Origin of the sequence: Rubellimicrobium arenae (assembly GCF_017916275.1) — a bacterium.
Lineage (GTDB): Bacteria > Pseudomonadota > Alphaproteobacteria > Rhodobacterales > Rhodobacteraceae > Rubellimicrobium > Rubellimicrobium arenae.
Map to the genome: position 1 here is coordinate 1 of NZ_JAFMST010000001.1, position 113670 is coordinate 113670.

The 113670-nt window shown below is 66.9% G+C and carries 101 protein-coding genes, 1 tRNA gene and 2 pseudogenes (1 of these 104 only partly in view); 43 read left to right on the forward strand and 61 right to left on the reverse strand.

Annotated features, from left to right (window positions below):
• The 6 genes from J3P31_RS00005 to J3P31_RS00030 form a co-directional block, all read left to right on the forward strand.
• Positions 1-315 (forward strand): SDR family NAD(P)-dependent oxidoreductase (locus J3P31_RS00005; RefSeq protein ID WP_210526141.1); only part of this gene is annotated, 315 nt, incomplete at its 5' end.
• Positions 316-1030: 715 nt separating this feature from the next.
• On the forward strand, positions 1031-2626 hold the full coding sequence (locus J3P31_RS00010; RefSeq protein ID WP_210526142.1) for an ABC transporter substrate-binding protein: 1596 nt from the start codon (positions 1031-1033) through the stop codon (positions 2624-2626).
• 60 nt (positions 2627-2686) lie between these two features.
• The gene (locus J3P31_RS00015) at positions 2687-3694 is read left to right on the forward strand and encodes an ABC transporter permease subunit (RefSeq protein ID WP_210526143.1); all 1008 of its coding nucleotides are present in this window, start codon (positions 2687-2689) and stop codon (positions 3692-3694) included.
• Between the two features lie 75 nt (positions 3695-3769).
• Positions 3770-4624, forward strand: coding sequence for an ABC transporter permease subunit (locus J3P31_RS00020; protein WP_438270258.1), 855 nt, complete (start codon positions 3770-3772; stop codon positions 4622-4624).
• 3 nt (positions 4625-4627) lie between these two features.
• Complete coding sequence (locus tag J3P31_RS00025; protein ID WP_210526145.1) at positions 4628-5476, forward strand: ABC transporter ATP-binding protein; 849 nt, start codon at positions 4628-4630, stop codon at positions 5474-5476.
• On the forward strand, positions 5473-6519 hold the full coding sequence (locus tag J3P31_RS00030) for a dipeptide ABC transporter ATP-binding protein (RefSeq protein WP_210526146.1): 1047 nt from the start codon (positions 5473-5475) through the stop codon (positions 6517-6519). Before J3P31_RS00025 ends, J3P31_RS00030 begins: the two co-directional genes overlap by 4 nt.
• Before the next feature lie 69 nt (positions 6520-6588).
• On the opposite strand, the gene J3P31_RS00035 is transcribed toward J3P31_RS00030, so the two are convergent.
• From J3P31_RS00035 to J3P31_RS00050, 4 genes are all read right to left on the reverse strand, one after another.
• The gene (locus J3P31_RS00035) at positions 6589-7176 is read right to left on the reverse strand and encodes a hypothetical protein (RefSeq protein WP_210526147.1); all 588 of its coding nucleotides are present in this window, start codon (positions 7174-7176) and stop codon (positions 6589-6591) included.
• A gap of 18 nt (positions 7177-7194) precedes the next feature.
• Positions 7195-8343 carry a zinc-dependent alcohol dehydrogenase gene (locus J3P31_RS00040; RefSeq protein WP_210526148.1) on the reverse strand — a complete coding sequence of 383 codons (1149 nt, stop codon included), beginning with the start codon at positions 8341-8343 and terminating at the stop codon, positions 7195-7197.
• Positions 8344-8587: 244 nt separating this feature from the next.
• Positions 8588-10711: a S9 family peptidase gene (locus tag J3P31_RS00045; RefSeq protein WP_210526149.1), complete on the reverse strand. Its 2124-nt coding sequence runs from the start codon at positions 10709-10711 to the stop codon at positions 8588-8590.
• 194 nt (positions 10712-10905) lie between these two features.
• Positions 10906-11904 carry a nitroreductase family protein gene (locus J3P31_RS00050; protein ID WP_210526150.1) on the reverse strand — a complete coding sequence of 333 codons (999 nt, stop codon included), beginning with the start codon at positions 11902-11904 and terminating at the stop codon, positions 10906-10908.
• 296 nt (positions 11905-12200) lie between these two features.
• Between J3P31_RS00050 and J3P31_RS00055 the strand changes: the two genes are divergently transcribed.
• The 8 genes from J3P31_RS00055 to J3P31_RS00090 all read left to right on the forward strand — a co-directional run bounded on the left by J3P31_RS00055 (position 12201) and on the right by J3P31_RS00090 (position 20723).
• Positions 12201-12965: an aspartate/glutamate racemase family protein gene (locus J3P31_RS00055; protein WP_210526151.1), complete on the forward strand. Its 765-nt coding sequence runs from the start codon at positions 12201-12203 to the stop codon at positions 12963-12965.
• 3 nt (positions 12966-12968) lie between these two features.
• Positions 12969-13874, forward strand: a complete 906-nt coding sequence (locus J3P31_RS00060) for an ABC transporter permease (RefSeq protein ID WP_210526152.1) — start codon at positions 12969-12971, stop codon at positions 13872-13874.
• A complete protein-coding gene (locus J3P31_RS00065) occupies positions 13874-14680 on the forward strand; it encodes an ABC transporter permease (RefSeq protein WP_210526153.1) in 807 nt (268 codons plus the stop codon). The genes J3P31_RS00060 and J3P31_RS00065 overlap by 1 nt, the downstream gene beginning before the upstream one ends.
• A gap of 29 nt (positions 14681-14709) precedes the next feature.
• Positions 14710-15807, forward strand: a complete 1098-nt coding sequence (locus J3P31_RS00070) for a type 2 periplasmic-binding domain-containing protein (protein ID WP_210526154.1) — start codon at positions 14710-14712, stop codon at positions 15805-15807.
• Between the two features lie 64 nt (positions 15808-15871).
• Positions 15872-16945: an ABC transporter ATP-binding protein gene (locus J3P31_RS00075; RefSeq protein ID WP_210526155.1), complete on the forward strand. Its 1074-nt coding sequence runs from the start codon at positions 15872-15874 to the stop codon at positions 16943-16945.
• Between the two features lie 42 nt (positions 16946-16987).
• Complete coding sequence (locus J3P31_RS00080) at positions 16988-18547, forward strand: hydantoinase/oxoprolinase N-terminal domain-containing protein (RefSeq protein WP_210526156.1); 1560 nt, start codon at positions 16988-16990, stop codon at positions 18545-18547.
• Positions 18544-19635, forward strand: coding sequence for an S-methyl thiohydantoin desulfurase family protein (locus tag J3P31_RS00085; protein WP_210526157.1), 1092 nt, complete (start codon positions 18544-18546; stop codon positions 19633-19635). The genes J3P31_RS00080 and J3P31_RS00085 overlap by 4 nt, the downstream gene beginning before the upstream one ends.
• Positions 19632-20723, forward strand: a complete 1092-nt coding sequence (locus tag J3P31_RS00090; RefSeq protein ID WP_210526158.1) for an S-methyl thiohydantoin desulfurase family protein — start codon at positions 19632-19634, stop codon at positions 20721-20723. The genes J3P31_RS00085 and J3P31_RS00090 overlap by 4 nt, the downstream gene beginning before the upstream one ends.
• On the opposite strand, the gene J3P31_RS21170 is transcribed toward J3P31_RS00090, so the two are convergent.
• Both J3P31_RS21170 and J3P31_RS00100 read right to left on the reverse strand, forming a co-directional pair.
• Positions 20720-23311 carry a LuxR C-terminal-related transcriptional regulator gene (locus J3P31_RS21170; RefSeq protein WP_210526159.1) on the reverse strand — a complete coding sequence of 864 codons (2592 nt, stop codon included), beginning with the start codon at positions 23309-23311 and terminating at the stop codon, positions 20720-20722. The two genes, J3P31_RS00090 and J3P31_RS21170, sit on opposite strands and share 4 nt — an antisense overlap.
• Before the next feature lie 207 nt (positions 23312-23518).
• The gene (locus J3P31_RS00100) at positions 23519-24649 is read right to left on the reverse strand and encodes a dipeptidase (protein WP_210526160.1); all 1131 of its coding nucleotides are present in this window, start codon (positions 24647-24649) and stop codon (positions 23519-23521) included.
• Positions 24650-25221: 572 nt separating this feature from the next.
• Between J3P31_RS00100 and choX the strand changes: the two genes are divergently transcribed.
• On the forward strand, positions 25222-26163 hold the full coding sequence (gene choX / locus J3P31_RS00105) for a choline ABC transporter substrate-binding protein (RefSeq protein WP_210526161.1): 942 nt from the start codon (positions 25222-25224) through the stop codon (positions 26161-26163).
• A 94-nt stretch (positions 26164-26257) separates the two neighbouring features.
• On the opposite strand, the gene J3P31_RS00110 is transcribed toward choX, so the two are convergent.
• From J3P31_RS00110 to J3P31_RS00130, 5 genes are read right to left on the reverse strand one after another with little or no spacing between them, the layout of a single operon-like run.
• Entirely contained in the window at positions 26258-27373 is a 1116-nt protein-coding gene (locus J3P31_RS00110) for a glycerol dehydrogenase (RefSeq protein ID WP_210526162.1), read from the reverse strand.
• A gap of 11 nt (positions 27374-27384) precedes the next feature.
• Complete coding sequence (locus tag J3P31_RS00115; RefSeq protein WP_246849211.1) at positions 27385-28191, reverse strand: SDR family NAD(P)-dependent oxidoreductase; 807 nt, start codon at positions 28189-28191, stop codon at positions 27385-27387.
• 7 nt (positions 28192-28198) lie between these two features.
• A complete protein-coding gene (locus J3P31_RS00120; protein WP_246849210.1) occupies positions 28199-29740 on the reverse strand; it encodes a GMC oxidoreductase in 1542 nt (513 codons plus the stop codon).
• A 45-nt stretch (positions 29741-29785) separates the two neighbouring features.
• Positions 29786-31336, reverse strand: a complete 1551-nt coding sequence (locus J3P31_RS00125) for a UxaA family hydrolase (protein ID WP_210526163.1) — start codon at positions 31334-31336, stop codon at positions 29786-29788.
• A gap of 1 nt (position 31337) precedes the next feature.
• Entirely contained in the window at positions 31338-32015 is a 678-nt protein-coding gene (locus tag J3P31_RS00130; RefSeq protein WP_210526164.1) for a GntR family transcriptional regulator, read from the reverse strand.
• Between the two features lie 245 nt (positions 32016-32260).
• On the opposite strand from J3P31_RS00130, the gene gbd reads away from it, so the two are divergent.
• The 8 genes from gbd (at position 32261) to J3P31_RS00170 (ending at position 40336) form a co-directional block, all read left to right on the forward strand.
• Complete coding sequence (gbd, locus tag J3P31_RS00135) at positions 32261-33370, forward strand: 4-hydroxybutyrate dehydrogenase (protein WP_210526165.1); 1110 nt, start codon at positions 32261-32263, stop codon at positions 33368-33370.
• Positions 33371-33429: 59 nt separating this feature from the next.
• On the forward strand, positions 33430-34488 hold the full coding sequence (locus J3P31_RS00140) for a sugar ABC transporter substrate-binding protein (RefSeq protein ID WP_210526166.1): 1059 nt from the start codon (positions 33430-33432) through the stop codon (positions 34486-34488).
• Positions 34489-34553: 65 nt separating this feature from the next.
• On the forward strand, positions 34554-36065 hold the full coding sequence (locus tag J3P31_RS00145; RefSeq protein WP_368372990.1) for a sugar ABC transporter ATP-binding protein: 1512 nt from the start codon (positions 34554-34556) through the stop codon (positions 36063-36065).
• Positions 36062-37036, forward strand: coding sequence for an ABC transporter permease (locus tag J3P31_RS00150; RefSeq protein ID WP_210526167.1), 975 nt, complete (start codon positions 36062-36064; stop codon positions 37034-37036). Before J3P31_RS00145 ends, J3P31_RS00150 begins: the two co-directional genes overlap by 4 nt.
• A complete protein-coding gene (locus J3P31_RS00155) occupies positions 37033-38022 on the forward strand; it encodes an ABC transporter permease (protein WP_210526168.1) in 990 nt (329 codons plus the stop codon). The genes J3P31_RS00150 and J3P31_RS00155 overlap by 4 nt, the downstream gene beginning before the upstream one ends.
• Before the next feature lie 12 nt (positions 38023-38034).
• Positions 38035-39066 (forward strand): aldo/keto reductase, encoded by a 1032-nt coding sequence (locus tag J3P31_RS00160; RefSeq protein WP_210526169.1) that lies wholly within the window; start codon positions 38035-38037, stop codon positions 39064-39066.
• A 15-nt stretch (positions 39067-39081) separates the two neighbouring features.
• Positions 39082-39504, forward strand: coding sequence for an RbsD/FucU family protein (locus J3P31_RS00165; protein ID WP_210526170.1), 423 nt, complete (start codon positions 39082-39084; stop codon positions 39502-39504).
• 10 nt (positions 39505-39514) lie between these two features.
• The gene (locus tag J3P31_RS00170) at positions 39515-40336 is read left to right on the forward strand and encodes an amidohydrolase family protein (RefSeq protein WP_210526171.1); all 822 of its coding nucleotides are present in this window, start codon (positions 39515-39517) and stop codon (positions 40334-40336) included.
• Between the two features lie 71 nt (positions 40337-40407).
• On the opposite strand, the gene J3P31_RS00175 is transcribed toward J3P31_RS00170, so the two are convergent.
• Positions 40408-40647: a DUF2934 domain-containing protein gene (locus J3P31_RS00175; protein ID WP_210526172.1), complete on the reverse strand. Its 240-nt coding sequence runs from the start codon at positions 40645-40647 to the stop codon at positions 40408-40410.
• Positions 40648-40807: 160 nt separating this feature from the next.
• On the reverse strand, positions 40808-42775 hold the full coding sequence (locus J3P31_RS00180) for a right-handed parallel beta-helix repeat-containing protein (RefSeq protein WP_210526173.1): 1968 nt from the start codon (positions 42773-42775) through the stop codon (positions 40808-40810).
• A 175-nt stretch (positions 42776-42950) separates the two neighbouring features.
• On the opposite strand from J3P31_RS00180, the gene J3P31_RS00185 reads away from it, so the two are divergent.
• A complete protein-coding gene (locus tag J3P31_RS00185) occupies positions 42951-43850 on the forward strand; it encodes a DUF72 domain-containing protein (RefSeq protein WP_246849209.1) in 900 nt (299 codons plus the stop codon).
• A gap of 146 nt (positions 43851-43996) precedes the next feature.
• On the opposite strand, the gene J3P31_RS00190 is transcribed toward J3P31_RS00185, so the two are convergent.
• The 6 genes from J3P31_RS00190 to J3P31_RS00215 form a co-directional block, all read right to left on the reverse strand.
• Entirely contained in the window at positions 43997-45001 is a 1005-nt protein-coding gene (locus J3P31_RS00190) for a Fe(3+) ABC transporter substrate-binding protein (protein ID WP_210526174.1), read from the reverse strand.
• Between the two features lie 430 nt (positions 45002-45431).
• Positions 45432-46547 (reverse strand): glycoside hydrolase family 172 protein, encoded by a 1116-nt coding sequence (locus tag J3P31_RS00195; RefSeq protein ID WP_368372991.1) that lies wholly within the window; start codon positions 46545-46547, stop codon positions 45432-45434.
• 25 nt (positions 46548-46572) lie between these two features.
• A complete protein-coding gene (locus J3P31_RS00200) occupies positions 46573-47625 on the reverse strand; it encodes an ABC transporter ATP-binding protein (RefSeq protein WP_210526175.1) in 1053 nt (350 codons plus the stop codon).
• A 32-nt stretch (positions 47626-47657) separates the two neighbouring features.
• The gene (locus J3P31_RS00205; RefSeq protein ID WP_210526176.1) at positions 47658-48506 is read right to left on the reverse strand and encodes a carbohydrate ABC transporter permease; all 849 of its coding nucleotides are present in this window, start codon (positions 48504-48506) and stop codon (positions 47658-47660) included.
• Positions 48499-49443, reverse strand: a complete 945-nt coding sequence (locus tag J3P31_RS00210) for a carbohydrate ABC transporter permease (protein WP_210526177.1) — start codon at positions 49441-49443, stop codon at positions 48499-48501. The genes J3P31_RS00205 and J3P31_RS00210 overlap by 8 nt, the downstream gene beginning before the upstream one ends.
• Positions 49444-49447: 4 nt before the next feature.
• On the reverse strand, positions 49448-50827 hold the full coding sequence (locus J3P31_RS00215; protein ID WP_210526178.1) for an ABC transporter substrate-binding protein: 1380 nt from the start codon (positions 50825-50827) through the stop codon (positions 49448-49450).
• A gap of 425 nt (positions 50828-51252) precedes the next feature.
• Here J3P31_RS00215 and J3P31_RS00220 point away from each other — a divergent pair, with 425 nt between their 5' ends.
• A complete protein-coding gene (locus J3P31_RS00220; protein WP_210526179.1) occupies positions 51253-53358 on the forward strand; it encodes an ADP-ribosylglycohydrolase family protein in 2106 nt (701 codons plus the stop codon).
• A 161-nt stretch (positions 53359-53519) separates the two neighbouring features.
• On the opposite strand, the gene J3P31_RS00225 is transcribed toward J3P31_RS00220, so the two are convergent.
• From J3P31_RS00225 to J3P31_RS00240, 4 genes and pseudogenes are all read right to left on the reverse strand, one after another.
• Positions 53520-54464, reverse strand: coding sequence for an MBL fold metallo-hydrolase (locus tag J3P31_RS00225; RefSeq protein WP_210526180.1), 945 nt, complete (start codon positions 54462-54464; stop codon positions 53520-53522).
• A gap of 766 nt (positions 54465-55230) precedes the next feature.
• Positions 55231-56169, reverse strand: a pseudogene (gene ppk2 / locus J3P31_RS00230) (polyphosphate kinase 2); the annotation flags it as partial.
• Between the two features lie 60 nt (positions 56170-56229).
• On the reverse strand, positions 56230-56778 hold the full coding sequence (locus tag J3P31_RS00235) for a GNAT family N-acetyltransferase (RefSeq protein WP_210526842.1): 549 nt from the start codon (positions 56776-56778) through the stop codon (positions 56230-56232).
• A gap of 283 nt (positions 56779-57061) precedes the next feature.
• Positions 57062-57409: a hypothetical protein gene (locus J3P31_RS00240; RefSeq protein WP_210526181.1), complete on the reverse strand. Its 348-nt coding sequence runs from the start codon at positions 57407-57409 to the stop codon at positions 57062-57064.
• A 432-nt stretch (positions 57410-57841) separates the two neighbouring features.
• Here J3P31_RS00240 and J3P31_RS00245 point away from each other — a divergent pair, with 432 nt between their 5' ends.
• Both J3P31_RS00245 and J3P31_RS00250 read left to right on the forward strand, forming a co-directional pair.
• Complete coding sequence (locus tag J3P31_RS00245; protein ID WP_210526182.1) at positions 57842-58657, forward strand: sugar phosphate isomerase/epimerase family protein; 816 nt, start codon at positions 57842-57844, stop codon at positions 58655-58657.
• A gap of 69 nt (positions 58658-58726) precedes the next feature.
• A complete protein-coding gene (locus J3P31_RS00250; protein ID WP_210526183.1) occupies positions 58727-59887 on the forward strand; it encodes a Gfo/Idh/MocA family protein in 1161 nt (386 codons plus the stop codon).
• A 31-nt stretch (positions 59888-59918) separates the two neighbouring features.
• Here the strand turns inward: J3P31_RS00250 and J3P31_RS00255 are convergent, their stop codons facing one another.
• Positions 59919-60551, reverse strand: coding sequence for an NUDIX domain-containing protein (locus J3P31_RS00255; RefSeq protein WP_210526184.1), 633 nt, complete (start codon positions 60549-60551; stop codon positions 59919-59921).
• A 461-nt stretch (positions 60552-61012) separates the two neighbouring features.
• On the opposite strand from J3P31_RS00255, the gene J3P31_RS00260 reads away from it, so the two are divergent.
• From J3P31_RS00260 to J3P31_RS00275, 4 genes are all read left to right on the forward strand, one after another.
• The gene (locus tag J3P31_RS00260) at positions 61013-62122 is read left to right on the forward strand and encodes a phytanoyl-CoA dioxygenase family protein (RefSeq protein ID WP_210526185.1); all 1110 of its coding nucleotides are present in this window, start codon (positions 61013-61015) and stop codon (positions 62120-62122) included.
• Positions 62123-62193: 71 nt separating this feature from the next.
• A complete protein-coding gene (locus tag J3P31_RS00265; RefSeq protein ID WP_210526186.1) occupies positions 62194-63138 on the forward strand; it encodes a sugar ABC transporter substrate-binding protein in 945 nt (314 codons plus the stop codon).
• A 61-nt stretch (positions 63139-63199) separates the two neighbouring features.
• Positions 63200-64318: an ABC transporter permease gene (locus J3P31_RS00270; RefSeq protein ID WP_210526187.1), complete on the forward strand. Its 1119-nt coding sequence runs from the start codon at positions 63200-63202 to the stop codon at positions 64316-64318.
• Positions 64318-65097 carry an ATP-binding cassette domain-containing protein gene (locus J3P31_RS00275; RefSeq protein WP_210526188.1) on the forward strand — a complete coding sequence of 260 codons (780 nt, stop codon included), beginning with the start codon at positions 64318-64320 and terminating at the stop codon, positions 65095-65097. Before J3P31_RS00270 ends, J3P31_RS00275 begins: the two co-directional genes overlap by 1 nt.
• A gap of 60 nt (positions 65098-65157) precedes the next feature.
• Here the strand turns inward: J3P31_RS00275 and J3P31_RS00280 are convergent, their stop codons facing one another.
• The 7 genes from J3P31_RS00280 to J3P31_RS00310 are packed head-to-tail and all read right to left on the reverse strand — an operon-like array spanning position 65158 to position 71288.
• Positions 65158-66324: a hypothetical protein gene (locus J3P31_RS00280; protein ID WP_210526189.1), complete on the reverse strand. Its 1167-nt coding sequence runs from the start codon at positions 66322-66324 to the stop codon at positions 65158-65160.
• The gene (locus tag J3P31_RS00285; protein ID WP_210526190.1) at positions 66324-67229 is read right to left on the reverse strand and encodes a type VI immunity family protein; all 906 of its coding nucleotides are present in this window, start codon (positions 67227-67229) and stop codon (positions 66324-66326) included. Before J3P31_RS00285 ends, J3P31_RS00280 begins: the two co-directional genes overlap by 1 nt.
• Before the next feature lie 12 nt (positions 67230-67241).
• On the reverse strand, positions 67242-67760 hold the full coding sequence (locus J3P31_RS00290) for a hypothetical protein (protein WP_210526191.1): 519 nt from the start codon (positions 67758-67760) through the stop codon (positions 67242-67244).
• Complete coding sequence (locus J3P31_RS00295) at positions 67751-68767, reverse strand: PAAR-like domain-containing protein (protein ID WP_210526192.1); 1017 nt, start codon at positions 68765-68767, stop codon at positions 67751-67753. The genes J3P31_RS00290 and J3P31_RS00295 overlap by 10 nt, the downstream gene beginning before the upstream one ends.
• Positions 68767-69819 carry a hypothetical protein gene (locus tag J3P31_RS00300; protein WP_210526193.1) on the reverse strand — a complete coding sequence of 351 codons (1053 nt, stop codon included), beginning with the start codon at positions 69817-69819 and terminating at the stop codon, positions 68767-68769. Before J3P31_RS00300 ends, J3P31_RS00295 begins: the two co-directional genes overlap by 1 nt.
• Entirely contained in the window at positions 69816-70829 is a 1014-nt protein-coding gene (locus J3P31_RS00305) for a DUF2169 family type VI secretion system accessory protein (protein ID WP_210526194.1), read from the reverse strand. Before J3P31_RS00305 ends, J3P31_RS00300 begins: the two co-directional genes overlap by 4 nt.
• A 27-nt stretch (positions 70830-70856) precedes the next feature.
• Positions 70857-71288, reverse strand: a complete 432-nt coding sequence (locus J3P31_RS00310; protein WP_210526195.1) for a DUF6484 domain-containing protein — start codon at positions 71286-71288, stop codon at positions 70857-70859.
• 561 nt (positions 71289-71849) lie between these two features.
• On the opposite strand from J3P31_RS00310, the gene J3P31_RS00315 reads away from it, so the two are divergent.
• Entirely contained in the window at positions 71850-72668 is an 819-nt protein-coding gene (locus tag J3P31_RS00315) for a cation diffusion facilitator family transporter (protein WP_210526196.1), read from the forward strand.
• Between the two features lie 922 nt (positions 72669-73590).
• On the opposite strand, the gene J3P31_RS00320 is transcribed toward J3P31_RS00315, so the two are convergent.
• From J3P31_RS00320 to J3P31_RS00380, 13 genes and pseudogenes are all read right to left on the reverse strand, one after another.
• Positions 73591-73866, reverse strand: a complete 276-nt coding sequence (locus tag J3P31_RS00320) for a cold-shock protein (protein ID WP_210526843.1) — start codon at positions 73864-73866, stop codon at positions 73591-73593.
• Positions 73867-73890: 24 nt separating this feature from the next.
• Positions 73891-74094, reverse strand: a pseudogene (locus J3P31_RS00325) (cold-shock protein); the annotation flags it as partial.
• 621 nt (positions 74095-74715) lie between these two features.
• The gene (aptA, locus tag J3P31_RS00330; RefSeq protein WP_210526197.1) at positions 74716-76041 is read right to left on the reverse strand and encodes an omega-aminotransferase AptA; all 1326 of its coding nucleotides are present in this window, start codon (positions 76039-76041) and stop codon (positions 74716-74718) included.
• 33 nt (positions 76042-76074) lie between these two features.
• The gene (locus J3P31_RS00335; RefSeq protein ID WP_210526198.1) at positions 76075-76827 is read right to left on the reverse strand and encodes an SDR family NAD(P)-dependent oxidoreductase; all 753 of its coding nucleotides are present in this window, start codon (positions 76825-76827) and stop codon (positions 76075-76077) included.
• An 11-nt stretch (positions 76828-76838) separates the two neighbouring features.
• Entirely contained in the window at positions 76839-77597 is a 759-nt protein-coding gene (locus tag J3P31_RS00340; protein WP_210526199.1) for an SDR family NAD(P)-dependent oxidoreductase, read from the reverse strand.
• Positions 77594-78619 carry a proline racemase family protein gene (locus J3P31_RS00345; protein ID WP_210526200.1) on the reverse strand — a complete coding sequence of 342 codons (1026 nt, stop codon included), beginning with the start codon at positions 78617-78619 and terminating at the stop codon, positions 77594-77596. Before J3P31_RS00345 ends, J3P31_RS00340 begins: the two co-directional genes overlap by 4 nt.
• Positions 78616-80085 (reverse strand): aldehyde dehydrogenase family protein, encoded by a 1470-nt coding sequence (locus J3P31_RS00350; RefSeq protein ID WP_246849208.1) that lies wholly within the window; start codon positions 80083-80085, stop codon positions 78616-78618. The genes J3P31_RS00345 and J3P31_RS00350 overlap by 4 nt, the downstream gene beginning before the upstream one ends.
• A gap of 14 nt (positions 80086-80099) precedes the next feature.
• Complete coding sequence (locus tag J3P31_RS00355; protein WP_210526202.1) at positions 80100-81332, reverse strand: NAD(P)/FAD-dependent oxidoreductase; 1233 nt, start codon at positions 81330-81332, stop codon at positions 80100-80102.
• A 1-nt stretch (position 81333) separates the two neighbouring features.
• Positions 81334-82239 carry a dihydrodipicolinate synthase family protein gene (locus tag J3P31_RS00360; protein ID WP_210526203.1) on the reverse strand — a complete coding sequence of 302 codons (906 nt, stop codon included), beginning with the start codon at positions 82237-82239 and terminating at the stop codon, positions 81334-81336.
• A gap of 28 nt (positions 82240-82267) precedes the next feature.
• Entirely contained in the window at positions 82268-82933 is a 666-nt protein-coding gene (locus J3P31_RS00365) for an amino acid ABC transporter permease (protein ID WP_210526204.1), read from the reverse strand.
• Positions 82934-82946: 13 nt separating this feature from the next.
• Positions 82947-83615, reverse strand: coding sequence for an amino acid ABC transporter permease (locus J3P31_RS00370; RefSeq protein ID WP_210526205.1), 669 nt, complete (start codon positions 83613-83615; stop codon positions 82947-82949).
• A gap of 11 nt (positions 83616-83626) precedes the next feature.
• Positions 83627-84403 (reverse strand): amino acid ABC transporter ATP-binding protein, encoded by a 777-nt coding sequence (locus J3P31_RS00375; RefSeq protein WP_303645116.1) that lies wholly within the window; start codon positions 84401-84403, stop codon positions 83627-83629.
• A gap of 56 nt (positions 84404-84459) precedes the next feature.
• Positions 84460-85278 (reverse strand): substrate-binding periplasmic protein, encoded by an 819-nt coding sequence (locus tag J3P31_RS00380; RefSeq protein WP_210526206.1) that lies wholly within the window; start codon positions 85276-85278, stop codon positions 84460-84462.
• A 186-nt stretch (positions 85279-85464) separates the two neighbouring features.
• On the opposite strand from J3P31_RS00380, the gene J3P31_RS00385 reads away from it, so the two are divergent.
• Both J3P31_RS00385 and J3P31_RS00390 read left to right on the forward strand, forming a co-directional pair.
• Entirely contained in the window at positions 85465-86193 is a 729-nt protein-coding gene (locus J3P31_RS00385; protein ID WP_210526207.1) for a GntR family transcriptional regulator, read from the forward strand.
• A 96-nt stretch (positions 86194-86289) separates the two neighbouring features.
• Entirely contained in the window at positions 86290-86994 is a 705-nt protein-coding gene (locus J3P31_RS00390) for an SDR family oxidoreductase (RefSeq protein ID WP_210526208.1), read from the forward strand.
• 72 nt (positions 86995-87066) lie between these two features.
• On the opposite strand, the gene lhpI is transcribed toward J3P31_RS00390, so the two are convergent.
• Positions 87067-88752 carry a cis-3-hydroxy-L-proline dehydratase gene (gene lhpI / locus J3P31_RS00395; protein WP_210526209.1) on the reverse strand — a complete coding sequence of 562 codons (1686 nt, stop codon included), beginning with the start codon at positions 88750-88752 and terminating at the stop codon, positions 87067-87069.
• 628 nt (positions 88753-89380) lie between these two features.
• On the opposite strand from lhpI, the gene J3P31_RS00400 reads away from it, so the two are divergent.
• Together J3P31_RS00400 and J3P31_RS00405 are read left to right on the forward strand one after the other, a co-directional pair.
• Positions 89381-90034 carry a helix-turn-helix domain-containing protein gene (locus J3P31_RS00400; protein ID WP_210526210.1) on the forward strand — a complete coding sequence of 218 codons (654 nt, stop codon included), beginning with the start codon at positions 89381-89383 and terminating at the stop codon, positions 90032-90034.
• Positions 90035-90071: 37 nt separating this feature from the next.
• Positions 90072-91109, forward strand: a complete 1038-nt coding sequence (locus tag J3P31_RS00405; RefSeq protein WP_210526211.1) for an Ldh family oxidoreductase — start codon at positions 90072-90074, stop codon at positions 91107-91109.
• A 336-nt stretch (positions 91110-91445) separates the two neighbouring features.
• Here J3P31_RS00405 and J3P31_RS00410 read toward each other — a convergent pair whose 3' ends face one another.
• From J3P31_RS00410 to J3P31_RS00430, 5 genes are all read right to left on the reverse strand, one after another.
• A complete protein-coding gene (locus J3P31_RS00410) occupies positions 91446-92474 on the reverse strand; it encodes a trans-3-hydroxy-L-proline dehydratase (protein WP_210526212.1) in 1029 nt (342 codons plus the stop codon).
• A 16-nt stretch (positions 92475-92490) separates the two neighbouring features.
• Positions 92491-93216 (reverse strand): amino acid ABC transporter ATP-binding protein, encoded by a 726-nt coding sequence (locus tag J3P31_RS00415; protein WP_210526213.1) that lies wholly within the window; start codon positions 93214-93216, stop codon positions 92491-92493.
• Complete coding sequence (locus J3P31_RS00420; RefSeq protein ID WP_210526214.1) at positions 93209-93862, reverse strand: amino acid ABC transporter permease; 654 nt, start codon at positions 93860-93862, stop codon at positions 93209-93211. Before J3P31_RS00420 ends, J3P31_RS00415 begins: the two co-directional genes overlap by 8 nt.
• 12 nt (positions 93863-93874) lie before the next feature.
• Positions 93875-94540, reverse strand: a complete 666-nt coding sequence (locus J3P31_RS00425) for an amino acid ABC transporter permease (protein WP_210526215.1) — start codon at positions 94538-94540, stop codon at positions 93875-93877.
• A gap of 66 nt (positions 94541-94606) precedes the next feature.
• Complete coding sequence (locus tag J3P31_RS00430) at positions 94607-95404, reverse strand: ABC transporter substrate-binding protein (RefSeq protein WP_210526216.1); 798 nt, start codon at positions 95402-95404, stop codon at positions 94607-94609.
• A gap of 216 nt (positions 95405-95620) precedes the next feature.
• On the opposite strand from J3P31_RS00430, the gene J3P31_RS00435 reads away from it, so the two are divergent.
• From J3P31_RS00435 to J3P31_RS00450, 4 genes are all read left to right on the forward strand, one after another.
• On the forward strand, positions 95621-96349 hold the full coding sequence (locus tag J3P31_RS00435) for a GntR family transcriptional regulator (protein ID WP_210526217.1): 729 nt from the start codon (positions 95621-95623) through the stop codon (positions 96347-96349).
• A gap of 92 nt (positions 96350-96441) precedes the next feature.
• Positions 96442-97401, forward strand: a complete 960-nt coding sequence (locus J3P31_RS00440) for a dihydrodipicolinate synthase family protein (RefSeq protein ID WP_210526218.1) — start codon at positions 96442-96444, stop codon at positions 97399-97401.
• A gap of 11 nt (positions 97402-97412) precedes the next feature.
• Positions 97413-98648, forward strand: a complete 1236-nt coding sequence (locus tag J3P31_RS00445) for an NAD(P)/FAD-dependent oxidoreductase (protein WP_210526845.1) — start codon at positions 97413-97415, stop codon at positions 98646-98648.
• A 1-nt stretch (position 98649) separates the two neighbouring features.
• Positions 98650-99651: a 4-hydroxyproline epimerase gene (locus J3P31_RS00450; protein WP_210526219.1), complete on the forward strand. Its 1002-nt coding sequence runs from the start codon at positions 98650-98652 to the stop codon at positions 99649-99651.
• 107 nt (positions 99652-99758) lie between these two features.
• Here J3P31_RS00450 and J3P31_RS21540 read toward each other — a convergent pair whose 3' ends face one another.
• The 4 genes from J3P31_RS21540 to J3P31_RS00465 form a co-directional block, all read right to left on the reverse strand.
• A complete protein-coding gene (locus J3P31_RS21540) occupies positions 99759-99893 on the reverse strand; it encodes a hypothetical protein (RefSeq protein ID WP_256439112.1) in 135 nt (44 codons plus the stop codon).
• 410 nt (positions 99894-100303) lie between these two features.
• Positions 100304-100378, reverse strand: a tRNA-Gln gene (locus tag J3P31_RS00455).
• A gap of 58 nt (positions 100379-100436) precedes the next feature.
• Positions 100437-101285 (reverse strand): 3-deoxy-8-phosphooctulonate synthase, encoded by an 849-nt coding sequence (gene kdsA / locus J3P31_RS00460; protein WP_210526220.1) that lies wholly within the window; start codon positions 101283-101285, stop codon positions 100437-100439.
• Between the two features lie 49 nt (positions 101286-101334).
• Complete coding sequence (locus J3P31_RS00465; RefSeq protein WP_210526221.1) at positions 101335-102615, reverse strand: Na+/H+ antiporter NhaA; 1281 nt, start codon at positions 102613-102615, stop codon at positions 101335-101337.
• 46 nt (positions 102616-102661) lie between these two features.
• Here J3P31_RS00465 and J3P31_RS00470 point away from each other — a divergent pair, with 46 nt between their 5' ends.
• Positions 102662-103312 (forward strand): uracil-DNA glycosylase family protein, encoded by a 651-nt coding sequence (locus tag J3P31_RS00470; protein WP_210526222.1) that lies wholly within the window; start codon positions 102662-102664, stop codon positions 103310-103312.
• On the forward strand, positions 103305-104054 hold the full coding sequence (locus tag J3P31_RS00475; protein ID WP_210526223.1) for an SseB family protein: 750 nt from the start codon (positions 103305-103307) through the stop codon (positions 104052-104054). Before J3P31_RS00470 ends, J3P31_RS00475 begins: the two co-directional genes overlap by 8 nt.
• A 58-nt stretch (positions 104055-104112) precedes the next feature.
• Here J3P31_RS00475 and J3P31_RS00480 read toward each other — a convergent pair whose 3' ends face one another.
• From J3P31_RS00480 to J3P31_RS00505, 6 genes are read right to left on the reverse strand one after another with little or no spacing between them, the layout of a single operon-like run.
• Entirely contained in the window at positions 104113-105042 is a 930-nt protein-coding gene (locus J3P31_RS00480; protein ID WP_210526224.1) for a 2-hydroxyacid dehydrogenase, read from the reverse strand.
• Positions 105043-105052: 10 nt separating this feature from the next.
• Positions 105053-106192 (reverse strand): rod shape-determining protein RodA, encoded by a 1140-nt coding sequence (gene rodA / locus J3P31_RS00485; protein WP_210526225.1) that lies wholly within the window; start codon positions 106190-106192, stop codon positions 105053-105055.
• Positions 106189-108147 (reverse strand): penicillin-binding protein 2, encoded by a 1959-nt coding sequence (mrdA, locus tag J3P31_RS00490; RefSeq protein ID WP_210526226.1) that lies wholly within the window; start codon positions 108145-108147, stop codon positions 106189-106191. Before mrdA ends, rodA begins: the two co-directional genes overlap by 4 nt.
• Complete coding sequence (locus J3P31_RS00495; protein WP_210526227.1) at positions 108144-108677, reverse strand: rod shape-determining protein MreD; 534 nt, start codon at positions 108675-108677, stop codon at positions 108144-108146. The genes mrdA and J3P31_RS00495 overlap by 4 nt, the downstream gene beginning before the upstream one ends.
• Complete coding sequence (gene mreC / locus J3P31_RS00500; RefSeq protein WP_210526228.1) at positions 108670-109647, reverse strand: rod shape-determining protein MreC; 978 nt, start codon at positions 109645-109647, stop codon at positions 108670-108672. Before mreC ends, J3P31_RS00495 begins: the two co-directional genes overlap by 8 nt.
• Positions 109648-109661: 14 nt before the next feature.
• Complete coding sequence (locus tag J3P31_RS00505) at positions 109662-110699, reverse strand: rod shape-determining protein (RefSeq protein WP_210526229.1); 1038 nt, start codon at positions 110697-110699, stop codon at positions 109662-109664.
• 243 nt (positions 110700-110942) lie between these two features.
• On the opposite strand from J3P31_RS00505, the gene J3P31_RS00510 reads away from it, so the two are divergent.
• On the forward strand, positions 110943-112211 hold the full coding sequence (locus J3P31_RS00510) for a SulP family inorganic anion transporter (protein WP_210526230.1): 1269 nt from the start codon (positions 110943-110945) through the stop codon (positions 112209-112211).
• Here the strand turns inward: J3P31_RS00510 and J3P31_RS00515 are convergent.
• On the reverse strand, positions 112193-113670 hold the 3' portion of the coding sequence (locus tag J3P31_RS00515; RefSeq protein WP_210526231.1) for a 2-isopropylmalate synthase. Its footprint extends 85 nt past the window's final position; the window shows 1478 of its 1563 coding nt (coding positions 86-1563); the start codon falls outside the window, past its right edge; it ends in the stop codon at positions 112193-112195. The genes J3P31_RS00510 and J3P31_RS00515 overlap by 19 nt on opposite strands.

The window sequence follows — 113670 nt, forward strand, 5'->3', positions numbered from 1 at the left end:
ACCAAGGCCGCGCTCCTGATGCTGTCGAAGACCATGTCGACGGAGTTCATCCCCCTCAACATCCGCGTCAACACCGTGAGCCCCGGCCTGATCCTCACCCCCGACTGGGTCAAGACCGCCCGGCAGCTGTCCGCCCCCACGGGCGGCGACTGGGAGGGCTACCTCCAGGGCGTGGCCGACGAGCACGCCCCCATCAAGCGCTTCGGCACCGTCGAGGAGCTCGCCGACTTCATGGTCTTCCTGTGCTCGCCCCGCGCCGCCTACGCCGTGGGCTCCACCTATCACTACGACGGCGGCATGCTCCGCACGATCTAGGATCGCTCAAGTTCGTGGCGAAGGAGTGGGGTTGGCGTTCCGGCTCCGGGGGCAAACCTCCGGCAGGGATCCACCGGTTGTGACCCGCCCGGCGATTGAAGAGGGCCTCCGATCCATCGAACTATCCCGAGTGCACGGTCCGGTTGCGGATGTCAGGGCGAACCGGTCGGAACGGCTCCGTAAGGTTGCGGAGACGCAGAGGCCCGAAGGGTCGAGGTACGATCCTCTTTCGGCTGTCCGGCAAGGATTTCGGCCACAGGCAGAGACCCAACGGCCTCTGCCTGCCATGCCTTTGCTCAGATTGCGGGTCGGCGGCGCGCCGCCGGAAGGAGCAGTCGTCTTGTGATGCCGTGGCGGCTTACCTGATGCGGGCCTGACGGCGGCGGTAGTGGTTGCTCACCTTCTTCACGACCCATCCTGCGACCAGGCCTTTGATGATACCCTTGATCATTGCGGATTCCTTTTTTGGATGTGGACTTGATGATATAACGCCGCACAGGCCGGCCTGGTTCTGAGATCCGGAAATGGCAACAGCGCCACCGCTGCTGCCCGGTCCAGTTTGCCTTGGCCAACGAAACGGGCCGGGCCACCTGCGCTGGACATTGCTGGTCTCAAGCCTTGTCTCAGCGGCAGCGTCTCCAAAGAGCGATTGCTATTGGCCAAAGCAGGGCCTTCTATGGCTGCAGTTCGTTATCCGGCTCAAAGGAAGTTCGACATGACAGGATATTCGAGGTTGCTGATGGCCGCTGCGGCGGCCTGCCTTGTGGGCGCCGGAGCGGAAGCCAAGACACTGGTCTACTGCTCGGAAGGGTCGCCCGAAGGGTTCGACCCCGCGCCCTATACGGCGGGCACCACGTTCGACGCGTCCTCCCGCCCCATCTACAACCGCCTCGTGGAGTTCGAAAAGGGCACCACGAACATCAACCCCGGCCTCGCCGAGAGCTGGGAGGTCAGCGAAGACGGCCTCCAGTACACGTTCCACCTCCGCCCCGGGGTGAAGTTCCACACGACGGAGTGGTTCACCCCGACCCGCGAACTGAACGCCGACGACGTGATCTTCTCGTTCGAGCGGCAGGGCGACACCTCGAGCCCCTGGAACCAGTACACCGCCGGGATCAGCTACGAGTACTTCAACTCGATGGACATGGGCTCGCTGATCCAGAGCATCGAGAAGGTCGATGACCTGACAGTCCGGTTCAATCTCACCCGGCCCGAGGCGCCGTTTCTGGCGAACCTGGCGATGGACTTCGCCTCGATCATGTCCAAGGAATACGCGGACAAGCTCGAGGCCGAAGGGCGGATGTCGGACCTCAACCAGCAGCCGGTCGGCACTGGTCCGTTCCAGTTGGTGGCCTACCAGCAGGATGCCGTCATCCGCTACCACTCCAACCCCGACTACTGGAACGGTCAGCAGCCGATCGACGACCTGGTCTTCGCCATCACGACCGACCCGGCAGTCCGGCTGCAGAAGCTCCAGGCCGGCGAATGCCATATCATGCCCTATCCTGCCCCGGCCGACATCGAGGCGATCCGTGGCGACGGCAACCTGACGCTCATGGAGCAGCCGGGCCTGAACGTCGCCTATCTGGCGTACAACACCCAGATGCCGCCGTTCGACAACCCGCAGGTGCGCCGCGCCCTGAATATGGCCATGAACAAGCAGGCGATCATCGACGCCGTGTTCCAGGGCACGGGCGAGGTGGCCAAGAACCCGATCCCGCCGACCATGTGGGGCTACAACGAGGAAATCCAGGACGACGCCTACGATCCCGAGGCAGCGCGCCAGATGCTGGAGGAGGCCGGCGTCTCCGGCCTTTCGATGAAGGTCTGGGCCATGCCGGTGCAGCGGCCCTACATGCCGAACGCCCGCCGCACGGCCGAGCTGATCCAGGAGGATTTCGCCAAGATCGGCGTCAACGTCGAGATCGTCTCCTACGAATGGGGCGAATATCTCGACCGCTCTTCCGCGACGGACCGGGACGGCGCGGTCATCCTGGGGTGGACCGGCGACAACGGCGATCCGGACAACTTCATGGGCGTCCTTCTGAGCTGTGCCGGCGTCGGCGAGGCCAACCGCGCGCAATGGTGCAACGAGGAGTTCTCGGACCTCATCAACCAGGCCAAGACCACGGCCGACCAGGAGCAGCGCGCCGAACTCTACCGGCAGGCCCAGGTCATCTTCAAGCAGGACGCGCCCTGGGCGACCATCGCCCACTCGACCGTCTTCATGCCGATGTCGAACAAGGTGCAGGGTTACATCATGAGCCCGCTCGGCACGCACCAATTCGACGGCGTGGACATTGCCGAATGAGCTAAGGCTCCTGTAGCTGGACGCGGCGGACCTTTGCCGCGTCCAATGAGTTTCGAACCCATGATCCGTTTCATCCTCGGCAAGCTGCTCTACCTCGTGCCGACCTTCATCGGCGTGACCATTGTCGCCTTCGGCTTCGTTCGCGTGCTGCCGGGCGATCCCGTCCTGCTGATGGCAGGGGAGCGGGGCATCTCTCCCGAACGGTATGAGCAGCTGCTGCAGCAGTTGGGCTACGACCAGCCGATCTGGAGGCAGTACCTGGATTTCCTGGGCCGGTTGCTCCAGGGCGACCTCGGGAACTCGCTGGTCACCAAGGCGCCGGTGCTGCACGAGTTCCTCACCCTCTTTCCCGCCACCGTGGAGCTTGCGATCTGCGCCATCGTGCTCGCCACGCTGCTGGGGATCCCGGCGGGGGTGCTGGCGGCTGTCAAGCGTGGGTCCTGGTTCGACCAGGTCAGCATGGGCACCGCGCTGGTTGGCTACTCCATGCCGATCTTCTGGTGGGGCCTGCTTCTCATCATCCTGTTCTCGGGAGTCCTGGGGTGGACGCCGGTCTCGGGCCGGATCTCGCTTCTCTACTTCTTCCCGGAAGTGACAGGTTTCATGCTGATCGACAGCCTTCTGTCGGGGCAGGATGGAGCCTTTGCCTCGGCGCTGGCGCACCTGATCCTGCCGACCATCGTGCTGGCCACGATCCCGTTGGCCGTGATCGCGCGTCAGACCCGGTCCGCCATGCTCGAGGTGCTGGGCGAAGATTATGTCCGCACCGCTCGCGCCAAGGGCCTGCCCTGGCGACGGGTCGTCGGGGTGCATGCGTTGAGGAACGCGATGATCCCGGTGATCACGACCATCGGCCTTCAGATCGGCGTGCTGATGGCAGGCGCAATCCTGACCGAGACGATCTTTTCCTGGCCGGGCATCGGGAAATGGATGGTCGACTCGATCTTTCGTCGCGATTACCCCGCCGTACAGGGCGGGCTGCTGATGATCGCGGCCATCGTCATGGCGGTAAACCTGATCGTCGACCTGCTGTATGGCCTGATCAACCCCCGCATCCGCCATGTCTGACCACCCGAAGGAGGAGCGGACATGACCGCCACCCCTGACCTCGAGTCGAAGCCGCCCGCCGGCACCCGTCGGCAGATGATGGCCGAGCTTTGGTTCTACTTCCGCCAGAACCGGGGAGCCGTCATCGGGCTCTGGGTCACGGTGGCCCTGGTGCTCATCGCCCTGGCGGCTCCGCTCCTGGCACCCTACAGCCCGTCGGCGCAGTTCCGCGACGCATTCCTGGCGCCGCCCGCGTGGCAGGACGGAGGCAGCTCGCGATTCCTCCTCGGCACCGACGCCATCGGTCGCGACATCCTTTCGCGCCTGATCTACGGCTCACGGTATTCCCTGTTTATCGGGGCGGTCGTAGTTTCCATCGCCCTGGTGGGAGGGATCGTGATCGGGCTGGTGGCGGGGTTCTTCGGGGGCTGGGTCGATGCCGTGATCATGCGGGTCATGGACGTGATCCTGGCCTTCCCCTCGCTTCTCCTCGCGCTGGTGCTGGTGGCGATCCTTGGACCTGGCCTTCTGAACGCGATGATCGCGATCGCCCTGGTCCTGCAGCCCCACTTCGCCCGGCTGACACGCGCCGCCGTGATGGCCGAGAAGAACCGCGAGTATGTCGTGGCGGCGCAGGTCGCCGGGGCAGGGCGGCTGCGCCTGATGTTCCGCACCATCCTCCCCAACTGCCTCGCGCCGCTGATCGTGCAGGGCACGCTCTCCTTCTCGAACGCCATCCTGGACGCGGCTGCCCTCGGATTCCTCGGGATGGGGGCGCAGCCCCCTACGCCCGAATGGGGCACGATGCTGGCCGAGGCGCGCGAGTTCATCCTGCGCGCCTGGTGGGTGGTGACCTTCCCGGGCCTCGCCATCCTCATCACGGTTCTGGCGATCAATCTCATGGGCGACGGCCTTCGCGACGCGCTCGACCCCAAGCTGAAGCGGAGCTGACGCATGGCGCCCATCCTTGAGATCCGGAACCTGTCCGTCAGCTTCGAGACGTCAACCGGGGCCTTCCATGCCGTCAAGGGCATCGACCTTTCGGTGGACCGGGGGGAGGTGCTGGCCATCGTCGGCGAGAGCGGGTCGGGCAAGTCGGTGGCCATGCTGGCCGTCATGGGGCTGTTGCCCGACACCGCCACCGTCACCGCCGACGTGATGAGCTTTGCCGGGCGTGACCTGAAGACCCTCAGCGATTCCGAGCGCCGCGCCATCATCGGCCGCGAGATCACAATGATCTTCCAGGAGCCGATGGCCAGCCTGAATCCCTGTTACACCGTCGGTTTCCAGATCGAGGAGGTGCTGCGGTTGCATCTCGGCATGACGGGCCGGTCAGCGAGGACGCGCGCCGTCGAACTCCTGACAGCCGTGGGGCTGCCCGAACCTGCGGACAAGCTCCGTAGCTATCCGCATCAGTTGTCCGGCGGGCAATGCCAGCGCGTGATGATCGCCATGGCGATCGCCTGCAACCCGACGCTCCTCATCGCCGACGAGCCGACGACGGCGCTCGATGTGACGATCCAGAAGCAGATCCTGGACCTTCTGCTTTCCCTGCAGGAGGAGCATGGGATGGCGCTCATCCTGATCACCCATGACATGGGCGTCGTGGCCGAGACCGCCGACCGCGTGGTGGTGCAATATCAGGGCCGCAAGATGGAGGAAGCTTCCGTGCTGAACCTGTTCGAGGCGCCGCAGAACCCGTATACGAGGGCGCTGCTGTCGGCCTTGCCTGAGAATGCCACGGGCCGCCGCCTGTCCACCGTGAGGGACTACATGGACCAGAGCGCGGGAGGTGCGTCATGAACGGGCGCGACGACGACACTCCGGGACAGCGCGCCACGACCGCCGCCGACGGCATCGGCCCTGGGGTCGAGTCGCAGCAGGGTGTCGAGCCCGCTCATGCGGAACCGTCCCAGGCCCGCCCCGATCAGGCCGGGCGTCGGCCGGTCGAGGGGGCACCGGTTCGAAATGGTCCCGGTCCCGGCGGAGACATCGTGCTCGAAGGACGGGGGATCACCCGAGACTACCACGTGAGCGGGGGCTTCTTCGGAGGCCGCAAGACGGTCCACGCCGTCCGCGGGGTTGATTTCTCGGTCGCGCGCGGCAAGACGCTGGCCATCGTCGGAGAGAGTGGCTGCGGCAAGTCCACGCTGGCGCGCATCATCACGCTGATCGATCCGCCGACCACCGGCACGCTCCTGATCGAGGGGCGTCCGGTGCAGATCTCGGGCGGGCGACCGCCGCGGGACTTGCGGTCCCGGGTGCAGATCGTGTTCCAGAACCCGCATGGCTCGTTGAACCCGCGCCAGAAGATCGGCAACGTGCTGATGGAACCACTGGAGCTCAATACCGACCTCCCCGCCGCCGAGCGTCGCGACCGCGCGCGCGGAATGCTCGAGAAGGTCGGCCTCCTTCCCGAACACTTCGACCGTTATCCCCACATGTTCTCGGGCGGGCAGCGGCAACGTATCGCAATCGCCCGTGCGCTGATGGTCAACCCGGCGATCCTCGTGCTTGATGAGCCGGTCTCGGCCCTGGACCTGTCGGTGCAGGCGCAGGTGCTCAATCTGCTGGCCGACCTGCAGAAGGAGTTCGGCCTGACCTACGTCTTCATCAGCCACGACCTTTCGGTGGTGCGCCACATCGCCGACGATGTGATGGTCATGCTGCGGGGCGAGGTGGTCGAACGCGGGTCGCGGGATGCGGTGTTCGCCGATCCCCAGCACGCCTACACACGCACGCTGTTTGCAGCGACCCCGGTGACCAATCTTGACGCCATCCGGGCCCGGGTGGAGCGGAAGGCGAGCCGCCGGCGTGCGATGCAGGAGCAGGTCGCCAGCCGGTGAGGAGGCCCCGTCAGCCCGGCTTTGCCGGGCCAGCCGGGCCCCTTGCGCGTCGGCTCTGCCCGAACCTGCTCAGGTGGTGGAGCCGGCGAGCGCCCTCCGCTCGCGACCGCCGCCGGCACGTCCGTGCACAGGCCGAACATCGTGCGGACGCTGACGGTGTTGCCGCTGCCGCAGCAGCGCGATGGCCAGAGCGGAGACCGCGACGGTCACGGCTGCCTTCGTGACAAGAGCCGTCCGGTCGTGCTTCCATGCCGCCCGAACGCCCATCTCGGCCGGAATGTTGGGAACCTTGCCTCGGGCAAGGTCCGTCACGATCCCCTCCACCATGTTCACCCGGTCGGCACCCAGCAGCATCAGCCAATGGGTCCAGTCGGACTCGCTGTAATGGAAGGCGGCCCGGCGCATCATGCCGCTAAGGCCACTGGGCGGCGTCGACGTGCCGACCACCGCGGGAAGACGGTTATGCTCGATGGAGCGGAGCACCTCGACCTGGGGGTGCTGCTGCGTCGGACGGTCCCACACCTTGCCCGGACCCGGATCGCCCGATCGCTCACGGATGGGATAGGTGGGATCGTTGCGGGGATCGGCGTCCACGCCCCAGCCGGTCACGGTGGCGGGATCGATGGCCTGTGGCCGCGTGAGATAGGTCGAGGTCATGGCTCTCCTCCTGGGATATCAGACGCCGTTGGGCAGCAGCACCGGCTTGATGCAGCCGTCGAGCTTGGACGAGAACATGTGGTAGGCGTCGGACACGTCCTCGAGCGGCACTCGGTGGGTGATGAGGGCCTTGGGATTGATGCGGCCCGCCTGGACATGTTCGATCAGGCGGGGCAGGAGCCGCTTGACCGAGGCTTGGTTGGCCCGGATCGTGATGCCCTTGTTCACGACGTTGCCGATGGGGATCATGTTGCCCGTCGGCCCGTAGACGCCGACCACCGACACGATGCCGCCCTTCTTGACCGAGTTGATCGCCCAATGGAGGGGCAGGGCGGACCCGGCCTCGATCGGGATCTTCTTCCCGAACAGCGTATGCAGGATGTTGCCGGACGCGTCCGCCCCGACCGCGTCGATGCAGACGTCAGCGCCAAGCGAGTCGGTCTGCTTCTTGATGAAGACCGCCATGTCGTCGATCTCGCGGAAGTCGTAGACCTCGGCCGGCGCATAGGCCCGCGCGAACTCGAGCCGGTAGTGCAGGTAGTCGATCACGATCACCCGGCCCGCTCCGAACAGCCACGCGCAGCGGGCGGCCATGATCCCGACCGGACCGGCTCCGAAGACCACGACCGTGTCGCCGCGCTGGATGCCGGCCATCTCGGCCGCCTGGTAGCCGGTGGGCACGACGTCCGTCAGCAGGACGGCATCCTCGATGTCCATGCCATCCGGAATGAGGGTGGGTCCGAAGTCGGCATAGGGGACCCGGACGTATTGCGCCTGCCCGCCGTCATAGCCGCCGGCGGTGTGCGAATAGCCGAAGATGCCACCGACCGCCGTCGCCTGCGCGTTGGATTCGTGGCAGTTGCCATAAAGGCCCTGCTTGCAGAAGTGACATTGCCCGCAGGCGATGTTGAAGGGCACGATGACGTGGTCGCCCGGATTCAGGTTGCCGACCTCGGCGCCGACCTCCTCCACGATCCCGGTGAACTCGTGGCCAAAGGTCATGCCCACGCGGGTATCGGGGACGAGACCGTTGTAGAGATGCAGGTCCGAGCCGCAGATGCAGGATCGTGTGACGCGCACGATGGCGTCCCGGGGGTGCTGGATCGTCGGCATGGGCTTGTGGTCGGCCCGGACACGGCGCGGCCCTCTGTAGTCGGCGGCTAGCATGATGGACTCCTCCGGCTTTGGCCGAACGGAACAATCGGGATCAGCGATGGTTCCAGCACGCTCCGGGGGCCAGGCAGGGCCAGCACGGCGGCATCCACCCCGCGCTTTTCCCCGGCCGATCGAACAGCCCTCCGCTGGTCGCCGTCGTCATGGGCCATGTATCCCCTCGGACAGGGCGCATGGCCGTAGCCGTCCTTGATGGCGACGGTGTCGTGGGTCCCGGACGCCGCGCCGGGCTCCGGCCTTAGGCCAGCCCTACCACCTTCAGCGCGAAGGCCTGCACGAGGGCCACTTCCTCCAGTCGGGAGAACCGCCCCGACGCGCCGCCATGGCCGGCCGCCATGTTGACCTTCAGAAGGATCGGCTCATCGCTGATGCTTCTTGCACGCAGGCGCTGCACCCATTTGGCCGGCTCCCAGTAGGTCACCCTCGGATCAGTGAGACCCGCCAGGGCCAGGATGGCGGGATAAGGCTTGGCGCCGACATTGTCGTAGGGCGAGTAGGCGGCGATGGTGCGGTAGTCCTTCTCCGACAGGATGGGATTGCCCCATTCCGGCCACTCGGGCGGCGTCAGCGGCAGGGTGTCGTCGAGCATCGTGGTCAGGACGTCGACGAAGGGCACCTGCGCCACGATCGCGGCAAAGTCCCCGGGAGCCATGTTGCCGACGGCGCCCATGAGCATCCCGCCTGCCGAGCCGCCTTGCGCGACGACCCGGTCATGGCGGGTATAGCCCTCCCTGACCAGATGTCGGCCGGCCGCGATGAAGTCATGGAATGTGTTCGGCTTGCGCTCGCGTTTGCCCGCCTCGTACCAGGCGTAGCCCTTCTCCTTGCCGCCGCGCACATGCGCGATGGCAAACACGAAGCCACGGTCCACCAGGCTCAGGATGTCCGTCCGGAATCCGGCCGGAACGGCATGGCCATAGGCGCCGTAACCATACAGAAGGCAGGGTGCGCTGCCGTCCAGCGGCGTATCCCGACGGTGAAGGAGCGAGACGGGCACGCTCTCGCCGTCGTGCGACGGAGCCATGAGGCGACGGGTCACATAATTGGCCGGATCGTGCCCCGAGGGCACCTCCTGCGTCTTGAGGAGCACTCTCTCCCGGGTCCGCATATTGTACTCGAACTCGCTCGAGGGCGTGGTCATCGAGGAGTAGGTGAACCGCATCAGGTCGGTGTCGTATTCGTAGGTGCCACCCAGCCCCAGGCTATAGGCCTCCTCATCGAAAGCGATCCCATGCTCCTGGCCCGTCGCGCGCTCGCGCACGACGAGGCGGGGCAGCCCGTTCTCCCGTTCGATGCGGACGAGGAAATCGCGGAACGACGTGATCCCCAGGATGAGGCGGCCAGGCACATGGGGGACAAGCTCGGTCCAGTGAGCCTTGCCGGGGTTCGAAGCCGGCGCCGTCATGACCTTGAAGTCCTCCGCGCCGTCGGCGTTCGTCAGGATGAAGATCTCCTCGCCGCCTTCCTCGATCTCATACTGCAACCTCGGGGTGCGGGGCTCGACCAACTGGGGTTCCGCATCGGGCCGATCGCTCGGGAGCAGGCGGATCTCGGTCGTCTCGTGGTCACCCATCTGCAGCACGATCCAGCGGTCGTCCCGGGTGGATCCAAGCGACAGGAAGAAACCCGAATCCTGCTCCTCATACACCAGGCGGTCCTGGGTCGTAGGCGTGCCGAGCCGGTGATACAGCACCTGATACGGGCGGTGGTTGTCGTCGAGGCGCGTGTAGAAGATGCCACGCTGCTCACGATCGAAGACGCCACCACCACCCGTGCTCTCGACGAGGTCGGGCAGGTCCTCGCCCGTGGCAGTGTCGCGCACGCGCAGCGTGTAGAACTCCGACCCCTTGTCGTCCGATCCCCACAGGAACCAGGCGTGATCGCGGGAATGAGCCACGCCGCCGATCTGGAAGTAGGCCTTGCCGGCGCCCTCGTGGTCACCGTCGAGAAGGATCTGTGGATCGCCCCCCGTCGAAGGCACCCGGATGTAGCGGGGATACTGCCCGCCCGTCACATAGGAGACGCCGTAAGCGAAGGGACCATCGCGGAGGGGCACGGAGGAGTCGTCCTCCTTGATCCGCCCTCGCATCTCGGCAACGAGCTTGGCCTGAAGCTCGACGGTGTCGGCCATCAAGGCATCCTGATAGGCATTCTCGGCGGCCAGGTGGGCACGGATGCTCGGGTCCAGGAGCGCGGGATCGCGGAAGACGTCCCGCCAGTTCTCGGCACGAAGCCATGCATACTCGTCGGTCCGGGTAATTCCGTGATGGGTGTCGGTCGTGGGTCGGACCTGGGCCACGGGCGGAGCGACCGACTCGCTTGAATGAAGGGCAACCTGGAGGAAGCGGCTGGCTCGGGTCATCGTCGGGTGCATCTCCTCGCAGGACCCACCCCGGTATTGCGACGGGTCACGTCCCAGCATCAAGGGATCGTGGCTCGGCCGCAAGCCGGAGGCGCAGCGCGATAATGGTGGCGGGGAGGTGGCCGCCGATCACCCCTCCCGCTGCCGTGTCCGGGTGGTCGAGCTGGCCCGCCGCCCGATCCGTCCTGAACGCTTCAGCCGGCGAGCGGCTGGTTCAAGGCAAGCGCATAGCCCAGCGGCTTCCTCTGCGACACCGGCACCCGGAGTTCGTCGGGCAGGCACCCGAACCCGATCATGGTGATGATGAGGGAACTGTCCCCGATCCCGGTCAGCCGTCGCAAGGCCCGATCCCGCGCCTGTGACACCGACCAGTTCAGCATGACCGCGCCCAGCCCTTCGGCGTGAAGGCCGTAGGCCAGACTCATCGCGAACATGCCGCCGTCGACCCATCCCTGATAGCGCTCTGCCGCGGTCTCCCAATGCGCGATGTCCGAGGTCACCACCGCGACCCCGCCGAGCTGGTCTCCGAAGCCGCGGTTTCCGTTCTGGAGGGCAAGGACCTTCTGCACGGCCTCGCGCTCGGTCCAGATCCAGGCGCGGCAGGTCTGGCGGTTGCAGGACGAAGGGGACTGCTGCGCCACGCGGACCGCGCGTTCGATGGCCTCGCGGGGCACCGGTTCGGGGGAGTACTGACGGATCGAGTGACGTGCTTCGGCAAAGGACAGGAAATCGATCCGGCCTTTCTCCCGGATCTCGGAGGCGGTGACCATCTCGACACCGCCGCGCAGGCCTTCGTCGGCCCCACCGACCAGGGCATCCACGCGTGCACGCAGCGCTGGCAGATCATGCCCGGACGCAGCGTTGAACCCGAGATAAGCCTCGAGCGCATCGAGCGCGATCTGCACGGTGGCGTCCGGACCAAAGCGACGCGTGTAGGTGTCGAGATCCGCCGCCAGGCGCATGGCGCGATCCAGCGCGTGGCCTGGCTGCGCATCCCGCAACGACATCCCGTATTCGAGGAAGTGAAGCCCGATGGCGATCCGGGCGCGGAGGTTTTCCTGCACGCGGGCTCCGGCCGTGAAGGAATGTCGCCAGTAGCGCAGGGCGTCATAGCTGGCATCGGCAAGCAGATGGGAGGCAAGGCGGAGCCGGCGGACGAGGCCGGGGCGCGGGTCAAGATCTGAGGAAGCCATGGGCAGCTCTGCATGTGGATTGGGCTCATGCTGCTGCGCCCCCGGTTGTCCCGCAAGACGGGCGCTGCAGCGCCGGTCCGGCTTACTCCCGCGCGGAGTGCAAGTGCAGCGAAAAATTAATTCCTCCGCATCAAGATCTTGCGGCCGTGGCCCTATCCATTCGGATGGGTTTCCCAGCCGAAGGCTGTCCAAAGCTCCTCCTTATCAGTGTTCCACCTATCCCCTGATCCGGGTTCTGCGAAGGGCGATGCAGTGACAGCCTCGGTGCAGGCAACGACATCCAAGGGAACCAGACCATGTCTCGTCCAGTCCATGTCCGTGTCATCTCCCCGATCACCACCAAGGGCTTCCGTACGGAGGCAGCGGTCAAGTCGCTCGAAACGCCTGGCGTCATCGTCTCTGCCAGCCAGATCGGCAAGGGGCCAGGATCGATCGAGAGTGAATACGAGGCAGCCATGTCGGTACCCGACACGGTCGCGAAGATCGTCGAAGCCGAGCGGCAGGGGATCGACGCGGTCGTCATCGACTGCATGGGCGATCCCGGCCTGCGGGCGGCGCGCGAGGCCGTGACGATCCCGGTGCTCGGGCCCTGCCAGACCGGAATGCACATCGCTGCCATGCTGGGCCACCGCTTCTCGATCGTGACGGTGATGCGTCGGCTTCGTCCCTCCTTCGAGAACCAGGCGGCCGTGGCCGGGTTGTCAGGCCGGATGGCCTCCTGCCGATCGGTCGACATCCCCGTTCTCGACCTGGAGGCCGATCTGGACGCCACCAAGCGCGCCCTTGTCGACGAGGCGGAGAAGGCCGTGGAACTCGACGGAGCCGAGGCGATCGTGTTCGGCTGCACCGGACTTATGGGCTGCGCCCAGTCGGTTCGCGAAGGGCTTCTGGCCCGGGGCATCGACATCCCCGTCATCGATCCCATCCCGACGGCGGTCAACATCGCGGCCGCGCTCGTTCGTTCGAACCTGTCCCATTCGGCGCTGACCTTCCCTCTGCCCCCGGTCAAGGCGATGCCCGGCTACGACATGCCCGATCTCCACGCCCAAGCGGCCGAGTGACGCATGGCCGAACTGGCTCTTTCCGAAGTGCATGGCCGGAGAACAGGGGGGCGGCGGCTCCGCCCCACGCTCTGGTGGCTGGTGACCCCGGCCATCCTGTTCTTCGTCCTGTTCTTCCTGATCCCCATCGCGTCGCTGTTCGCGATCAGCTTCGACAAGGGGGCCCAAGGGGTCATCACCTTCCAGGGCAATCTCACGCTCGACAACTTCGCCCGGATCTTCACGCGTTCGCTGTACTACGAAGCGGTCTGGCGGTCGGTCTGGCTTGGAGCGACCGTCTCGGTGCTTTGCCTCATCATCGGATACCCGCTGGCCTTCGTCATCGCCCGCACCCTCCGGCCCGGCGCCGCTCTCCTGCTGACCATCCTCGTGCTCGCCTCGATGCAGCTCGACATGGTGATCCGGCTTTACGGGATGATGGTGCTGATGGGCGACAACGGGCTGATCAACACGGCCCTGATGAAGGTGGGCCTCATCTCGGCGCCGTTGCCGTTGATGTACAACAGCTTCGGCGTGATCGTAGGCCTCGTGCAGGTGACGCTTCCGTTCATGATCCTGTCCCTCGTCGGGGCGATCAAGTCGATCAATCCATCGCTCGAGGAGGCGGCACGCTCGCTCGGGTCCACCCGCTGGCACGCGATGCGGACAGTGACCTGGCCGCTGTCGTTGCCCGGGGTATACGCCGGCACGCTCCTGGTCTTCGCGCTGGCGATCTCGTCCTATGTCGTGCCGGCGCTCATGGGCGGCTGGAAGGTCGTCACGCTGCCGATCCACATCTACCAGCAGATCGCCGAGGTCGGGCGCTGGCAGTTCGGCGCCGCGATCGGCGTGGTGCTCTTCGGCACGTCCCTGCTCGCGATGGCCGTGTACATCCTGGCGCTTCGGCGTCAGGCAGGAGGACGGATGTGATGGGCGACACCTCCCCGATCCCGCTGACGTTCCGGCTCGTCTCCGGAGTGGCCCTGGTCATCCTGCTGACCCCTGTGCTGATCGTCGTTCTGTCCGGCCTGAACTCCGGGGAATATCTCACATTCCCCCCGCAGGGCCTGTCCCTGAAATGGGTGGCCGGCTTCTTCACGTCCCCCATCTTCCTCCCCGCCTTCCTGTTCTCCTTCGGACTTGCGACGGTGACGACGATCATCTCCACGATCCTCGGCACCATGGCGGCGATCTTCCTCACCCGGTCCCGCAGCCGGGCGCGCGAAGTGCTTCGCGGGCTCTTCATCCTGCCCGTGGTGCTGCCGGGCGTGGTTCTGGGGCTCGCGCTATATGTCTTCTTCGCCTGGACCAAGCTCGGGCTCGCCGGGAGCTTTCCCGGCCTCCTGATCGGCCATGTGCTTGTCACCATGCCCTTCGTCATCGCAACCGTGACGGCGTCGCTGGTGGACTTCGACCTTTCGGTCGAGGATGCGGCCCGGAGCCTCGGCGCGACCCCCCTCCAGGCCTTCACCAAGGTCACGCTGCCGATCATCCAGCCCGGCATCTCGGCGGGGACCATCTTCGCCTTCATCGTGAGCTTCGGCCAGTTCGAGCTGACGCTGTTCCTGGCCACGCCCGACATGCAGCCGCTGCCGATCGCCATGTACACGTCGCTGCGCTACGCGTTCGAACCCACTGCGGCGGCGGCCGGGATCTTCGCCATCTGCCTCGTGACGATCTCGACGCTCGTCACCTCGCGACTCGTGAACCTCAAGAAACTGCTGCGCCGGCGCTAGACCGGACAGTTCCAACAAGGAGAGCTAGGATGATCGGATCGAAGGGCATCAGCCGCCGGGGTCTGCTGAAGACCGGGGCCGCCGCCGCAGGTGTCAGCCTGTTCAACATCAACCATGCCTGGTCGCAGGACGTTACCTACGATGGGGGCGTCTTCGACGCGGGCGGCGCCACGCTGAACGTCGCCGAATGGGGCGGCTACTGGCAGGAAACGCAGAACCGGCTCCTGCTCGACAAGTTCCAGAAGGACTTCAACTGCCGGATCCAGTACGACAGCACCTTCCCCTGGTTTCCGAAGTTCGTCGCCAACGGTCCCGAAGACCCGCCGATCGCGATCGCCAACTGGAACCTGCCCGAGATGTACAAGACAGCGGCGGCCGGAGACTATTTCGTCGACGTGGAGGAGATCAGGGCCAACGTGCCCAATGTCGCCAAGCTCTGGGACTTCGCATCTCTGGGCGGGACCGGCGTCACCTGGGCCTTCTCGCGCTACTGCTATGTCTACCGGACGGATGCCGGTCCCGCGCCCACCTCGTTCAAGGACTTCTGGAAGGAGGAATATGCAGGCCGCCGGGGCACCTACATCACCTCGAACACGCTCCAGATGGACTTCTTCCTGGGCTCCTGCGCGACCTTCGGCGAAAGCGAGACCGACTTCGACGCCGGCTACGAGGCGATGCGGGCGGCCATGCCCATGAAGATCTCGGACTTCACCGGCAACATGGCCACGCTGGTCGAACGCGGAGAGGTCGCCATCGCGGTTCAGTCCGACGCCGAGGCGCTTCTCCAGAAGGAAAAGGGCGTGCCGGTCGATCTTTACTACTGGGATGAATACAAGGGCATCCTGACCCAGACCAAGACCATCAGCAAATACGCCGACCCCATGTCGAAGAGGCTGGCCTTCGCGCTGCTGAACCGCACGCTGGAGGCCGAGTACCAGACGGCCTTCGCCAACGAGTTCTGGATGCGTCCGTCGAACCGAGACGCGGTCATTCCCGAGAAGATGGCCGCCCTGGGCGTGGTGAACTCGGCGGATGCGACGGACGGGCTGCACATCCCGGACTGGCAGGCCTACCTCGATGAGGAGATCGACATCGTCGAGACGGTGAACGAGATCTTCGCCTCCTGACGCCTACCGGCCGCGCGCCCGCGGGGCGGCGCGGCCCACCTCCCTCCAGAGAAGGATCGCCCCCATGTCGGACATCCGGCTCGATCAGCTGACCCACAGCTACGGCGAGACCCGTGCCGTCGATAACGTGTCGCTCTCCATCGCCGAGGGCGAGTTCTACTCCCTCTTGGGGCCGTCAGGCTGCGGCAAGTCGACGACGCTTCGGATGATCGCAGGCTTCGTCACGCCGACTTCGGGGCGCATCCTCATCGGCGGGGGCGACGTGACGCGGCTCCCGCCCGAGCGGCGCGACATCGGCATCGTCTTCCAGAACTACGCCATCTTCCCGCACATGAGCGTAGCCGAGAACATCGCCTTCGGCCTCAGGCTGCGGAAGGTGCCCAGGGCCGAGATCGACACCGCGGTCGAAGGCGCGCTCGCTCAGGTCGGTTTGTCGGGATTCGGCGACCGCTACCAGAGGAACCTCTCGGGCGGCCAGCAGCAGCGGGTGGCCCTGGCGCGGGTGCTGGTCACCAAGCCTCGCATCCTGCTCCTCGACGAGCCCTTGTCGGCCCTCGACAAGGCTCTGCGCGAGGAGATGAAGTTCTGGATCAAGGACCTCCAGCAAACCCTTGGGATCACGACGATCTACGTCACGCACGACCAGGACGAGGCGCTGACCATGTCCGACCGGATCGGCGTCATGCGGGCCGGTCGTATCGAGCAGAGCGGCACCCCCCGCGAGATCTACGAGGAGCCGGCCAGCCTCTTCGTGACGACCTTCATCGGCCAGTCCAACGTCCTGGATGCGACCTATGCCGGGGCCGAGGGGCCTCGCGCCGCAGCGATGGTCGAGGGGCGGGCGCTGTCCGCCGAGTTGAGCCATGCCCTGCCACGAGGATCCGCCGCCAAGCTGGTGATCCGGCCGGAGAACGTCCTGATGGGACCCGAAGCTGCGGACAGGAACCTGACCCAGTTGCCCGCCACGGTGATCGGCGAAAGCTACCAAGGCGCCATGGTCCGCTACCGGCTGAGGCTGGGCAGCCAGGAGCTTGTGGCCGAGCGGCAGAACCAGGCGCACCTTGCCCGCTGGCGGCCCGGCGAAACCGTCACCGTGGGCTGGGATCCCGGCCGCGCGCGACTGCTCCCGGCGGACTGACCCCCCTCCCACGATACGACTCATCATCGAAAGGACCTGCCAATGCGCATCGGCATTGACGTGGGCGGCACCAACACGGATGCCGTCATACTCGACGGCGACCAGGTGGTGGGTGGCTGCAAGTCGCCCACAACCGAGGATGTCTCCTCCGGCATCGCCTCGGCCCTGACCACCGTGATGGCCCAGACTGGCGTGCCGGCTTCGGCCATTCAGGCGGTCATGATCGGCACGACGCATTTCACGAACGCGGTCGTGGAGCGCCGGCGGCTGCTTCAGGTCGCCGCCATCCGGATCGGCCTGCCGGCGACCAAGGGCGTGCTCCCGATGACGGACTGGCCGTCGGACCTCGCCGATACGCTGGGACGGCACAGCTTCATGCTGCGCGGCGGCCACGAGTTCGATGGCCGCGAGATCGCCCCGCTCGACGAGAAGGGCTTGGTCGAGGTCGCCCGCGAGGTCAGGGCGCGGGGGCTCCGCAGCGCCTCGGTCACGTCGGTCTTCTCGCCCGTGACCGCCGTGATGGAGTTGCGCGCCGCCGAGATCCTCCGCAACGAGGTCCCCGGCATCTCCCTGTCGCTGAGCCACGAGATCGGCCGGGTGGGATTCCTGGAACGCGAGAACGCGGCGATCATGAACGCCTGTCTCGCGGACCTGTCGCGGAAGGTCGTGGACAGCTTCCGCAGCGCCCTTCGGCAGAAGGGGATTACCGCTCCCTTCTTCATCAGCCAGAATGACGGCACGCTGATGACGCCGGAGCATGTGGAGCGCTACCCGGTCCTGACCTTCGCCTCCGGGCCCACGAACTCGATGCGCGGGGCGGCGCGGCTTGCGGGCATCGGGGATGCCATGGTCGTCGACATCGGCGGCACGACCTCGGATGTGGGGATGCTGATGCAGGGTTTCCCGCGCGAGAGCGCCGTCGCGGTGGACATCGGTGGGGTCCGGACGAACTTCCGGATGCCCGACGTTCTGGCCATCGGCCTGGGCGGCGGCTCGATCGTGCGGGACGACGGCGCGCGGATCGGGCCGGACTCCGTGGGCTACGAGATCACGAGCAAGGCTCTCGTGTTCGGCGGGGATACCTTGACCACGACGGACATCGTCGTGGCTGCCGGGCTCGAGGACATCGGCGATCGTTCCCGCGTGGCGCAGGTTCCGGCCTCGACGATCGAGGCTGCCATCAAGGAGATGCACCGCAAGGTCGACGAGGCCGTGGACCGGATGAAGACCTCGGCGGACGCGTTGCCGGTGATCCTGGTCGGCGGCGGCTCGATCCTGATCTCGCGCGACCTGCCGTCCGCCTCCCGGGTCATCCGGCCCGAGAACGCCGGCGTGGCCAACGCCATCGGGGCCGCGATCGCGCAGGTCGGGGGCGAGGTGGACCGGATCTACGCGATGGAAGGCCGCTCGCGCGATCAGGTGCTGGGCGAGGCCAAGGCCGAGGCATCGGCCGCCGCCATCGCCGCCGGAGCGCATCCGGGCTCGGTCCAGATCATGGACATCGAGGAGGTCCCGCTTGCCTATCTTCCAGGGTCTGCCACCCGGATCCGGGTCAAGGCCGTGGGCGACCTCCGCATGATGCAGAAGGAGGCCGCGGAATGAAGCTCGACAGCCAGAACCTCGCCGATCTGGCCGTGGGCGCCGCCTTCCTGGGAACCGGAGGTGGGGGCGACCCCTACATCGGGCGGCAGATGGTGCAGCTTTGCCTGAACGAGGGGCTGACGGCCGAACTCGTCGATCCCGACGACCTGGCCGACGACGCCTTCGTCATCCCGACCGCGATGATGGGCGCGCCCACCGTGCTGGTCGAGAAGATCCCTTCGGGCGAGGAAGCGATCCTGTCGCTTCGGCGGCTCGAAAAGCGCTTCGGCCGGTCCGCCACCCACACCATGCCGATCGAGATCGGCGGCATCAACTCGACGATCCCGCTCCTTGTGGGGGCGCGTCTCGGGCTGCCCATCGTGGACGCGGACGGCATGGGCCGGGCCTTTCCGCAACTCGAGATGGAAACCTTTGGGGTGTACGGGATTTCCGGCTCGCCCATGGCGGTGTCCAATGAATGGGGCGACTGCGCGCTGATCGAGGCGCGGGACAACGGGACGATGGAATGGCTCTCGCGCGGGGTCGCGATCCGGATGGGCGGAGCGGCCTACATCGCCGAGTACGCGATGAGCGGCGCAGAGGTGAAGCGGACCGCCGTCCCCCGGACCCTGTCGCTGGCGATCCAGGTGGGGCGGGTGCTGCGGATGGCCAAGGCCGAACACCGAAACCCGTTCGACGCGCTCCTGGGGTTCCTGCCGGAGACGCTCTACAGCTATGGGCGGATCATCTACGCGGGCAAGGTGGCCGACATGCAGCGCGAGACGCGGAACGGCTTCTCCATGGGCCGCGCCCGGATCGACGGCTTCGCGCCCTGGACCGGCGCGATGGAGATCGAGATCCAGAACGAGAACCTGATCGCGCGCATCGACGGACGGGTTGCGGCCATCGTGCCGGACCTCATCTGCATCATGGACAGCGAAACGGCCGAGCCGATCACCACGGAGGGCCTGCGTTACGGCCAGCGGGTGACGGTGGTCGCGGTTTCCGTGCCGGCGCTGATGCGGACGCCCGAGGCCCTGGCAGTCTTCGGTCCATCCTGCTTCGGCCTGTCCGAACCCTACACCCGGATCGAGGAGCTTTCGACATGAGGACGATCACCGCTCCGGACCTCGAGGACATCGCCTTCGGGGCGGCCGTGCTCGGAACCGGTGGGGGAGGAGATCCCTACATCGGCAAGCTCCTGGCCCGCGGCGCCGTGGAGGCGCATGGGCCGGTGACCCTCCTGTCGCTCGAGGAACTGCCCGACGACGCCCATGTCATCACCTGCGGCGCGATGGGCGCGCCGACCATCGTGCTCGAGAAGGTGCCATCGGGCGAAGAGATGCTGATGGCGATGCGGCATTACGAAGCCATGACCGGAAAGACCGTGACGGCCATCATGCCCTTCGAGGCTGGCGGATTGAACTCCTGCCTGCCGATCGTGCTGGCCGCGCAGACGGGCCTGCCGCTCGTCGATGCGGACGGGATGGGCCGCGCCTTTCCCCAGCTGGAGATGGAAACCTTCAACGTCTACGGCGTGTCGGCTTCGCCCGTGGCCATGGCCGACGAGAAGGGCAACCTGGCCCTTGTGGAAACCGACAGCGCGGCCAAGGCCGAGTTCATGGCCCGCGGCATCTGCATCCGGATGGGAGGGCAGGCCAACCTCGTGAATTATCCGATGGACGGCCGAACGGCCAAGCGGGTCTCCGTGCCCGCCACCATGTCGCTGGCGCAGGACATCGGGCGCGTCGTGCGCGAGGCCCGGTCGGCCAAGCGGGAGCCGACCGAGGCTCTCATCGAGTTCCTCGGCACCACGCATTACGGCTTCGCCCGCCGGATCGGGTCGGGCAAGATCACCGACATCGCTCGCAAGGTCGAGAACGGCTGGTCGGTCGGCGTGGTGAGCATCGCGCCCTTCGAGGAAGGCCTGCCTTATGTCATCCGCATCCAGAACGAAAATCTGGTGGTGGAGCAGGGCGGCCATGTCCTCGCGGTGGTGCCGGACCTGATCTGCCTTCTCGATGTGGACACCGCCGAGCCCATCCCCACCGAACGCCTCCGCTACGGCCAGCGGGTGGACATCATCGGGATCCGGGTGCCGCCGATCATGCGCACCCCCGAAGCCCTGGCAGTGTTCGGACCCAAGGCCTTCGGCCTCATGGCGGCCTATCAGCCGCTCGGCATCACTGCGGCCTAGAGGAGCCCGCTGGCCTTCGCGACGCGGAGGGCCAGAGCGCGACGGCTCACGCCGAGCTTGGCGTAAAGGTTCTTCAGGTGGAACTTCACCGTCGGCTCGGAGATGCCGAGCCGACGCGCCATCCCCTTGTTCGTGAGCCCTTCGGCCAGAAGGGCCAGGATCTCCCGCTCGCGATGGCTGAGGATGCCGTCCTGCCGGTTGTTGCGCGTCGAGGGGCCGGCCGTGCGGGCCAGGTAGTCAGCTGCGGTGCGGCTCAGGCGGCTCAGCCCGGTGCGGCGCACCAGGGCACGTACGGCGTCGGCAAGCGGTGCCCCCTCGTCCTGAAACTGGCGGCTCTGTTGCCCAGGGATCGAGAGTTGCGCCGCCTCCTCGAGTGCCCCGAGCGCGGCGTCGACCTCGGCCCTCAGCCAGTGGACTTCGCAGCGGAGCAGATCGACGCGCAGGAGCAGACCCTCGCGCCGGGACGACCGGCACTCCTCAGCAAGGCTGTCGAGGATGTCTGCCGCCCGCGCGACGTCGCCGTTGCGCAGCAGGAGGCGGCCCAGGGCGAGCATCGCCTCCCGCTGTTCCCGGGGGGTGGGCCATGCGGTCCACTCCGCAGGGTCGGGGAGCTGGCGTGTGATCGTCTCCGCCGCCTCCAGCTGCCCGGTACGGGTCAGAAGCTCGACCCTCAGGATGCTGAGCGACAGGCGCAAGCGTGTCAGGCCCCGGCTGTCGGCCACGGCGAGCCCATCCTGAAGGACCTCCTGCGCCGGGCTCCACCCCGCGGTCGCCAGTCGGGCACGGGCCAGGGTGGCGTAACCCTGCACGAAGAAATCGACCCAGCCTTCGCCCCGTGCCATCGCCGGCATGGCGCGTTCGAGCATCTGCCCGGCCTGTGCCGTGTCGCCTTGCAGATAGCGGATTACCGCCAGAGGCACCTGGGCGATGGCCAGGAGGTTCGGATCGTTCCAATGGTGGCTGCGGATCATGCTTTCCGCCTGCCGGCAGTAGGTCAGCGCCGGATCGAGCCGGTTGGCCCGGAGGTTCACAAACCCCAGGTGGATCAGCATGAACACCTGCGGATACGAGGAGCGCTCCTCCTGGTAGCAGGCCAGCGCCTTCAGTGCCGCCACCTGCGCCGCCTCGAGGTCGCCGCGCCGCGTGTGGGCGATGGCCAGGTGGTTGAACAACCAGCCAAGCCGCCAGGTGTTCTCCTGCCTCTCCTGACCGGCGGCCTGTTCGAGCCGGGCAATCCCGGCGTCATCGAGCGCCCGGTCCTCATAGATGTCGTTCAGGCTGGAGATGTGTTCCAGCGCCGCGGCCCAGGATGCGCTGGAGGGGATCGCGCCGCTCTCGGTGTCCGAGATCAGAGTGTCGATCACGCTGCGCGCCTCGCGCACCTGACCGCTCTTGGCCAGCATCACGCCGCGACAAAGCCGAAGCGAGGGTGTCGCCAGCACGACATCATGCGGGACGGCCTTCACGATCCCCTGCAGCGTGGTGTAGCCCGCGCGCAGGAACAGGTTCACCCCGCCGGCCTGCTCGATGGTCCGAACCGCGAGGTCATAGTCGCCAGCAAGCGACGCATGGAGCACCGACTTCTCGAGCAGGCGTCGTTCCGCGAACAGCGCCGCGGCCCGGATATGCCGCGTCCGTCGTGCGGCGGCCGACTCGCTGCCGAGGAGGGGCAAGGCTTGGGCGATCACGGGGTGCAGCCGGAACCAGCCCGCATGCTGCCCTTCGGCGAGGATCAGGGGAGGCAGCGCCTCCATCTGCCGCAGGGTCCCATGTTCGTGGGGCAGCCCTGCAAGGTCCGCCGCGATGTCGAGCGTGAAGCTCTGGATGTCCTGGCATCCCTTCAGGACTGCCAGTTCCACCTGGTTCAGGGACGGTACGACCTCCTCCATCACGAACTCCCGCAGGACCGGATGGGTGCCATGGACGACCTCGGCGCGATCCGCCGGCGCGGCCCCACCCTCCAGCACCATGGCGCTGAGGCTGACCAGAACTGGCCAGCCGGCAAGGGTGTCCCCGATCTTCTCCAACTCGGCCGGGGCGAGCCGTTGCCCGAGCAGTTGCTGGACCTCGCCGCGCCCGAAGGCGAGATCGCGCAGGTTGAACTCGGTCACGAGCCCCCGGCTACGGAGCCGGGACAGCCGCATCTGCGGCAGGGACCGCCCGGCGATCGCCAGCCGGAGCAAGTCGGGAGGATCGTCCAAGAGCCAGCCCAGGACCTGCGGCTGCGACGACAGGTGCTCGGCCGAGTCCAGGAAAAGGTGCACGGGGCCGTCCTGCGCCGCTGCAATCGCTTCGATCACGACATCGGGGTCGGTCGTCTCGCCAAGGCCCAGGGAAAAGGCCAGGAAGCGCACCGTATCGGTTGTTGTCAGGCCAGGGGCGAGGCTGAGCCAGATGCAGCGCGCGCCACGCTCAAGCAGCACCCGGTAGGCCGCCGTCATGGTTTCGGTCTTGGCGTATCCGGCGGGCGCGCGGATCAGGACGAACTGCCGCTCAAGGCCCTGGATCAGCTGGGTCGTGAGGACAGGGCGTCCCACCTTCTGGAGCATGCTGCGCGGCGGCTTGGTCAAAGCGGCGGAAAGGCGCACTTGGTTCTGGTCTCCCGGCAGGGCCGGTGCCGATCGAACAACCATTGTCATGTCCATGCAAGGGAGCTCTGACCGGCCGGGGGCGCGCCGACTTGGAAGCGCGCCTTGGGACCCAACCGGGCAGGGCTTTGGACTTGCGCCGGGCGGTCCTGCGGAACCGGCCTGCAGGCCCTTTGGGACAGGTCTTGGGTCAGGACGCGCCGGTGTTCATGCGTGGGACAGGGCGCCTGCCGTCGCTGCGTGTCGGGTCCGCTGGTCGCGCGCAATCCTCACCTTGCCCGTTCCGGACCAGGTGCGGTCGAGCACATCGATCCAGTTTTCCTGGCAAAGCTTTCTCATGAGGGGCTCGTCGTAGCCGGCCGCGACCATGGCGGCCCGCATCTTCGTCAGGCCGGCCACGTCCTGGATCATCTGCGGAACCGTCGCCCCGTCGAAGTCGGAGCCGAACCCGACCCCATCTTCGCCCAGCCTTTCAAGGAGGTGGTCGAAATGGCGAATGACGACGTCGAGATCGCAGTCGGGCCTCATCTGGCCATCGGGGCGCAGGAACGCCGTGGCGAAGTTCACGCCGACCATGCCACCCGACGCCGCGATCATGTCGAGCTGGCGATCGGTCAGGTTGCGGGCATGCGGGCAGATGGCGTTCGCGTTGGAATGCGTGGCGATCAGCGGGGCATCCGTGAGGGCGGCAACGTCATCGAAGCCCTTCTCGTTGAGGTGCGACAGGTCCACGGCGATCTTCAGGCGGTTGCATTCCCGGATCAGCCGTTTTCCATCCTCCGTGAGGCCCGGCCCGGTGTCGCCGGTCGAGGGGAAGCGGAATGGCACCCCTTCGGCCCATCGGGTCCTTCGGCTCCAGACCGGCCCGAGGCTCCTGAGCCCGGCGGCGTGGAGCACATGAAGGGCATCGAGGTCGCCATCGATGCAGTCCGCCCCTTCCAGATGAAGGACCGCCGCCATCAGCGGCCCGTCGAGCGCGGATTCGATCTCGCCGGCGGTCCGGCAGATGACGACCGATCCGGTCCGTTCCAGCTGCAGGAGCAGCGCCGCCTGCGCCAGTGCCGCACGGAGGGCCTCGTCAGGGTCGATCGCATCGGGCAGGGGGAGATCGTATTGCGCGCCGCTCATGGCATTCAGATCGGGTTTGGCGGCTGGCGGATCGGGAGTGTAGATCGCGAACATCCCTCCTCCGAAGCCGCCCTGCCGCGCGCGGGGCAGATCGATATGCGTCGTGCCCCCGCCATCCCTGACCTGATCGACCGAGGCTTCGCCCAGATACAACTTCAGCAGCAGATCATTATGCCCGTCGAAGATGGCAGGGAGAGTCGCGGTATCCATTGCACGGTCCTTTGTGATGCGGGACCTGGCGCTGGGTACGCCTGATCGGTCACCTTCCGGAGTGGGCTGCGACGCCAGGCTGACGCGTCGTCCCCAAGGGGCCCCATACCATGGAACAGACGCCTTTCCTGGCAATGGATCAAGGCCAGCCACGGCCCAGAGGTTCTGCCCAAGCGGGCGAAGGCTCGATCAATGCGAGCCGCAAGGGGCTGCGAAGGCTGGATGATTTTGGCAGACCTGTCCGTTCGGATAGGGAGCCCGCCGCATTCCTCCGGGCCGGATCATGCGCAATTCCCGATAACCTGTCATCGCGGACCGGACGATGTTGCCGAAACCTCTGGCATTGGTCGCCGCTCGAATGACGCCCAGAGCCTTGGATTGGGGCGTCCCGAGGCTGTCACCAGACCAAAGCCTCCCGTCAGGGTCATGGTCGGAAGCCTGCGCTGCGCATCCTGTCAACCTGTCGCCGTCTTGGGTCAACTGCACCGAAGGAACTGCCCATAGGCTGACCGAAGCCGGCGCTGCGTAATCGGGTCGGCTTCGCTGAAACTCACTGGCTTCGGGAGATCCTCATGTCGCCTCGACTTTTGGGCGCGCTCAGCCTTTCAGCCTTGCTGGCCGGAACAGCGGCCCATGCTCAAGATCCGGAGGCGTGCCTGGCGCCAAGGCTCTCGGACGTGGGATGGACGGACATCACGGCCACCACGGCCATCGCGGATCGCATCCTGTCGGAGATCGGCTACGACCCTGACATCCTTGTCCTCTCGGTGCCCGTGACGTTCGACTCGCTGACCAGTGGCGACATCGACGTGTTCCTGGGCAACTGGATGCCTCTCCAGGACCCGATCCAGACTCCGCTCGTCGAGGCAGGCCGCATCGATGTCGTCCAGACCAACCTCGAGGGCGCGGTGATCGGCCTCGCGACGAACGCGTCCGGCGCGGAGCTGGGCATCCGAACCTATGCCGACATCGCCCGGTTCCAGGAGGATCTCGGGGGGCAAATCTACGGCATCGAGCCCGGGGCGAGCGCCAATGCGACGATCCTTCAGATGATCGATGACGACCGGTTCGGGCTTGGTAGCTTCGAGCTCGTTGAGTCGAGCGAGCAGGGCATGCTGGCCCAGGTCCAGCGTGCGGTGCAGTCCGGCGAGCCCATCGTCTTCTTCGGCTGGCGGCCCCATCCGATGAACGTCACGCTCGACATGACGTATCTCACCGGAAGCGAGGATGTGTTCGGGCCGAACGAAGGCGGTGCCGAGGTGCTCACCGTCACGCGGCCCGGACTTGCGGACGAGTGCCCCAACATGGGTCGCTTCCTGGGCAATCTCGTCTTCGACGTGGAGGCCGAGGATGTGATGATGAAGATGATCCTGGACGATGGCCTTTCGCCCGAGGAGACCGCCGAGACCTGGCTCAAGGAGAACCCGGAGGCCATCGACCGCTGGCTCGAGGGCGTGTCGACGACCGGCGGCGAGCCGGCTGCCCCGGTCGTGAAAGCCGCCCTCGGCCTCTGAGGGACCCGGGCGGCGATCGGAGTAACCGGATCGCCGCCCGACGGGGTTCAAGAAAGGGACGAATCAGGCGGTGCAGCCGCCAGCGCCGAACCCGCTAGGCCGCCTTCCGGTGGAGGAGGGCCTGCGCCATGGCATCCGCCGCCGAGATCGCATGCGCTATCTTCATGGCGGACAAGGGGCGCGGGACGGAGTGGATCACGCTTGTCGGAACCATGGCCGCGTTGCCGACGCTCAGGAGGTCGTCGTCGGAGATGTTCTCCAGTCCGAGGTCCGACAGCCGGACCGGAAGCCCGATGTCGGCGCAGAAGCGGATCGTGTCCTCGATCTCCTCGAGCGGACGGTTCTCGAGCACAAGCAGGCAGATGATGCCGAAGGCCACCTTCTCGCCGTGGAAGAACCCGTGGGTCGGTTCGAGGACCGTGAGCGCGTCATGGATGCCGTGGGCGCCGGACACCCCGCAGTTCTCGAACCCGAGGCCCGACAGCAGCGTATTGGCTTCGATGATGTTCTCGACCGCCTCGGTCAGGCGGCCTGCCTTTGCGGCGATATAGGCCGCCCGGCCGTCCCGCATGAGCGTCGCATGGCAGGCGCGGGCGATCTCGGCCCCGGCGATGGTCGGCGCATAGCCATCGCCGATGTAGTTGCGGGACCGGCTTTCCAGATTCGATCGCGCCTCGAACCACGTCGACAGCGCGTCGCCCATCCCGGCGGCCAGGAACCGGACAGGTGCCTGCACGATGACCTGGCTGTCCACCAGGACCACGTCGGGATTGCGCCCGCAGCGCTCGACCCGATCATAGACGCCGTGTTCCGTGTAGATCACGCCGATGGCGCTGGTGGGGCTGTCGGTCGAGGCGATGGTCGGGACCGTCATGATCCGGGCCCCAAGATTGCGGGCCGTGATCTTGGCGGTGTCGAGCGTCTTTCCCCCGCCCACTCCGATGACCACGCCGACGGCGGCCTCCCGTCCGACGTTGACGCACCGTTCGACCTCCGCGTCGGTGCTCTCGCCCGCGAAGCGGAGCGCTGTCGAGGTCACGCCCGCCGCCGCGAGCGAAGCCCCGAGCATCGCGCCGTACTTGGCCTCGACGAACCCGTCCATCAGCAGAAGGGCCTTGTCCGAGAGGGAGGCGGCATAGCGCCCCAGGTCGCCCAGCACACCTGGGCCTTGCACGTAGCGGAGAGGGCCGCCGTAGCCTCTTTGATCCATTCGTTCCTCCTTCAGCGCAGCGTGAGGCCGCCGTCGATCGTCACGACCTCACCCGTGGTGAAGCTGGCGGAGTCCGAGCACAGCCAGACCGCGGCGCCCACGAGCTCCTCCACCTCTCCGATCCGGTTCTGGACCGCGCCCTTGGCCCAATGGTCGCGGACCACGTCGGGATGCTCGCGCAGCACCTCGTCGGTCAGCTCGGTCCGGATGTAGCCGGGCGCGATGGCGTTGACCCGGACGTTGTGCTCGGCCCACTCGGTGGCGAGGCATTTCGTCAGCATGTGCACGCCGGCCTTGGAAACGTTGTAGGCGGCGTGCCGGAAGGGCCAGTTCACGATCCGGCCCGACATGGAGCCCACCGACAGGATCACGCCTCCGCCTTGCCGGATCATGACCTGGCCTGCCGCCCGCGAAGCCAGGAAGACCCCGTCGAGGTTGACCGACATCGTGCGGCGCCACGCCTCGAAGCTGCAATCCTCGGCTGCGGCAGGGAGCACGATCCCGGCATTGTTGATCAGGATGTCGAGGCCGCCCCATTCGGAGACGACCTCGTCCACCATGCGCTGCACCTGGGCCTCGTCCGAGATGTCGGCCTGCACCACCATGGCCTGGCGACCTGCCGCGCGGATCTCGGAGGCGACCGCCTCGGCCCGGTCGACCGAGCTCTGGACCACGATCGCGACGTTGGCCCCATAGGCCGCCAGACCTTCGGCCAAGGCCTTGCCGATCCCACGCGAGCCGCCGGTGACGATGGCTCGCTTTCCGGCCAGGTTGAACAGCCCGCGGTAGCTGTCGATGCTTCCCATCATCTTCTTCATGGTGACCTCAGGCTGCGACTCGGCTGACTTTGAGAACGTCCCGAACCAGATGCTCGGAGGTACGGACCGCTTGGGCGACGATGGTCAGGGACGGGTTGAAGGCGGTGGAGGAGGGCAGGAACGAGGCGTCCACGACGTAAAGGTTGTCCAGGTCCCAAGCCTTGCAGAACGGGTCGAGCACCGAGGTGGCCGGGTCCTTGCCAAAGCGGGCCGTCCCGCACTGGTGCATGGACACCTTGATGTCCATCTTCTGCGTGATGATGAGAGGGTAGCCCAGCGATTTCATGATCTTGCCCCAATGCGCCACGAGTTCGTTGTGCGCCTTGAGGTTGTTGGCCGTGTAGGACAGACGGATCTTGCCGTCCGGGTCGACGGTGACGCGGTTCTCGGGGTCGGGCAGATCCTCGGACATGATCCACCAGTCAACGCTGCGGTCCGCGAAGGTGCCCATGAGCCATTCGGGCGCCCATTTGACGTTGGCCGTCAGCATCCCGGCCTGGAGCTTGCCCAGGCCCTGCACATTGCCCATGGGATAGGGGCGGACGTCGTTGGCCAGGTAGAAGTCGTTGATGCACAGCGACTTCTGGAACGTGACCCGGTTCTTTTGCAGCGGGTTGATGGCCATCATGGCCGTGTTGTTGTGGGCCATGTAGTTGCGGCCCAGCTGGTCCGAGGAGTTGTTGCCAAGGCCTCTCGGGTGCTTGTCGTTGGCCGACCGCAGCAGCAGGGCCGCCGAGTTGATGGCGCCGGCCGCGGAGATGAAGAGCTCCCCCTTGATGACGCGGGTGCGGCCGCCCTGCTCGACTTCGGCCCCGGTCACGCGGCGGCCCGAGGAGTCGGTCAGCAGGCGCAGCACCTTGGTCTCGAGGATGAGGTCCACGTTGCCGGTCGCGATGGCGGGGTCCACGAGCCGGACCTCGGCGTCGTTCTTGGCCCCCAGCTTGCAGGCGAAGCCGTCGCAGGTGCGGCAGCGGATGCAGGCCCCGCCTTCGTGCCGGTCGATGGCGATGGGAAGGGGGAAGGGATGCAGGCCCTTCGCGCGCAGCTTGCGATCCAGGGCCTCGACCTCGGGCTCATGCCCGATGGTCGGGTAGGGCATCGGACCGGACCGGGGCGGCTCGCAGGGGTCGAGCCCGGCGGTGCCATGGGTGCCCATCAGTCGCTCGGCCACGTCGTAATAGGGGGCGAAGTCCTTGTAGCTGACCGGCCAGGCCGGGGCGATGCCGCCTTCGTGCTGGAGGTCCTCGAAATCCTCGACGCGGAAGCGCACCGTCGCTGCGCCGAAGAACTTGGAGTTGCCGCCGACGTAGTAGTAGGTCGAAGGGTTGAACTCCTTGCCGTCGCGGTCGCGCCAGGTTTCCTTGGTCGCATAGCGCTTCTCGTGGAAGACCGCCTTGACCGACCAGTTGTCGGCCTCGCGCGGGAGGCGCGTGCCGCGTTCGATCATCAGCACCCGCGCGCCCGCCGAAGCGAGCTGGTTCGCCATCGCTCCGCCGCCGACCCCAGCGCCGACGATCACCACGTCATAATGGTCGCGCATTTCCATCATCGTCCTGTTCCTTCCCCCCTTGCCGCCCGTCCGGGTCGGCCGCGCTCACATCACCGCGTCGATCTGCCAGGGCACGAATTCGTTGTCCCCGTAGCCCAGGGCCTCGCTCGTGGTCGGCTGGCCCGAGGCGGTTTCCAGCATGAGCTGGAAGATGCGCTCGCCGACCTGCTCCACGGTCTCGTCGCCGGTGACGATGGTGCCGCAGTTGATGTCCATGTCCTCGGCCATCCGCTCGTACATCGGCGTATTGGTCGCGAGCTTCAGCGACGGCGCCGGCTTGAACCCCGATACCGAACCCCGACCGGTCGTGAAGCAGATCAGGTTGCAGCCCCCGGCCACTTGGCCGGTCACCGCCACGGGATCGTAGCCGGGCGTGTCCATGAAGACGAAGCCATGCTCGTCGATCCGTTCGGCATATTCATATACGGCGTTGAGCCGCGTCGAGCCACCCTTGGCCACGGCGCCCAGCGACTTCTCGAGGATGGTGGTCAGGCCACCCGCCTTGTTGCCGTGGCTCGGGTTGTTGTCCATCTCCGCCCCAGACCGCGCGGCGTGGTCCCTCCACCAGTCGATCCGGTCGAGCAGCTTGCGCGCCACCTCGGGGCTCCGGGCGCGGCGGGTAAGCAGGTGCTCGGCGCCATAGATTTCGGGGGTCTCGGCCAGCACGGCCGTCCCGCCGTGCCGCACAAGCAGGTCGGCGGCATGGCCCAGTGCCGGATTGGCCGAGATCCCCGAATATCCGTCCGAGCCTCCGCATTCGAGCGCGAGCGTCAGATGGGCGGCAGACTGGGGGCTGCGCTGTGCGGCGTTCACGGCTGGCAGCATCTCCGTCAGGGCTGCGACGCCCTGCTCGATGGTCCGGCGCGTGCCGCCGACGCCCTGGATCGTCATGGTCCGAAGGCGGTCGCTTTCCGCCAGGCCTTGCCGGCGCAGGATCTCGGGGATCTGGTTCGTCTCGCAGCCGAGCCCGACCATCAGGACGCCGCCCACGTTGGGATGGGTCGCATATCCGGCGATGGTGCGCGTGAGGAGGGCATAGCCTTCGCCCCGGGTGTTGAAGGCGCAGCCGCCGCCGTAGGACAGGGCGATCACGCCATCCACGTTCGGCCAGTCCGCCAGACGCCCCGGTTGCGCAAAGTGCGCGGCGATGGACCGTACCACCGTGGCCGAGCAGTTCACCGACGAGATCACGGCGATGTAGTTCCGCGTTCCAACGCGGCCGTCCGGCCGGGCATAGCCCATGAAGCTCGCGCGGTGCGCCTCGGGCACGAGATCGGGCTCGGCGGCATCGACGCAGAACTCATGCGCGAGGGCCAGCTCGCTCACGGCCAGGTTTTCGGTGTGGACCAGCGCCCCTGCCGCGATCGGCCGCGTGGCGCGCCCGATGATCTGGCCATACTTCAGCACCGGCTCGCCCACCGCGATGGGGTGAAGGGCGACCTTGTGGCCGCGTCCGATCCGCTCCACCGCCGTCAGGCCACCCGCATCGAGGAGCATCCCGGGTTCGACCGTCGTCCGAGCCACGGCGACCGAGTCGCGTGGGTTGAGGTGGATCAGGCCGGCGGCGCGCTCCACGATCCCTGCCAGGTCCGACATACTAGGCGTCCTTGTCCTTGAAGAGGTTGACCTTGTCCTCGTACATCCCGGCCATGACGGCGAAGGAGCTGTCGAGGTGGATCCGCATGGCCAGCTCGGCCTGATCGGCGTTGCGCCGTTCGAGGGCGGCGACGATGGCGGCGTGCTGCTCGGTCACGTCGGCCAAGTGGCCCGGAACCGGGGCAGAGAGCTGGCGCATGCGGTCGAGGTGGACCTTCGCCAGGCTGATGAACTTCCAGATCCGGGGGAAGCCGCTGGCCTGGGCCACGCCGAAGTGGAGAATGTCGTCCTCCTCAAGGTAATCGCTCAGGCGATCCTCCTCGAGGATGCGGCGCATCCGCTGGATGGTGGCCTTGAGGTGGGCGACCTGCCCGTCGTCGATGCGCTGCACGGCACGGCGCACGCTCTCGATCTCGAGGGCGCGGCGGATGACGAAGCCTTCCTCGGCGACCTTGAAGGAGATCCGGCTCACATAGGTGCCGGAGTGCGGAAAGATGTTGATGAGGTCTTCGTCGGCCAAGCGCTGGATGGCCTCGCGGACGGGCGTGCGGGAGACTCCGAATTCTGCGGAGATGTCCTTCTCGGAGATGGCCGCGCCGGGCTCAACCTCGAGTCGCACGATCGCACGACGCAGAAACTCGTATATCTGATCCGCCTTGGGGACCGCCCGTTCCTTCATGATCTCCTCCTCGAACCTGAGCAAGATGCTGCCTCTAGGCTGATATATGAGTTATGAGAAAGGGCATTGACAGCAGCTTTCATCATGGCATTACTAACTCATATATCAGTTGGGGGCGCAAGCGGAAAGTTCAGCGCTCCTGCAAGGTGCCCTCGGACCAAGGGGTCGCGCTCCTGCGCTCGTTGGTCGGGGATGGGAGGACAGATGGAATTGTTGCATCGGCTCTGCGGCCGGAATGATCTGACATGAGCACGATCGCCTACCTGACCCGTGTGGAGTTCGGTGAGGGCATGATCGCGCGCCTGCCGGAGTTTCTCGCGCAACTGGGCGTCCGGCGGCCCCTGATCGCGACCGATGCGGGAATCGTCGCGACCGGGATCGCAGGGCGGGTGATGTCCCTCGTGCCCGACGCGGTGATCTTTGATGGCACGCCGGCGAACCCGACCGAGGATGCTGTCCTGGCGGCCCATGCCCTTTACGTGGCCTCGAACTGCGACGGGATCGTCGGGCTTGGGGGCGGGTCGTCCGTGGATCTGGCCAAGGCAGCCCGGCTGCTGACGGGGCACGAGGGGCCGTTGTCGCAGTATGCGCTTGTGAACGGCGGGCTTGCGCGGATCCATGGCCGGATCTGCCCCATGGTCGCCATTCCCACCACCTCCGGCACGGGCGCCGAGGTGGGACGGGCTGCCGTCATCAACACCGCCGATGGGCGCAAGCTGGGCATCATCTCGCCCCATATGCTGCCCAGCCTCGCCTTGTGCGATCCCGAGTTGACCTATGGTCTGCCCCGCGGATTGACGGCAGCCACGGGGATGGACGCCCTATCCCATTGCGTCGAAACCTACATCGCCCCCGGCTTCAATCCACCGGCCGAAGCCATCGCCCTCGATGGGCTGGTCCGCGGCCTGCGCGCCCTGGAGCGTGCGATGGCGGATGGACGCGACGCCGAGGCCCGGCGCGACATGATGGTCTGCGCGCTGGAAGGGGCCATGGCCTTTCAGAAAGGGCTGGGCGCCGTCCATGCGCTGACCCACCCGCTGGGCGCGATCCGCGAGCTGAACCTGCATCACGGCACGCTGAACGCCGTTCTCATGCCCGCAGTGCTGCGCTTCAACCGTCCCGCCATCGGGGACAAGTGGGACCGGCTGGCCGAGATGTTCGGCGGGGCTCCGGACCAGGCGGTGGACGCTCTCAACCGGCGGATCGGCATGCCGTCCGGCCTTGCCGCCATGGGCGTGACCGAAGCGATGATGGAGGACGTCGCCCGGGCCGCGCTGAAGGACCACTGCCACGCCACGAACCCGCGGACGGCGACCGAGGCCGATTACCTGCACATCCTGCGCGACGCCGCCTGACCGGGCGCCGCAGCATCTATCCCGCATGACGCGGAGCCACGAAGGGGAGGAATGAAACCATGACTGACCGGATCGACGATACGCAGGGAACCGGGGCCAAGCCCCAGCTCGTCTCGCACCACGGGGGCTTCCAGCTGACCCGCCGTGGGCTGCTCTCGATGGGCGCGGCCGTGACCGTCGCGGCGGCGCTGGGCAAGCCCCGCCTCGCGCAGGCGCAGGACCTGCAGTTCTGCGCGTCCCTTGGATGGACGGTGTGGGAATCGGGCCGTCACATCGTCAACGGCTACCAGGATGCGGTGAACCGCCTGGGCGGCACGCTGACGATCGCGGACGCGAACTACGACATCAAGAAGCAGGCCGACCAGATCGCCGCCTTCGTCGCGTCGAAACCCGCCGCCATCTTCATCACGCCCGCCGATGCCGCTGCCATCGCGCCGGCCGTTCAGGCCGCCGTCGCCTCGGGCGTGCCGATCTTCGTGGGCGACAGCTACGTGCCCAACACGACCGTGACCTCGACGGCGATGTCGAACAACTTCGGCCTCGGCTCGTACGGCGCCCAGTACATCGCCGACCGCCTGGGCGGGAAGGGGAAGGTGGCCCTCGTGTCCCTTCCGTCGAACGAAAGCTGGGACATGCGGACGCTGGGCGCGAAGTCGGTCTTCGTGCGCTACCCCGACATCGAGATCGTGTCCGAGATCGCCTTCGCGCTGGGCGGCTCGACCACGCCGCGGCAGGTCGTGGACCAGATCCTGACCGCGAACCCGGAGCTGAACGCGATCTGGTGCGCCTGGGACGGAGCGGCCTCGGAAGGCACCCTGGCGATCCGCGCGGCCAGCCGGGACGTGTTCATCACCGGCATCGACGGCGGGCAGCAGTCCTTCGAGTACATCAAGGCCGGGTCGCCCTTCGCCCTGACGCTCGCCCAGAGCTTCTACGAGATGGCCTACATGAACGCGTTCTACGCGCATGAAGTCGTGGCCGGGCGCCAGGCGCCCCGCTTCGTGATCACGCCGTCCTATGCGGTCACGCAGGACAGCCTCACGCCGCTCGACACGATCCCGGACACCTACGACATGCCCGGCGAGGCCGCGAAGCTCGGCTGGAACCGCGTTCTCTAGAGCGTGACCGGTCCGGCGGCCCCATGTCGCCGGACCCTGCCCAGGCTCAGCGGAGGACCAAGCAGGTGGGCCATATTCTCAACATGGAGCGCATCGAAAAGCGCTTCGGCGTCGTGAAGGCGCTCGACGGGGTGGATTTCACGCTGGAGGCGGGCGAAATCCACGCGCTTCTCGGCGTGAACGGCGCGGGCAAGTCGACGCTCATCAAGATCCTGTCCGGCGTCTACTCCAAGGATGCGGGCACGATCCGCCTGGGCGGGGCCGAGCTGGAGCTTGGTAGTCCTCGGGCCGCCATCGAGGCCGGGATCGCCTGCGTCCAGCAGCATCCCGAACTGGTCGGCGACCTGACGGGGGCCGAGAACATCTTCCTGGGCGACGAGGCGCTCCGCGCGGGGCTGTTCCAGCGCATGGACCGCCGTGCCCTCCGCGCGCGGGCCCAAGCGCTGCTCTCCCGCTTTCCGGTCGAGGTCGACCTGAACGCCAAGGTCGCGGACATGCCCGCCGTGGACCGCGAGATTGTCGCCATCCTCCATGCGCTCCGTCGCGACGACATCCGCATCCTGATCCTGGACGAGCCCACCTCCACGCTGACCGAGCGCGAGAAGGCGTCGCTGTTCCGGCTGATGCGCAGTCTCAAGGCGGCTGGGATCGCCATCATCTACATCACGCACCGCCTCGAAGAGGTCTTCGAGATCGCCGACCGATTCACCGTGTTCCGGGCCGGCCGCAACGTGGCCAGCTTCACCGCGTCCGAGGCGCGGGCGCAGGGGATCTCCATTCCCACGCTGATGCTGGACCGGGAAAGCGGCGACATCTTCCCGGCCCGCGACGGTGACGGCACGGGCACGCCGGTCCTCGAGGTCACGGACCTGAGCCGCGAAGGCCAGTTCCGCAACGTGAGCTTCGCCGCCCGACGCGGGGAGATCCTTGGCCTGTTCGGGCTCGTCGGCTCGGGCATCGACGAACTCTCGAAGACGCTCTTTGGCGCCCTGGCCGCCGATGGGGGAACGATCCGGTTGCATGGCCGGGAGCAGCGGTTCCGCAGCCCTGCCGAGGCGCTGCGCAAGGGGATGTTCCTTGTCCCGGGCGACCGTCGTGCCGAGGGCCTGACGCTTGACGAGGACGTGGTGTTCAACACCACGCTGGCAAACCCGGGGCGTTCGGCCGGGCTGGCCGGGCTCCTGCGGTTCGGGTCCAACCGGCGCGCCACGGCCGAACTGGCCACGCGGGTCGCGCTCCAGCCCCCCAGGCTCGACCGGCCGGCGCGGGCCTTCTCGGGCGGGAACCAGCAGAAGATCGTCATCGCGAAGGGCCTGTATTGCAAGGCCGACGTCTACATCTTCGTCGAGCCCACCGTCGGCGTGGACATCGGGGCGCGCGCGACGCTGTACCAGATCATGCGGGATCTCTCGCGCGAGGCGGCGGTGATCGTCATGTCCTCGGATTGCGACGAGGTGCACGGCCTGGCCGACCGTACCCTCGCCCTCTACAAGGGGCGCCCCATCGGCGAGCCCCGTCGCGGCACCAGCCGGGACGACCTTCTTTCGGCCGGCATCATGGGAGCGGTTCCCGCATGACACGATCCACGATCCTTTGGCGGGGGCTGGCCTTCGTCGCGCTCCTGGCGATCATCGCCCTGGTCTTCCAGAGCCAATCGGCCGCCTACCTGTCGTCGGGCAACCTCCGTGCCCTGGCCCGCCACATGTCCGTGCAGGGCCTTGCGGCCCTGGGACTGACCTTTGTCATCGTGGTCCGCCAGTACGACCTGTCCTTTCCGGGCGTCGCCTCGCTGGGGGCGATGACGCTGGGCTGGCTCATCGCGTCGGGGGCCCCCCTGTCGCTGGCAATCGCCGGAGGGATCGGGGTCGGCGCCGCAATCGGCCTGGTGAACGGCATCGCGGTCGCGCGCTTCCGGCTGCCGGATATCGTGACGACCATCGCGACCGGCGGCGTGGCGATCGGCCTGTCCTACTTCTACTCGAACGGGACGTCGATCTCGGAGAATTTCTTCATGTCGGGCATCCTCGACATCAACGACCGCCGGGTCCTTGGTCTGGATCAGCCCTTCGCCATCCTTGCCGGAGTCGCGCTGGTGGCCTTCGTGCTGCTGCATGCCACGCGCTTTGGCCATGCCTTCTATGCGACCGGCGAGAACCGCGTCTCGGCGCGCTTCTCCGGCGTGCCGGTCGAACGATACGTCCTGGTGGCCTTTGCCCTGTCGGGCGCGGGCGCGTGCCTTGCCATCACGCTGCTGGTGGCGTCGTCCGGCGCGGCGAACGTCACGGCAGGTAACCAGCTCCTGATGCCGGCCTTCGCGGCGGTCTATCTCGGGGCGGCTTTGTTCGGGCGGCCGTCGGTCGGTGCAACCCTGGCCGGGACGCTCCTGATGTCGGCCATGCTGAACGGGTTCACGCTGCTGGCCATCCCCTATTACTACAGCGACGCCATCGTGAGCACCGTCCTGATCCTGGCTATCGCCGGCTTCGATCCCCGCATCACGGCCGTTCTTGGCCAGCCCTTCCGTCGCACTTCCGAGGCCCGCCCATGACCGATTTCGGACAAGCTCTTGGCCCGGCGCAGGCTCGGCGCAGAACCGACCCGAGGCACGTCCTGACCCGCTACGGCTTCTTCGTGCTGCTGGCCGTCGTGTTCGTGACCTTCGCCCTGCTGCGTCCAGCCTTCGCCAGCGAGGCCAACCTGAACGAGATGATGCGGTCCGCGGCGATCGCGGGCCTGATGTTCCTCGGCCTGACCTGGATCATCGCCGCGGGCGAGATCGATGTCAGCTTCATGTCGGTGGCGGCGCTCGCCAACATGATCGTCGCCGTGCTGGTCCGGGACGGTGCGGGCTGGGGCACCGCGAGCCTGGCCGGACTCGGGGCAGGGCTCCTGTTCGGCGCCCTCAATGCCCTGCTCGTGGGGGTCATGCGCCTGCCCGCTCTCGTGATCACCATCGCCACCGGGGCGCTGGCCGCCTCGATCGCGGCGGCTCTGGGCCTCGGCACCTCGATCTCGCTGAGCCAGACAGGCTTCGTGGGCCGCATCCTTGCCGCCAATCTCGGCGTGGTGCCACTGGTCGCGCTGGTCGTGCTTGCGATTTACGCACTGGCCTGGTGGGCGCAGGAACGTCTGACCTTTGGTCACTACATCTACGCGCTCGAGCAGAACCGGGCCGCCGTGGTCGAGGCCGGGGTGCCTGTCAACCGCATCCTGGTCCTGCTCTACCTGCTGTCGGGCAGCCTGTCGGCCCTGGCGGGCATCCTTCTGGCAGCGGCGCTGTCATCCGGTCAGCCCTACCTTGGCAACTCCTACTTCCTCGACGGGCTTACGGCGGTGCTGCTGGGTGGGATGGCACTGAAGCTGGGCAAGCCGAACGTCATCGGGACGCTGGCGGGCATCTTCCTCCTGATCGGGCTCCTCAATGGCGCGGCGCTGCTCGGCTGGACGGACAGCCAGCGCCAGATCGTCCGGGGCAGCCTCCTGCTGGTCGGCGTGAGCCTGGTGGTGCTGTCGCGGCGCCGCAACCGGACCTGAGTGGAGCTTCCGATGACATTACGTGCGACGACTCCCCGACCTCTCGGCCGCACCGGCCTCACGGTCACGGCCCTGGGCATCGGGACCGCGCCCCTGGGCGGGCTCTATGCCGACGTGCCGACATCCCAGGCTCTCGACATGCTGTCGGCGGCTTGGGCGGCGGGGATCCGCTACTTCGACACGGCGCCCATGTATGGCAACGGCCGATCCGAGCATCTGGTCGGCCAGGTGCTGCGGGAGGTCGAAGGAGACGTCGTCCTGTCGACCAAGGTGGGGCGGCTCATGTGCAGCGAACGCGCGGGCCGCGGGTTGCCGCCCGCTCCGCCCAAGAACCCCTTGGACCCGGGATGGTGGAACGGCCTGAACTTCCGTGAGGTCTTCGACTACAGCTACGACGGCATCATGCGCAGCTTCGACGACAGCCAGCAGCGCCTCGGGTTTCCCACGATCGACCTCCTCTACGTCCATGACATCGGCCGGGTAACCCATGCCGACCTGCACGAGCATCACTGGGGAGCCCTCACCACGGGCGGGGGATTCCGCGCCCTGGCCGAACTCAGGGCCGCGGGCGACATCCGGGGCTTTGGCCTGGGGGTGAACGAATGGCAGGCGATCCGCGATGCGATCGAGGAAACCGACCTCGATTGCGCGATGCTCGCAGGCCGCTACTCCCTTCTGGACCGCGACGCGGCCGAGACGTTCCTGCCTCTGGCGCAGCGGGCCGGCGTCGCCATGGTGCTGGCCGGGGTCTTCAACTCCGGCATCTTGGCCGCCCCGGCCGGCGGACGTCGCAAGTTCAACTATGCGGATGCCGACCCCCGCGTGATCGCCAGGGTCGAGGATCTTCGCGCGGTCTGTGACCGCCATGGCGTGCCCCTCGCGGCGGCGGCCATCCAGTTCCCGATGCGGCACCCTGCCGTGTCCTGCGTCGTCATCGGGGCCAAGACCGCCGCCCAACTGCACCAGAACATCGCCTGGTTCGAGACGCCGCTGCCCGACGGACTTTGGGCCGAGCTCGACGATCTCGACCTGATGGCGGCCTGACACCGGAGATACATCATGCTCAAGTCCATCGACCCGCTGCTGACCGGACAGATGCTGGCGCTACTGTCCGACATGGGCCACGGCGACGAGGTCGTCATCGCCGACGCGAACTTCCCCGTGGCAAGCCTTGGCCCGACGGTGATCCAGCTGCCAGGGACCAGCGCGACCGACGTCCTTCGCGCCGTGCTCTCGGTGCTGCCCCTGGATGATTTCGTCGAAGCGCCCGCAGCCGCCATGGATGCCCCGGGGGAGCGGCCGGCAATCTACCCGGAGTTCGAGGCCGCCCTTCAGGAGGCCGAAGGCCGGGTCGTAACCATGGAGCCCGTCGACCGGTTCGCGTTCTATGACCGGGCCAAGTCCGCCTTTGCCATCTTTGCCACTGGCGAACGTCGGCTTTATGCGAACATCATCCTGAAAAAGGGCGTGCTGCGCGCCTGAGGAGACCACGATGCTCGACGCCCACCAGCACTTCTGGACCGTTGCCCGGGGCGATTACGGCTGGATGACCCCTGACCTGGGGCCGCTCCTGAAGGATTTCGGACCCGAGGACCTGGCGCCGCTCATGGGCCGTGCCGGGATCACTCGGACCATCCTGGTGCAGGCGGCCGAGACCGAGGCGGAGACGGACTTCCTTCTCGACCTGGCGCAGCGGACCGACTTCGTGGCTGGGGTGGTCGGCTGGCTCGACATGACGTCGACCGACTTCCCGGCGCGGCTCGCCGCCTATCGGGCACGCCCGAAATGGGTCGGACTTCGTCCTATGTTGCAGGAGCATGAGCCCGACCACATCCGGAACCCCGTCCTGCGCGCCAACCTGCGCCACGTCGAGGCCGCCGGGGTGCCGTTCGACATCCTGACCCATACGCGCCACCTGCCGGTTGCCACCGAGGTGCTGGCCGAGGTGCCCCGCCTTCGGGCGGTTCTGGACCACCTGTCCAAGCCGCGCATCGCCCACGGCGAACTGGACCCGTGGCGGGCTCAGATCGATGCGCTGGCTTCCATGCCGAACGTCAGCTGCAAGGTGTCCGGCATGGTGACCGAGGCCGGCGCCGACTGGACCCTATACGACTTCCGGAGCTTCGTCGGGCATGTCGCGCGGGCCTTCGGTCCCGGGCGGTTGATGTTCGGCACGGACTGGCCGGTCTGCACCCTCGCGGCCAGCCATGCCGAGGTGGTGCTGCTGGCCCGGACCCTGCTGAGCGAGATGTTCGGTCCCGAGGATCTGAAACAGATCTTCGAGACGAACGCCGCCGCCTTCTACGGCGTCTGACCCGCGGAAGGTCGGCGACTCCGGATCGAAGTCGCCGACCCGCCTTCGGTCGCCCAGCGCCGCAGCTGGTCCTAGTTGCGGCCCAGCAAGGCTGCGGTTGCCATCAGGTCCTCCTTGGGAAGTATGCCATCCTCTAGGGGCGAATGCTCCCCATCGGTGGCATCACCGGACTGGCCGTGGGGTTCGGAGGTGTCGCCGATCTCGCGCCTCGCCTGATGCCAATGCTCCTCATGCCTCATGTCCGGGCGTCCTTCCTGCTCCCAGATCGCATGGGCGCGCTCACGGATGCGCTGCTCGCGGTCGTCTGTCATCGCTGTCCCTTTCCCATCGCAGAACACGCCTTGAACCGGCATCGGTGCGAGGTTGTTCCCGCGGGCCTGAGGGCTTTCAGCCCCTCCGGGTCAGGCGTGTCGCCCGCACCCGGCAAGAGCCTCGGACGAGCCATGGCGGCTCGTCCGCCCTGAGCGGTGGTCAGACCGCGAGTTCCGTCGCGTGGTGGTGGGTCGACAGGTCGAAGCGCGCATCGTCATCGGCCAGGGCCAGCCCGCCGTGGTGGTCGATGTCGTGGTCCTGGGTGCTCGAGACGGCGAGAAGCTTGGAGCTGGCCGCCGCAGCCCGGTCGTCCACGTTGATCTCGAAGGCGGAAAGGTCGCCCCGGAAGTTGTCCTTGTTCCAGGGATTGCCGAAGACGAGATCATGCGCGCCGAAGCCTTCGCCGCCAATGGACCCGCGCACCGAGACCTCGCCCGTCATCTTTCCATCGACCCAGATCTGGAGCTTGCTGTCCTGAAGGTTGATGACGACGTCATGATCCCGCTCGACCAGCGTGTTCAGGGCGGATCCGCTGGTCGTCAGGGTCGCCATGGACCCGTTGTCCTGGAACACCTGGACGTGCAGTTCGCCGTCGTCGGTCACGCTGGTGGCAAAGCTGCCGTGCAGTCGGAACAGTTCGCCGGACGAGCCCCTGGCGTCAGCGTCCAGCGTGAAGGCGATCGTCATCGCGTCGGCGCCGACGACGTGATCGACGTGATCGCGATCGACCCGGGCCGTGATGCCCGCCCGGCCGAGTTGGAGTCCGTCGGAGGTCCACCCGGACGCGGCGCCCAGGTCCGTGGAGGTGCCGTCCTCCTGGGTCACGAAGCGACCGTTCAAAAGGCTGAGCACACCTTTGGCTGGGCCTGCGGACGGGGCGTCATCGGATGCGACGGGGGCGGCGGGCGCCTCATCCACCGGCTTGCTGACCGCCCCGGTGCGACCCTGCGTCAGCGTGGACCCGGCGCCAAGCCCGGCAACTTCGGACCCGGCCAAGGCCAGGAAGTGGTGCGCGCCGTCGTCCGTCAGCGAACTGGCCTGGAAGACCGTCGAGTAGTGATTGGCCTTTGCCGCATTCTGATCCTGGACCAGGACGTTGTCGGCCACAGTCCAGCCCGACCCCTCTCCCACGATGAGCGAGGTGACGTTCTTGGTGATGGTAACCCCCCGGGACCCGTCCGCCACGTTGATGCGCGGGATCTCCACGCCCGGGTCCGCGCCGTCGTCCTTGCCGCCGTCGGCGTGAAGGACCGAGTTGCTGGCGATCACGAGGCCGTTCGTCTCTCCCACGGTGATGCCATGGGCATGGGCGTTGGTGATCGTGTTGTTCTCGATCCGGACGTTCTGGTAGGCCATGCGGGCGAAGGACGCCTGCCCGGTGTCCACCAGTTCGTTGCGCATGAAGACCGACTGGGTGGAGGTGCCGTCACCGATGTCCAGGATGTTGTCCCGGATGGTGATGTTCGTCGATGGACTGCGGGTCCCATTGGTCCAGAACTGGATCATGTCGCAATGGTCGGACGAGGTGGGCGACTTGCGGAAGTCGTGGAGGTAGTTGCCCTCGATCAGCACGTCCTGCACCTCCGCGAAGTCCATGCCGTCGGAGCGGATCGAGTGAACCTCGTTGCCGCGCACCGTCAGGCCGTCGACCTGGCTGAAGACCATGCCCCGGAAGAAGTCGAAGACCTTGCAGTCCTCGACGACGACCCCTTCGGAGCCGCGCACGTTCAGGCCGAAGCCGCTGCCGAACCCGTTGGCCTCGGAGGTGCCACCACGGGCCACGTCCCCGTCGAGCGTGCAGCCCCGAAGCGTGACGTTGCTCACGTCCTGCAGCGTCACGTGCCGGAGCGTCGCGGCGTCCCCCGCCTGGTAGTTGTAATCGAACTTCAGGTCCTCGAACGTCATGTTCCGGGCGCCTTGCAGGCTCATGGAGTCGAACACGGCGGGATTGGACGGGGTCGCGGACTTCAGGGTGACGTTCGAGGCAAAGGCGAGACGGGCGCCCGAACCTCCGGACAGGGCGAGGTCGCCGTAATTGCCCCCTCTCAGGAGGATCGTCTCGCCGCCCTCGCACGATGCGAGCGCACGTTGCAGTTCCGGCAGATTGCTGACGGTCAGCGTGGTCATCAGGTCCCTCGTGTTCTTATGTCAGTTGCCCTGTCCTTTACGGCCGGGTCGCCCGATGGACAGGGTCTTTCCACCCCAGACGCCGCACTGAGCGGAGACGGGTTCCGTAGGACCATTTCGGTGAGCGGAAACATGCTAGTCGGCGTCCGCGCCCCTGCTGTGCCCAGGATGCACAATGCGGCTCCAGACCAAGACGCCGCTCTCCGTCACCAGAGGCCAGGATCAACGGTGCTGGCGCGACCGGGGGTCAGGTTGCCTTGAGGAGTTTCGGGACCAGCGCAGTTCCTTGACCATGGACGAGCTCACGAACAAACTTCTCGGAATCCGCATCGGCACGGCCGGCTGGAGCATCCCTAAGGAAACGGCAGCGAGGTTTCCAGCCACGGGAACGCATCTGGAGCGCTATGGCCGGGTCTTCGGAGGGGTCGAGATCAACTCTTCTTTCTATCGACGGCACAAGCCATCCACCTACGAAAGATGGGCCCGGTCGGTGCCCGACGGATTCCGGTTCGCCGTCAAGGTTCCCAGGTCCATCACGCATGATCTTCGTTTGCAGGAACCTGGAAGCCTCCTTGACCTGTTCGCCGCCGAGGTTGCAGGGCTTGGGCCTAAACTGGGTCCGTTGCTCGTGCAGCTTCCGCCCAGCCTGACCTTCGAGGCCGGCAGATCGGATCGGTTCTTCCTGGAGTTGAGGTCCCGACTTGACGGACCGGTTGCCTGCGAGCCCCGTCACCGGTCTTGGTTTACGCCGGAGGCCGAGGCATTGCTCGTCAGGCATCAGGTCGCCCGGGTCGCGGCCGATCCGGTCCTTGCCCCTGGGGCCAACGCGCCGGGCGGTTGGCCGGGGCTCACCTACTATCGCCTGCATGGGTCGCCCCGTGTCTACCACTCCCCCTATGGCGAGGAGGCCGTCCGGGACGTCGTGACGCAACTCGCCCGGCGCGCTTCAGAGGGAAGCGATTGCTGGTGCATCTTTGACAACACGGCTTCGTTCGCTGCGACACCCAACGCGCTTACGGCCATGGAGTTTGCGGCCGGGCTTATGTCCGGCCCCAAAGCGACCTCAGCAGGGTAGACCTGCGGGTCGCCCTGGCCGACTCCAGCGCCGCAGCACGGATCGGCCCGGAGACCCCGGTCAGTCCAGCGGCCGGGTGGGGTGCCACCCCGCCACCTGCCGCTTTGGCCGTCCGCCGGAAAGGAGACGGCCGGAATCTTGGTGCCTCAACCGTCGAAATTCACTTCTTCCATGATCCGGAGCGCTGCGGCTCGGTGGCCCGCGACCTCGGTCAGGTTGATGGTATCGGGCGTCACCTCGCCCCAGGAGGCCACCAGATCCGAGCGCTCGGCATCCGGCCGAACGGGATATTCATGGTTCTGCTCGGCATAGATGGCCTGCGCTTCCGGGGAGGCCAGGAACTCCATGAGTTGCAGCGCCTCTTCCTTGTTCGGGGCCGATCGGGTCATCGCGATGCCCGACACGTTCACATGGGTCCCGCCGTCCTCGAAGGTGGGGAATTCGATCCGCACGGAGTTGGCCCATTCGGACTGCTCGGGATCGCGCAACATCTGGCCCATGTAGTACGTGTTGCCCAAGGAGATGTCGCACTCGCCCGCCCAGATGGATCGAACCTGATCCCGGTCTCCGCCCTGCGGCTTCATGGCCAGGTTGGCCTTCACGGCTTTCGCCCAGTCGCGCGCATAATCCTCGCCGTGATGGGCGATGATGGCGGACAGCAGGGCCAGATTGTAGTTGTGGGTTCCCGACCGGGTGCAGATGCGACCCTGCCACTTGGAGTCCGCGAGGTCTTCGTAGGTGGTGATTTCGTCTTCGCCCACGCGGTCCTTGGACGCGTAGACGATGCGGGCCCGGGTGGTCAGGGCGAACCAAAGATCGTCGGGCGAGCGCAGTTCGGCCGGGATCGCCGCCTCCAGAACGTCACTCTGCACCGGCTGGATCACCCCCGCATCGACGATCTGCTGCAGGTTCGCGATGTCCACGGTCATCACCAGGTCCACCGGCGAACGCTCGCCTTCGGCCACGAGGCGCTCGACGATGCCGTCCTCGACGAAGGACAGGTTGACCGGAATGCCCGTCCCGCTGGTGAAGGCGTCGATCACCGGCTGGATGAGCTCGGGTTGCCGCGTGGTGTAGACGTTCACCTCTGCCAAGGCGGGCAGCGCAGCACCGCCAAGGGCGGTCGCGAGCAGAATGGTGCGCAGGGTCATCGGGGCTCCGTGATGTGACTTGCTTCGGGCCCACTAATCTCGACCGTTTTACTCAGGTCAAGTAATTCCGACTGTAATGGTCAGACTATCGCTCATGCGACCGAACTGCTTTTCCAGCCTTCCACGGCGCCGCGTGTTGGGGCCGAGTGGCATCAGGCCATTGCGGACCAGAAGCGGCGAGGTGCCGGCCAAAGGGCCCGTCGCCCTTGGCGCCGCTCCGTTGGCCGGCGACCAGTGAGGCGGGTGCGACGCCAAAGCGAAGATGTCGTGGCTGATGCGGTCTGGCGCGTGCCGTCCTGCGAGGCAGGACCGCGTCCGTCAGACCGCCGAGTTCAGCATCGGACCACCATCTGCCAGCCCAAGGAAGGGCGGGGCTGTCCCGCCCGATCCGCTCACGACAGGCAGGGCTCGACGCCAGAGGGAGCGGCGGTCAGATCACCTCCAGGTAATCCCGGTCGGGCAAAGGCGGGAACGGTGCTGCGGGCAGGGTCTGGTACCAGAATGCGACCGACGCGATGTCGTCCTGGAGCGGCAGGTAGCGGCGGTCCTTCTTCTCGGTCCGCCAGCCCAGCGCCTGAATGGTGACTCGCAAGTCCTGTTCGAAGCGGATCGGGTCCGTGAGGTGCCAGCGGTACATGCCGAAGCGCTGCTGCGAGCGATAGGTGCCGTCAGGGCGGAGCACCTGCGGCAGGCCGGAATAGGGCGTGGTGAACTCGCGGTAGCGGCTGTCCATGGTGTCGTCCACCACGCCGCCGTCGAAGTTGTAGGCGCCGCAGAAGTAATCCTCGGTGCCTGTGCCGCAGATGGTCGGGTAGGCGGCATCGCCGTCCAGGAAGAACTTGATCTCGCCTTCGCCCCACCAGCCCGAGTTGTTGACCCCCCAAGCCATGTAGGTGCCCACGTAGTGCCCACGGCCTTTCACGCCGTCCAGGATGGTGTAGTCTTCCTTGAAGGGCAGGGGGTTGGTGCGGCGGAACTGGGCGTGGAAGTAGGCGGCGTCCTCGGGCACCTCGGTCAGCGCGTAGTTGATCTGATAATAGACGATGCCGTGGTCGTCGGGGTCCCGGTTCTCGAGGGTGATCCGGGCCGACCGGCGGAAGGGCATTTCCCAATAGCAATTGAAGGCCCGGCCAGGGTTCACGCAGACGGCCAGCGACGTGACCTGCGCGAACTGGTTCCAGCCCGAGCAGAAGAAGTCGCCGATCGGGCATTCGACCGAGGGATGCTCCTGCCCGTCCCAGTAGATCCGGAGGATCAGGTCGCGCCAGCGCAGATTCGCCGTGGTCAGCCAGATCTGCTGGATGGCGCCGGGTCCCTCGATCTCCGCCAGGGTTCGGATCTCGCCAGGTTCGATGCGGATGGAGGGGGAGACCTTCCAGCCCTGGCCCAGGCCCCGCGCGCAGGACGCGCCGGTGCCTTCCGTCGCCATGCCGCCCTGACCCTTCTCCCCCGTGAAATTCTCGGGCGAGATCGAGCGGCTTCGGGCGTTGGACAGCCGGTAAAGGTTGCTCAGGTTGACACCCAAGCCGTTGAACGATGCGGTCACGAACGACCTCCTTGTGAGATGCGAACTAGAGTCGGACGCCGGTCCCAGCGTCGAAGAGGTGCATGGCCTCCGGCTCGAGCCTGAAGCTCACGGCTTCGCCCGGCCGGATCTGGCGCCGGTCGCGGAGCACGGCCTGGATCGGCACCCCGCCGGCGCGAAGCACGACCAGCGTCTCGGCCCCGGTCGGCTCCACGACCGAAACCTCGGCGGGCGCGCCTTCGTCCCCGAGCGTGATCTGGTCGGGGCGGATGCCGCAGACGACCTCGGTTCCTTCGGCGGCGTTAATCCCGCGGGGAAGGGGCGCCACCACGCCAAGCGGGGAGCGGAACTGCCGCTCCACGATCCGCCCGGGGATGAAGTTCATGGCCGGGCTGCCGATGAAGCCAGCCACGAACAGGTTCCTTGGCCTGTCGTAGAGCTCGAGCGGGCTGCCCACCTGCTCGACCCGGCCGGCGTTCATGACGACGATGCGGTCGGCCATCGTCATGGCTTCGATCTGGTCGTGGGTCACGTAGATCGTCGTCGTCCGCAGCCGCTGGTGAAGCTCGCCGATCTCGGCCCGCATCTGAACGCGGAGCTTGGCATCGAGGTTCGACAGCGGCTCGTCGAAGAGAAAGACCTCGGGGTTGCGCACGATGGCCCGGCCCATCGCCACGCGCTGGCGCTGCCCGCCCGAGAGCTGGGCGGGATAGCGGTCCAGCAAGGCCCCCAAGCCCAGGATGTCGGCCGCCCGTTCCACCTTCTGCCGGATCTCCTCGCGCCCGACGCGGTTCAGCCGCAGGGAGAAGGCCATGTTCTGCGCCACGGTCATGTGCGGGTAGAGGGCGTAGTTCTGGAACACCATGGCGATGTTCCGCTCCTTGGGGGCAAGCTCGTTCACGACGGTACCGCCGATGCTGATCGTGCCGCCCGAGATGTCCTCGAGTCCGGCGACCATCCGCAGCAGGGTGGACTTGCCGCAGCCCGACGGACCGACCAGCACCACGAACTCGCCATCCGCGATGCTGAGGTCGACGCCGTGGATCACCTGCATGGCCCCATAGGTCTTGACCACATCATCGATGTCGACTGCGGACATGCGTCACTCCGGTTTGATGGAACGAGGGGACCTCACTTCAGGCCGCTCGTCTTGAGGGAATCCATGATCTGTCGCTGGAAGATCAGGAACAGCACCAGCATCGGCAGGGCGACGACGGTCGAGGCCGCCATGATGTAGTTCCAGGCGGCCGTGTACTGGCCCTGGAAGCCGGCGATGGCGACCTGCACCAGCCGCAGCTCGGGATCGCGGGTGACCGTCAGCGGCCAGAGGAAGGCGTTCCAGTTTGCAAGGAAGAACAGGATGGCCAGCGCCGACAGGATGGGGCGGCTGATGGGGAGGATCACGCTCCAGTAGATGCGGAAGTGCCCCGCCCCGTCGATGAGCGCCGCCTCCTCCAGTTCGCGCGGGACGGACAGGTAGAACTGCCGCAGCAGAAAGATGCCGAAGGCGTTGAAGATCGACGGGATGATCAGCCCGCTGAAGGAGTTCAGCATCCCGAGCGACCGCACCAGGATGAAGAGAGGGACGATGATGACGGGCAACGAGACTAGGAACGTCGAGAACATGGTCAGGAAGATCGCCTCGCGTCCCGGAAAGCGAAGCCGGGCGAGGGCATAGCCCGCCATCGAGTGGAACAGGAGCGCGACCAGCGTGACCGTCGCGGCCACGAAGAAGGTGTTGAGCAGGTACCGCACGAAATCGACCTGCGTGAACACGTAGCGGAAGTTGTCGAGCGTCGGGTTCGCCGGCACGAGGCCCATGTCGAACATCTCGGCCTGGGTCTTGAACGAGATCGACACCATCCAGAGAAGCGGGAAGAGCGTCATCAGGGCGAGCACGGCGCCGATCAGCACCCAGATCGCGCGCACGATCGTGACCTGCCCGGCGGTGTAGCGGTATTTGGGGACGCGCTCACTCATACTGGAACCGTCCGCCCCGGGTCAGGAGAAACATGACAAGAGTGACCAGCAGCAGCACAGCGACCAGGATCGAGGCGATCGCGCCGGCATAGCCGAAGCTGTTGTACTGGAAGGCCTGCTGATAGGCGTAGAAGATGAGGAGCGAGGTCGAGTTCGCCGGGCCCCCCTTGGTCATCACGTAGATCAGGTCGAAGGCCGCGCCGCCCGCCACCGCCGTCACGAGGGACACGAGAAGCACGAAGAAGCTCGTGGGCCGGAGCAGGGGGAGCGTGATGAACCAGAAGCTCGACAGCGGGCCGGCGCCATCGATGCGGGCCGCCTCGTAGTATTCCTTGGGAATGTCCTGGAGGCCCCCCAGGAAGATGAGCATGTAGAAGCCCATCAGGAACCAGACGCTCACGAAGACGACCGCGAACATGGCCCAGTCCGGGTTGCCCAGGAACGAGATGCCGCCAAGGCCGAGCGGCGACAGGGCGCGGGAGATGGCGCCGATCTTCTCGACCGTCAGCATCTTCCAGATCAGGGCGACCACGACCAGGCTGACCATCTGCGGCAGGAAGAAGATCGCTCGCAGCACGCCGTTCCAGGCGTTCGTCCGTTCGACCAGCAGCGCGAGGCCCAGGCCGGAGACGTAGAGCGAGGGAACGAGCATCGCCGCATAAAGCAGCGTGGCCCCGAGGCTCTGCCAGAAGAGAGGGTCGGCCCACATCCTCCGGTAGTTGGCCAGGCCTGCAAAACGATAGCCGCCGAACCCATCGACCTCGAAGAAGCCCAGCCCCAGGGCGAGGAGCATGGGCAGCCCCACGAAGACCAGCAGACCCAGGGCGTCCGGAAGCACGAAGAGATAGCCCGCGATCTTCTCTCGCGTCCGGAACGACAGGCGCCGCCGGGCAGCGGGCCGGGGGCCCGCCGCTGTGTCTGTCTGCTGAAGGGTCATGGGATCAGAGGACCGGGGCGCCGCTGTAGCCGCTCAGGAAGGCGTTGAGCTGATCCGACGCCGCCGCTGCGGCCGCTGCGGGGTCCTGCCCGCCGAGCATGGTGGCCTGGATCGCATCCGAGACGATCTTGTAAACCTCGGGCGGAACCCGGGGCTCGGCGCGCGTTCCCGGATAAATCTCGCGGGAAAAGACCCCCATCATGCCCTCCTGGTAGGCGGCGCCACCGGCCTCGAGCGCGCTCGCACGCGGAGGCATGTCGCTCTTGGCGACGGTGCACCAGTCCGTGACCCGCTGGACGGAGTCCGGGCTCATCGAAGCCAGCGCCCAGGCGCAGAACTCCCCCGCCGCCTCGGGATTCGCGCCGCGGGCGTTCGCCACGAAGGCCCAGCCGCCGCCGACCGTGACGTATTTCCCGCCCTGCGGAACGGGCAGCTTGAACACCCCGTAGGGCAGGTCCGGCGCGCCGTCGCGCAGGGCCGCGATTCCCCAGATCCCGACATTCTGCATGGCCACGTAGCCCGAGCCCAGGTTGGGCACGATGTCGAAGCCGCCGCCGCCCAGCACCTGACGGGGCGCCGCGCCCATGTTGACGGCATCCTGCCAGAGCTTGAGAGCCTGAATCACAGCCGGCGAATTGAAGGAGCTCTGTCCGTCTGCCCCCTGGATGTCGCCGCCGCCCTGCCACATGAACGGGTACCAGGTGAAGTTCTGGTAGTATCCAGGCGTCACGTCGAACAGGACGCCATAGCGCTGATCGTTGGTGAGCTTCTGGGCCACGTCGAGCAATTGGTCCCAGGTCTGGGGCACGTCGTTCTCGTTCAGGCCCGCCTCCTCGAAGGCGGGGATCGAGTAGTACATCGCCATCGGCTCGACTTCCATGGGGATGCCGAAGATCTTGCCGTCGACCATGCGGTTGGCGATCACGCTTTCGGAGAAATCGGACTTGGCCGCGTCTTCGATGAAGGGCGTCAGGTCCAGCAGCACGCCCCCGTTATAGTACCGAAGGAAGTCGCCGGGGCTGATAATGAACAGGTCCGGCCCCTCGCCCGAGGCGAAGGCCGTGGGCAGGCGCGTGCCGTCCATGTAGTCGGCGTTGGGCAGATACTCGAGCTCGATCTGCTGCTCGTGGCTGGCGTTCCAGTCGGCAACGGTCTTCTCGAACCACTGCGACTGGCTTTCGACGTTGCCGCCCGGCGCGTAGAACTGCCAGAACTTGAGCGGGGCGCCCTGTGCCCGCGCACTCAGGCGGTTGATGAACGGGAACCCGGTGACGCCGCCCACCAGCCCGGCGGCCCCGAAGGCCGTCCCCTGGGTCAGCAGGCGGCGTCGGGTGAGCCCGCCCATGCGACGCCGGACGGACGACGAACTGTCGTCAGTGGTCATTCCAGTTCCTCCCTGTGCGGTGCCGGCCAAGGTCTCGGACCACGGCCGGTCAGCCTCTTCTCCTCCGTCTGAGATTGCGACTGGTCCTATCTGTTGTCAACACTCTTGGCCAGCCGCTGGGATCGTTGCGTCCAAAGTCCGGGCGAGCTATCGTCTGGTATGACCAGTCGAGTGCTTACCCTGATCTGGCCCATATGGATCACGCCTTGGCCGAGCTCCTGCGCCATCGGCGTCGATGCCGATGGAAAGCAACTCGGCGGTTGTTCTCCAGCCTCTGGCGCCCCCCGGTCGGCGCAGCCCGAGCCAGCGGACCTGCCCGGCGGAACAGACAAGATGTCCTGCGGTCAGCCAGCAGAGCGACCGTCCGGCTGGCTGTCGTCGTTGGGCCTGCCCACACATCCATCGCTTCGGACGGGGAGATGACCATGAGCCTGCCTCCTGACCATCTGGATCGCGTCTACGCCGGCGTCCTGGGCAAGCTGATCGGCGTCTATCTGGGCCGCCCTTTCGAGAACTGGCGCCATTCTCGGATCATGGCCGAGCTCGGGCCGATCACCTACTTCGTCCACGACCAGCTGGGCGACCCGCTGGTCGTGACCGACGACGATATCGCCGGAACCTTCACCTTTCCCCGTGCGCTCGACGACTACCGGATGTCGCCGGATCTCACGCCCGAAGAGATCGGACAGGCCTGGCTCAATTACATCGTCGAGGGGCGATCCATCCTTTGGTGGGGAGGGGCCGGCAACTCGACCGAGCACACGGCCTGGCTGAACCTGAGGAAAGGGATCCCCGCTCCGACCTCAGGGGCGATCGCGACCAACGGTGCCACCGTGGCCGAGCAGATCGGCGCGCAGATTTTCGTCGATGGCTGGGCACTGGTCTCGCCAGGCAATCCGGCGCAGGCGGCCCGGCTGGCCCGGGCGGCGGGGTCGGTCAGCCACGACGGCGAAAGCGTGAACGCCGCCGTTCTTTGGGCCGCCATGGAAGCCGAAGCGTTCGTCAGCCGCGACATCGACCACCTTCTCGACACGGGACTGTCCTTCATTCCGAAGGACAGTCTGATCGCGCGGCTTGTCGCCGACATACGCGGGTGGGCTGCCAGCAACGAGGACTGGCTGACCACGCGCCAGCGGATCGAGGACAGCTACGGCTACGATCGATATCCGGGCAACTGCCACGTCGTGCCCAACCACGCGCTGATGATCATGGCGCTCCTGCATGCGCCCCATGACTTCCAGCGCGGGCAGATGATCGTGAACACCTCGGGTTGGGACACCGATTGCAACGCGGGCAACTTGGGCTGCCTGCACGGCATCGTGCTCGGGTTGGAGGGGCTGGAGGCGGGGCCGGACTGGCGCGGCCCAGTGGCAGACCGGCTGCTGCTGTCGAGCGCGGATGGCGGCAACTCGATCAATGATGCGGTCAAGGTGGCCTGCTGGCTGACGAACCTTGGTCGCCAACTCGCGGGAGAGGGGCCGCTGCCTGCGCCCAAGGACGGAGCACAGTTCCACTTCTCGCTGCCCGGATCGGTGCAGGGCTTCCGTCCGCAACCGTCGCCTGCTGCCATTCATGGCCTGCGCGTGACCGGGACGGGGCAGGCCCTGGCGCTGGATTACGACGCCTTGGCCCCTGGCCTTGAGGCCGCGGCCATCACTCCGGTCTTTACCCCGCCCGACATCCTGAGGATGCGGACCTACGAACTGATGGCGACGCCACGAGTCTACCCCGGGCAGCGGCTCTTCGCCTCGGTCACGGCTCAATCCGACAACAGTGGCGTCGTCGAGGCACGGCTCCGGCTACGGCACTACAATGCACGGGACGCTCTGGTGTCGCTCGATGCCGAGGACTCGGCGCTTCTCGTGCCGGGACGCTCGGCGGACCTGTCCTGGATCATCCCGGACCTGGGCGGCCAGCCGGTGGCCGAAGTGGGTGTCGTGCTCACCTCGCCTGCGGGTCGATCCAGCGGCCGGGTCCTCGTGGACCGGGTCGGCTGGACAGGTGCCCCGCACCTGACCCTGGCGCGGCCCGTGGATGGCGGCGAGTTCTGGCGGCGGGCCTGGGTCAACGGGGTGAGCATCTTCTCGACAGCCTTTCCGCAGGATTTCCGCATCAGTCAGGATCGTGGCCGAGGCCTGATCCTGCATGGCACCCGGGAGTGGACCGACTACGCCGTCGAGGCCGACCTGATCTGGCATCTGGGGGAGCAGGCTGGCGTCGTGGTGCGGGCCCAGGGTCTGCGGCGCTGCTACGAAGCCCGGATGACACGGACCGGCGAGCTTCAGATCGTTCGGTGCCGTGACGCGGACGAAGAGGTGCTGGCCGCTGCACCGTGCCCGGTCCCGTTCGAGACAGCCCTGACGCTGAGCCTGACCGCGAAGGGAGATCGGATTTCTGCTACCTTGGGCGAGGTGACGGTCCAGGCCCGGGATGACGGACCACTGGCGTTCCGGGACGGAGCTCTGGGGCTCTCCGTCCACGAGGGCGCTCTTTCCGCCACCCGCATCCACGTCACGTCTGCCCCTGGCTGAGTGGCTCTGCGGCAGGAGGCGGGCACGTTCCAAGATCAGTCGGTGGGCCAAGCTGCGCGAGAGCGACGGAGCTATCGGCTGCCGGCGATGCCGAGGCGCCCAAGAGACGGGCGGGCGCCCTTGTCCGGATCGGCTCGGGCCGACAGGATCGGGCTCCCGTCTCAGCCCTCGTCTGAGCTCATGGCCTTTGCCAAGGCAGCCACGGCCTCGGGCATGATGACAATATGAAAGCTGTCGAGCGCAAGGTTCCAGGGTGTTTCCCCCATCCTCTCGCAGGCAAGGTGCAGGGCCTCAATGTCCCGGACGCCGAGGGGCAGGGGATGCTCGTCGGGTTGCCAGGTCGCGCCGAGCGGGTAGGCCAATCCTGGCGTTCGCGTCATCTCGATGTGGTGGCCGAGGGCCATTCGAACAGTGTGGCGCGCGGTAAAGTCACGGAGGCGCCGGGCGCTCGCGCGGAAGGCGGGCCAGTTCCTGACCGTCAGGAGGCCGGGATACAAGAGGTCGCCCGTCAGAAGGATCCCGGTGCGTTGATCGAAGACGGCGATGTGGGTCGGCTCGTGGCCGGGGATGGCGAATACCGTCAGTCGGCGGTCGCCCAGATCGTGATCGGCCTCCCCATGTGGCCAATCCGTAAGGTTCCAGAAGGCCTGCACCTCGGGAAGAGAGAGCCCGACCAAGGTGGTGTCGGGCCGATCGGTGAACTGGGCATCCCAGAAGATGTGATCCCGGTGGCCGTGGGTATGAGCGACGATCAGGTGAAGGTTCCGGCCCCGCGGATGGTCGGAAAGCAGCTTGTCGACGGTCTGACGAAGAGGAAGCACCTGGTGGGCCGATCCGCTGTCAGGTGGCGCGCCGGTGTCGAACAGGATGGCTCGTTCCTGTCCCACGAGAAGGTAGATGAAATTGGCTTCGAAGCTGAAGCATTTGGAGATCCGCAGGATGAAGGAGTCCGGGTCGTAGGCCACCACCTGAATGAGCGGATCGGTGCACCGGGCGCAGTCGGGGGCGCCATGGATCCAGCGGATCGAGGCGAGGTCGCCATCCTGGGGGGCCGTGGTGAGCGGGAAGGTCAATGGCGTCGCAGCTCCGATCGGGGTCTTTGCCATTCTTGGTCAGACGAGGCGTCGGGGGCAATGATCGCGTGACCGGGGGCGTGGTTCGGACAAGAGGTCCGGGAGCCGGATCGGCGTCCTGAGGTGATGCCCAAGCCAGGGCTGACAGGCTGAGCCAAGGTCGCCGAGGATGAAGCGCCAGCTGCGGCCAGGCAGGCCGGATGGTATCGGCCCGTTCCGCTTCCGGCCCAAGGACCGGCAACTGCGCGGATGCGAGGAGCAACGAATCCCACGCTCGCGCCGAAGGTCTCGTTCAGGAAGAACGCCGAATGCATCGGACATGGAACAATCGGGCCTGAACAAAGCACCCTGGGCCCCGATCGGCCCGTTCGACTGGAGCGGTGTTGGAGTGGCTGACTTCAGCCGGACGCTGTTCGGCGACGGCCTGCGAGACGGCTGGCGCACATCACAACACTCGCTGCCGGTTCGGATGATGTTCGCAAGCGGTCCGCAAGGCGCGCCAGAATGCTCGCGCGCCTGCCCCGCCGGACATGCCAGGGCCGCCCGGCCCTGTGATGGCCACCTTGGCCATCATCTCGGCCCGTCATCCGCGCCGACGCGGCATCAGGCTCCTGATCCGTTCACGCCAACCCTGGCTTGGAGGTGCAACCGGCGGTTCGGGGGCTGGGCTGCCTGCGCCCGGAGTTCCCGGTGCCGGGTTGCGCTCGGTGACCAGTCGCACGAGTTCGGCAGGAACCTCGGGCGATGTCGGGGTCCTGCGCTGATGCGCCGCCGCCAGAGCTGGCGAAGCCGCCAGGGGGTATCGCTCAGGCACATAAAGCTCGCGCGGCAGCACGGCGCGTTCGTAGTCGGCGTTGTAGACCCGCTCGGGAAGCTGAATCTCCTCGTGCGGAGCCTCGCCGCAGGGGATCAGGCTCAGGAGATGGGCGATGCAGTTCAGCCGGGCCCGTCGCTTGTCGTTGCCTTCCACGATATACCAAGGCGCCTCGGGGATGTTGGTTCGGTCGAACATCTCCTCCTTGGCCTTGGTGTAGTCCTCCCAGCGCACCCGGCTTTGCAGGTCCATCGGTGAAAGCTTCCACTGCTTGAGGGGGTCGTGGATGCGCACCAGGAAGCGCAGTTGCTGCTCCTCGTCGGTGATGGAGAACCAGTACTTGATGACCCGGATGCCCGATCGCACCAGCATGCGTTCGAACTCGGGGACGTCGCGGAAGAACTGCTCGACCTGATCCTCGTCGGCAAAGCCCATGACCCGCTCCACGCCGGCGCGGTTGTACCAGGAGCGGTCGAAGAGCACGATCTCGCCGCCTGCGGGCAGGTGGGGAACGTAGCGCTGGAAGTACCACTGCGACCGCTCGCGGTCCGAGGGGGCGGGCAGGGCCACCGTGCGCACCACGCGGGGGTTGAGGCGCTGGGTGATGCGCTTGATCACCCCGCCCTTGCCGGCTGAATCGCGCCCCTCGAACAGGATGACGACCTTCTCCTTGCGGTGGACCACCCAATCCTGGAGCTTGATGAGTTCGGCTTGCAGCCGGAGTAACTCGGGGAAGTAGACGGAGCCGGGCAGTTCGTCGGGATGGGCGCTGCGGTACATCTCGGCGATGCGCTGCGAAAGAATGACGTCGTCAAGCTCGAGCTCGGGGTCGTCGTTCCCGTCCACGACGTCGGCCAGTTCGTCCAGCAGCCAGTCCTCGGGCTTGCCCTTCCAAAGTTTCGCGGGGGCAGGGCGGTCAGGCATGGAGATCTCCGAAGGAAGCGCGTGTGAAAGGGGCAAAGGGCCGACGCAGGCATGTGCGGGTCATGAGATCGCCCGCAGGACGGGGCCTGTGACGTCGGTCCAGGCGCCCTCGCGCAGGTTCAGGCCCAGGATGCGTTCGGGGTTGGTGGGCGGCGGCATGGCCACGCCGGCGAGCCGCTGAAAGCCGAAGCGGCGGTAGTAGGGCAGATCGCCCACCAGCAGCACCCGGCTCCAGCCGCCCTCGCGCGCCAGCTCCAGCGCCCGCAGGATCAGCATGGCCCCCAGCCCCTCGCCCTGGCGCGTGGGGTGCACGGCCACCGGACCCAGGAGCAAGGCCCACCTGCGCCCGCCCGCCGCCGCGACGCGCACCGGCCAGTTGCGGATGGCCCCCGCCAGCGCCCCCTCGCCGTCGCGCGCCACCAGGCACAGCGCCGCCACCGGCGCCACCCCCTCGCGCAGGCGGTAGGACGACAAAGCCTCCCGCCCCGGCGCAAAGCACAGGTCCAAGAGCGCCTCCACCTCCCACCAGTCGTCCGCCGTCTCCTCGGCGAGCCGATACGCGCAGGGGCCGGTCGTGGGGGACAGGGGCACGCGTTCGGCGCGGGGCATCGGGCGGGCCAAGCTCATGACCTTGCCCTTGGCGCGGGTTCGGCCGGGCGGATGTCGGGATCGGAGTCCAGGCGAGCCGCGGACCCGGTGACCTGTCTCGCGCTATATCCGGCATATGAGTCGCGATCCTTAACCATGGAGCAGTCGTGGCCGAGGATCATGACAAGGTCTCCAGGTCGGCGAGGCCATAACCGTCTTGTTTGACAGGGATATGACACCGGTCCCGGCGCGGCAGGGCCTTGGTGAAGCTGCCGCGGTGGCCCTCGAGACGATCGGGATGGCGCTATCGCCCCCTCCGTCCCGAGCCCTTGACCCGCCGTTCCTCCAGCCTCTTGAGCGTCCTGGGATTGTGATAGCTGGGCAGGCCCGTCTCGTCCGCCAGCCCCAGGTTCGGGAAGGCGTGCAAGAAGCGCATCATGTGGTCCGCGCGCCGGAAGTAGATGGCCAGAGCCTCCGCTTCCAGCGTCTCGGCGTCGTGATGGGCGAAGTTGTCCTCGCCCACCTCGTTGCGCAGCCAGCGCAACACTTCGATCAGCACCGGGCCCAGGCCCAGGGCCGGAACATGGAGCTTGACCCGCAAGGGGAAGGCGGCGTCGTCCAGGACGCGGGGGGTGGCGCTGCGCTGCGGCATAAGCGGCATGTAGGAGCGGAGCGGACGCGGGAAAGAAGCCGGCCCAGCACCGATCCGATATTTCGCGGCCGATCGCCGACCGGGAGAACCCCGCCTGAGCGTTCAACCGCGCATCAGGCGCACGCCGAGGAACTGACTTGTTTCGCTAAAGCCAGCGCCGGATGGACTCGACCTTTCTGCCTCCTTCAGGCTCCGCGTCCCTGCCTGCCTACGGCTCGCAACCCGCTCGAACCGTGGATTGCTGACGCCGCATCGGAAGCGGCTCATCTGATGCCCTCTGCAAGGGACCGCACGGGGCTCCGACCTCCCGCAGGACCTTGTCATCGGGTCTCGTCCCATCCGCACCCGGGCCCCTAGGACTCAGCCTGGCGGCGCGAGTGGACTCCTGGCGCGGTTGGTGCTCATCTCGCGCCAAAGCGCAGGAGGGGTGGAGTGAGCGATCTCAAGATAGGCTGCCAGACCTACACCTGGGAGATGCTGGGCCCGGACTGGCGGGGTCGCCCGGACGAATTGATCGATGCGATCGCTGCGGCGGGCTACGCGGGGATCGAGATCACCGACAACATGATCGGGCACTACCGTGAGGACCCGGACGGGTTTGCGCGGGCGCTCGATGGGCGCGGGCTCGCGCTGGCCGCCCTCGCGGTGGTCTCCCCGACCGGCTTCACCGAGATCGATCAGGAGAAAGCCGACGTCGAAGCTCTTCGCCCGTGGGTGGACTTCGCCGCACGATTCCCCGGGGCGGTCATCTCCTTGGGATCGGCTACTGTCGTGAGCGACGGTCCCCGGGAGGACAAGTTCGCCGTGGCGGCCGCGATCTACAACCGGGTAGCGCAGGTCGGCGCGGCGGCGGGCGTAGAGGTCGCCGTCCATCCAAGCTCCCACCACAACACGCTTCTCCTCACGCGGGAGGATTACGATCAACTCTTCGGCCGTCTGGACGGCGATCTGGTCGGCTGGGTTCCGGACACCGGCCACATCCTGCGCGGCCATGCGGACATGCTGGACACGCTGCGCACCTACCGCGACCGCATCCGATACCTCCACCTCAAGGATGCGGACGCACAGGGCCATTGGGCCATGCTGGGGCAGGGCCTCTGCGATATCCAGGCGGTTCTCGGAATCTGCGAAGGCGCACCGCGATTCAACGGCTGGGTGGTGGTCGAGGAGGAATCGGACGAAGCCGCCGCCGATCCCGCCGCCGCCGTGAAGCGCAATCGCCGAACGATGGAGAGCCTCGGGCTCTGACGAGGTGGCGATCCGCCTGCGCCGCCGGGGGCGGTGCGATCTCGAAACCTTCAGGAAAATGGACTGGACATGACAAGGATCGGCGTCGGAGTCATCGGCTGCGGCAATATCTCGGCCACCTATCTCCGCAACGCGCGCCTGTTCGCCGGGATCGAGCTTGTCGGTTGCGCCGACCTCATGCCCGAACTGGCCGAGGCCCGCGCGCAGGAATACGGCGTCCGCGCCATGACGGTCGAGGACCTGCTGGCGTCACCCGAGATCGGGCTGGTGCTGAACCTCACCGTTCCTCGGGCGCACTACGACGTGACGCTCTCGGCCCTATCGGCGGGCAAGCATGTCTTCACCGAGAAGCCCTTGGGCGTCACCGCCGATGAGGGCCAGAGGCTGGTCGACGAAGCCGAAGCGCGGAACCTGGCGATAGGATCGGCGCCGGATACCTTCCTGGGCGCCGCCGGACGCCACGCGCGGCGGCTGGTGGACCAGGGCGCGATCGGGCGGCCGGTCGTCGGGACCGCCTTCATGATGGGGCGCGGCATGGAGCACTGGCATCCCAACCCGCAGTTCTACTACCAGCCCGGCGCGGGCCCGGTCCTCGACATGGGACCCTACTACCTGACCATGCTGGTGAACCTGCTGGGGCCGGTTGCTCGGGTTTCGGCATTGGCCGGGCAAGGGCAGGATGAGAGGCTCATCACCGCCGAGGGACCGCTCAAGGGCACCACCTTCCCGGTCGGAACCCCGACCAGCGTTCTTTCGCTTCTCGAGTTCGCGAGCGGTGCCATGGTCACATTCGGGGCGTCCTGGGACGTCTTCCGGCACTCGAACCACCCCATCGAGCTGCATGGCACGGACGGCTCGCTCCGGCTGCCCGATCCCGACACGTTCGGCGGGATCGTCTCGGTGTCGTCCCGGGGTGCGGACTGGGTCGATCACGACACGGCCGGGGACCTTTACGGGGCCGTCAACTTCCCCTTGGCAGAGCCGCGGATCGCCAACTACCGCGTTCTAGGCGTGGCCGATCTGGTCCGGTCGCTGCAGGCCGGAACCGCGCCGCGGGCGTCGGGGCGCCTCGCGTTGCATGTGCTCGAGATCATGGAAGCGATCCTCCGGTCGGGCGCCCAAGGCGAATGGGTTCGGCTGGAGACGCGGGACGTGCAGCCCGCGCCGCTCCCAGAGGAGGAGGCCGCCGCGCTGCTCGGTCCGCAAGAGGCCGACGCCAAGGCCCGGTGAGCGCCTCCCCGTCGCCCCCAAGGCCGTGCGCTCAGGGCGCGCCGCCGCGCCACTCGGAGCGAATCCGCTCCCGGTGCCGCGCGAAGTAGGCCAGGAGGACGACGGCCGGACCCGCTTCGATCGAGCCATCATCAAGACGCGCGATGGCATCAAGGGCCGGCAGGACCTCTGCCCGGATGTCCTCGTGCTCCTCCTCAAGGCCGAACTGGCCGCCCGCAGCTGAAAGGTCGGCCTCCGCCACGAAGGTCTCGATGTACTCGGACGAGCCGCCGGGCGAAGGCAGGAAGGCGTGGGCGCGTTCGATCCGCCGGATCTCGCAACCCGCTTCCTCGATCGCTTCGCGGACGGCGACGTCCTGCCCCGTCTCTCCCGCCTCCACGATACCGGCGATGGCCTGATAAGGCCGGTTCGGCCGGCCGGCGATATGCGCGCCCACCAGGAACTGGCGGATCAGCAGAACGGTGTCGCTTTCGGGATCGTAGGGCAGGACGGCCGCGGCATTGCCCCTCTCGAAGACCTCGCGCGTAAGAACCGGGCTCATGTCGCCGGCAAAGGTCCTGTGCCTCAGCTTGAACACGCCCACGCGAAAGACACCGTCGAAGCCGTTCGCCCGTTCAATGATCTCGACCTCGGTCTTGTTCTCGGAGGCGGGGTCAAGGCTCATCGCGATCTCCGATCTGGGAGGATGGTGGGGGACATCGAAACATCCGACGACAATGTTAGGCCGCCGTTCCGCGGCTGCTAGGAGAGGCGCCGCATTCGGAGCCGATGGCTTCGGCGTCCGGCATGCGGCCGGACGGCGCATTGCTGCCACCTAGTCGTTCCCGTTCGTCGATCTGGGACCGACCATGCGTATGGACAGCACAGTGGACGTGCAAGCACCTCGGTCGAGCGCGGGCCGGGCTGGTCCGCGGCGGCGGACGCCTATGCCGGCAGCCCCGCGCACCCCTCTCGCCGACCTCATCAAGACCGTTGACCCCGGCAATTGTCGGCAATAGGTTTTGCCAAAGAGCTTCGCCTGCAATAGCCATTACCCGGAGGACGTCCCTTGCTTGCAGGGGCTCCAACAGGTGCTGCGTGCCTATGCCGGACGAAAGCTCGTGTCAGCGATGAAGGGAGGCATCGGTGAAGGACTTTGTATCTGGAGTGGATCTCGAGGAATTCCGGGCCCAGGTCGAGACTCAGACGACGCGCGAGCATTGCCCGACAGCCATCGCCATCGAGAAGAATATCCCGATCTACGACGGAGCCCGCGTCAGTGAGGCCGTCGCCCCCGAGTGGGCAGGCGTGATCGGACAGGGGCCAGGCGTGTTCGTCATCAAGCGCGCCTTTGCGGACCTCGATGCGATCGATGCTGCCTCCGACGCATTTCGCGCGATCATCGCGCATGAGCGCGCCACCGGCGTCGCGGCTGGCGATCACTTCGCCAAGGCAGGGGCCAACGACCGGATCTGGAACAGCCTGCAGAAGCTCTGCCTGCACGATCCCGCGGTCTATGTCCGCTACATGGCGAACCCGGTGATCGACATCGCCTGCCGCGCCTGGCTTGGGCCCGGATACCAATTGGCGACACAGGTGAACCAGGTGCGGCCGGGCGGAAAGGCCCAGGCGCCTCACCGCGACTATCACCTTGGGTTTATGTCGCCCGGGCAGATGGCCGAATATCCCGAGCATATCCATGCCACGGGACCGACCCTGATCCTCCAGGGAGGGGTCGCCCACTGCGACATGCCTGTGGAAAGCGGAACGACGAAGCTGCTCCCGCATTCGCAGCGCTACCTGCCGGGCTATGTCGCCGCCACCCGGCCCGAGTTCCGGGACTACTTCGAGGAGCACTGCGTCCAGCTTCCCCTGGAGAAGGGGGACGCGATCTTCTTCTCGCCGGCGCTGTTCCATGCGGCGGGCGAGAACAGGACCCAGGACGTCGTACGGATGGTGAACCTGATCCAGACGGCCTCGGCCTTTGCGCGCCACATGGAGAACATCGACCGGACCGCAATGTCCCGGGCGATCTATCCCCATCTGGCGGCACTCTCGGCCGAGGGGCGGCGCGCGGTCATCGCCGCGACGGCAGACGGCTATCCCTTTCCGACGAATCTCGACACCGATCCGCCGATCAGCGGCCTGGCTCCGGAAACGCAGCAGGACCTGCTGGCACGGGCGGTCAGCGAAGGTTGGGACCAGTCCAGGTTCGATGCGGCGCTGGATGCGCAGGAGGCCAAGCGCCGCCCATAACGCAGGGACCAGGGGATCCGCCAAGCCGTTTGGCGAAGACAACGGGCAACAATAAAGGGGAGGACTAACAAATGAAATCCATGCTGAGATCGGTTGCGGCCGCGGCGGTCCTGACGATGGCTGCGCTGTCGGGCGCAGCCCATGCCGAAGGCGAGCAATTCGTCTGGATCAGCCACGGGCCGGACAGCGACAGCTGGTTCAACGTGATCAAGAACGCCATCCAGATCACGAACGAACAACTTGGCGTCACGACCGAGTACCGCAATCCGCCGACCGGCGACCTTGCCGACATGGCGAGGATCGTGCAGCAGGCCTCGGCCGCCGGCGTGGACGGCATCATCGTCACGATCGCGGATTTCGACGTGCTGAAAGGGCCGATCGAGGATGCCGTCGCCAAGGGCATCCCGGTCGTGACCGTGAACTCGGGCACGGTCGAGCAGAGCAAGGAACTTGGCGCGCTGCTGCACGTGGGCCAGCCGGAGTACGAGGCGGGGCTGGGCGCGGGCGAGCGGGCCAAGGCTGAAGGCATCACGTCCTTCCTTTGCGTGAACCACTTCATCAGCAACCCGGTCTCGGTTGAGCGGTGCCGCGGCTTTGCCGATGGGATCGGGGTGGAGCTGGGCAACCAGATGATCGACTCCGGGATCGACCCGTCGGAGGTGCAGAACAAGGTCATGGCCTACCTGACCGCCAACCCGGACACGGGGGCGATCCTGACGCTTGGCCCAAATTCGGCCGAGCCGACGATCCGCGCCGTCAAGGAGCTTGGCCTCGACGGCGAGATCTACTTCGGGACCTTTGACCTGTCGGCCGAGATTTCGGCGGCCATCAAGGACGGCACGATCGACTTCGCGATCGACCAGCAGCCCTTCCTTCAGGGATCGATCCCCATCGAGGTGCTGACGGCCTATGTCCGCTACGGCGTCGCGCCCGCGAACTCGATCTTCACCGGCCCCGGCTTCGTGACCAGCGAGAACATCGAGATGGTGGAATCGCTCGCCGGCCAGTTCCGCTGATCCGCCTGCGGCCGGGACGCTGTCCGCGTCCCGGCCCATTCTGCCCTTTGAGGATAATCTCATGACCGACGCAGCCAACGCTGCGCCCGACGAGCGCATCAAATCGGTCTCGCCCTTGCGGCGCGCCCTGATCCGGCCCGAGCTGGGGGGGATCTGCGGCACCATTCTCGTCTTCATCCTTTTCGGTGCGATTGCCGGCAACTCCGGCATGTTCGCGGCCGAGGGAATCCTGAACTGGACCGTGGTGTCCGCGCAGTTCATGATCATCGCCGTGGGCGCCTGTCTCCTGATGATCGCGGGCGAGTTCGATCTGTCGGTCGGATCGATGATCGGCTTTTCGGGCGCCGTGATGGCCATCCTGTCGGTGTATCTGGGCTGGCCGCTTTGGGCTGCGATCCTGTTCACCTTCGCGCTGTGCATGGCGATCGGTGCGCTGAACGGCTGGCTGGTCATCCGCACCGGGCTGCCCTCGTTCATCGTCACGCTGGCCTTCCTGTACGTCCTCCGTGGCCTGACCATCTGGGGGTCGGTCTACTTCACGCGCCAGACCATCATCAGCGGCGTGACCGAGCGGGCCGAGGGGGACTGGCTGGCTCCGGTCTTCGGGGGGAAGGTGCTGACCTCGTTCTTCCAGTGGATGGGAGAGAACGGCTGGATCGCCACCTTCGCCCGAGGGAGCCGGGCGGGCCAGCCCGTCGTGGACGGCATCCCGATGCTGGTGGTCTGGGCCCTTGCGCTCGTGATCTTCGGGCACTGGCTCCTCACGCGCACCAAGTTCGGCAACTGGATCTTCGCGTCGGGCGGGGACGAGCAGGCTGCGCGCTACGTCGGCGTGCCGGTGAACCGGGTGAAGATCCTGATGTTCATGTTCTCGGCCTTCTGCGCGACGATCTTCGCCACCGCCCAAGTGATGGAGTTCGGTTCGGCTGCGGCGGATCGGGGCCTTCTGAAGGAGTTCGAGGCGATCATCTGCGTGGTGATCGGCGGCGCCCTCCTGACGGGCGGGTACGGCTCGGTCATCGGGGCGGCGCTGGGCGCGGTCATCTTCGGCGTCGTGCAGCAAGGGCTGTTCTTCGCCAACGCGGAAAGCTCGCTGTTCCGCGTCTTCCTGGGCGCGATCCTTCTGATCGCGGTGATCATGAACACCTACATCCGCCGCATCATCACGGGGGAACGCTGATGGCCATGCCCATTGTCGAGATGCGCGACATCCGAAAGCACTTCGGTCATGTGATCGCACTCAACGGCGTTTCCTTCGACGTCCGCGCGGGCGAGTGCCATTGCCTTCTGGGGGACAACGGCGCGGGCAAGTCGACCTTCATCAAGACGATGTCCGGGGTCCACCGCCCGTCCTCCGGGGAAATGCTGCTCGAGGGGACGCCTGTCTCCTTCGAAAGCCCGCGTGACGCGATGGCCGCCGGTATCGCCACGGTCTACCAGGACCTTGCGATGATCCCCCTCATGAGCGTGAGCCGCAACTTCTGGATGGGGCGCGAGCCCGAGAAGGGCGTCTGGCCGTTGCGCACACTGGACCTCAGGAAGGCCGACGAGGTCACGATGGTCGAGATGAGGAAGATGGGGATCCAGCTGCGCGGCCCCGATCAGGCGGTCGGCACCCTTTCGGGCGGAGAGCGGCAGACCGTCGCCATCGCGCGGGCGGTCTACTTCGGGGCCCGCGTCCTGATCCTCGACGAGCCGACCTCTGCGCTGGGCGTACGACAGACGGCCAATGTGATCGGCACCATCGATCGGGTCCGCAAGCAGGGCATCGGCGTGGTCTTCATCACCCATAACGTGCGCCATGCGCTTGCTGTGGGGGACCGCTTCACCGTGCTCAACCGGGGCCAGACGCTTGGGACCGCAGTGCGCGGGGAGGTGGATGCCCCGACGCTGCAGGACATGATGGCGGGGGGGCATGAACTTGCCGACCTCGAGACGTCGCTGGGCGGAACGATCTGATCCGCCTGCCGGCCCGCTCGCCCTGATCCGTCCTGCCGCAGCCGACGCGGGCGGACGACGTCAGAGCTTCGGCAGCCGTTCGGTCGGAAGCGTCCAGTCGACGAGCGGCGTATCCGGAGCCGCCAAGGCGTCCTTGAGGCAGCGGATCATCCTGAGCCTGTTGGAGCGGAAAGGCTGGACCTCGCGGGGGCCGTGGGTCCGGAGCCACTCCTTGACCCGGCCTGCGATGGGGTAAAGGTCCACGGAGTCCTCGGGAACGGCAGAGGCCAACCCAGACTCCAGGTCCTTGGGTTCGCTCGTGTACAGGTCGGTTGCCGCGGCCTCGAGCGCGAACCGGTCGGCAAAGGCCAGCCCTGCGGCCAGCATGAGGTCGGGCACGGACATCTGCCGGACGATCCACTGCGTCACGTCCTCTCCGTCGACCAAGGCCGCCACGCGGACAGCTTGCGCGGGCGCGCCTGCCTGCCAGAGGATCTTGATGCGATCCCGGGCCTCCCGGTCGGGTGCGGCAAGGACAAGCAGCAGCGCGGACCGGCCTGACAGGGGATCGTCGGACAGGGCATGGCCGGTCAGGTGCGGCAGGACAGCCTGGGGCATGCCCAGGAGCACGGCGGCATGAAGCGCCTGCGCAGCCACGCCGGGGTCGGAGTCGTCCGCCGCCTCCAGGACCTGCGCGGCCACGTCCACTCGCCCCAACATCGCTGCCAAGCCAAGGGCGGCGGCCCGGAGCCGTGGTGATGCGGCGCCGATCAGGTCGCGAAGCCGGGCCTTGGGGTCGATGGCGAGCGCCAAGCAGGCTGCGACGGCCAGTTCCAGAAACTCCGGGCTTCCCCGGCCGACCCAGCCAGGCAGCGCTTGGCGGACATGGACCGGGTCGGACCAGGCCACCGCTCCCAGGATGCCGTTCCGTGCGGGACCATCTCCGAAGCGCCGGAACAGATCCTCTTGCTGGGCCAGGCTCCCGTCCAGGATGGCGAGCCATGAGGCGACGAACACCTCGCCACCCCCTCCGTAGAGCTCGAGGTTCTCGGACGCGATCCGGTGGGCACCCTCGGGGTCGAGCGTCAGGGCGGCAAGGTTCGCGCCGAGCCGCCGTTCCAGCGCCCGAGTGTGGTTCCGATCGATCGCGGGACTCTCCTGCTGGTCACGCCATTGGAGCCACAGGAACGAGGACTCCTCCACGTGCATGCGCAGGATGTGGGGATAGGGTCGCAGGTCCCGGCGCATCAGAGCCCTTCGGGGAGCGTGAACCGCCGGAGCCAGTCCAGCGTCGTGGCCGGGTCCCATTTCGACCCGCGGAAGGTGGGATGCCGGGCGACCTGAAGCGGCAGCAGGGCCGCTGCGATCCGCCGATACGCCGAGAGATCCTCGAAACGGTTGCGGTCCCCGAGGATCGGAGCCTCGCCCGCCCGGAGCAGCACGCAGGTTCCGAGGTCCGTCGATCCCTCGGCCGCGTCCCGGGCCCGCCCAAGCGCCAGGCGCAACTCGGCCGTGGCGACCGGCCCGATGGCGGTCAGCCAGTTGACGCACTTGTAGCCCCGCTTCATGACCGAGGCGGTAAGCTCCACGTCCACGACCTCCGGCCCCCAGAAACGGCGCGACAGCGCGAAGATGCGGTCGGCCGAGGCGGCGTCATATCGATCGTTCGGGCGTCCCTGGAAGAAGAAGCCGCCATAGGCCGACAGGACCGGCAGCTGGGGCAGGAGCAGCTCGGCAAAGCGAAGAAGCTGCCCGGGCGGGAGGTCGGCCTCGAACTCGAAGCGGCAGAAGCTGGCATGGTCGGGCTCGGTGTACGGACGGTAGCCGTGATGCATGAAAAGGCGGGCGTCGCGCTCTGCCGCTTCCTGGAACCCATAGCCCCAGACGTCACCGCGGCGCAGGTCGGGGCGTTGCACTCGGTCGTGGTAGGCCTTGGCCTCGGGGGTCCAAGCCTTGAGGAATGCGTAATCGAGCGTGGCCTTGTAGATGCCGAAGCTGTCTCCGAAGACGCTCTCGTAGAGGTCGAACACGCGCTTGGCGGTTCGCGGGCCCGGCGGTTCCCCCAGGAACACGACGAGGTGGGTCTTCAGCTCCACGAGAAGTCCCGGCCCGTCACGGTCGGGCAGGGGGGTGTTGATGGGGGAGACGATCATGTCTCCCTCCGATCAGTTATCGGGGAGAGCGTCGCGGTCGCGGCGTTCTTCGTCGAGGGTGGTCCTGAGGTTGCCCCGAAGCTCCTCGAGATACGCGCGGAACGTGTCGGCCGTCCTCGGAAAAAGATCGATCGTCACAGTGAGGACGCCCAGCTCGCCGTCGGACCGTGGGCGCGCGACGTCCAGGCTCATGAACTCCTGGGTGACACCGCCACCGATGATGATGTCGGTGGCCGTGGGAAAGGCTTCGACCGCCTCGTCGGTCGGCTCGAAGCGCCGGGCGACGATGTCCGCCACGGATCTGAGGCCGAAATCCTCCGCGAAGAGGTGCTCCACGCCATTGAACGAGGCCAGCGCCTCCCGAAGCGACGGCGGGGTCCCGAGGCCCTTGTCACGGAAATAGGCATCCAGCCGCGTCAGGTCCTCGGCCGAGGCCGGAGGGCCGGGCACCGGGTCGCTCAGGCCCGGATAGAAGGCGTGGACCGCGCTTTGCAACTCGATGATCTCGGCGATCAGGTCGGCTATGGGCATTTGCAGTTCTCGTGGGGTTTCGCCAGGGGGGCCGGCTGGCCTGGCTTGGGCTTGAGATCCTTCTTGTCCATGCTGGGCCCGACCGTCTGGTTGACCCGGCTGTCGGCCCATCTCATGTTGGCCGAGGTGAGCGGCCCGCTCAAGCTCGCCGGATGCATGTGGTCCGGATTGAACGACGGGGTGCCGCTGCGCGCGGGCGGTTCGCCCTTCTTGCCTTCCGCGCTCTCCCGCCACGCCTTGTGGACGCAGTCGGCCTCCTCGGCCGGCGGCGCGGGCGGGCTGTAGAAGAAGGCCTTCACCTGAGGGCTGTCGGGCCCATGCGTTGCGACAGCCTGTTGGAACTCCCGTGTGAAGTTGCGAAGGCTCGCGTCATAGGCCAGCCGTTGCCTGGTCCCCGCCGCGGCATGGCCCGGACTGTCGATGGCCTTCTTGGGCGCGGTGGATTCATTGTAGGCCTTGGCCATGCTGCAGACCTGGGCGGCCTGGCAGCTGTTCCATGGCCGTGACTTCTTGGAGGTCTTCTGCTTGCAGTCCGGCGCGATCGGGACCTCGACGGGCTTGCCCTGCGCGGTGCCGGCGTCCGTCCCCATCATCGTGGCGCCGGTGTTGGGCGGCGTTCCCCCATCGGCGCAGTTGTTCAGCATCTGCTCGCCATGCAGATGGGGCGGCTTTCCCTCGATCTTCACGGTCAGGGAGCCGGGCGGGATGAACTTGGTTACCCCGTGGGCATTGGCCGAGATCAGGCCCCCGCCGGTTCCCTTGCTCGCGATGTCGCCGATGCTCTTGAACGTCGCCTGGCCAATGGCGACGGTCGTCTTCTCGATCTTGACGGTCTGCGAATAGCCCGAGGGCGACAGGTTCGACATCCCGGTGTTCGGCAGGGGGGTTGGCACGAACGGGGCTGGCGGGCCCGGCATCTTGCAGACGTTCGGGGTCGTGGCCTGGGATCTCGCGATGCAACCCTTGGTGACCGGACTCTTGGGGGGGTGGATCGAGACCGTCCGCATCAGCCGCCCCTCTCCGTCGGGCCGACAAGGGCCATGGCCCGCAGGCCGCTCTCCGAGCTGGCCGCGAGCAGGGTTCTCGGTTTCGGGTCCTGGCTGCCGTTCAGAAAGGCGAGCGCCACGAACAGCGGACCCGTGGCAGCCCCCATGTCCCCCCAGCCGGTGGCCGGCGCGAGATAGTCGGTGACGTTGTCGAACCGGCGCCCGTCCCGGATGGCCATGAAGCCCCACTCATCCGAGCGGTAGCGCTCGCCGTTCTGGTCTGAAACGATGGCGTTGATCCGGTCGCTGCCATGCAATGCACGGAGGATGTGCCCCAGGGCCTCGGACAGGCCGCGGCCAAGGCAGACGCCGTCCTCGGCCTTGATCGGGACCGGCTCGACGGCGCGGGAGACCGACAGCACGGGCATCCTTGCGGGGAATCCCATCGACCGGGCCAGGGCCTCGGACGTCGCCAGGCAGACCGCCGCCCCTTCGGCCGGAGCAAAGGCCGATCGTCCGGTCGCATTGAGAAGCTGCCGGTGCGCCTCCAGCCAGTCGATGGTGTCGGCATCGAAATAGGACTCCGCGCCCGCGATCAGGACCGCGTCGGTCTCGCCGCGCTGGATGGCGGCATGGGCGACCCCAAGAGCCTCAAGTCCGCCTGCATGGCCGGACGTGCGGATATGCACGCGGTCCGGCGCAAGGGGGCCGAGGTCGAGGCGTGCCAGGCCGTCGCGGAGCCGCCCTGCATCGGTGGCCGAGAACCCCGGACGAGGCTCGGGCAGGTTGAGGAGCAGGGGCAGCGCGAGCGGGCCGTTCACTCCGGCCGGAAGCGACATCCTCAGATCCCGGAATGCGAGGTCCAGCAAGGCCGCCAGCCGCTCGGCCCCGCGGCTTGCCGGATTCAGGTCCGGGTCCCACCCGCCGACGATCCGGTCACCGTTGCCGTCCACCATCTGCCTGTGCTCGCGGATGCCGCTCAGCCCCGCCCGGAGGGCCAGCCAGGACGATGGCGCGGAGGGGCCGAGTGGTGTTCGGGCTCCGACCGCCACCACTGCCACCCTGCCAGTCATGCGGCGTAGGGCCTTTCCTGGATCAGCGTCCTTTCCAGGTAGTCGGGCTCCCGCGGGATCATGATTTCGCTGTTCCAGATCATCTGCAGCCGTCCCCGGTCTCCGAAGTAGTCCGGTTCGATGATGACGCAGACCAGACGGGGGCGGTGGCGGACCTGACGGCCGTCATGGAGCGACAGGCAGGTCAGGCCAATCTTGGGCAGTCGGAAGCTGAGCCGCCCCGTTGGCGTAAGGTTCACGAGGTCCACCTGTTCGCCCCCGCGCAGATACGAGGCTGTCTGCTGATCCTTTGGCGCGCATTGCTGGCTATGGCGGGACCAGTTCGATGGCAGCAGCGGCATGACCTTGGCCTCCCATTCCGCGTCATAGGTGCCCGTCAGGCCGGATCGGGGGCTCCAGTGGATGGGGATGGCCGAGAAGCCGGCCGGCCTGCTCGGATCGGCGGGATCGATGACCTGAGGAAGCCGGTCGCCTTCGCGGGCTGCCGCCGCTCCGAATGCCCCTGTCCCACAAGGGTTCCGGGCCTCGTAAAGGTGGTCGCGCGGATTAGTGGCGGTCCGGTGATAGCCGCCGAGGGCATTCTGCCAGGTGATGGGAACGGTCTGCGCCGGATTGGCCGGCCCGATGGCCAATCGGCTCCCGCCGCGGTCCACCCAGAACCGAGGGCCGTGAAGCTCGACCTGCTTGGTGATCCCGCCGAGCCGGAAGCCCGCGCCGAAGCGCGTCGTCGGCCGGCCGTCGGGCGCAAAGCCCGTTGCGTTCAGCACGATGTCCGTGGTCGGCCGGAGCGGCAGGATATCGGCCTCGTACCGCAGGGAGGGGTTCCCCGGATCGCCGGAAAAGGTCGGCAAGGTTCGCACCGGCTCCTGTTCGTCGGCCAACTCGACGTCGCCATCGTAGGACACCTCGAACGTCCCCTTGATGCCCACCAGCCAGGCATGGACGCCAGCCTGATCCCTCCACCAGAGACCGTCCGCCGTGTAGGGAGTCTGGTTGACGGTCGCCCACATCCTGTTGCCACACCCTGTCGGCCGCGATCAGTTCAACTGGACCGACCCGCCCTTGATGCGATTGCTTCCCGACGACCGGCTCAGCAGGTCGGTGCCTCGGATCGAGATGCGGCCGTCCTCGAACATCGTGATGCTCGCTTCCCCGCAGCGCAGTTCGATGCGCCTCCGCGCCTCCAGTCGGACGATCTCGCCGTCGCCGACCACCGTGACCTCGCTCGTGCCCGGACCTGGCCGCACCAGCCGTCCGACGACGATCGGGCGGAGCGGGTCGCCTTCCATGAACATGATCGCCACCTCGGCGCCGATGTCGTCGGTCCCCAGGGCCTGAAGGCTCTTCGCCTGGATGGCGACGTCCCTTGGATTGCCAGGAAACACGACGCTGGGCGCTCCATCCTCAAAGCCAAGGATCATGCCCAGCACGACGCCCTCGATGCGGGCTTCAGAATCCAGCCGAACCATGGCGCCATCGCCTCAGCCGCTTTCAATTCACGAGAACGAGCGTAAACCCGGGTCTGGATCGGCACAAGCGCGATGTTCCGGCATCGAGGCAGTCGGGCTCTGGCCAGGAGCATCGGATCTCGGAATCGAACGGGAATGGTCCGGTTGGACGTCGGGTCATCAGGGGACCCAGCGAGGAACGTGGATCTGGTCGGCGTCCGGAGGGGCGGAACAACGCGGTGGCTTGGCCCGTTTCCGCTTGGCTGCCCGCGACATCTGTGCCGCAAGGACGGCAATTTGCATGAGCATCATGGCTCGCGCCCAAGATATGGAGCCTCGGGCGGTTGGGATGCGTGGAGCGGACGGTGCCGCCGAGCGGATTATGGTCGGCAGAGCCGGCGCAGGCGCTCAGGGCGGACTTGGGTCATGACTGGCCCGCCGAGAGGAGTGTGGGATGTCGATCGTCAATTGTTCGTTCCGTTTCCGAAAGGCCTGAGTGCAACGATGACCACTCATCGGCACGGCCCGGGCGACGCTGCCCATGATCACGACCATCATGGTGGGGGGGACGAGAGGCGCCTGTTGAGCGCGCTTGTCCTGACCGGTGGCTTCATGATGGCAGAAGCGGTCGCGGGAGTGGTGTCCGGCTCGCTCGCGCTGATCGCTGACGCCGGGCACATGCTCACTGATACGGCGGCGCTGGGCCTGTCGTGGTGGGCGGCCCGGGTCGCCCGCCAGCCGGCGACGCCCGAGCGGACCTTCGGACAGCATCGCTTCCAGGTCCTCGCGGCGCTGGTGAACGGCTCGGGGCTGATGGTCATCGCGTTCTGGATCGCGGTCGAGGCCGTCCGCCGCCTGGCTGCGCCGGTCGAGGTGCTGGGGGGTACGATGCTGACGGTCGCGATCCTTGGCCTCATGGTCAACGTCGCGTCGTTCCTGATCCTGCATGGCGGCTCGCACGGGAACCTCAACATGCGTGGCGCCCTGCTCCATGTGGTCGGGGACATGCTCGGATCGGCGGCGGCGATCCTCGCGGCAGTCGTGATCCTGCTGACCGGCTGGACGCCCGCCGACCCGCTGCTATCGGTTCTGGTGGCCGTCCTGATCCTGCGGAGCGCCTGGACCATTGCGTCGGATGCCTGGCACATCCTCATGGAAGGCACGCCGGAGGGCTTCGATCCCGCTCGCCTCAAGGCTGATCTGATGGCCCATGTGCCGGGCGTGGAAGAGGTCAGCCATGTCCATCTCTGGTCCCTGACGCCCGATCGGCCACTCGTGACGTTGGATGCGCGCATTTCGGCCGAGGCGGACCATGAGGTGGTCCTTGGGGACCTCCGCAAGCGCCTGGCCTCCGTTCACCATCTGGCGCACGCCACGATCGAACTCAGCCGGACCGGTTGATCCGAACTCGGAGGTCCGGCCCAGCATGACGGCAACGTCCCGGTCCGACTGAGCTCTGGCGCCGGAAGCCGTTCCAGCGACGATCAGTTGGTATGTGCCCCAAAGTCGGACGAGGCCGATGCGGTAGACTGGCCTCTGCCGGACGCGGCAGCGCCTGTCCCATCCTTTGCTGCTGGCATGGGTTCAGATCGCCCTTCGGTCGAACGGAGCAGGCTGCCGGACCGCCATGTCACCCGCCCAACAGGGACCATGCTCGCAGGTCATCGTAGAAGATCGGTCTGGAGCGAAGACCTGTTCTTCGCCCGCGGAAGGCTCGGATGGCAACCCGCTGCGCGGGAAGAGCCGCCGCCTGGCGCTCCGATACTGTCAGGATCGCCGAAGGCGGCTTGCTCCGACCAGCACCCAGATCCCTGTGCCCTTGCTTCTATTCGGTATGACCGAGGCGGGACTGGCACGCCCCCGAGGTTCTGGTTTCGCAGAGCATGGTGCTTCTGTCTGCCTTCCGCTCCGCCCCTGAGGCGCTCGACGCCGCTGGGCGGCGCGGCCTGCGCCGATGACGTCGTCATGTGGCGGACCGTCATGGCATCACGGGGGGGGCCGTTGTGCCTGCGGCTCATCGCAGGCCCATCTGGCAGACCTGGACTTCCCGAGTTCCAACACCCTTGGACTATCGGCGGATCCGGCGTCCTGATCGACCTGCAGGGCGTCAGGCGGTCGATCAGATCTGTCTGCAGGATAGAGACGCGGACCCCGCTGCTGGCCGCAAGGCAGGGTAGTTCAGGCGTTTCTGCCCGGCTGACGTCTTCTTTGGATCCTCAAGGCCCTTTGAGCAGACCTGCTGATCGTGAGGGACCATGCGGCCGGAGCTCCGAAGGCCGGCGGCTGCCGACCTTCGGATCCCAGGGAAGCGACCGTTCGTCTATCAGTCGTCCGCGCGGAGATTGGTCGCGGCCAGCTTGCCGCTCCGGCTATCGCGCTCAAGGTCGAAGGAAACAGTCTGGCCCTCGCGGAGGTCATGCATGCCAGCGCGCTCAACGGCCGAAACGTGGACGAAAACGTCATCGCCGCCCGCTTCCGGCGCGATGAAGCCGAAGCCTTTGGACGCGTTGTACCATTTCACGGTGCCCCGGCCGCTTCCTTCGACCTGCCGGGAGCCACCCCCACGGGGGCCGGCCGACGGACGAGGGGCCGATCGCATGCCGCCGCCCGGCGCGGACCCTGTCAGCCGCAGGTTGGTCGCCGAGATCTTTCCGGACCGACGGTCAGTCTCGAGTTCGAAGGCGACAAGATCGCCCTCATTGAGGTCCCGCAGACCTGCCCGTTCGAGGGCGGTGGCGTGCACAAAAACGTCTTGGCCGCCATTGTCGGGCGCGATGAAGCCAAAGCCCTTCGCAGAGTTGAAGAACTTGACAGTACCGTTCGGCATCTTGGATCTCCTGTGGTCGCCTGCAGGCTGTAGCATTGGCTTCGCCCCATGGCAAAGAGGGCGTCTTGCCTTATGAATGGACGTAGATCGGGGGCCTTTGTATTTTCTGCAAGAGCGTTGCGCCCGGGCACCCATGAACACGGCGCAAGATCGTTCAAGGGCAGGGTGGGGCGCAGGGTCTGCTCACCGTCCTTCTGGATGAAGGTGACGATCTGAGCCGTCCGGGCCCACAAGGCTGAACTCCGCCGAGATGACCGACCAGACTGGGCAAGGTCGTAGGCCGATCATCGCTGACTCTCGATGAACGGCAATGTGCTCCCGCCATTGAGCCATGGTGCCGTCGTGCGATCGGTCCCTTATGCCGAGCTCTGTGCATCGGCCCCGACCACCAGTTCCTGCGCAAGGCGCGACGCCTCTCACGCCCGTCAGGCGCCGGACCGACCTGCGACTCCTGCGGCGTGACCTCCCTGACGCGGCGACTGAGTTGGATGTCGGACCCGACACTGGTGCGAACGCCACCAGTGCCCCCGCTCGGGGTTCGACGGCCCCTTCTGATGGGGATCTCAGGCGGGGCAGGCACATTGCGCTGCCGCTCCGTGATCGCGGCGGCGACCGCGGTTGTCAGGGCAGGTTCCTGAGCACGTCGCCCAGCGTTCCGATGAGCTGGTCGATCTCCGGTTTCGAGATGATGAGCGGAGGTGACATGGCGATGATGTCACCGGTGGTGCGGATCAGGACGCCCTTGTCGTAGGCGTCGAGGAAGGCCTGGAAGGCGCGCTTGGTCGGCTGGCCCGCGATCGGCTCCAGCTCGACGGCGCCGATGAGGCCCATGTTCCGGATGTCGATCACATGCGGCAACCCCCTGAGGGAGTGCAGCGCGTCCTCCCAGTACGGGGCGAGATCCCTGGCCCGCTCGAACAGGCCCTCCTCGCGGTAGGTCTCCAGCGTCGCGAGGCCTGCCGCCGAGGCGATCGGGTTTCCTGAATAGGTATAGCCATGGAACAGTTCGATCAGGTGCTCGGGCCCCTGCATGAAGGCGTCATGGACATCGGCCGTGGTCAGGACCGCCCCCATCGGAATGACCCCGTTGGTCAGGCCCTTCGCCGTCGTCACCAGGTCGGGCGTCACGCCGAAGTGCTGGGCGGCAAAGGCCGAGCCCAGCCGGCCGAACCCGGTGATCACTTCATCGAAGATCAGGAGGATGCCGTGCTTTCTCGTGATCGCGCGCAACTTCTCAAGATAGCCCTTGGGCGGCAGCAGCACGCCGGTCGAGCCCGCCATCGGCTCCACGATGACAGCGGCGATGGTGTCGGCTCCGTGCAGCGCGATGATCCGCTCGAGATCATCGGCCAGATGCGCCCCATGCTCCGGTTGGCCGCGGGTGAAGGCGTTGCGATCCGGAAGGTGCGTGTGGGGCAGGTGGTCCACGCCGGACAGCAGCGAGCCGAAGACCCGGCGATTGTTGACGATTCCACCGACCGAGATGCCGCCGAAGTTCACGCCGTGGTAGCCCCGCTCGCGCCCGATCAGACGGGTGCGCTGGCCCTCGCCCCGCGCCCGGTGATAGGCCAGCGCCAGCTTCAGCGCCGTCTCCACCGACTCGGAGCCCGAGTTGGTGTAGAAGACGTGCGCCATGCCCTCGGGCGCGATGTCGATGAGCCGGTTCGCCAGTTCGAAGGCGAGCGGATGGCCCATCTGGAACGCCGGCGCGTAGTCGAGCTCGGCCGCCTGCCGTTGGATCGCTTCGGTGATCCGGGGGCGGCAGTGCCCGGCGTTGCAGCACCAGAGCCCGGCGGTGCCGTCCAGGACCTGACGCCCGTCCGAGGTGGTGTAGTGCATGTCCTTGGCCGCCACGAACATGCGCGGCGCTTTCTTGAACTGCCGGTTGGCCGTGAACGGCATCCAGAAGGCATTGAGGTCGTTCGGAGCAGAAGCGCGGTCGAGCATGAGACCCTCTTGGGTTCGGACAACGAAAGGGGTTCAGGCGACAGCTTGGGCCCCGGTGATCTCGACCAGCGAGCCACACATGAAGGCGGCCTCGTCCGAGGCGAGGAAGGCCACCAGCGCCGCGACTTCCTCGGGCTTGCCGATGCGTCCGAAGGGCACGAGCCGGTCAAGATCGGCGATGGTGCGGCCTGACCGCTTCACGCCCGCCTCCAGCATGGGCGTGTGGATTTCGCCGGGGCAGACGGCATTCACGCGAATCTTCTGGGGCGCGTAGTCGCGGGCGAGGTTCTGGGTGAAGCTCGCCACCGCCGCCTTGGTCACGTTGTAGGCGATGTGATTCGGTGCGGGATGGAGGCCCCACTGGGACGCCGTGTTGACGATGGCGCCGCCGCCGGCCTCGATCATGGCGGGCAGCGCCGCGCGGCACAGGTGGAACATCGCATCGAGGTTCACGGCGAAGGACAGCCGCCAGTCGTCCTCCGAGATCGCCAGGAGGTTCCCACGCCGGTTGATGCCGGCGTTGTTGCACAGGACGTCGATGCGACCTTCTCGCGCCAGGACGTCCGCGATGATGGCCCGGCAACCCTCGGGGGTCGCGATGTCGCTGGCGAAGGCGCGCGCCGTGCCGCCGGTGGAGCGGATCGAAGCGGCCGTGACCTCAGCCCCTTCGGCGTTCACGTCGCAGACGACGACGGCCGCGCCCTCCTGCGCGAGGCGCTGGCAGATGGCCGAGCCGATGCCGCCCGCGGCCCCGGTGACGATGGCGGTCCTATTGGTAAAGCGCACTCGCAGACTCCTTATCTCAGATAGCTGCCGCCGTTGACGTCGAGCACCGCGCCGTTGAGCGAGACCTGCGAGGGGCGGAGCGCGAAGGCCACCAGTTCCCCGATCTCGGCGGGCTCGGCCATCTGGCCAACGGGAATGCCCGCCAACGCCGCTGCCTCGCCGTGGCGGGCGATGAAGGCTTCGGCCATTTCGGTGCGGACCCAGCCGGGGGCGAGCGCGGTGGCTGTGATGCCCTCGGCCCCAAAGCTTTGGGCGATGGATTTGGTCAGGTTGATGAGCGCCGCCTTGGAGGCGCCATAGGCCAGGGCGTCGGCACTGTAGCCCCGCTGCCCCGCGCGGCTGGCGATGTTGACGATGCGCCCTGGCCCATGCCGCCGGAAATGGGCGATGGCGCACTTGCACAGGTCAGCGGCCGAGAGGAGGTTCACCCGCATCTCGCGGTCCCAGGCCGATTGCCAATCAGGAAGGGGCGCTTCCACCGAGACCTCGGTGCGGATGCCGGCGTTATTGACGAGACCGTGCAGGCGTCCGCTGATTGCCTCGGCATCGACCCAGAGCTGGGTTGCGCCCCCAGGGGAGGACAGGTCGGCCTGCAGGCACCAACCCCGACCATCGATGGACCGGAGCAGCCGTTCGGCTCCGTCGCGGTCGCGCCCGTAATGGATGCCGACCCGCGCGCCCTCGGCGGCCAGGGCGACAGTGATCGCCCGTCCGATGGCTCCGGTCGCACCGGTCACCAGCACATTCAGGCCACTGAGCGGGGCGGTCATGGCTGGCCGACCTGCGGGCCCCAAGTGTCCGACAGCGCAAAACCCGTCGGGAAGGGGTCGTCCGGGCTCATCCACAGCTCCTCGCGGCCGTAGACCCAGGCGCTTCCGGTGATGCGCGGGCGGACCGCCGGGTAGGGCCCGACTGTTGTGGCCTCGATCACCTCGGCCCGGAACTCGCCGCCGATGATGCTGCGCGAGGTGCGGCCCTCGCCGGGGGCGATCTCGCCGCGGGCGTGCAGGACGGCAAGATTGGCCGAGCTTCCGGTTCCGCAGGGCGAACGGTCCACCCGGCCGGGCTTGAGCGTCGTGCAGGTCCGCACCGCTCCGTCGGCGGCGCGGCTGCGGAACATGACATAGGCGATGTCATTGAGGTCCGGGGCCTCGGGATGCGAGACCTGCACCTGATCGGCCAGCAACGCCTTGATGGCAATCCCGGCCTCGGCCAGCGCGCGGGCGTGCTCGGGCTCGATCGACAAGCCCACCTGATCCACGTCCACGATCGCGTAGAACACGCCCCCGAAGGCGATGTCGGCACGGATCATGCCCCAGTCGGGCGTTTGCACCACCTGATCCAGCGCGATGGTGAAGGCCGGCACGTTGTCGAGGCTCACCGAATGGCACCGCCCATTGGTGACGCGGGCGCGGGCCGTGACGAGCCCTGCGGGCGTGTCCAGCCGGACCACGGTCTCAGGCTCCTGCGCAGGAACGCGGCCCGACTCGATGAGCGCGGTCACCACGCAGATGCAGTTGCTCCCCGACATCGGATGCGCGCGGTCCGCTTGCAGGACGATGAAGCCCGCATGCGCCTCCGGATGGACGGGCGGGACGAGCAGATTGACCGACATGGCCACGTGGGCGCGCGGTTCGCCGGTCACGAACCGGCGGAGCGAGTCGTCCACGCGGTTGATGTGGTTCATCTTGTCGAGGAGCGTCGCGCCCGGGATCTCGGGCGCGCCGCCAACGATGACCTTGCCGATCTCGCCTTGGCAATGGACCAGCAGGAGTTCGAGCGATGCGGTCATTTGATGTACCATCCCCAAGGCTCGTCGCTGACGAGGCGGGTGATCTGCTTGGTTTCCAAGTAGTTGTCCAAGCCCCAGCGCCCGAGCTCGCGCCCGATGCCGGACTGCTTGTAGCCGCCCCAGGGCGCCTCGGTGAAGGTGGGCTGGGAGCAGTTGATCCAGACGATGCCCGCCCGGAACGCCGCCGCGACCCGTTCGGCCCGCACGTCGTCCCCGCTCATCACCGCGGCAGCCAGGCCGAAGCGGCTGTCGTTGGCGAGGCGGATCGCCTCCTCCTCGGTGTCGAAGGGGCGGAGGCAGACCACGGGGCCGAAGATCTCCTCGCGCCAGGCGTCGCTGTCGAGGGGGGCATCGGTCAGCACCGTGGGCGCCACGAAGTAGCCGTGGTTGAACCCCTGCGCCTTGCCCCCGGTGGCGAGCTTGGCCCCCTGTTCCACGGCCCGGTCGATGTGGCTCAGCACGTTGTCGTACTGCACCTTGTTCACCAGCGGCCCGAGGAGAGTACCCGGCTGGAGGCCGTCGCCGATGCGGATCTTCTCGGCCTCCTCCACCAGCCGCCCGAGCAGGCGGTCGTAGAGCGAGCGTTCGACCAGCACGCGCGAGGTGGCCGAGCAGACCTGCCCCTGGTTCCAGAAGATGCCGAACATGATCCACTCGACGGCGCGGTCGAGGTCGCTGTCCCCGAAGACCACGAAGGGCGACTTGCCCCCAAGCTCCAGGCTGATGCGCTTGATGTCGCGGGCGGCCGAGGCCATGATCCGCGACCCCACGGGGCCCGAGCCGGTGAAGGCGACCTTGTCCACCTGCGGGTGATCGACCAGCGCCTGCCCCACGACCGATCCCTTGCCCGACAGGATGTTGAGGACGCCCGGCGGCAGCCCGGCCTCCTCGGCAATGGCGCCGAGTTCAAGTGCCGTGAGCGAGGTAGCCTCAGCGGGCTTCAGGACCATGGTGCAGCCGGCGGCCAGCGCGGGCGCGACCTTCCACGAGGCCATCAGCAGCGGATAGTTCCAGGGCACGATGGCGGCGGCGACGCCCACGGGCTCCCGCACCGCCTTGGATGTGAAGCGGCCGTCGGCCAGCGGAATCGGCTCGACTTCGCCGTCCAACTCTTCGGCCAGACCGGCGTAGAAGTCGAAGCATCCCGCGGCGTCTGCGAGGTCCCACTCGGCCTCGGGCAGCGGCTTGCCGTTGTCCATGACCTCGAGGCGAGCCAGCTCGGGCAGGCGGGCGCGGATGCCCTCGGCCATGGCGCGAAGAATCTTGGCCCGCTCGGCCCCGGTCATGCGCGGCCAAGGGCCTTCGTCGAAGGCGCGGCGGGCGGCGCGGACCGCGGCCTCGGCGTCGGCCTCGGTGGCGGCGGGGATGTGGTGGAAGACCTCTTCGGTCGCCGGGTTCACGACGGGCAGGGTCTCGCCCTGCGCAGGCGCCGTCCAGCGGCCGTCGATGTAGAGTTCGCTTCTCATGAGGGGCATCCCGCTCAGAACCGGTTGACCCGGTAGGGGTGGAGGTCGATGGGCGGGCGCGCCCCGGTGACGAGGTCGCCGATCAGCCGCCCGGTGGTCGCGGCATAGGTCACGCCCAGGTGCCCGTGCCCAGTGGCGTAGAAGACGCCCGGCGTCCTGGCCGACCGGCTGAGGATCGGCACCGTGTCGGGCAGGGCGGGGCGGTGGCCCATCCATTCGGTCGCCTGCTCCACGCGCAGGTTGGGCAGCGCCTCGCGCGCGCGGCGGACCGTGACCTTGGAGCGGCGGTAGTCCGGCGCGGCGTGCAGGCCCGCCATCTCCACCGTGCCGCCGACGCGGATGCCGCCCGCCGTGGGCGTGACCATGAAGGCGCGTGCCGGCCAGATGATCGAATGGCGCAGCGACAGGCCCGGGTCCATGATCTGCGTGTGGTAGCCCCGCTCGGTCTCCAGCGGGATCGGCTCGCCCAGCAGCGCGGCGAGGATGCCGGTCCAGGCTCCGGCGCAGAGCACGATCTCGGAGGCCGGGATCACCTGCCCGTCCTTGAGACGCACCCCGGTGATGCGGTCGGACCGGTCGAAGCCGATGACGTCCCCGCGCTCGATCCGGCCGCCCAAGGCCTGGAACCGTTCGGCCAGCAGGGTCACGTAGCGGTGCGGCGACTTGAGCGAGCGGTTGTCCGGGAACAGCACCGCCTTGCCGATCCTGGTGGTGATCTCGGGCTCCAGGTCGCGGATCGCGTTGTGGCCCAGCACCTCGTAGCCGAAGCCGAAGCGGTCGAGGATCTCGATATGGTCGCGGTCGGCCTTGAACTCGGCCTCGTCGGTGTAAAGCGACAGGCAGCCGGTCTCGGTCAGCTGGTCGCCCGCCCCGATCTCGCTGAGGAGCGCCTGGGTGTCGCCCAGCGCCAGCTTGCAAAGGGCCGCGCCCTGTTCCTCGAGCGCCCGCAGGGTCCTGGGGCGGCTCGCCGCGATGAAGCGGAGGAACCAGGGCACGAGCCGGGGCATGTAGCCCGGCCGGACGCGCACCGGCCCCTCGGGGTCCAGCATCCAGCCGGGGATCTGCTTCCAGACCGAGGGCCGCGACGCCGGCATGAACTCCGTCACCGCGATGGAGGCCATGTTGCCGAAGGAGGCGCCCATGCCGGGCTCCCCCTTGTCGACCAGCGTCACCTCACGGCCCCGTTTCCGGAGCTCGTGGGCGATGCTCACGCCGATGATGCCGGCGCCGACGACGACGGTGCTCATGTCAGGCCGGGACCGCCTCGCGGACCGCCGGAGCGGCGAGGAGCGGCTCCATCGCGGCGCGGAACTCGGCCTTCTCCTCGTCCGTGAGGGGGCCGAGCGGGGCGCGGCATTCACCGACGGGCAGGCCCTGCAGCTCGCAGCCGTACTTGATCTTCTGCACGAACTTGCCGGATTCGAGGATGTTCATCGCCCGGAACAGCGTCTTCATCAGGACCTTGGCCGCGCCGAGGTCGCCCGCCCGGTAGAGCCGGTCGAGGTCGCAGCAGGCCTGGGCCATGCAGTTCGACGGCCCGCAGATCCAGCTGTCGGCGCCCCAGAACATGAAGTCGAGCGCGATGTCGTCCGAGCCCGAGACGAGCTGGAGACGGCCTTCGTAGCGGCTCGCGATGTCGATGGCCCGCTGCAGGCTGCCCGAGCTTTCCTTGATGCCCAGGACGCGCGGGTTGTCGGCGAAGTGGTCCATCAGCTCGAAGCTGATGTCCGAGCCGTCCTTGGCCGGATAGCTGTAAAGCACGATGTTGACGTCCACCGCATCCAGCACCGTCTCGTAGTGGCGGATCAGTTCGGCCTGCGTCGGGCGCGTGTAGAACGGCGGCGCGAGGAGGACGGTGTCGTAGCCGATCTCCTTGGCCATCGCGGTCTGTTCCAGCACCTCGCGCGTGGCGGGCGCGTTGGTGCCGGCGATCAGGATCTCGTTCGGGAGGGAGAAGTCCTTGACGAACTGGAGGACCTGACGACGCTCCTCAGTCGATTGCGAGAAGTACTCGCCGGTCGAGCCGTTAGGCACCCAGCCGCTGACGCCCGCGGCGCGCATGTGCTCCAGCAGCCGCTCGAAGGCCTTGAAGTCGATCTTGCCGTCAGTCCCGAACGGCGTGACGAGAGCGGGGAGGACGCCCTTGAGCTTCATGGTATGTTGTCCTTGTCTTGGGCCGCAGTCAGGCGGCCAGCTTGCGGAGGATACGGCCTTCCAGGACCGACACGGCGCGTGTCAGCGGGAAGGCGACGGCGAAGTAGATGAGCGCCACGGCGGTCAGCATCTCGACGGGCCGGGCGGTGTTGTTGGAGATGTTCTGCCCGACGAACATCAGGTCGGCCATGCCCACCGCCGACACGAGCGAGCTTTCCTTGAACAGGCTGATCGTGTTCGACAGCAGCGTGGGCATGGCGCGCAGCAGCGCCTGCGGCAGCACGACCGAGGTGACCTGCACCCGCGCGGGCAGGCCCAGCGCGACGCAGGCGTCGATCTGCTCGCGGCTGACGGTCCCGAGCGAGGAGCGGAACGTCTCGGAGGTGATGGCGGCGGTGTAGAGGGTCAGCGCAATCACGCCGGACACGAAGCTCGACAACTCCACGCCCAGGATGATGGGCAGGCAGAAGAAGATCCAGAAGAGCTGGATCAGGACCGGCGTGCCGCGGAAGAACTCTACGTAGACCGTGGAGGCGCCGCGCAGCAGGCGGTTTTTCGACCGGCGGGCGAGGGCCAAGAGGAAGCCCAGGGCGCCCCCGGTGATGATGCAGATCAGCGTGAGGCGGATGGTCAGCCACAAGCCGTAGGCCAAAGCGTCGGCAAAGCGCAGGACGATGCTGAAGTCGAGTTCCATGGGGCGTCCTCCTTCAAGCCATCGCCACGGACCGGCGCCGTTCCAGCCAGCCCACGAGTTGGCTGATCGGGAAGGACACCGCGAAATAGACGAGCGCCACGATGGTGAAGGTCTCGATGGGCCGGTAGGTCTTGGTGGCGAGGCTCTTGGCCTCGTACATCAGGTCCGGGACCGCGACGATGGCGACCAGCGCGCTTTGCTGGAAGATGACGATGCCGTTGGTCAGCAGCACCGGAATGGCCAGCCGGAACGCCGTGGGCAGGATGATGTGCAGCGTGCTTTGCAGCGGCGACAGGCCCAGGGCCACGGCGGCGTCGCGGTGCTCGCGCGGGACGGACTGGATCGCGGCGCGGTAGGCCTCGCCGTTGAAGGCGGCCAGGTTCAGGCCGAGGGCCACGATCCCCATCGTCATCGAGCCCAGGTAGATGTTGAACAGCATGGGCACGCAGTAGAAGAACCACACGATCTGCACGATGGCGGGGGTGCAGCGGAAGAACTCCACGAAGGCGGTGGCGGGCACGCGGATCAGGGCCACGCGGCTCATCACGAGGAGGGCGATCACGAAGCCCAGCACGAGACCGATGACGTTCGCGGCCAGGGTCAGCTGGATCGTGACCCAGAGCCCTTCGAGCAGCGGCCCGAAGTTCCGGGTGACCGCGCCGAGGTCGAGGGAGTAGTCCATCGCCCGCCCCCTCAGGTCCGGATGTGGAAGACGCGGTTGATGAACTCGCGCGTCCGTTCGTGGATGGGGCTGCCCAGCACCTGTTCGGGCGGGCCGTCCTCCACCACCACGCCGCCGGCGCAGAAGATCACCCGGCTCGCGATGTTCCGCGCGAACCACATGTCGTGGGTGACGATGACCATCGGCATGTCCTGCGCGGCGAGTTCGAGCATCACCTGCTCCACCTCGGCCACGAGCTCGGGGTCGAGCGCGGAGGTCACCTCGTCGAAGAGCATGAGCTTGGGGTCGAGCATCAGGGCGCGGGCGATGGCCACGCGCTGCTTCTGACCGCCGGAGAGCTGGTTGGGGTATGCGTCGGCCTTGGCGCCCAGCCCGAAGCGGGTGAGGAGGGCGCGCGCCCGTTCCTTGGCGCCCGACGCGCTCTCGCCATTCACCTTGCAGGGCGCGAGGATCAGGTTCTGCAGCACGCTCAGGTGCGGGAAGAGAGTGTAGTGCTGGAACACCATCCCGATGCTGCGGCGCACCTTGGGGTCGATGACCGTCTTCCCGTCCTTGACCGAGATATAGGGCTGCCCGCCAAAGCTGATGCTGCCTGCGTTGATGTTCTCAAGGCCCATGAGGACACGCAGCAGCGTGCTCTTGCCGCCGCCCGACGGGCCGATCACGACGACGCGGTCGCCGCGCTTCATCTCGATGTCGAGCCCCTGAAGGACGCGGACGGGGCCGAAGCTCTTGTGGAGCCCGTCCATCCGCACCAGGGCCGTCTGGTCTTTCGCGCCGTCGAACATGGCGTCTCCCTCGCGCTGGGGCGGAGGGGGCTGCCGCGAAGGCAGCCCCGCTGGGGTCAGTTGCTGGCGGCCAGGACCTGGTCCACGGCGTTGTGGATCAGCTGGTCGACGTGTCCAGTCGCGACCTTCTCCTCGAGGAAGATGTTCACGACGCTGACATCCTGGGCCGAGAGCGTCGCGGGCAGGCCAAAGGCCACGCCCTGCTTGGCCAGCGCCGGGGTCGGGTTGAACGCCACCGCCCAGTCGGGGTTCGACTGCGTGAAGAGCTGGTTGGTGTCCGAGGCGTCCACGAGGATGTCGGCGCGCTTGGAGACGACCGCGAGGCGCGTCTCGTCGTTCGAGGGCAGGCGCAGGATCGTCGCATTCTTGATCGCGGCGGAGATCGCGGTGTCCTGTGCGGTGCCGGACATCACGGCAAGAGTCACGCCTTCCTGGTCGATGTCGGCCACGGTCTGCGGGTTCGCCGGGATCTTGGCGTTGTTCTTGTCGTAAGCGAGCGAGATCTGGTATTCCATCGCCGGGATGGAGAAGTTCACGGCCATCGCGCGCACCGGCGTGCGGTTCAGGGCCAGCGACATGTCCCAGCGGCCGGCTTGCAGGCCCGCGACGATGTTGTCCCAGGTGGTATCCACGAACTCGGGCTCGACCTCAAGCACGTCGGCGAACTCACGGCAAAGGTCGGCGAAGAAGCCGGAGTATTGGCCCGTCGCCGGGTCGCGCATCACGTAGGGCGGGGCCACCGCGGCGCCGCAGCGCAGGACACCATTCGCTTGGACCTGCTGCCAATAGCCGGTCGCGTCCTGTGCGGAGGCGAGCTGGGCGGCCCCGGCCAAGACGACGGCGGTGGCCGTGGTGGTCATCCATTTCGAAAACATGAGCTTCTCCTGTTGGGGCGAGCGTTGCGCCGGATCCGCCGGGCTATGCCGGTCTTCATCTTGTGTCAGCACTGTGTCGACAGGACTGGAAGATGTCGACAGGCTGGCGACACGTCAAGACATTTCGTGCAATGTGTCGACAGCCCTCTCTGGACCCACTATCGTCCCGGCATGGATCGGAGCGACATGATGCGGGACGAGATCGAGATCGAGGGCGAAGCCCGGCCCGCCAAGGGTGCCGGCTGGAAATGGGTTTACGACACCCTCCGCAACGACATCCTTTCGTTGGCGCTCCCTCCGGGAGACCTGCTGGACGAGACCTCTCTGGCCGAGCGGTTCGGCCTTTCCCGCTCGCCCGTCCGCGAAGCCCTGATCCGGCTCTCGAACGATGCGCTTGTCGTGACGCTTCCCAACCGCTCCACCATCGTGGCGCCGATCGACGTGGTGAGCTTTCCCAAATACGTGGAGGCGCTGGACATCCTGCAGCGCATGAACACCAGGCTGGCCGCCGAGCTGCGGACGCCGGCTGATCTCAAGGCCATCGGAAAACGCCAGAAGGACTTCGAGGCGGCGGTCCGCAAGGGCAACCATCTGGCGATGTCAGAGGCCAACAAGCAGTTCCACATGGCCATCGCCAGGGCAGGGCGGAACTCCTACCTCGCTTCGTTCTATGACCGGCTGCTGGACCAGGGCCGGCGCATCCTGCACCTGCACTTCGAGTACCTGGAGCGCACCCATGACGGGTATCTCCTGACCGACGAGCACGACCAGATGATCGAGGCGATCCGGGATCAAGACGTGGAGCGCGCCGATGCCCTGGCCCATGCCCACACACGGCAATTCCGGGACAACTTCATCAACTTCATGACCGAGAACTATTCCAAGGGCGTGACGCTGACCCAGAACGCCCTGTGACCGCAGGTCGGCGGGGGTTGTCCTGACACGGGACGCTCGATCAATGACGCCAGCAGCGCCGGTCGGATGCGAGGACGGGCGAGGAAAGGAGAAGAGATGACAGCAGCGAAGGTGGCCCTGATCACGGCCGGGGGCAGCGGCATGGGGGCGGCGGTCGCGCGGCGGCTCGCATCGGACGGATATGCGGTCGGTGTGCTGTCGTCCTCGGGCAAGGGTGAGGCCCTTGCTCAGGAACTCGGAGGCTTCGGCGTCACCGGGTCGAACCAATCCAACGAGGACCTCAAAAGCCTCGTGGACGGCGCGATGGAGCGCTGGGGCCGCATCGATGCGCTCGTGAACAGCGCGGGCCATGGTCCCCGCGCACCTCTTCTGGAGATCACCGACGAGGACTGGCACAAGGGGATGGACGTCTACTTCCTCAACGTCGTCCGCGCCGTACGGCTCGTGGCCCCCATCATGCAGGACCAAAAGGGCGGGGCCATCGTGAACATCTCGACCGCCTGGGCCTTCGAGCCCTCGGCGATGTTCCCGACCTCGGCCGTTGCCCGCGCGGGTCTCGCGGCCTACACCAAGCTTTTCGCCGACACCTTCGCCGCCGACAACGTCCGCATGAACAACGTCCTGCCCGGCTGGATCGACAGCCTTCCGCAAGTGGAGGAGCGGCGCGCCGGGGTGCCCATGGGCCGCTACGGCACCGCCGATGAGATCGCTGCGACGGTTGCCTTCCTGCTCTCGGACGGCGCGGGCTACATCACGGGCCAAAACCTGAAGGTCGACGGTGGGCTGATGCGGAGCCTCTGAGCCACCCTCAGGTCACCGGACCGAAGAACCGGGGGCCATGGGACCGCCGGGTCCGTTCGGGCCGGGCACGGTTCACGACGCGCCTTGGATCCAGGCCGGCGACCGCGCGGGGGCCCGTCCGGTGCAGGCGGCCTCGGCGCACATCGCAAGGCTCCCGAACCGCACCTCACGCTGGCTCAGGCCCGGAGCGTAATGGGCATACTTCCCCGAGTTGGTCATGAGGACCCGAGCTTCGCGCGGGAAGACCGGCTCGGAGATGGAGCACCAGCACAGGTCCGGCACGATGCGGACACCCGCGGCCACCAGTCGCTGCTCTGTCCCGTCCGCCCTGATTCGTTCCAGAGTCGCGCGACCCAAGGTGATGATGGCCGTCACATGATCCGAGACCCGGCGGCCGTCCATGAGCTGGGCAAAAGCGCGGCATTCCGCCTGGGAGAAGTGAGGGCTGCCCAAGGCGACCAGATCCACCTCGGCCGGTCCGGCGTTGAACATCTCCCACAGCCGGGCGAAGTCGGACGGCGTGATCCGCACCGTCGCCGCATCTGCGGCCAGGGGCAGGTCCGCTTCCGGCGTCAGGTCCCTGATATGCAACATGGGTGAAGCCGAGGTCGTGCCGAAAGCCGCGCATAGGGCTTTGAGATCATCCTCGTTCGGCGTGGCGTGCTCGAGGCCCTGGATCAGCGGGATGCAGTCCGGGGCCGCCTGTCCGACCAGCCAGCCAAGCATCGGCCAGAACGCGTCATCCGCATCCTGGGGCCACTCTACCTGGATCAGACGCTGGGGCGCGCGGTGGCGCTCCAGATAGACCCCGGATCGGGGGGCGCGTCCGGTCAGGGCGATGCAAAGGTCCAGGAAGTCGGGGTGCTTCACCGTACGGGCGCCGAGGACGCTGTTGGCGTAGATGACGGCGTTCGATTCCGCCCAGGCGATGTCCTCGCCTTTGCCGGGTTTGTCGCCGAGCAGGTAAGGGGCGCAGGTGAAGCTCGGCTTTGCCCCCATCTCGACATAAGCGTCTGCCAGCCTGCTCGCCGGCCCGCCGAAATCCTCGACGACACCTTGGGAGCGCCAGTTCGCGTGGTCCACCGAGATGGCGTTCATCGTGGTGGGAACGCGGACCCGACCACCCAGGTCGGCCATCTTCCGGGCAAAGGTCAGAAACGCCGGGCTTGCATAGATGCAGCCGTCGATGTGGACCCGGCTGACGTCGATCAGACGCGCCGCGTCCTGCGCGATTGCCATCGTGCAGATCGTTTCCATGGCCAACTGCGCCGCCGGACCGAACTCCCCCGCGAGGAAGCGCCGGTCCTGCCCGTCCAACTCCAAATCGTCGCTGGAAAGGGGCTGGAGGCGGATCGTCCGATGGGGGGTCACCAGCGCGTCCTCGGTGATCTGGACCTCGGGCTCATTGGCGACGGCGTCGTAGTCCACCGGCGCGAGCCTCACCACCGCAATCCGGCGATCGAACATCCGCCCGGCAATCAGTGCGCCCAGCGTGAGGATGTCCTCGCCCTCGCGGAAGATCAGGGCGGCGGGGGCTTGACCTGCCAGGCTGAGGCCCAGGAGGACACCGCTCCCTGTGCAGGAGCCACGGCTGGTCGGCATCATCACGACCCGGCCACCAAGGGCCATTCCGTGCTGCGGGTGATGGGCGTCCACGATGACGCCCGTAGATGGGTCCACTCCGCCCCAGAAGCTCAGGCCTTCCTTGCAGACGAGCACGGGTCCGCGAACCAGGGCTGGAACGATGATCTTTCCCATGAGAGAGTCCTGCTGAATTGTTCGCGTTCATGTTTGAGACGACCGGCACCGGCCGCTCCGAGGACGGGTCGGACGTCCAAGCCCGCGATGTGGCGACAGGATCCCTTGTCTTCCCGATCACGGACCGACTGGGCTGATCCTGCCTTGTCGGCCTGAAAGGAGGCAGAGTACGGAACCCAGCCCGTCGCGCTCTGCACGGTCGGCATAGCCGGCGGGCTCACGCCTGCATCCCTTGGGGGCCGCTCACTCCCCGACGAGGTCTGGCGACCGACCGGCCATTCGGCTTTGGCAGCGGTCCGCATGGCGCTGCGGCAGGGCAGTTGCAACGGAGGTTTCCATCCCAATCCGGGCGAAGTCGATTCCCGGCGGGGACGAGGGGAGATCCACCTCTTGGCGTCGCCTTCCGTGACGCGCGTAAGGTTGTGATCCTGCCGATGCGGCCAGGTGTCGGACCCGGTGCCTGGTCTGACGACGATATCCCTTGCCAGCATGGACCTCCGGCCGAAGTTGGGCTGGGCAGCCTGCATCCGACAACCACGCCCATCCTTTGCACAGCTGTCGAACCCACCGTTGCCAGACTTCAAGGCGTATGCTTAGAGTAGCATGGATGGTAGTAAAAGAAAAAACGATGGCGGATCCGAAAACGGATGACGGGCCCGACGGTGGTCATTCAGACGGCGAGGGAAGCTGGGCCGCCGAACGGCAACAGCTCCGGGCCGATCTTGGCCAGCGCATGAAGCTGCTGCGCCAGGAAGGCGGCCTGACGCTGGATGGTGCCGCCCAGAGGACAGGCTTGGCCTTGTCGACGATCCACAAGATCGAGAATGGCCGCGTGTCTCCCAGCTATGAGAATCTCGTCCGGATCGCACGCGGCTACGGCGTCGGGATGGAGCGCATCTTCTCATCCGAGGAGACGAGCGGGACGGCAAAGACCCGCATGACCGTCACGCGGGCTGGAACCGGAAGCAAGGTCCGCACCCCAGCCTACGAGTACGAAATCCTCTGCAATGCGCTGTCGCAGAAGCGCATCATCCCGCTTTTTGCCAGGATCGACCGCCGCGCGCCGATCAGGCCCGACGACATGGACGCCCATGATGGCGAGGAAGCCATCCTGGTGCTGTCGGGCCGGGTCGAACTGCATGTCGAGCACTATGCGCCCGTCGTCCTTGCGGTGAACGACTGTGCCTATTTCGACAGCACCTTGAAACATGCCCTTCGTGCCCTCGGCGAAGAGGATGCCAGCATCTTCTGGGCCTGCACCCACATCGATCTCGAAGGCTGAATCCCAGTCCTTTAGCTTCCAAGGATCAACTGCGCCCATGAGCGAGACACGTCTGATCACCATCCGCGACCTTGAAGCCAAGGTTACGCGGATCTTCGAAATCTCGGGGATCCGCGCCGAAACGGCAGCCGCCATGGCTCGGGTCATCGTTGCCGGGGAGCGCGACAACTGCAAGTCGCATGGGATCTACCGGATCGAAGGATGCCTGCGGGTCCTGCGCGCAGGCAAGGTCGTTCCTGACGCTGTCCCGACGCTCAACGACACTGGCGGACCGATCCTGCAGGTGCATGCCGGCGGCGGATTTGCCTGTCCGGCATTCGAGGATGGCAAAGACCTCCTGATCGACAAGGCGCGCCGCTTCGGGATGGGCGCGATGGTGATCCGCGATTGCCTCCACTTCTCGGCCCTCTGGTATGAGGTCGAGGAACTGGCGAGCCAAGGTTTGGCGGCCCTTTCCATGTGTCCGAGCTATTCATCCGTGGCGCCTGCGGGTGGAACGACGGCCCTGCTTGGCACGAACCCGATGGCCTTTGGCTATCCCCGTCCCGGCGATCATCCCTATGTCTTCGACTTCGCCACCAGCGTCGTGGCCCGCGGCGAGATCGAACTGCACCGCCGCGCCGGCAAGCCGATCCCCGAAGGCTGGGCCATCGACTCCGAGGGCCAGCCGACCACCGATCCCGAAGCCGCCCTTGCCGGGGCGATGCTGCCGTTCGGGGCTCACAAGGGGTCGGCGATCTCGACCATGATCGAGCTCCTCGCGGGTGCCATGCTGGGCGAGTTCATGAGCGCGGAGGCGCGCGACTTCATCGGCGGAACCACGTTCCTGCCGCGTCACGGTGCTCTGATCCTGGCGTTCGATCCTGACAAGTTCTCGGCGGGGAGCGGGCGTGATCCCGTCGCCGAGGGCGAGACGCTGCTCCGATCCATCGAGGGGCAGGGCGCGCGACTTCCATCGCAGCGCCGGTTCGCGGCAAGGAGTCTGTCGGAGCAGCAGGGGATCGCCCTCACCGCAGCAGAGTTCGAGATGCTCGATCGGTTCGAAGCCCAAGGCTTGGCCGCCGTCGATCTCTAGCCCGAGAGCGAGCGTTCAGATTGCGGGGCCAGTCCGCTCAGATGGTCAGGCCGCATTGACCCAGGCCCGGGTTCCGCCCGGGCCATGCTCGAAGGGTCTGGCCTCTGGTCATCGGCATCAGGATGAGGACGCCGAGGTGCCCTCAGGGTTACAGGCGCGGCTGATGGCTCATGGACAGCGCACGCTCATCAGGGTGCTCAGCGGCGCCAGAGCAGGTCCGCGCCGGTCCGGAGCAGACCTCCTTTGGCCGTGAGCCAGGATGCCAGGACCGCACGACGGCTGGACCGGTGGCAGAAGCCTGAGCCGCCTGCAATCAGCCCCTGAACTTGGTGACCTTCAAAGATCAACAGGCCAGGTGTCCGACAGACGGTATCCGCCCTGGAACGGGTCCGCTGGATCGACCATCAACTGGTGGGTTCCGACGACCCAGGCCCGACCCGAGATGATCGGGCTGATGCCGGGTGTTCCGTTGATGTCGAGGTCCTGATCAATCCGGCAGTGGAACTCGGTGTCGATGATGGACTTGCCGATGAACCGGTCGCCCACGTTCATCCGGCCCTTGGCCCGCAGGACGGCCATGCGGGCCGAGCAGCCTGTCCCTGTCGGGGACCTGTCGATCTTGCCCGGGCGGATCGCCACTGCGTTCTTGCCGACCAGCACGCCGTTCTCGGTCGTGACCGGGTCGGTGAACTGGCAGAAGGAAATGTGGTTCCAGTCGGTGATAGGATGCCGGAAGCCGAGCTGTTCGTTCGCGGCTTTGGTGATCTTCATCCCGGCCACGGCGAGGTCGCGCGCATTCTCCGGGATGATCGGGATCCCGACGGCCGATGCTTCGACGAGGACGAAGCTGTCACCGCCATAGGCGGTGTCCACAGTCAGCGTGCCGAACCCTTCGACCTCGAGCTTGGCATCCAGTTTGTCGGCAAAGGACGGCACGTTGCGGACGCTGATCCGCTCGGCCTTGCCGTTCCGGCACTCGGCCTCGACCTCGATGAGACCGCCGGGGGGCTCCAGGATCATGCGCGTGATCGGCTCCTGCATCGGGATGATCCCGGTGTCGAGAAGCACCGTCGAGACGCAGATGGAGTTCGACCCGGACATCGGCGGCGTATCGGCCGGCTCCATGATGATCCAGCCCATCTGCGCCCGGGGGTCCTTGGGCGGTACCAGCAGGTTCACATGGCGGAAGACGCCGCCGCGCGGCTCGTTCAGCACGAAGTTCCGCAGCGTCTCGTCCCGCGCGATCCAGCGGGACTGGTCCCAGACCGTCTCGCCCGGTGGTGGAGCGACCCCGCCGACGATGACGTCGCCGACTTCGCCTTCCGCGTGGCAGGACACCACGTGGATGATCTTGGATGTGCGCATTTGGACGGTCCTCGGCTCAGGCTTGGGTCAGCTTGACGAACGCGGCCGTCTCGGGGTTGCGGGGCGCCTCGAAGATCTGCTGGGGCACGCCGATCTCGGCCATCACGCCCTTGGAGAAGAAGGCGACGCGGTCGGACACCTCGCGGGCAAACTTCATCTCGTGGGTGACGCAGATCATCGTCATCCCCTCGGAGGCCAGCATGCGGAGCGTGTCCAGCACCTCGCCCACGAGTTGGGGGTCGAGCGCCGAGGTCACCTCGTCGAAAAGCATGTAGTCCGGCGACATGGCCAGGGCGCGCGCAATGGCCATGCGCTGCTGCTGGCCGCCCGACAGGCGCGACGGATACACGCCCAGCTTGTCGGCCAGCCCGACATGGGTCAGCTGCTTGACGGCGATCGCCTCGGCCTCGGCCTTGGACAGCCCCAGCACCTTGCGGGGGGCAAGCATGACGTTCTCAAGCACGGTCAGGTGCGGGAAGGCGTTCCATTGCTGGAACACGATGCCCAGCTTGCGGCGCAGCTTGTTGAGATCGGTGCTCTTGGCGTGAACCTCGGTCCCGTCCACCACGATGCGGCCGGAGTTGATCGGCTCCAGCCCGTTGATGCAGGTCAGCAGCGTGGACTTGCCCGATCCGGACCCGCCGATGATGGTGAGAACCTCGCCCTTGTTCACGGTGAGGTCGATCCCCTTCAGCACCTCGAGAGAGCCGAAGGATTTGCGGACGTTTTCGATCTCAATCATTGGACCAACGCTTCTCGAGGTAGCCGCCGAAGCGGGCGATGGGGAAACTGATGATGAAGTAGAAGGCCCCGCAGATCAGCAGAAGGAACAGCGGCTCCTGCAGGCGCGTGATCAGGATCTGGGTCGACTTCAGGAGCTCGGTCACCTGGACGATGTAGACGAGGGCCGAGTCCTTCATCACCCCGAGGGCGAGGCCGATCCAGGAGGGCAGGGCCACGCGCGTCGCCAGCGGCAGCACGATGTAGGACATGTCCTGCCGCCAGGTCAGGCCCAGCGAGCGGGCGGCCCGGCGGGTGGTGTTCGGAACGGCCTCGACGGCGCCGCGCACGATCTCGGCGCAGTAGGCCGAGGTGTAGAGCGTCAGGACCATGCAGGCCACCGTGAAGCCCGACAGGCTTATCCTCAGCACCATGCCGAGGAACGCGTTCACCAGCACGAGCTGGATCAGGAGGGGGATGGAGCGGAAGATATCCAGCACGAACGTGACAGGAGCAGCCCACCAAGGGCCGACCTGGAACCGGAAGATGCCGAAAACGACGCCAAGAATGGTCCCCAGGATCACCGCGATGGCGGTGACAATCAGGGTCATTCCCGCGCCTTGGGCCAGGAAGAGCAGGTCGCTCGAGGTGAGAGCAGTTTCAAACATCGTGCAACGCTCTCAGTAGCGGAACAGCCGGGCGGCCACGAGCCGCGCCCCGATCTGAACGGTTTTCGTGATCAGGTAGAAGATCACCGCGGCCAGCGCGAAAAGCTCGAAGGTACGGAACGTCAGCGCGTTGAGGTCCTGCGTCACGCCGTAAAGGTCCGTGTTCATCCCGACCGTGATGCCCAGCGAGGTCATGAGGATCGCCCAGACCATCTGGTTGGTCATCGGCAGGAACGCGATGCGCAGCATCTGCGGGAGCACGACATGGCCGAAGGCCCGCACCGGCGTCATTCCAAGCGACCGGGCGGCCCGGGTCTGCGTGTCCGGGATGGCCTTCAGCGCGCCCCGGAAGTTCTCGGCCAGGTAGCCGGCGTTGTTGAACGTGATCCCGAGGAGCAGGGAGGTATAGGGGCTGAGGTGCAGGCCGAAGCTGCCAAGCCCGAAATGGGCCATGTAGATCTGGAACAGCGCAGGGGTGTTGCGGGCGATCTCGACCCAGGTCGCGGCGATGCCGGACAGCACGCGATTGCCCGACAGGCGGAAGCCCGTGAGCAGAACCGCGAGGGCGATGCCGATCAGCATGGACAGGAGCGCGATCTCGATCGTGACCACGGCGCCTTCAAGCATGACGGGCAGCCGCGCGAACGCCTGCTTCCATTGGAACGTATAAGAGAACATGACCGCCTCGTTTCGGCGTAGAACGGGTCGGAGGCGCACGGCGGGCGCGCGCCTCCGGAAAGGCGATCAGCGATAGGCGTTCGGGACGGTGAGGCTCGGGACGTCGCCGCCGACCCACTTCGCGTAGAGCTCCTCGTACCGGCCGGTGCGGATCTGCTGGTTCACGAAGAGGTTCAGGTAGTTGATGAACCCGTATTCCTCACGATTGGTGAAGAGGGCGACGTAGTCGGTGTCGAACGGCGCCTTGCCGACGACGGTGATGCCCGGATAGTTGCCGGACTTCACGTTGGCCTGGGCAACCGTGGAGGTGGAGACCGTGGCGTCGAGCTGACCCTGGCTCAGCGCGAGGAACACGTCCGCCTGGGTCTGGTAGGGGCGGAATTCGCCCTCACCCCAAGCATTGACCTGCTCCTCGAGCGCGATGGCTTCGTAGGTCCCGGCGACGGCGCCGACGGTCTTGCCCTTCATGCTCTCGAAGGAGGTGACGCCCGAGCTGTCGTTCGAGGTCACGGCCATCTCGAAGGCGAAGTAGGGGATCGAGAAGCCCACGGTCTTGGCGCGTTCCAGCGTGTCCGAGGTCGAGGCGACGCCCACGTCCACGCGGCCCGACATCAGGGCGGGGATCCGCTCGGGGAAGGGGGTCTCGACGATCTCCGACTGCACGCCGAGCGCGGCGGCCAGATCGTTGCAGTAGTCGACGTCGAAGCCCTGGGGGTTGTTGTTCTCGTCGCGGAAACCCATCGGCGGGAAGTCAAGAACCACAGCGCAGCGCAGCGTGCCGGAGGCGATGATGTCGTCCAGCTTGTCGGCGTGCGCGACGCTGGCTGAAGCCACCAGGGCGGCGGCGGTCAGAAGGGCTCTCATGGGTCTCTCCACTCTTGATTCGGTTGAACCTCGCACTAACCGTGTCATGCAATTATCAGTTTGGCAAAGGATTTTTAGTATAAGAAAAATTTGGCCCCGAATCGAATCAATCTTCGGGGAGTCTCTGCCGTGCGGAAACCCTGTGGTGGGTCGGAACTGCCCGCTTGCTCAGGTTCTAGCTTCGTATATCCCTCCAGCCGTCGGAGAAGGGAAGCCATGAGCGACGCGAAAGGCCAGCAAGGAGACCGCAAGCGCGGCTCCGGGGCGAAGTTCGTCTATGAAACGCTGCGGGACGAGATCCTGAACCTGGTTCTCCTGCCGGGCGAGCTGATCGACGAGATCAGCCTTGCCGAGCGCCTTTCCATGTCGCGGACGCCCGTGCGCGAAGCGCTGGTGCGGCTGGCGGGCGATGGCCTTGTGACCATGCTGCCCAACCGCTCCACGGTGGTGTCGCAGATCGATTTCCCGAACCTGCACGCGTTCTTCGATGCCCTGACGCTCATGTATCGTGTCACCACGCGACTTGCGGCAGAGTTCCACAACAGTGCCGACCTCGCGGCGATCCGGTCCAGGCAGGACGCGTTCTCGCGGGCGGTGCTGTCGGGCGACACCGCCGGGATGATCCTCTGCAATCGCGATTTCCACGTCGCGATCGCCGAAGCCGGTCGAAATTTTTACTACACCCAGCTTTTCACCCGATTGCTGGATGAGGGACGGCGCATCCTCAAACTATATTACTACCCAAGCTTCGAGGCCAAGCTGCCGCATCCCTACCTTCTCGAGCACGAGGCTCTGATCGGAGCCATCGAGGCGCGCGACATCGACCTGTGCGACCGGCTGGCCAAGGAGCACGCCGACCAGATCGTGCAGCAGATCCAGGAGATGATCGCCAGCGACCGTCGCCAGCATATCCCGCTCGCGGGGCGCACCTTGCCGACCGCCTGACCACCTGCAAACAATCGTGTCGACACGGCTCATACAAAGCGTATCCTAGCTGGATACATCTGCACCCGATCCCACGCCGAAGGAGGCGCTCCATGGACTCCACTATCTTCTCGGGCACGATCCCGGCCCTGATGACGCCCTGCAACCCGGACCGGACCCCGAACTTCGACAAGCTCGTCGAGAAGGCGAAGGAACTCGTCGGCCTCGGCATGTCGGCGGTGGTCTATTGCGGCTCCATGGGCGACTGGCCCCTCCTGACGAACGAATGGCGGATGGAGGGCGTGGAACGGCTCGTGAAGGCCGGGGTGAAGGTCGTGGTCGGCACTGGCGCGGTCAACACCGCGACCGCTGTCGCCCTTGCGGCCCACGCCCAGAAGGTGGGGGCGCATGGCCTCATGGTCATTCCCCGTCTCCTGTCGCGCGGCACGGTTCCGGCGGCGCAGAAGGCTCATTTCAAGGCCATTCTGTCGGCCGCTCCCGACCTTCCGGCCGTGATCTACAACAGCCCCTACTACGGCTACTCGACCAAGGCGGACCTGTTCTTCCAGATCCGCGCCGAGCATCCGAACCTCGTGGGCTTCAAGGAGTTCGGCGGCTTCTCCGACCTCTCCTACGCCGGCGAGGCGATCACCTCGGGCGGAGACGACATCAAGCTGATGATCGGGGTCGATACGGCCGTCTATCACGGCTATCTGAACTGCAACGCCGACGGCGCGATCACCGGCATCGGCAACGTGCTTCCGCGCGAGGTCCTGCACCTGACGGCGCTCTGCAAGGCTGCGATGGCCGGCGACGCCGAAGCCCGGCGCCTTGCCTTCGAGCTCGACAGCGCCATGCAGGTGCTGTCCGTCGTCGACGCGGGCCCCGATCTCGTGCTGTTCTTCAAGCACATGCTGGTTCTGACGGGCGACGAGGCCTACCGGCTGCACTTCAACGAAAGCGACGAGCTGACGGCCAGCCAGCGGGGCTTCATCGAGAAGCAGTTCGCCCTGTTCAAGGCCTGGTACGCCGACTGGTCCAAGCAGCCGCATGCCATGAAGTACGCGGCGTGACCTTTCAGCCGATGAGCCATGTGATCGTCATCGGAGCGGGGGTGGTCGGCCTGTCGGTCGCCCTTGCAGCCCAGGCGCGCGGGCTCTCCGTCACGGTTGTCGACCGTGACGGGCCCGCCGCGGGCGCATCGGCGGGCAATGCCGGGGCGTTTGCATTCACCGATATCCTGCCGCTGGCGTCCCCTGGCATCCTGAGAAAGGCGCCGCGCTGGCTTCTGGATCCGCTCGGCCCCCTGACCGTACATCCCGCCTACGCGTTGAAGATCGCGCCCTGGATGTACCGTTTCTGGCGCGCCTGCTCGCCCCGCGCCGTGGCGCATTCGACCGTGGCGCAGACCGCGCTGATGGACCTGTCCAAGGCCGAGTTGGAGCCGTTCCTGACCCGGACCGGCACCGATCACATGCTGGCCAAGCGCGGGAACCTCCAAGTCTATGAGGGCGAGGCCGAGTTCCGGGCCTCGTTCCCCGGCTGGCAGGCGCGCACGGACCACGGGATCGAGTTCCACCATCTCGATGCCAAGGAGATGGCCGACATCCAGCCCGGGCTCAGCCCCCGTTTCACGCATGGCACCTTCACGCCCGGCTGGTATTCGATCGCCGACCCCAAGCTTTATACCCTCGCGCTGGCAGAACGCCTTCAGGCGGATGGCGGGGAGATCCGCCGCGCCGAAGTGGCGGGCCTCGCGTTGTCGGACTCCGGGGCCAGTGTGATCCTCGCCGACGGAACCAGCCTGCGGGCCGATAAGGTCGTGCTGTCCGCCGGGGCGTTCTCGCATCGGATCGCGCGCACGCTGGGCGAACGCATCCCGCTGGAAACCGAACGCGGCTACAACACCACGCTGCCTTCCGAGGCGTTCGACCTGCGGACGCAGATCACCTTCGGCGGCCATGGCTTCGTCATCAGCCGGTTGTCCACAGGTATCCGGGTCGGCGGCGCGGTGGAACTCGCGGGCCTGTCGATCCCGGCCAACTTCAAGCGATCCGAGGTCATGCTGAAAAAGGCCCAGGCGTTCCTGCCCGGCCTGGATCCTACCGGAGGCGTCCAGTGGATGGGCTTCCGCCCGTCGCTGCCCGACAGCTTGCCGGTGATCGGCCCCGCCCGCGCCACGCCGAATGTCATCTATGCCTTCGGCCATGGCCACCTGGGCCTGACCCAGAGCGCAGGAACGGCCCGGCTCGTGGCCGATCTCCTGACCGGCAGCAAGCCTTCGATCGAACTCACTCCCTTCTCGCCACAACGGTTCTGACATGGCTACTCATACGTTCTCCTGCATCGACGGGCACACCTGCGGAAATCCGGTCCGGCTGGTGTCGGGTGGCGGCCCCCGTCTCGAAGGCGCGACCATGCTCGAACGCCGCGCGCACTTCCTGCGCGAATTCGACTGGGTCCGCACCGGCCTGATGTTCGAGCCGCGCGGCCATGACATGATGTCCGGCTCGATCCTGTACCCGCCGACGCGTCCCGACTGCGACGTCGCGGTGCTGTTCATCGAAACGTCAGGTTGCCTGCCGATGTGCGGCCATGGCACCATCGGCACGATCACCATGGGCATCGAGAACGGGCTCATCACCCCGCGCGAGCCCGGACGCCTGTCGATCGACGCGCCCGCCGGCAAGGTGGACATCGCCTACCGGCAGGAGGGTCGTTTCGTCGAGGAGGTTCGGCTGACCAACGTGGCCTCCTTCCTCCATTCCGAAGGTCTGACCGCCGAGGTCGATGGGCTGGGGGAGGTCGTCGTCGATGTCGCCTATGGCGGCAACTTCTACGCCATCGTGGAGCCTCAGGCGAACTTCCGGGACATGGCCGACTTCACTGCGGGCCAGTTGATCGCCTTCAGCCAGAAGCTGCGCGCGGCCCTGAACGCCAAGTACGAGTTCATCCACCCCGAACATCCCGCGATCAACGGGCTGAGCCACATCCAGTGGACCGGGGCGCCCACGGTCGAAGGCGCCCATGCCCGGAACGCGGTCTTCTACGGCGACAAGGCCATCGACCGCAGCCCCTGCGGGACCGGCACCTCGGCCCGCATGGCGCAACTCGCGGCCAAGGGAAAGCTGTCGGTCGGCGACGAGTTCTGGCACGAGAGCATCATCGGCTCGATCTTCAAGGGCCGCGTCGAGGCGGCGACCACCGTGACGAACCGCGCGGCCATCATCCCCTCCATCGCGGGATGGGCGCGGATGACCGGCTACAACACCATCTTCATCGATGATCGCGATCCCTTCGCTCACGGGTTCGTCGTGAACTGAGGATTGCGCAAATCGCACGTGCTGGACCTAGGCGGTCGCCTTTGCCGCCCAAGGTCAGCGCTGCCGATGAATGGACCGGGGGCGTTGCCCCGGTCCGGAAGCCTGATCTACTTGCCCTTCTTCTTGGAAGAGCTGTCCGAATCCAGGATCCCCTTGGAGAAGCTCGTCGGAGCAGCCGGAGCCGTCTTGTCCTTCTTCGGCTTCTTTATCTCTTTGTTGGACTTCTGCTGGCCCTTGGGCATGGGGCACCTCCTCGGGGTGTGCGGATGTCCTTGATCCGCGATTGAACTCTGTAACTCGGAACATAGCAGGTTCCGAGCCATAGTCTTGCCCGACATCCACGGAACCTCGGATCGGAGCAGCGCCGGCAATCCCGCGTCCCCGGGGTTACACTGTGGCCAATGCGAAAGGCACCATCAGTGCGCAGGGGAACGTGAGCCTTCCAAGTGCCGTCGAACCCAGCATGAGTCTGGTCCGCAGGTCACGAGCTGCGCTACGTGAACATAGGCTGGCCAAGCCATAGCTGGCCCTGATCATATGTGGAACTTTGGCTGGCAGCTCGGTTCTGGCACAACCATGCTACGCTGCGCGTGCCAACCTGGCTGGCAGGCCGCGAAGATGCCCGCTTCTATCTAATGTAGCTTGGAAAGTTTGGCTGGGGCGCTAGGATTCGAACCTAGGAATGGCGGTACCAAAAACCGCTGCCTTACCACTTGGCGACGCCCCATCCGTGCGGCGGGAGATACCCTTACCCGCCGGGGGGTTCAACCCCCTTCGATCATTTTTCAGGGCCGCAGAGGATCCGATTTGGCCAGTCGGTCGAACGCCATCAGCGAGGCCACGACGCTCTGCATCTGGTCCAGCGGGATCATGTTCGGACCGTCGGATGGAGCGCGGTCAGGGTCTTCGTGGGTCTCGATGAAGACCCCAGCGATTCCCAGCGCGACCGCGGATCGGGCGAGCACCGGCGCGAACTCACGCTGACCGCCGGATGACGACCCCTGTCCCCCGGGCTGCTGAACGGCATGCGTGGCATCCATGATGACCGGGTAGCCCGTCCGGGCCATGATCGGCAGCGACCTCATATCGGTGACCAGGGTGTTGTAGCCAAAGGAGACCCCACGCTCGGTCAGGAGGATTCGATCGTTCCCGGTGCTCTCGACCTTGGCGGCGACATTGGCCATGTCCCAAGGCGCCAGGAACTGCCCCTTTTTCACGTTCACGACGGCTCCCGTCGCGCCGGCGGCCAGAAGCAGGTCGGTCTGACGGCAGAGGAATGCGGGAATCTGAAGGATGTCGCAGGCCTCGGCAGCGGGCGCGCAATGGTCGGGGCCATGCACGTCGGTCAGCACGGGGCAGCCGATCGACTCGCGTACGTCGGCGAGGATCCTCAATCCGTCGTCCATCCCCAAGCCGCGCCGACCCGACAGCGAGGTGCGGTTCGCCTTGTCGTAGCTTGCCTTGAACACATAGGCCGCGCCGGCGGCGGTGCAGGCCTGCGACATCGCCTCGGCGATTCGGAGCGCATGGTCGCGTTCCTCGAGCTGACAGGGACCTGCGATGACCGTCAGGGGGCGGTCGTTGCCGATCACGATGTCGCGGACATGCACGTCGCGCTGGGGGGCTTGGGTCATGATGGAGTCCTCCTTGGCCTTGTCGCTCTAGCGCGCGTCCGGCGCCGCGTCACGCCCTCTGCCGGACGCCCAGGCTGCGCGCCACGAGCCAGGCAATCGGTCCCGCAGCCACACTGAGCAGGGCTCCCAGCTTGGCGGCGTCCTGGATCGGATAACCGTGCAACCTCGCATCGGGGGAGAAGGCGACCCCGGCCACGAACAGCGCTACCGTGAACCCGATCGCCGCCACGCAGCCGACCACGAGAACGTCCCGCAGGTTCATGCCCCGCGGGAGACCAAGCCGCAGCCCACGCGAGGCAAGCCAGCCGGTGAGGAGGATGCCGACCGGCTTCCCGACCAGCAGACCGATCAGGACGAGCCAGGTCGGCGCGCCGATGGACGCGAACTCGACCCCGGCGTTGAGAAGGCCGAAGAGGAACAGGATGAACTCGACCGGCGTCTTCAGCGCGTGCTCGAACTGGTTCAGGATGTCGCGAAGATGCGCCTCCGCTTCGGCAAAGATCCCAAAGCCCCGGTCGGCGTGCGGCATGGCGGGTATGATCGGCAGAAGGCCCAGCGCGGGATGGAGCCCGGCTTGCTGGAAGGCCAGCCAGCTTAGGGCTCCGGCCGCGAAGTAGGGCCAGAACGACAGATGCAGGCGCATCCACGTGGCGCGCGGCTGAAGCGGATCGCGCCGATCCAGATGACGGGGAAGCCAGTTGAAGAGGATGTAGGCCGCGAGGGCGGCGCCAAGGCTCAGCAGCAGCCACTCCGGCGCGACATCCCCCTTTGGGTAGAACACCGCGATGATCAGCAGTCCCAAGGCATCGTCCACGATGGCGAGCAGCAGAAGGAACCGAACCGCCGGATGCCCCGCTCCGAAGATGATCCGGGCCACGATGTAGGAAAAGGCGATGTCCGTCGCGGTCGGGACCGCCCAGCCATGCGCCAGAGCATCATAGGTGGACGACCCAAGAATCGTGGCGAGCAGCAAGTAGACCACCACGGGCCCGGCCATGCCGCCCACCGCGGCCAGAACGGGCACGAACGCGGATCGTCCACGCAACGAGCCCGCCTCCAGCGCAATGGCCTCCCAGACCTCCTTGGCCGCAATGGCGAAGAACAGGGCCATCAGCACGTCGTTGACCAGGTAATGAAAGGTCAGCGTCCGATGAAGCACCGAACCGTCCGCGCCATACTCCGGTTCTCCGATCGGAGAGCGGTCGAGAATCGGCCAGTCCACGACGGAGTGATAGGAGTGGGGGTCGACGTTGGCCCAGATCAGAGCCAGGATCGCCCCCCCGATCATCAGGAGCGAGTAGTTCGTGACGAAGTTCCAGACGCGGTACATGGCTTCTCCCTGGACGGCGTCCGACCCAACTAGGAGGGGATCAGAGATGGAGCAACCAGAACCAAGTGCCGCTCCGGACTGCAGGAGCCGCGACGTCGCGCAGGCGGTCGGGGATGCTCCGGTCTGGGACCGCATCGCGGCCTGCCGCCTTTGTGCGCCTCGGTTCGCCGCCACGGCCACCCGTCATCAGCCCCGGCCGGTCGTCTGGTTCCGATCCGGCGCGCGGCTCCTGATCGCGTCGCAGGCCCCCGGCGCGCGGGCGCACGAATCGGGGATACCCTTCTCCGACCCGTCCGGCGACCGTCTGCGGGAGTGGATGGGGATCTCCAGGGACGACTTCTACGATCGGAGCAAGGTGGCCATCGTGCCGATGGGGTTCTGTTTCCCGGGGTACGACAGCAAGGGTGCGGACATCCCGCCGCCCGCCATCTGCGCGCAGACCTGGCGGGATGCATCCATGCGGGCTTTGCCCGACATCGAACTGACTCTGGTCGTCGGCGGGACGGCTCAGGCCTGGCATCTCGGCAAGGGGGGCGTTACCGAACGCGTGCGGAACTGGCGCGACCATGCCCCCGGACTGTTCGTGCTGCCGCATCCATCCTGGCGGAACACCGCCTGGCTCAAGAAGAATCCGTGGTTCGCGGAGGAGGTGCTCCCCGCGCTCCGCGCCCGCGTGCAGGAGGTGCTCCATGGCTGAAACCCCGCTCGCCCGCGCGGCCAAGCTGTTCCTGATGCGGCCCGACGATGACGCGGCCCGCTTGCGCCTCTACGAGGTGCTCTCGGGGGCGGAACTGGTTCTCCCATTGGCCGGGGAGGTCGAGGGAGAGGACGTGACGCCGGAGACGGTGGTCGTCGGTGACATTCCCCATGTCGTGGCGCATGACAGCATCAGCGCTTTCGCAGGGACGGCCCCTCGGCCAACGGCGACGCTGTCCGGGCTTGCTCTGGCGCAGATGCTCGAAGGGCAGGGGGCGGGGGCTGCCCTGCACCTCGAAGGCATGGCCGATCCGCTGCTGATCTCGCCCGAGTCCCTGGACTGGCTGGCCCGGAACCTTGCGGAGGGTCCCCAGCGCGTGGAAGCGCGGCCGTTGGCGTTGCATCCCCCCAAGGGGCTGCCGACCAGCCTGCTCACCACGCTTGATCGCAGGCTGGCCCAGGGAGAGGGGCTGGCAACGGCCGCATGGCTGGTCGCCGTGGACTGGTCGGATGGCACACGCGGGCATCTTCTTGCCTTCGTGGGCGCGCGACCGGGGGCCGAGGAGACCCTCGCGGCCGGCATCAACGCCGCCGTCGCGCTCTCGGGATCCGAAGAGGTGCGGCTGGATGTGACGTTCCTGAACGAGGGAGATGCCGCGCTGGCGAGGATCGCGCGGGTCGGCCTGCGTTTCGACCTGGAGGATCCCGTGGAGGCGCCGAAGGGACCGCCCCGACTGCGCTAGTCGCAAAGGTCGGCGTTCGACAGTCCCTCAGCTTTCTCGGTGGGGCGGGCAGGGGTGGTCAGTAGCCTGCGGTGCGATCCACGAGATACAGGAGCGGCTCCCCCGCCTGGCCGCGCCGGACATTCTCAGCGATCACGCGCGCAGCGGTCGAAACCCGGGTGTCGGCAGCGATGTGCGGGGTAACCGTCACGCGGGGGTGCGCCCAGAACGGGTGGTCGGGCGGCAAGGGTTCCGTCCGAAACACGTCCAGGGTGGCGTGGCCGACCTGCCCCGACCCAAGCGCATCCAGAAGCGCGTCATCGTCGATCAGCGCCCCGCGGCCCGGATTGAGCAGGACAAAGCCTGGGGCCGGCCATGACAGACGCCGGCGATCCATCAGGTTCTCGGTCTCGGCCGTCAGCGGCATCAGCAGGACGACGATTTCCGCGTCTTCCAGCGAATTCTGCAACTGGTCCAGACCTGCCAATGTCCGAATGAGACGCGGGTCCTCCTTGGGGCGCCGGCTCCAGCCCGTGACCGGGAAGCCCACCGCTGAAAGAGCGCCGGCGCAGGCCAGCCCGAGTTCCCCCAGGCCCAGGATCGTCACCGGGCGATCCTGCGCCAGCTTCGGGGGCTCATGCCGCCAGACGCCGTCCTGATGCAGGATGTGCGCGTCCAGTCCCAGATGGTGGCGCAGCACATGCCCCAGCACCCATTCGACCATGCCGTGCCGAAGCCCGTCATCGACCATCCGGGCCAGCGGCAGCCGCAGGGTCGGATTGGACACGATCCGCTCCACCCCAGCCCAGAGGCTCAGAACTCCCTTGGCGCGTGTGAAGGGCGAGAAATCCGACAGCGGCCCGTCCGGGGCGTAGACGATCCAGTCCACCTCCGAAGGCGGGTGATCCATGGCAAGATCGGCCGAGATTCCGACTGCAGCCAACGCCTTCGGCAAGGCGTCGTTGTACGGCTCCCACAGGCGCTCCGGCCCGGCGAAGAGGATCCTCATGGGATCGGATTCAGCGCGGTCGGTGGACATGGGCGCTCTGCACCAAGCCAAAGGCGATCAGCAGCACCAGAAGCTGCGAGCCCCCATAGCTCACCAGCGGCAGCGGAACGCCGACGACTGGCGCCAGCCCCATCACCATCAGCATGTTCACGCAGAACAGCAGGAAGAAGGATACGCCGATCCCGGTGATCAGAAGCGAGGAGAAGCGGTCCCGGCACTGCATGGCGGCATGGAACAGGAACAGCAGGATCAGGCCATAGAGTGCGAGAAGGGTGATCGACCCCATGAACCCGAACTCTTCGGCCAGGGTGTTGAAGATGAAGTCGGTGTGCTTCTCGGGCAGGAAGTTCAGCCGCGACTGGGTCCCCTGCATGAAGCCCTTCCCGGTCCATCCCCCGGACCCGAGCGCGATCTTGGCCTGGGTGATGTTGTAGCCCGCGCCAAGCGGGTCCTGGGACGGGTCCAGGAACGTATCGATCCGTCGGTACTGGTAGTCGTGGAGGAACTGCCATGGCGTCCCCCGGGTCTCGAAGACGGCGTAGACCGCTCCACCGATCGCGCCGAAGACGGTGGCGAAGTAAGCCCAATGCACCCCCGCGCACCACATGACCGCGCCGCCGGTGCCCAGGATGAGAACCGCCGTCCCGAGGTTCGGCTGCGCGAGCACCAACGCCACCGGGACGAGGATCAGCAGGAGCGGAGGGATCAGCCAGATGGGGTTCGACACGCGGCGTGGCGGCAGCCAGTCGTAATAGGCCGCCAAGGCCATGACCAAGGTGATCTTGGCGACTTCCGAGGGCTGGAGCCGCAAGGGCCCGATATCGATCCAGCGCTGGGCGCCCATGCCCACCTCGCCGATCAACTCCACCAGGACAAGAAGGCCGATCGACACGAGGTAGGCGATCCAGGAGCTGCCCCGCCAGAACCAGATGGGGATCAGGGCAACGGCCATCATGAGCAGAAAGCCCAGGCCGAACCTCTGGATCTGCGGCTCGGACCAGATCTCAATGCGCCCGCCCGCGATCGAGTAGAGCATGATGAAGCCCATGCACGATACCGCGGTCACGAGCAGGACGAGAGGCCAGTTGAGGTACAGGAGCTTCTTCAGCCCGGACGGGACGAACTTGACCTGATACTCGAGGTAGCTCATGCGCGACTTCCTTCGGGACCAGCCTCGGTCGGCAGCGGGCGGCCTTCCATGATGGCGCGGACACGTTCCTGCATCGCGGCCGCCGTGTCGCGGGCGTCGGAGGGATAGGCCTCAAGCGGCGGGAAGGTCCCATACAGGGCCTGGAGCGTCACGTCCCGGCCGATGGGGGCGGCGGCCGTGGAGCCCCCGCTCCCGTGCTCCACAACCACCGCGACCGCGACACGCGGGTTGTTGTACGGAGCGAAATCCACCCAGAGCGCATGATCCCGCCGGTTCCAGGGCAGATCGGCGTTGGAGGTCACGCCGCGGGCGCGTTCCTCGGGCGTGATGCGGCGGACCTGACTGGTCCCGGTCTTGCCGGCCATCTCCATGCCGTCGGTCGCGATCCGCGACTTGTGAGCGGTGCCGCGCTCGTGGTTCACCACGTCGAACATCGACGCGCGTGCGCGGCGCAGCGAGTTTTCGTTGATGCCGAGCGAGGCCCCGGCGCCTGACGGCTGCTCCACGCCGGCGATCGTCTTGACGAGCCGTGGGATGACCTCGCGTCCCGTCGCGACCCGGGCCACCATCACGGCGAGCTGGAGCGGCGAGGCCAGCACATAGCCTTGCCCGATCGAGGCATTGACCGTGTCGCCCACCCGCCAGTCGTCGTCGTACTGGGCCGTCTTCCAGGCCCGGTCAGGGGCGACCCCTTCAGCCACCGCCGACATGGGGACGTTGTGCCGGATGCCGACGCCCAGCCTCTTGGCCATGGCGGCGATGGCATCGATGCCGACGCGCTGCCCGACCTCGTAATAGTAGCAGTCGCAACTGTATTTCAGGCTGTCGTTGAAGTTGACGTTGCCGTGTCCACCGGACTTCCAGCAGTGGAACTTGGTGCCCGACACCTCGGTGTAGCCGCCGCACCAGACGGTCTCCTCGGGGTCGATCACTCCGGCCTCGAGCGCGGCAAGGCCGGTCACGATCTTGAAGGTCGAACCTGGCGGGTAGGCGCCCTGGACGGCCTTGGCGGCCAGGGGCCGATAGATGTTCTCGTTCAGGGCGGTCCAGTCGGCGACCGAGATGCCACGCACGAAGAGGTTAGGATCGAAGGACGGCGCGTTCCCGACCGCGAGGAGGTCGCCTGACGCGCAATCGATCACCACGCAGGCCGCGCTTTCGCCAGCGAGCCGCGCCTCGACGAAGGCCTGAAGTCCCGCGTCGATGGTCAGCTGGACGTCCGTGCCCTTGTCGCCTTCGTCGCGCGACAGCTCGCGCATAACGCGACCGACTGAGTTCACCTCGATGCGCTGCGCGCCGGCTTTGCCGCGAAGCTGGTCTTCGAGCTTGGCCTCGACGCCGGTCTTGCCGAACTGGAACTTGGGGATCTGGAACAGCGGATCCGGATCTTCCATCAGCGACAGGTCATAGTCGCTGACCGGCCCGACATAGCCCACCACATGGGCCGTGTCGGGGCCGTGGGGGTAATGGCGCGACAGCCCCACTTCGGCCGTGATCCCTGGAAGTGCCGGCGCATTGGCCGTCACGCGAGCCACGTCGTCCCAGGACACACGGTCCTTGACCGTGACCGGAACGAACGATGCCACGCGGTCCATCTCCTCCAGCGTCCGGTCGATCGCCTCCGGCTCGAGCGGCATGACGGCTGCTAATCGCGCGAGCGCCTCTCTCGGTTCGCCCGCCGCCTCGCGGACGATCACGATACGATAGACAGGCTCGTTGGTGGCGAGCGGCACGCCGTTGCGGTCGAAGATGAGTCCGCGCGCGGGGGGGATCAGGCGCATGTTGACGCGGTTTTCCTCGGCGAGGAGCTTGAACTCGTCCGCCTGATCGACCTGAAGCTGCTTCATCCGCCAGCCCAGCACGCCCATGAGCCCGATCTGGGCGGTCCCGAGCAGGACGGCCCGCCGGGTCATCCGGGGCCAGACTTCCGAACTCTCGTTGCGCTGACGTTTCATAGACGGTGCCCCAGTGCATCCACCTCGCCCTGCGCCGGCCGCCGAAGTCCCAGCGCCACATGCGCCAGACCCGCGATCGCGGGATAAAGGGCAAGGGTCAGTATCACCTGAATCAGCGTGAGGCCCAAGGGCGCCTGTGGTGTCATCACGACAGCGAGCACCAGACGGTTCACCAGGCCCACGGCGGCGATGCCAGCGCCGACCGCCATCCATTCGCCCAGGAAGAACCCTTTGCGCAACCGCAGCGACCTGCGCCGCAGCCATTCGGTCATGACGAGCACCAAGCCCGCATACAGCCCGGGCGGTCGTTGGAACAGGAAATCCGCAAGCAGGAACACCGCGGCCGCCACGGGTGCCGGCAAGGTGTCGGGCCGCCGCGCCGCCCAGGCCGCCGTGACCGCCAGAAGGATATCCGGGGTGGCATAGGGACGCGGCACCATGTTCAGCGGCAGCAGCGGGGCCGCGATCAGCACGAACGCGAGCAGAAGATAGGTGATGCGGCCGGACCAGGCTCCCCGTCCCTCAGTCACTGGGGACCCCTTCCGGTGGGGTGGCCGGCGCGGCAGCGGTTCCGGCCAGAAGGTCCGGGGGCGGCGGCGGCGGGCCATAGACCTCCTGCGGCTCGACGGGCTCGAGCCCGGCGGTCGGCACGATCAGGCCGCCCGGATCCGCGATCGATTCGACCAGTGGGCTGCGCAGGACGCGAACGAACTCCAGCTGCTCGTAATCCGCAGCCAGGCGAAGCCGCAGCCGCCCGTCGGTGCCTTGGGCCACGCGTCCCACGAGAAGCCCTGCCGGAAAGAGTGCGCCGTCCCCCGCGGTCACGACCCGATCGCCAGGACGCACCGCATCCCGATTCTCGACGAAGTCGAGCAGCGGATAGAAGGAGTTGTCGCCCGTCAGGATCGCCTTCTGCTCCGACGGCTCGACGGTGACCGGGATCCGGCTCGAGGTGTCGGTCAGGAGGATCACACGGCTCGTCTTCTCCCCCACGCCGGAGATCCGGCCGACAAGGCCCATGCCGTCCATGGTGGGCCAGCCGTCGATGATCCCGTCGCGCCCTCCGACATTCAGCAGGACGGATTGCCGGAACGGGCTTCCCGAATCCGCCATGACCGTTCCCGTGATGTAGGTGAGGGCGGGATCCAGGCTAACGTTGTTCAGGTCGCGAAGCTTGGCGTTCTCCTGCTCCAGCCGAAGCGCAGCTTCGCGCCAGACCGTCATCTGCTGCAACTCGCGCCGCAGTTCGAGGTTCTGCTCGTGGATGCGGTCGTAGCTGCGGAAGTCCTCGGCCAGCTTCACGAGGCCGGTCACCGGCGCCATCATCCAGTCGAGACGGGGCACCACCGCATCGACGACCTGCGCGCGCAGACGTTCGACCCGGGGGGAATCGATGCGCCAGACAAGGAACAGCGCAAGGCAGCCAAGGACCATGAGTCCCACCAGGAGGCGGCGCAGAGGCTTGGTGAACTCCTCGCCGCGATCACGCTCCCTGGCCATCGGGCCCCCTGGTCTTAGCTGTCGTAGTCGATGACGTGGCGAAGCTGCTTTTCGTATTCAAGAGCCTTGCCCGTCCCCAGCGCGACGCAGTTCAGGCTCTCGTCGGCGACGGAAATCGCCAGCCCCGTCTGCTCGCGCAGCGCGAGGTCGAGCTCGCCCAGGAGGGCGCCGCCGCCGGTGAGCATGACGCCCCGGTCCACGATGTCGGCGGCAAGGTCGGGCGGCGTCGCCTCGAGGGCGGTCATCACGGCCTCACAGATCTGCTGCACCGGCTCGGCCAGCGCCTCGGCCACCTGGGCCTGCGAGATCTCGGTTTCCTTGGGCACGCCGTTCAGAAGGTCGCGCCCGCGGATCATCATGGTCTGGCCACGCCCGTCGTCGGGCATCCGCGCCGTGCCGATGGAGGTCTTGATCCGCTCGGCAGTCGATTCCCCCACCAGAAGGTTATGCTGGCGGCGCAGGTAGGAGATGATGGCCTCGTCCATGCGGTCGCCGCCGACGCGCACCGAGCGGGCGTAGACGATGTCGCCCAGCGAGAGGACCGCGACCTCGGTCGTGCCGCCGCCGATGTCCACGACCATGTTGCCGGTGGGATCGGTGATGGGCATCCCCGCGCCGATGGCCGCCGCGATGGGCTCGGCGATCAGGCCCGCGCGCCGCGCGCCCGCCGACAGGACCGACTGGCGGATCGCCCGCTTTTCCACCGGCGTCGCGCCATGGGGCACGCAGACGATGATCTTGGGCTTCGAGAAGCCCGAGCGGCGATGCACCTTGCGGATGAAGTGCTTGATCATCTCCTCGGCCACGTCGAAGTCGGCGATGACGCCTTCGCGCATGGGCCGGATCGCCTCGATGGAGCCGGGGGTGCGCCCGAGCATCAGCTTGGCATCCTCGCCGACGGCGAGAACCTTCTTCTGGCCGTCCTTGACGTGGTAGGCCACGACCGAAGGCTCGGACAGGACGATTCCGCGGCCCTTGACGTAGACCAGCGTGTTGGCCGTCCCCAGGTCGATCGCCATGTCGGACGAGAAAAGGCTACCCAAGCCGAACATGGCTGCTCCGTTCCAAATGCCCCTCGGGCCCGCGCGAGGTTCATGCCTGACGGGCCGCCGCGCTTATAGGCATAAGGCCGGATAGGCGAAAGGGCGCATCACGGAGCCGTGCGGCGCATTTCCGCCATGGGAGCCAAGTCCTGCGCCGGATGCATAGCTGAAGCCATGTTGCCGGATGTTGACCGCCTGCCTCTGGCTTTTCCATTCTGGACGTGCGGGGCGACTCGCCCCGGGCGGGCCAACATGTTCCAGCAACCCAAGATCGTGACGACCCTTCAGGGGTACGATGGGCTCCAGTTGCGTGCTGACATCCTGGCGGGAATCACCGTCGCGATGCTGGCCATTCCCTTGTCGCTCGCCATTGCCATCGCCTCCGGGGTGCCTCCGGGGAGCAGCCTCGTGACGGCCGTGGTGGCCGGGATCCTGATCTCGGCCCTGGGCGGGAGCCGGGTGCAGATCGGCGGGCCGACTGGCGCGTTCATCGTGGTCGTGGCGGGCGTGGTCGCAACCAAGGGAATCGATGGGCTGGTGGCGGCGACGTTCCTCGCCGGGCTCCTGCTCGTCCTCGCCGGTGTGCTGCGGGCCGGACGGCTCATGGAACTGGTGCCCGAGGCCGTGATCAACGGCTTCACGATCGGCATCGCGGCGATCATCGCCACGTCGCAACTCAAGGATCTCCTGGGCCTGCATCCTGCGCATGATCCTGCAGATCTCCTGGAGAAGGTGCCGGCGCTCTGGGCGGCGCGGGGCACGTTGAGCCCTTCCGCGCTGTTCGTGGGCGCCACGACAGCAGCCCTGATCGTCGGGCTGCGCCGGATAGCCCCTCGCTGGCCGGGGCTGATCGTGGCGATGGCGCTGGGCTCGGCCCTGGCGGCAGTCGTGCCCGGGGTGGAAACCTTGGGCGACCGCTTCGGTGCGCTTCCGTCCGGGTTGCCGGTGCCGCGTCTGCCGGACCTGAGCGCTGGCCGGGTCTGGGATCTTCTGCCCTCGGCCCTGGTCATCGCCTTCCTCGCGGGGATCGAGTCGCTCCTGTCCGCGACCGTTGCAGATCGCCTGATCCGGGGGAAGCACCGGCCGGATGCAGAGCTTGTCGCGCAAGGGGTGGCAAATCTCGGGTCCGCGCTGTTCGGAGGACTGCCGGCGACCGGGGCCATCGCGCGGACCGCCACGAACGTGCGGGCGGGCGGGCGGACGCCTGTGGCCGGGATCGTCCATGCGATCGTGGTGCTGGTCGTGATGATGCTGGCCGCGCCCTTGGCCGGGCACCTCGCCATGCCGGCGCTGGCCGCCCTGCTGATCGTCACCGCCTGGAACATGAGCGAGCCGCACAAGTGGCGCGGCTATGCGAAGGAGGGCTGGGCGGCCCTCCTCCTGCTCGTCACGACGTTGGTCCTGACCGTGGCGGTCGACCTGACGGTCGCCATCGGGACCGGGATCGTGCTGGGCCTGGCGCTGCGCCGCCTCGGACCAGGGTCCGGGGCGGCGTCCGGGGATCAGCCCGCGTCGCGGTAGCTGACCGTCTTCGTGTCCTCGCCAGGGGCGGACTTCTCGCGCCGGACGATCAGGCGGTTGATCGCATTGATGTAGGCCTTGGCGCTGGCCACGACCGTATCGGTGTCGGCGGACTGGCCGGTCGCGATGCGGCCCTGTTCCTCCAGCCGGACGGAGACCGTCGCCTGCGCGTCGGTGCCTTCGGTCACGGCGGCGACCTGATAGACCTGCAGCGTCGCCCCATGGGGGTAGAGCGCCTTCACCGCGTTGAAGGTGGCGTCGACCGGGCCGTCGCCGGTGGCGGTCGTGCTGCGCTCGGCCCCGTCGATCTCCAGCACGATGTCCGCCTTCTGGGGACCGTCGGTGCCGCAGATCACCCGCAGGTGCTTGAGCCGGATGTGGTCCTGGCTCGCGTCGTTCTGGGTGACGAGCGCGATGAGGTCCTCGTCGAAGACCTCCTTCTTGCGGTCGGCGAGGTCCTTGAAGCGCACGAACACGTCGTTGAGCTGGTTGTCGGCGAGGTCGAAGCCCAGGTCCCTGAGCTTGGCCCGCAGGGCCGCGCGACCCGAGTGCTTGCCCATCACCAGGTTGGTTTCGTTCAGGCCCACGTCGGTCGGGCGCATGATCTCGAACGTCTCGGCGTTCTTGAGCATCCCGTCCTGGTGGATGCCCGATTCATGCGCGAAGGCGTTCTTGCCGACGATGGCCTTGTTGAACTGGACCGGGAAGCCGGACACGGTGGCGACGCGGCGCGAAACGTTCATGATCTTGGTCGTGTCGATGCCCGTCCTGTAGGGCATGATGTCGTGCCGGACCTTGAGGGCCATCACGACCTCTTCCAGCGCGGTGTTGCCCGCCCGTTCGCCCAGGCCGTTGATCGTGCATTCGACCTGCCGGGCCCCGGCCTCCACGGCGGCGAGCGAGTTGGCCGTCGCCATGCCGAGATCGTTGTGGCAGTGGGTCGCGAAGGTGATCTCGTCCGCGCCGGGCACCCGCTCCAGCAGCATGCGGATCAGCGCGGCGCTTTCGCGGGGCGCGGTGTAGCCCACCGTGTCGGGGATGTTGATCGTTGTCGCGCCCGCCTTGATGGCGATCTCGACCACGCGGCAGAGGTAGTCATGCTCGGTCCGGGTGGCGTCCATCGGCGACCACTGCACGTCCTCGCAGAGGTTGCGGGCATGGGTCACCGTCTCATGGATGCGCTGGGCCATCTGGTCCATGTCCAGATTCGGGATCGCGCGGTGGAGCGGCGAGGTGCCGATGAAGGTGTGGATGCGCGGGCGCCGGGCGTGGCGCACGGCCTCCCAGCAGCGGTCGATGTCCTTGAAGTTGGCGCGGGCCAGTCCGCAGATGCTGGCGTTCTGCGTGGCGCGGGCGATCTCGCTCACCGCCTTGAAGTCGCCTTCGGAGGCGATCGGGAAGCCCGCCTCGATGATGTCCACGCCCATCTCGTCGAGGAGCTGGGCGATCTCCAGCTTTT

Bases quoted from the DNA above. Each gene is read 5' to 3' on its own strand.
- J3P31_RS00235 (WP_210526842.1), bottom strand. From the start codon at position 56,778: ATGCCCCGCGCCGAACGCGTGCCCCTGTCCCCCACGACCGGCCCCTGC.
- rodA (WP_210526225.1), bottom strand. From the start codon at position 106,192: ATGAGCTACCTCGAGTATCAGGTCAAGTTCGTCCCGTCCGGGCTGAAG.
- J3P31_RS00345 (WP_210526200.1), bottom strand. From the start codon at position 78,619: ATGACCGCATCGCTCGAACTCCTGCTGGTCCATTGCCAAGGCGAGATC.
- J3P31_RS00185 (WP_246849209.1), top strand. From the start codon at position 42,951: ATGCGGCTCCAGACCAAGACGCCGCTCTCCGTCACCAGAGGCCAGGAT.
- J3P31_RS00270 (WP_210526187.1), top strand. From the start codon at position 63,200: ATGACCGACGCAGCCAACGCTGCGCCCGACGAGCGCATCAAATCGGTC.
- J3P31_RS00180 (WP_210526173.1), bottom strand. From the start codon at position 42,775: ATGACCACGCTGACCGTCAGCAATCTGCCGGAACTGCAACGTGCGCTC.
- J3P31_RS00365 (WP_210526204.1), bottom strand. From the start codon at position 82,933: ATGGAACTCGACTTCAGCATCGTCCTGCGCTTTGCCGACGCTTTGGCC.
- J3P31_RS00400 (WP_210526210.1), top strand. From the start codon at position 89,381: ATGGCGGATCCGAAAACGGATGACGGGCCCGACGGTGGTCATTCAGAC.
- J3P31_RS00480 (WP_210526224.1), bottom strand. From the start codon at position 105,042: ATGAGGATCCTCTTCGCCGGGCCGGAGCGCCTGTGGGAGCCGTACAAC.
- J3P31_RS00255 (WP_210526184.1), bottom strand. From the start codon at position 60,551: ATGAGCCTTGACCCCGCCTCCGAGAACAAGACCGAGGTCGAGATCATT.
- J3P31_RS00450 (WP_210526219.1), top strand. From the start codon at position 98,650: ATGGCTACTCATACGTTCTCCTGCATCGACGGGCACACCTGCGGAAAT.
- J3P31_RS00305 (WP_210526194.1), bottom strand. From the start codon at position 70,829: ATGTGGGCGACCGTCAACCAGACTCCCTACACGGCGGACGGTCTCTGG.
- J3P31_RS00025 (WP_210526145.1), top strand. From the start codon at position 4,628: ATGGCGCCCATCCTTGAGATCCGGAACCTGTCCGTCAGCTTCGAGACG.
- J3P31_RS00040 (WP_210526148.1), bottom strand. From the start codon at position 8,343: ATGCTAGCCGCCGACTACAGAGGGCCGCGCCGTGTCCGGGCCGACCAC.
- J3P31_RS00405 (WP_210526211.1), top strand. From the start codon at position 90,072: ATGAGCGAGACACGTCTGATCACCATCCGCGACCTTGAAGCCAAGGTT.
- J3P31_RS00030 (WP_210526146.1), top strand. From the start codon at position 5,473: ATGAACGGGCGCGACGACGACACTCCGGGACAGCGCGCCACGACCGCC.
- J3P31_RS00370 (WP_210526205.1), bottom strand. From the start codon at position 83,615: ATGGACTACTCCCTCGACCTCGGCGCGGTCACCCGGAACTTCGGGCCG.
- kdsA (WP_210526220.1), bottom strand. From the start codon at position 101,285: ATGACCCAAGCCCCCCAGCGCGACGTGCATGTCCGCGACATCGTGATC.
- J3P31_RS00155 (WP_210526168.1), top strand. From the start codon at position 37,033: ATGACCGATTTCGGACAAGCTCTTGGCCCGGCGCAGGCTCGGCGCAGA.
- J3P31_RS00465 (WP_210526221.1), bottom strand. From the start codon at position 102,615: ATGTACCGCGTCTGGAACTTCGTCACGAACTACTCGCTCCTGATGATC.
- J3P31_RS00100 (WP_210526160.1), bottom strand. From the start codon at position 24,649: ATGGATACCGCGACTCTCCCTGCCATCTTCGACGGGCATAATGATCTG.
- J3P31_RS21540 (WP_256439112.1), bottom strand. From the start codon at position 99,893: ATGCCCAAGGGCCAGCAGAAGTCCAACAAAGAGATAAAGAAGCCGAAG.
- J3P31_RS00445 (WP_210526845.1), top strand. From the start codon at position 97,413: ATGAGCCATGTGATCGTCATCGGAGCGGGGGTGGTCGGCCTGTCGGTC.
- J3P31_RS00410 (WP_210526212.1), bottom strand. From the start codon at position 92,474: ATGCGCACATCCAAGATCATCCACGTGGTGTCCTGCCACGCGGAAGGC.
- J3P31_RS00035 (WP_210526147.1), bottom strand. From the start codon at position 7,176: ATGACCTCGACCTATCTCACGCGGCCACAGGCCATCGATCCCGCCACC.
- choX (WP_210526161.1), top strand. From the start codon at position 25,222: ATGTCGCCTCGACTTTTGGGCGCGCTCAGCCTTTCAGCCTTGCTGGCC.
- J3P31_RS00085 (WP_210526157.1), top strand. From the start codon at position 18,544: ATGAAGCTCGACAGCCAGAACCTCGCCGATCTGGCCGTGGGCGCCGCC.
- J3P31_RS00285 (WP_210526190.1), bottom strand. From the start codon at position 67,229: ATGATCGTCTCCCCCATCAACACCCCCCTGCCCGACCGTGACGGGCCG.
- J3P31_RS00060 (WP_210526152.1), top strand. From the start codon at position 12,969: ATGGCCGAACTGGCTCTTTCCGAAGTGCATGGCCGGAGAACAGGGGGG.
- J3P31_RS00190 (WP_210526174.1), bottom strand. From the start codon at position 45,001: ATGACCCTGCGCACCATTCTGCTCGCGACCGCCCTTGGCGGTGCTGCG.
- aptA (WP_210526197.1), bottom strand. From the start codon at position 76,041: ATGCTCGACCGCGCTTCTGCTCCGAACGACCTCAATGCCTTCTGGATG.
- J3P31_RS00165 (WP_210526170.1), top strand. From the start codon at position 39,082: ATGCTCAAGTCCATCGACCCGCTGCTGACCGGACAGATGCTGGCGCTA.
- J3P31_RS00275 (WP_210526188.1), top strand. From the start codon at position 64,318: ATGGCCATGCCCATTGTCGAGATGCGCGACATCCGAAAGCACTTCGGT.
- J3P31_RS00250 (WP_210526183.1), top strand. From the start codon at position 58,727: ATGACAAGGATCGGCGTCGGAGTCATCGGCTGCGGCAATATCTCGGCC.
- J3P31_RS00170 (WP_210526171.1), top strand. From the start codon at position 39,515: ATGCTCGACGCCCACCAGCACTTCTGGACCGTTGCCCGGGGCGATTAC.
- gbd (WP_210526165.1), top strand. From the start codon at position 32,261: ATGAGCACGATCGCCTACCTGACCCGTGTGGAGTTCGGTGAGGGCATG.
- J3P31_RS00175 (WP_210526172.1), bottom strand. From the start codon at position 40,647: ATGACAGACGACCGCGAGCAGCGCATCCGTGAGCGCGCCCATGCGATC.
- J3P31_RS00435 (WP_210526217.1), top strand. From the start codon at position 95,621: ATGAGCGACGCGAAAGGCCAGCAAGGAGACCGCAAGCGCGGCTCCGGG.
- J3P31_RS00200 (WP_210526175.1), bottom strand. From the start codon at position 47,625: ATGTCCGCAGTCGACATCGATGATGTGGTCAAGACCTATGGGGCCATG.
- J3P31_RS00015 (WP_210526143.1), top strand. From the start codon at position 2,687: ATGATCCGTTTCATCCTCGGCAAGCTGCTCTACCTCGTGCCGACCTTC.
- J3P31_RS00440 (WP_210526218.1), top strand. From the start codon at position 96,442: ATGGACTCCACTATCTTCTCGGGCACGATCCCGGCCCTGATGACGCCC.
- J3P31_RS00360 (WP_210526203.1), bottom strand. From the start codon at position 82,239: ATGAAGCTCAAGGGCGTCCTCCCCGCTCTCGTCACGCCGTTCGGGACT.
- J3P31_RS00160 (WP_210526169.1), top strand. From the start codon at position 38,035: ATGACATTACGTGCGACGACTCCCCGACCTCTCGGCCGCACCGGCCTC.
- J3P31_RS00080 (WP_210526156.1), top strand. From the start codon at position 16,988: ATGCGCATCGGCATTGACGTGGGCGGCACCAACACGGATGCCGTCATA.
- J3P31_RS00390 (WP_210526208.1), top strand. From the start codon at position 86,290: ATGACAGCAGCGAAGGTGGCCCTGATCACGGCCGGGGGCAGCGGCATG.
- J3P31_RS00310 (WP_210526195.1), bottom strand. From the start codon at position 71,288: ATGGTTCGGCTGGATTCTGAAGCCCGCATCGAGGGCGTCGTGCTGGGC.
- J3P31_RS00340 (WP_210526199.1), bottom strand. From the start codon at position 77,597: ATGACCGCCCCGCTCAGTGGCCTGAATGTGCTGGTGACCGGTGCGACC.
- J3P31_RS00150 (WP_210526167.1), top strand. From the start codon at position 36,062: ATGACACGATCCACGATCCTTTGGCGGGGGCTGGCCTTCGTCGCGCTC.
- J3P31_RS00045 (WP_210526149.1), bottom strand. From the start codon at position 10,711: ATGACCCGAGCCAGCCGCTTCCTCCAGGTTGCCCTTCATTCAAGCGAG.
- J3P31_RS00215 (WP_210526178.1), bottom strand. From the start codon at position 50,827: ATGACCACTGACGACAGTTCGTCGTCCGTCCGGCGTCGCATGGGCGGG.
- J3P31_RS00505 (WP_210526229.1), bottom strand. From the start codon at position 110,699: ATGTTCGGCTTGGGTAGCCTTTTCTCGTCCGACATGGCGATCGACCTG.
- J3P31_RS00420 (WP_210526214.1), bottom strand. From the start codon at position 93,862: ATGTTTGAAACTGCTCTCACCTCGAGCGACCTGCTCTTCCTGGCCCAA.
- J3P31_RS00425 (WP_210526215.1), bottom strand. From the start codon at position 94,540: ATGTTCTCTTATACGTTCCAATGGAAGCAGGCGTTCGCGCGGCTGCCC.
- J3P31_RS00510 (WP_210526230.1), top strand. From the start codon at position 110,943: ATGTTCCAGCAACCCAAGATCGTGACGACCCTTCAGGGGTACGATGGG.
- J3P31_RS00010 (WP_210526142.1), top strand. From the start codon at position 1,031: ATGACAGGATATTCGAGGTTGCTGATGGCCGCTGCGGCGGCCTGCCTT.
- lhpI (WP_210526209.1), bottom strand. From the start codon at position 88,752: ATGGGAAAGATCATCGTTCCAGCCCTGGTTCGCGGACCCGTGCTCGTC.
- J3P31_RS00220 (WP_210526179.1), top strand. From the start codon at position 51,253: ATGAGCCTGCCTCCTGACCATCTGGATCGCGTCTACGCCGGCGTCCTG.
- J3P31_RS00075 (WP_210526155.1), top strand. From the start codon at position 15,872: ATGTCGGACATCCGGCTCGATCAGCTGACCCACAGCTACGGCGAGACC.
- J3P31_RS00070 (WP_210526154.1), top strand. From the start codon at position 14,710: ATGATCGGATCGAAGGGCATCAGCCGCCGGGGTCTGCTGAAGACCGGG.
- J3P31_RS00265 (WP_210526186.1), top strand. From the start codon at position 62,194: ATGAAATCCATGCTGAGATCGGTTGCGGCCGCGGCGGTCCTGACGATG.
- J3P31_RS00090 (WP_210526158.1), top strand. From the start codon at position 19,632: ATGAGGACGATCACCGCTCCGGACCTCGAGGACATCGCCTTCGGGGCG.
- J3P31_RS00140 (WP_210526166.1), top strand. From the start codon at position 33,430: ATGACTGACCGGATCGACGATACGCAGGGAACCGGGGCCAAGCCCCAG.
- J3P31_RS00295 (WP_210526192.1), bottom strand. From the start codon at position 68,767: ATGCGGACGGTCTCGATCCACCCCCCCAAGAGTCCGGTCACCAAGGGT.
- J3P31_RS00120 (WP_246849210.1), bottom strand. From the start codon at position 29,740: ATGATGGAAATGCGCGACCATTATGACGTGGTGATCGTCGGCGCTGGG.
- J3P31_RS00130 (WP_210526164.1), bottom strand. From the start codon at position 32,015: ATGAAGGAACGGGCGGTCCCCAAGGCGGATCAGATATACGAGTTTCTG.
- mreC (WP_210526228.1), bottom strand. From the start codon at position 109,647: ATGGCCAGGGAGCGTGATCGCGGCGAGGAGTTCACCAAGCCTCTGCGC.
- J3P31_RS00380 (WP_210526206.1), bottom strand. From the start codon at position 85,278: ATGTTTTCGAAATGGATGACCACCACGGCCACCGCCGTCGTCTTGGCC.
- J3P31_RS00375 (WP_303645116.1), bottom strand. From the start codon at position 84,403: ATGTTCGACGGCGCGAAAGACCAGACGGCCCTGGTGCGGATGGACGGG.
- J3P31_RS00350 (WP_246849208.1), bottom strand. From the start codon at position 80,085: ATGAGAAGCGAACTCTACATCGACGGCCGCTGGACGGCGCCTGCGCAG.
- J3P31_RS00115 (WP_246849211.1), bottom strand. From the start codon at position 28,191: ATGAAGAAGATGATGGGAAGCATCGACAGCTACCGCGGGCTGTTCAAC.
- J3P31_RS00320 (WP_210526843.1), bottom strand. From the start codon at position 73,866: ATGCGATCGGCCCCTCGTCCGTCGGCCGGCCCCCGTGGGGGTGGCTCC.
- J3P31_RS00020 (WP_438270258.1), top strand. From the start codon at position 3,770: ATGATGGCCGAGCTTTGGTTCTACTTCCGCCAGAACCGGGGAGCCGTC.
- J3P31_RS00470 (WP_210526222.1), top strand. From the start codon at position 102,662: ATGGAGCAACCAGAACCAAGTGCCGCTCCGGACTGCAGGAGCCGCGAC.
- J3P31_RS00280 (WP_210526189.1), bottom strand. From the start codon at position 66,324: ATGCGCCGGGACCTGCGACCCTATCCCCACATCCTGCGCATGCACGTG.
- J3P31_RS00240 (WP_210526181.1), bottom strand. From the start codon at position 57,409: ATGCCGCAGCGCAGCGCCACCCCCCGCGTCCTGGACGACGCCGCCTTC.
- J3P31_RS00300 (WP_210526193.1), bottom strand. From the start codon at position 69,819: ATGACTGGCAGGGTGGCAGTGGTGGCGGTCGGAGCCCGAACACCACTC.
- J3P31_RS00210 (WP_210526177.1), bottom strand. From the start codon at position 49,443: ATGACCCTTCAGCAGACAGACACAGCGGCGGGCCCCCGGCCCGCTGCC.
- J3P31_RS00050 (WP_210526150.1), bottom strand. From the start codon at position 11,904: ATGGCTTCCTCAGATCTTGACCCGCGCCCCGGCCTCGTCCGCCGGCTC.
- J3P31_RS00125 (WP_210526163.1), bottom strand. From the start codon at position 31,336: ATGTCGGACCTGGCAGGGATCGTGGAGCGCGCCGCCGGCCTGATCCAC.
- J3P31_RS00430 (WP_210526216.1), bottom strand. From the start codon at position 95,404: ATGAGAGCCCTTCTGACCGCCGCCGCCCTGGTGGCTTCAGCCAGCGTC.
- J3P31_RS00290 (WP_210526191.1), bottom strand. From the start codon at position 67,760: ATGCCCATAGCCGACCTGATCGCCGAGATCATCGAGTTGCAAAGCGCG.
- J3P31_RS00055 (WP_210526151.1), top strand. From the start codon at position 12,201: ATGTCTCGTCCAGTCCATGTCCGTGTCATCTCCCCGATCACCACCAAG.
- J3P31_RS00205 (WP_210526176.1), bottom strand. From the start codon at position 48,506: ATGAGTGAGCGCGTCCCCAAATACCGCTACACCGCCGGGCAGGTCACG.
- mrdA (WP_210526226.1), bottom strand. From the start codon at position 108,147: ATGAAACGTCAGCGCAACGAGAGTTCGGAAGTCTGGCCCCGGATGACC.
- J3P31_RS00415 (WP_210526213.1), bottom strand. From the start codon at position 93,216: ATGATTGAGATCGAAAACGTCCGCAAATCCTTCGGCTCTCTCGAGGTG.
- J3P31_RS00385 (WP_210526207.1), top strand. From the start codon at position 85,465: ATGATGCGGGACGAGATCGAGATCGAGGGCGAAGCCCGGCCCGCCAAG.
- J3P31_RS00355 (WP_210526202.1), bottom strand. From the start codon at position 81,332: ATGAGCACCGTCGTCGTCGGCGCCGGCATCATCGGCGTGAGCATCGCC.
- J3P31_RS00065 (WP_210526153.1), top strand. From the start codon at position 13,874: ATGGGCGACACCTCCCCGATCCCGCTGACGTTCCGGCTCGTCTCCGGA.
- J3P31_RS00475 (WP_210526223.1), top strand. From the start codon at position 103,305: ATGGCTGAAACCCCGCTCGCCCGCGCGGCCAAGCTGTTCCTGATGCGG.
- J3P31_RS00225 (WP_210526180.1), bottom strand. From the start codon at position 54,464: ATGGCAAAGACCCCGATCGGAGCTGCGACGCCATTGACCTTCCCGCTC.
- J3P31_RS00110 (WP_210526162.1), bottom strand. From the start codon at position 27,373: ATGGATCAAAGAGGCTACGGCGGCCCTCTCCGCTACGTGCAAGGCCCA.